The 98,387-nt window shown below is 69.8% G+C and carries 109 protein-coding genes; 73 read left to right on the top strand and 36 right to left on the bottom strand.

Annotation, left to right across the window (positions count from 1 at the left end):
- Positions 1-341: 341 nt before the first annotated feature.
- Positions 342-1,124, bottom strand: coding sequence for an NUDIX hydrolase (locus Aco03nite_RS19300; protein WP_239145277.1), 783 nt, complete (start codon positions 1,122-1,124; stop codon positions 342-344).
- Between the two features lie 152 nt (positions 1,125-1,276).
- Here Aco03nite_RS19300 and Aco03nite_RS19295 point away from each other — a divergent pair, with 152 nt between their 5' ends.
- Positions 1,277-2,254, top strand: coding sequence for a Gfo/Idh/MocA family protein (locus Aco03nite_RS19295; RefSeq protein WP_203796755.1), 978 nt, complete (start codon positions 1,277-1,279; stop codon positions 2,252-2,254).
- A 165-nt stretch (positions 2,255-2,419) separates the two neighbouring features.
- Here the strand turns inward: Aco03nite_RS19295 and Aco03nite_RS19290 are convergent, their stop codons facing one another.
- The 3 genes from Aco03nite_RS19290 to Aco03nite_RS19280 all read right to left on the bottom strand — a co-directional run bounded on the left by Aco03nite_RS19290 (position 2,420) and on the right by Aco03nite_RS19280 (position 5,078).
- A complete protein-coding gene (locus Aco03nite_RS19290; protein ID WP_373872611.1) occupies positions 2,420-3,382 on the bottom strand; it encodes an inorganic phosphate transporter in 963 nt (320 codons plus the stop codon).
- Between the two features lie 48 nt (positions 3,383-3,430).
- Entirely contained in the window at positions 3,431-4,057 is a 627-nt protein-coding gene (locus Aco03nite_RS19285) for a DUF47 domain-containing protein (protein ID WP_203796753.1), read from the bottom strand.
- An 88-nt stretch (positions 4,058-4,145) separates the two neighbouring features.
- Positions 4,146-5,078, bottom strand: a complete 933-nt coding sequence (locus tag Aco03nite_RS19280; protein WP_203796752.1) for a PI-PLC domain-containing protein — start codon at positions 5,076-5,078, stop codon at positions 4,146-4,148.
- 99 nt (positions 5,079-5,177) lie between these two features.
- Here Aco03nite_RS19280 and sigJ point away from each other — a divergent pair, with 99 nt between their 5' ends.
- Positions 5,178-6,059 (top strand): RNA polymerase sigma factor SigJ, encoded by an 882-nt coding sequence (gene sigJ, locus Aco03nite_RS19275; protein WP_203796751.1) that lies wholly within the window; start codon positions 5,178-5,180, stop codon positions 6,057-6,059.
- A 73-nt stretch (positions 6,060-6,132) separates the two neighbouring features.
- Here sigJ and Aco03nite_RS19270 read toward each other — a convergent pair whose 3' ends face one another.
- A complete protein-coding gene (locus Aco03nite_RS19270) occupies positions 6,133-6,642 on the bottom strand; it encodes a ribonuclease FAU-1 family protein (RefSeq protein WP_203796750.1) in 510 nt (169 codons plus the stop codon).
- Between the two features lie 154 nt (positions 6,643-6,796).
- On the opposite strand from Aco03nite_RS19270, the gene Aco03nite_RS19265 reads away from it, so the two are divergent.
- From Aco03nite_RS19265 to Aco03nite_RS19245, 5 genes are all read left to right on the top strand, one after another.
- Positions 6,797-8,692, top strand: coding sequence for an ATP-dependent DNA helicase (locus tag Aco03nite_RS19265; protein ID WP_373872610.1), 1,896 nt, complete (start codon positions 6,797-6,799; stop codon positions 8,690-8,692).
- A gap of 12 nt (positions 8,693-8,704) precedes the next feature.
- Positions 8,705-9,160, top strand: coding sequence for an NUDIX hydrolase (locus tag Aco03nite_RS19260; protein ID WP_203796748.1), 456 nt, complete (start codon positions 8,705-8,707; stop codon positions 9,158-9,160).
- 129 nt (positions 9,161-9,289) lie between these two features.
- Complete coding sequence (locus tag Aco03nite_RS19255; RefSeq protein ID WP_203796747.1) at positions 9,290-9,508, top strand: hypothetical protein; 219 nt, start codon at positions 9,290-9,292, stop codon at positions 9,506-9,508.
- Positions 9,505-9,807: a hypothetical protein gene (locus Aco03nite_RS19250; protein WP_203796746.1), complete on the top strand. Its 303-nt coding sequence runs from the start codon at positions 9,505-9,507 to the stop codon at positions 9,805-9,807. Before Aco03nite_RS19255 ends, Aco03nite_RS19250 begins: the two co-directional genes overlap by 4 nt.
- 24 nt (positions 9,808-9,831) lie before the next feature.
- Positions 9,832-10,623, top strand: coding sequence for a hypothetical protein (locus Aco03nite_RS19245; protein ID WP_239145276.1), 792 nt, complete (start codon positions 9,832-9,834; stop codon positions 10,621-10,623).
- A gap of 83 nt (positions 10,624-10,706) precedes the next feature.
- Here Aco03nite_RS19245 and Aco03nite_RS19240 read toward each other — a convergent pair whose 3' ends face one another.
- The gene (locus tag Aco03nite_RS19240) at positions 10,707-11,069 is read right to left on the bottom strand and encodes a DsrE family protein (RefSeq protein WP_203796745.1); all 363 of its coding nucleotides are present in this window, start codon (positions 11,067-11,069) and stop codon (positions 10,707-10,709) included.
- A gap of 25 nt (positions 11,070-11,094) precedes the next feature.
- Between Aco03nite_RS19240 and mtfM the strand changes: the two genes are divergently transcribed.
- The 13 genes from mtfM to Aco03nite_RS19180 all read left to right on the top strand — a co-directional run bounded on the left by mtfM (position 11,095) and on the right by Aco03nite_RS19180 (position 19,246).
- Positions 11,095-11,199, top strand: coding sequence for a small membrane protein MtfM (gene mtfM / locus Aco03nite_RS54110; protein ID WP_043533180.1), 105 nt, complete (start codon positions 11,095-11,097; stop codon positions 11,197-11,199).
- On the top strand, positions 11,196-11,795 hold the full coding sequence (locus tag Aco03nite_RS19235) for a heme-binding beta-barrel domain-containing protein (RefSeq protein WP_203796744.1): 600 nt from the start codon (positions 11,196-11,198) through the stop codon (positions 11,793-11,795). Before mtfM ends, Aco03nite_RS19235 begins: the two co-directional genes overlap by 4 nt.
- 130 nt (positions 11,796-11,925) lie before the next feature.
- On the top strand, positions 11,926-12,324 hold the full coding sequence (locus Aco03nite_RS19230; RefSeq protein WP_203796767.1) for a Fur family transcriptional regulator: 399 nt from the start codon (positions 11,926-11,928) through the stop codon (positions 12,322-12,324).
- Positions 12,306-13,361 carry a CAF17-like 4Fe-4S cluster assembly/insertion protein YgfZ gene (ygfZ, locus tag Aco03nite_RS19225; protein WP_203796743.1) on the top strand — a complete coding sequence of 352 codons (1,056 nt, stop codon included), beginning with the start codon at positions 12,306-12,308 and terminating at the stop codon, positions 13,359-13,361. Before Aco03nite_RS19230 ends, ygfZ begins: the two co-directional genes overlap by 19 nt.
- A gap of 20 nt (positions 13,362-13,381) precedes the next feature.
- Positions 13,382-14,074 (top strand): 3-keto-5-aminohexanoate cleavage protein, encoded by a 693-nt coding sequence (locus tag Aco03nite_RS19220; protein ID WP_203796742.1) that lies wholly within the window; start codon positions 13,382-13,384, stop codon positions 14,072-14,074.
- The gene (locus tag Aco03nite_RS19215) at positions 14,071-14,982 is read left to right on the top strand and encodes an asparaginase (protein WP_203796741.1); all 912 of its coding nucleotides are present in this window, start codon (positions 14,071-14,073) and stop codon (positions 14,980-14,982) included. The genes Aco03nite_RS19220 and Aco03nite_RS19215 overlap by 4 nt, the downstream gene beginning before the upstream one ends.
- Positions 14,983-15,070: 88 nt before the next feature.
- Positions 15,071-15,496 (top strand): helix-turn-helix domain-containing protein, encoded by a 426-nt coding sequence (locus Aco03nite_RS19210; RefSeq protein ID WP_239145275.1) that lies wholly within the window; start codon positions 15,071-15,073, stop codon positions 15,494-15,496.
- The gene (locus tag Aco03nite_RS19205; protein ID WP_203796740.1) at positions 15,493-15,972 is read left to right on the top strand and encodes a hypothetical protein; all 480 of its coding nucleotides are present in this window, start codon (positions 15,493-15,495) and stop codon (positions 15,970-15,972) included. Before Aco03nite_RS19210 ends, Aco03nite_RS19205 begins: the two co-directional genes overlap by 4 nt.
- Before the next feature lie 67 nt (positions 15,973-16,039).
- Positions 16,040-16,348: a DUF2516 family protein gene (locus Aco03nite_RS19200; protein ID WP_203796739.1), complete on the top strand. Its 309-nt coding sequence runs from the start codon at positions 16,040-16,042 to the stop codon at positions 16,346-16,348.
- On the top strand, positions 16,348-17,235 hold the full coding sequence (locus tag Aco03nite_RS19195) for an alpha/beta fold hydrolase (RefSeq protein ID WP_373872609.1): 888 nt from the start codon (positions 16,348-16,350) through the stop codon (positions 17,233-17,235). The genes Aco03nite_RS19200 and Aco03nite_RS19195 overlap by 1 nt, the downstream gene beginning before the upstream one ends.
- Before the next feature lie 64 nt (positions 17,236-17,299).
- Positions 17,300-17,815: a hypothetical protein gene (locus tag Aco03nite_RS19190; protein ID WP_203796738.1), complete on the top strand. Its 516-nt coding sequence runs from the start codon at positions 17,300-17,302 to the stop codon at positions 17,813-17,815.
- 60 nt (positions 17,816-17,875) lie between these two features.
- A complete protein-coding gene (locus Aco03nite_RS19185) occupies positions 17,876-18,676 on the top strand; it encodes an EI24 domain-containing protein (RefSeq protein WP_239145274.1) in 801 nt (266 codons plus the stop codon).
- Between the two features lie 57 nt (positions 18,677-18,733).
- On the top strand, positions 18,734-19,246 hold the full coding sequence (locus Aco03nite_RS19180; protein ID WP_203796737.1) for an O-acetyl-ADP-ribose deacetylase: 513 nt from the start codon (positions 18,734-18,736) through the stop codon (positions 19,244-19,246).
- Positions 19,247-19,493: 247 nt separating this feature from the next.
- On the opposite strand, the gene Aco03nite_RS19175 is transcribed toward Aco03nite_RS19180, so the two are convergent.
- The 3 genes from Aco03nite_RS19175 to Aco03nite_RS19165 form a co-directional block, all read right to left on the bottom strand.
- On the bottom strand, positions 19,494-20,507 hold the full coding sequence (locus Aco03nite_RS19175) for a LacI family DNA-binding transcriptional regulator (RefSeq protein WP_203796736.1): 1,014 nt from the start codon (positions 20,505-20,507) through the stop codon (positions 19,494-19,496).
- A gap of 10 nt (positions 20,508-20,517) precedes the next feature.
- Positions 20,518-21,903, bottom strand: a complete 1,386-nt coding sequence (locus Aco03nite_RS19170; RefSeq protein ID WP_203796735.1) for a GH1 family beta-glucosidase — start codon at positions 21,901-21,903, stop codon at positions 20,518-20,520.
- Between the two features lie 88 nt (positions 21,904-21,991).
- Positions 21,992-22,747: a maleylpyruvate isomerase family mycothiol-dependent enzyme gene (locus Aco03nite_RS19165; RefSeq protein ID WP_203796734.1), complete on the bottom strand. Its 756-nt coding sequence runs from the start codon at positions 22,745-22,747 to the stop codon at positions 21,992-21,994.
- A gap of 85 nt (positions 22,748-22,832) precedes the next feature.
- Here Aco03nite_RS19165 and Aco03nite_RS19160 point away from each other — a divergent pair, with 85 nt between their 5' ends.
- Positions 22,833-23,873 carry a UDP-N-acetylmuramate dehydrogenase gene (locus Aco03nite_RS19160; protein WP_373872608.1) on the top strand — a complete coding sequence of 347 codons (1,041 nt, stop codon included), beginning with the start codon at positions 22,833-22,835 and terminating at the stop codon, positions 23,871-23,873.
- Position 23,874: 1 nt separating this feature from the next.
- Here Aco03nite_RS19160 and Aco03nite_RS19155 read toward each other — a convergent pair whose 3' ends face one another.
- Positions 23,875-24,354 carry a CAP domain-containing protein gene (locus Aco03nite_RS19155; protein ID WP_239145273.1) on the bottom strand — a complete coding sequence of 160 codons (480 nt, stop codon included), beginning with the start codon at positions 24,352-24,354 and terminating at the stop codon, positions 23,875-23,877.
- A gap of 381 nt (positions 24,355-24,735) precedes the next feature.
- Between Aco03nite_RS19155 and Aco03nite_RS19150 the strand changes: the two genes are divergently transcribed.
- The 25 genes from Aco03nite_RS19150 (at position 24,736) to Aco03nite_RS19030 (ending at position 46,397) form a co-directional block, all read left to right on the top strand.
- Positions 24,736-25,434 (top strand): response regulator transcription factor, encoded by a 699-nt coding sequence (locus Aco03nite_RS19150; RefSeq protein ID WP_203796733.1) that lies wholly within the window; start codon positions 24,736-24,738, stop codon positions 25,432-25,434.
- Between the two features lie 84 nt (positions 25,435-25,518).
- Positions 25,519-27,867 carry a chemotaxis protein CheA gene (locus Aco03nite_RS19145; protein ID WP_239145272.1) on the top strand — a complete coding sequence of 783 codons (2,349 nt, stop codon included), beginning with the start codon at positions 25,519-25,521 and terminating at the stop codon, positions 27,865-27,867.
- A gap of 1 nt (position 27,868) precedes the next feature.
- Complete coding sequence (locus tag Aco03nite_RS19140; protein ID WP_203796731.1) at positions 27,869-28,306, top strand: chemotaxis protein CheW; 438 nt, start codon at positions 27,869-27,871, stop codon at positions 28,304-28,306.
- Positions 28,306-29,178: a hypothetical protein gene (locus Aco03nite_RS19135; protein WP_203796730.1), complete on the top strand. Its 873-nt coding sequence runs from the start codon at positions 28,306-28,308 to the stop codon at positions 29,176-29,178. Before Aco03nite_RS19140 ends, Aco03nite_RS19135 begins: the two co-directional genes overlap by 1 nt.
- Positions 29,179-29,191: 13 nt before the next feature.
- Positions 29,192-30,364 (top strand): protein-glutamate methylesterase/protein-glutamine glutaminase, encoded by a 1,173-nt coding sequence (locus Aco03nite_RS19130; RefSeq protein ID WP_203796729.1) that lies wholly within the window; start codon positions 29,192-29,194, stop codon positions 30,362-30,364.
- Positions 30,361-31,206, top strand: a complete 846-nt coding sequence (locus Aco03nite_RS19125; protein WP_203796728.1) for a CheR family methyltransferase — start codon at positions 30,361-30,363, stop codon at positions 31,204-31,206. The genes Aco03nite_RS19130 and Aco03nite_RS19125 overlap by 4 nt, the downstream gene beginning before the upstream one ends.
- Positions 31,207-31,211: 5 nt before the next feature.
- A complete protein-coding gene (locus Aco03nite_RS19120) occupies positions 31,212-31,598 on the top strand; it encodes a response regulator (RefSeq protein ID WP_239145271.1) in 387 nt (128 codons plus the stop codon).
- Positions 31,595-32,080 carry a chemotaxis protein CheX gene (locus tag Aco03nite_RS19115; protein ID WP_203796726.1) on the top strand — a complete coding sequence of 162 codons (486 nt, stop codon included), beginning with the start codon at positions 31,595-31,597 and terminating at the stop codon, positions 32,078-32,080. Before Aco03nite_RS19120 ends, Aco03nite_RS19115 begins: the two co-directional genes overlap by 4 nt.
- Positions 32,077-32,439, top strand: a complete 363-nt coding sequence (locus Aco03nite_RS19110) for a response regulator (protein WP_203796725.1) — start codon at positions 32,077-32,079, stop codon at positions 32,437-32,439. The genes Aco03nite_RS19115 and Aco03nite_RS19110 overlap by 4 nt, the downstream gene beginning before the upstream one ends.
- A 7-nt stretch (positions 32,440-32,446) precedes the next feature.
- Positions 32,447-32,935 (top strand): hypothetical protein, encoded by a 489-nt coding sequence (locus Aco03nite_RS19105; RefSeq protein WP_203796724.1) that lies wholly within the window; start codon positions 32,447-32,449, stop codon positions 32,933-32,935.
- Between the two features lie 136 nt (positions 32,936-33,071).
- Entirely contained in the window at positions 33,072-33,512 is a 441-nt protein-coding gene (locus tag Aco03nite_RS19100; protein ID WP_203796723.1) for a flagellar hook assembly protein FlgD, read from the top strand.
- A gap of 33 nt (positions 33,513-33,545) precedes the next feature.
- Positions 33,546-34,814: a flagellar hook protein FlgE gene (locus Aco03nite_RS19095; protein ID WP_203796722.1), complete on the top strand. Its 1,269-nt coding sequence runs from the start codon at positions 33,546-33,548 to the stop codon at positions 34,812-34,814.
- A gap of 197 nt (positions 34,815-35,011) precedes the next feature.
- Positions 35,012-35,296, top strand: coding sequence for a flagellar FlbD family protein (locus Aco03nite_RS19090; RefSeq protein WP_203796721.1), 285 nt, complete (start codon positions 35,012-35,014; stop codon positions 35,294-35,296).
- Between the two features lie 2 nt (positions 35,297-35,298).
- Positions 35,299-36,090 carry a flagellar motor protein gene (locus Aco03nite_RS19085; protein ID WP_203796720.1) on the top strand — a complete coding sequence of 264 codons (792 nt, stop codon included), beginning with the start codon at positions 35,299-35,301 and terminating at the stop codon, positions 36,088-36,090.
- A 4-nt stretch (positions 36,091-36,094) separates the two neighbouring features.
- On the top strand, positions 36,095-37,090 hold the full coding sequence (locus tag Aco03nite_RS19080) for a flagellar motor protein MotB (RefSeq protein ID WP_203796719.1): 996 nt from the start codon (positions 36,095-36,097) through the stop codon (positions 37,088-37,090).
- An 18-nt stretch (positions 37,091-37,108) separates the two neighbouring features.
- Positions 37,109-37,567, top strand: coding sequence for a flagellar basal body-associated FliL family protein (locus Aco03nite_RS19075; RefSeq protein WP_203796718.1), 459 nt, complete (start codon positions 37,109-37,111; stop codon positions 37,565-37,567).
- A gap of 80 nt (positions 37,568-37,647) precedes the next feature.
- The gene (locus Aco03nite_RS19070) at positions 37,648-38,595 is read left to right on the top strand and encodes a flagellar motor switch protein FliM (protein WP_203796717.1); all 948 of its coding nucleotides are present in this window, start codon (positions 37,648-37,650) and stop codon (positions 38,593-38,595) included.
- Complete coding sequence (gene fliN / locus Aco03nite_RS19065) at positions 38,592-39,353, top strand: flagellar motor switch protein FliN (protein ID WP_203796716.1); 762 nt, start codon at positions 38,592-38,594, stop codon at positions 39,351-39,353. The genes Aco03nite_RS19070 and fliN overlap by 4 nt, the downstream gene beginning before the upstream one ends.
- A 5-nt stretch (positions 39,354-39,358) precedes the next feature.
- Positions 39,359-39,793 (top strand): flagellar biosynthetic protein FliO, encoded by a 435-nt coding sequence (locus tag Aco03nite_RS19060; RefSeq protein ID WP_239145270.1) that lies wholly within the window; start codon positions 39,359-39,361, stop codon positions 39,791-39,793.
- A gap of 2 nt (positions 39,794-39,795) precedes the next feature.
- The gene (gene fliP, locus Aco03nite_RS19055; protein WP_203796715.1) at positions 39,796-40,554 is read left to right on the top strand and encodes a flagellar type III secretion system pore protein FliP; all 759 of its coding nucleotides are present in this window, start codon (positions 39,796-39,798) and stop codon (positions 40,552-40,554) included.
- A gap of 4 nt (positions 40,555-40,558) precedes the next feature.
- Complete coding sequence (locus tag Aco03nite_RS19050) at positions 40,559-41,323, top strand: flagellar biosynthetic protein FliR (protein WP_203796714.1); 765 nt, start codon at positions 40,559-40,561, stop codon at positions 41,321-41,323.
- A gap of 24 nt (positions 41,324-41,347) precedes the next feature.
- Positions 41,348-42,439: an EscU/YscU/HrcU family type III secretion system export apparatus switch protein gene (locus Aco03nite_RS19045; protein WP_203796713.1), complete on the top strand. Its 1,092-nt coding sequence runs from the start codon at positions 41,348-41,350 to the stop codon at positions 42,437-42,439.
- Positions 42,440-42,600: 161 nt separating this feature from the next.
- A complete protein-coding gene (locus Aco03nite_RS19040) occupies positions 42,601-44,661 on the top strand; it encodes a flagellar biosynthesis protein FlhA (protein ID WP_239145269.1) in 2,061 nt (686 codons plus the stop codon).
- Positions 44,651-46,135: a hypothetical protein gene (locus Aco03nite_RS19035; protein ID WP_203796712.1), complete on the top strand. Its 1,485-nt coding sequence runs from the start codon at positions 44,651-44,653 to the stop codon at positions 46,133-46,135. Before Aco03nite_RS19040 ends, Aco03nite_RS19035 begins: the two co-directional genes overlap by 11 nt.
- Positions 46,136-46,151: 16 nt before the next feature.
- Entirely contained in the window at positions 46,152-46,397 is a 246-nt protein-coding gene (locus Aco03nite_RS19030) for a hypothetical protein (RefSeq protein ID WP_203796711.1), read from the top strand.
- A 309-nt stretch (positions 46,398-46,706) separates the two neighbouring features.
- Here Aco03nite_RS19030 and Aco03nite_RS54105 read toward each other — a convergent pair whose 3' ends face one another.
- From Aco03nite_RS54105 to Aco03nite_RS18960, 14 genes are all read right to left on the bottom strand, one after another.
- Complete coding sequence (locus Aco03nite_RS54105; protein ID WP_203796710.1) at positions 46,707-49,160, bottom strand: flagellar hook-length control protein FliK; 2,454 nt, start codon at positions 49,158-49,160, stop codon at positions 46,707-46,709.
- A 31-nt stretch (positions 49,161-49,191) separates the two neighbouring features.
- Positions 49,192-50,178, bottom strand: coding sequence for a transglycosylase SLT domain-containing protein (locus tag Aco03nite_RS19020; protein WP_203796709.1), 987 nt, complete (start codon positions 50,176-50,178; stop codon positions 49,192-49,194).
- Positions 50,178-50,621, bottom strand: a complete 444-nt coding sequence (locus tag Aco03nite_RS19015) for a flagellar FliJ family protein (protein WP_203796708.1) — start codon at positions 50,619-50,621, stop codon at positions 50,178-50,180. Before Aco03nite_RS19015 ends, Aco03nite_RS19020 begins: the two co-directional genes overlap by 1 nt.
- 270 nt (positions 50,622-50,891) lie before the next feature.
- Positions 50,892-52,199 (bottom strand): FliI/YscN family ATPase, encoded by a 1,308-nt coding sequence (locus tag Aco03nite_RS19010; protein WP_203796707.1) that lies wholly within the window; start codon positions 52,197-52,199, stop codon positions 50,892-50,894.
- A gap of 56 nt (positions 52,200-52,255) precedes the next feature.
- The gene (locus Aco03nite_RS19005) at positions 52,256-52,924 is read right to left on the bottom strand and encodes a FliH/SctL family protein (protein WP_239145268.1); all 669 of its coding nucleotides are present in this window, start codon (positions 52,922-52,924) and stop codon (positions 52,256-52,258) included.
- On the bottom strand, positions 52,908-53,903 hold the full coding sequence (gene fliG, locus Aco03nite_RS19000) for a flagellar motor switch protein FliG (RefSeq protein ID WP_239145267.1): 996 nt from the start codon (positions 53,901-53,903) through the stop codon (positions 52,908-52,910). The genes Aco03nite_RS19005 and fliG overlap by 17 nt, the downstream gene beginning before the upstream one ends.
- Positions 53,904-53,949: 46 nt before the next feature.
- The gene (gene fliF / locus Aco03nite_RS18995; RefSeq protein ID WP_203796705.1) at positions 53,950-55,560 is read right to left on the bottom strand and encodes a flagellar basal-body MS-ring/collar protein FliF; all 1,611 of its coding nucleotides are present in this window, start codon (positions 55,558-55,560) and stop codon (positions 53,950-53,952) included.
- A 61-nt stretch (positions 55,561-55,621) separates the two neighbouring features.
- Positions 55,622-55,987: a flagellar hook-basal body complex protein FliE gene (gene fliE, locus Aco03nite_RS18990; RefSeq protein ID WP_203796704.1), complete on the bottom strand. Its 366-nt coding sequence runs from the start codon at positions 55,985-55,987 to the stop codon at positions 55,622-55,624.
- Between the two features lie 5 nt (positions 55,988-55,992).
- The gene (locus tag Aco03nite_RS18985; protein WP_203796703.1) at positions 55,993-56,385 is read right to left on the bottom strand and encodes a flagellar basal body rod protein FlgC; all 393 of its coding nucleotides are present in this window, start codon (positions 56,383-56,385) and stop codon (positions 55,993-55,995) included.
- 2 nt (positions 56,386-56,387) lie between these two features.
- On the bottom strand, positions 56,388-56,735 hold the full coding sequence (gene flgB, locus Aco03nite_RS18980; protein WP_203796702.1) for a flagellar basal body rod protein FlgB: 348 nt from the start codon (positions 56,733-56,735) through the stop codon (positions 56,388-56,390).
- Positions 56,736-56,903: 168 nt separating this feature from the next.
- Positions 56,904-57,242, bottom strand: coding sequence for a hypothetical protein (locus Aco03nite_RS18975; RefSeq protein WP_203796701.1), 339 nt, complete (start codon positions 57,240-57,242; stop codon positions 56,904-56,906).
- Complete coding sequence (gene fliS / locus Aco03nite_RS18970; RefSeq protein WP_203796700.1) at positions 57,239-57,613, bottom strand: flagellar export chaperone FliS; 375 nt, start codon at positions 57,611-57,613, stop codon at positions 57,239-57,241. The genes Aco03nite_RS18975 and fliS overlap by 4 nt, the downstream gene beginning before the upstream one ends.
- 35 nt (positions 57,614-57,648) lie before the next feature.
- Positions 57,649-59,058: a flagellar filament capping protein FliD gene (gene fliD / locus Aco03nite_RS18965; protein WP_203796699.1), complete on the bottom strand. Its 1,410-nt coding sequence runs from the start codon at positions 59,056-59,058 to the stop codon at positions 57,649-57,651.
- 83 nt (positions 59,059-59,141) lie between these two features.
- The gene (locus Aco03nite_RS18960; RefSeq protein WP_203796698.1) at positions 59,142-60,377 is read right to left on the bottom strand and encodes a flagellin N-terminal helical domain-containing protein; all 1,236 of its coding nucleotides are present in this window, start codon (positions 60,375-60,377) and stop codon (positions 59,142-59,144) included.
- 244 nt (positions 60,378-60,621) lie between these two features.
- Between Aco03nite_RS18960 and Aco03nite_RS18955 the strand changes: the two genes are divergently transcribed.
- The 7 genes from Aco03nite_RS18955 to Aco03nite_RS18925 all read left to right on the top strand — a co-directional run bounded on the left by Aco03nite_RS18955 (position 60,622) and on the right by Aco03nite_RS18925 (position 65,919).
- The gene (locus Aco03nite_RS18955; protein WP_203796697.1) at positions 60,622-61,107 is read left to right on the top strand and encodes a flagellar protein FlgN; all 486 of its coding nucleotides are present in this window, start codon (positions 60,622-60,624) and stop codon (positions 61,105-61,107) included.
- A complete protein-coding gene (flgK, locus tag Aco03nite_RS18950; RefSeq protein WP_203796696.1) occupies positions 61,107-62,549 on the top strand; it encodes a flagellar hook-associated protein FlgK in 1,443 nt (480 codons plus the stop codon). Before Aco03nite_RS18955 ends, flgK begins: the two co-directional genes overlap by 1 nt.
- 56 nt (positions 62,550-62,605) lie before the next feature.
- Positions 62,606-63,484 carry a flagellin N-terminal helical domain-containing protein gene (locus Aco03nite_RS18945; protein WP_239145265.1) on the top strand — a complete coding sequence of 293 codons (879 nt, stop codon included), beginning with the start codon at positions 62,606-62,608 and terminating at the stop codon, positions 63,482-63,484.
- A 41-nt stretch (positions 63,485-63,525) separates the two neighbouring features.
- Positions 63,526-63,924, top strand: a complete 399-nt coding sequence (fliW, locus tag Aco03nite_RS18940) for a flagellar assembly protein FliW (protein WP_239145264.1) — start codon at positions 63,526-63,528, stop codon at positions 63,922-63,924.
- Positions 63,925-64,002: 78 nt separating this feature from the next.
- The gene (gene csrA / locus Aco03nite_RS18935) at positions 64,003-64,248 is read left to right on the top strand and encodes a carbon storage regulator CsrA (RefSeq protein WP_203796693.1); all 246 of its coding nucleotides are present in this window, start codon (positions 64,003-64,005) and stop codon (positions 64,246-64,248) included.
- A gap of 165 nt (positions 64,249-64,413) precedes the next feature.
- Positions 64,414-65,163, top strand: a complete 750-nt coding sequence (locus Aco03nite_RS18930) for a hydrolase (RefSeq protein ID WP_203796692.1) — start codon at positions 64,414-64,416, stop codon at positions 65,161-65,163.
- Positions 65,164-65,244: 81 nt separating this feature from the next.
- Positions 65,245-65,919 (top strand): SRPBCC family protein, encoded by a 675-nt coding sequence (locus Aco03nite_RS18925; protein ID WP_239145263.1) that lies wholly within the window; start codon positions 65,245-65,247, stop codon positions 65,917-65,919.
- A 92-nt stretch (positions 65,920-66,011) separates the two neighbouring features.
- Here Aco03nite_RS18925 and Aco03nite_RS18920 read toward each other — a convergent pair whose 3' ends face one another.
- A complete protein-coding gene (locus Aco03nite_RS18920) occupies positions 66,012-67,793 on the bottom strand; it encodes a PAS domain-containing sensor histidine kinase (RefSeq protein WP_239145262.1) in 1,782 nt (593 codons plus the stop codon).
- A 76-nt stretch (positions 67,794-67,869) separates the two neighbouring features.
- A complete protein-coding gene (locus Aco03nite_RS18915) occupies positions 67,870-68,082 on the bottom strand; it encodes a DUF7455 domain-containing protein (protein WP_092552083.1) in 213 nt (70 codons plus the stop codon).
- A gap of 564 nt (positions 68,083-68,646) precedes the next feature.
- Here Aco03nite_RS18915 and Aco03nite_RS18910 point away from each other — a divergent pair.
- Positions 68,647-69,108, top strand: a complete 462-nt coding sequence (locus tag Aco03nite_RS18910) for a response regulator (protein ID WP_203796691.1) — start codon at positions 68,647-68,649, stop codon at positions 69,106-69,108.
- Here Aco03nite_RS18910 and Aco03nite_RS18905 read toward each other — a convergent pair.
- A complete protein-coding gene (locus tag Aco03nite_RS18905) occupies positions 69,105-69,860 on the bottom strand; it encodes a class I SAM-dependent methyltransferase (RefSeq protein WP_203796690.1) in 756 nt (251 codons plus the stop codon). The genes Aco03nite_RS18910 and Aco03nite_RS18905 overlap by 4 nt on opposite strands.
- 3 nt (positions 69,861-69,863) lie before the next feature.
- The gene (locus Aco03nite_RS18900; RefSeq protein ID WP_203796689.1) at positions 69,864-70,622 is read right to left on the bottom strand and encodes an SDR family NAD(P)-dependent oxidoreductase; all 759 of its coding nucleotides are present in this window, start codon (positions 70,620-70,622) and stop codon (positions 69,864-69,866) included.
- A gap of 151 nt (positions 70,623-70,773) precedes the next feature.
- Between Aco03nite_RS18900 and mshA the strand changes: the two genes are divergently transcribed.
- Positions 70,774-72,072 (top strand): D-inositol-3-phosphate glycosyltransferase, encoded by a 1,299-nt coding sequence (gene mshA, locus Aco03nite_RS18895; protein ID WP_239145261.1) that lies wholly within the window; start codon positions 70,774-70,776, stop codon positions 72,070-72,072.
- Between the two features lie 104 nt (positions 72,073-72,176).
- Complete coding sequence (locus Aco03nite_RS18890) at positions 72,177-72,665, top strand: type III secretion system chaperone family protein (RefSeq protein WP_203796757.1); 489 nt, start codon at positions 72,177-72,179, stop codon at positions 72,663-72,665.
- 513 nt (positions 72,666-73,178) lie between these two features.
- On the opposite strand, the gene Aco03nite_RS18885 is transcribed toward Aco03nite_RS18890, so the two are convergent.
- Complete coding sequence (locus Aco03nite_RS18885; protein WP_203796687.1) at positions 73,179-74,426, bottom strand: MDR family MFS transporter; 1,248 nt, start codon at positions 74,424-74,426, stop codon at positions 73,179-73,181.
- Between the two features lie 134 nt (positions 74,427-74,560).
- Between Aco03nite_RS18885 and Aco03nite_RS18880 the strand changes: the two genes are divergently transcribed.
- A complete protein-coding gene (locus tag Aco03nite_RS18880; RefSeq protein WP_203796686.1) occupies positions 74,561-75,310 on the top strand; it encodes a phosphoglyceromutase in 750 nt (249 codons plus the stop codon).
- 58 nt (positions 75,311-75,368) lie between these two features.
- Here the strand turns inward: Aco03nite_RS18880 and phoU are convergent, their stop codons facing one another.
- Complete coding sequence (gene phoU / locus Aco03nite_RS18875) at positions 75,369-76,040, bottom strand: phosphate signaling complex protein PhoU (RefSeq protein ID WP_203796685.1); 672 nt, start codon at positions 76,038-76,040, stop codon at positions 75,369-75,371.
- Positions 76,041-76,222: 182 nt separating this feature from the next.
- Here phoU and Aco03nite_RS18870 point away from each other — a divergent pair, with 182 nt between their 5' ends.
- Positions 76,223-77,503: a sensor histidine kinase gene (locus Aco03nite_RS18870; protein ID WP_373872607.1), complete on the top strand. Its 1,281-nt coding sequence runs from the start codon at positions 76,223-76,225 to the stop codon at positions 77,501-77,503.
- Positions 77,504-77,532: 29 nt separating this feature from the next.
- The gene (locus tag Aco03nite_RS18865) at positions 77,533-78,216 is read left to right on the top strand and encodes a response regulator (RefSeq protein WP_045740134.1); all 684 of its coding nucleotides are present in this window, start codon (positions 77,533-77,535) and stop codon (positions 78,214-78,216) included.
- 91 nt (positions 78,217-78,307) lie between these two features.
- Here the strand turns inward: Aco03nite_RS18865 and Aco03nite_RS18860 are convergent, their stop codons facing one another.
- Positions 78,308-79,102 carry a DUF3109 family protein gene (locus Aco03nite_RS18860; RefSeq protein ID WP_203796684.1) on the bottom strand — a complete coding sequence of 265 codons (795 nt, stop codon included), beginning with the start codon at positions 79,100-79,102 and terminating at the stop codon, positions 78,308-78,310.
- A gap of 85 nt (positions 79,103-79,187) precedes the next feature.
- Here Aco03nite_RS18860 and Aco03nite_RS18855 point away from each other — a divergent pair, with 85 nt between their 5' ends.
- Positions 79,188-79,997: a sugar phosphate isomerase/epimerase family protein gene (locus tag Aco03nite_RS18855; RefSeq protein ID WP_203796683.1), complete on the top strand. Its 810-nt coding sequence runs from the start codon at positions 79,188-79,190 to the stop codon at positions 79,995-79,997.
- Here the strand turns inward: Aco03nite_RS18855 and Aco03nite_RS18850 are convergent.
- On the bottom strand, positions 79,984-80,523 hold the full coding sequence (locus Aco03nite_RS18850) for a CGNR zinc finger domain-containing protein (protein ID WP_203796682.1): 540 nt from the start codon (positions 80,521-80,523) through the stop codon (positions 79,984-79,986). The two genes, Aco03nite_RS18855 and Aco03nite_RS18850, sit on opposite strands and share 14 nt — an antisense overlap.
- 122 nt (positions 80,524-80,645) lie before the next feature.
- Between Aco03nite_RS18850 and Aco03nite_RS18845 the strand changes: the two genes are divergently transcribed.
- From Aco03nite_RS18845 to Aco03nite_RS18825, 5 genes are all read left to right on the top strand, one after another.
- A complete protein-coding gene (locus Aco03nite_RS18845) occupies positions 80,646-81,566 on the top strand; it encodes a proline dehydrogenase family protein (protein ID WP_203796681.1) in 921 nt (306 codons plus the stop codon).
- Between the two features lie 181 nt (positions 81,567-81,747).
- Complete coding sequence (locus tag Aco03nite_RS18840) at positions 81,748-81,960, top strand: helix-turn-helix domain-containing protein (protein ID WP_092552121.1); 213 nt, start codon at positions 81,748-81,750, stop codon at positions 81,958-81,960.
- 170 nt (positions 81,961-82,130) lie between these two features.
- On the top strand, positions 82,131-82,232 hold the full coding sequence (locus tag Aco03nite_RS18835) for a 30S ribosomal protein bS22 (RefSeq protein WP_007465623.1): 102 nt from the start codon (positions 82,131-82,133) through the stop codon (positions 82,230-82,232).
- A 38-nt stretch (positions 82,233-82,270) separates the two neighbouring features.
- Positions 82,271-83,317, top strand: a complete 1,047-nt coding sequence (locus Aco03nite_RS18830; RefSeq protein WP_203796680.1) for an NAD-dependent epimerase/dehydratase family protein — start codon at positions 82,271-82,273, stop codon at positions 83,315-83,317.
- A 63-nt stretch (positions 83,318-83,380) separates the two neighbouring features.
- A complete protein-coding gene (locus Aco03nite_RS18825; protein ID WP_203796679.1) occupies positions 83,381-84,379 on the top strand; it encodes a lysophospholipid acyltransferase family protein in 999 nt (332 codons plus the stop codon).
- A 158-nt stretch (positions 84,380-84,537) separates the two neighbouring features.
- Here Aco03nite_RS18825 and Aco03nite_RS18820 read toward each other — a convergent pair whose 3' ends face one another.
- Both Aco03nite_RS18820 and Aco03nite_RS18815 read right to left on the bottom strand, forming a co-directional pair.
- A complete protein-coding gene (locus tag Aco03nite_RS18820) occupies positions 84,538-85,713 on the bottom strand; it encodes a DUF5667 domain-containing protein (protein ID WP_239145260.1) in 1,176 nt (391 codons plus the stop codon).
- 175 nt (positions 85,714-85,888) lie between these two features.
- Positions 85,889-86,845, bottom strand: coding sequence for an ECF subfamily RNA polymerase sigma factor, BldN family (locus tag Aco03nite_RS18815; protein WP_203796677.1), 957 nt, complete (start codon positions 86,843-86,845; stop codon positions 85,889-85,891).
- A 420-nt stretch (positions 86,846-87,265) separates the two neighbouring features.
- Between Aco03nite_RS18815 and Aco03nite_RS18810 the strand changes: the two genes are divergently transcribed.
- The 8 genes from Aco03nite_RS18810 (at position 87,266) to hemB (ending at position 95,439) form a co-directional block, all read left to right on the top strand.
- A complete protein-coding gene (locus Aco03nite_RS18810; RefSeq protein WP_203796676.1) occupies positions 87,266-88,717 on the top strand; it encodes an AMP-binding protein in 1,452 nt (483 codons plus the stop codon).
- Entirely contained in the window at positions 88,714-88,959 is a 246-nt protein-coding gene (locus Aco03nite_RS18805) for a glutaredoxin family protein (RefSeq protein ID WP_203796675.1), read from the top strand. Before Aco03nite_RS18810 ends, Aco03nite_RS18805 begins: the two co-directional genes overlap by 4 nt.
- Positions 88,960-88,968: 9 nt before the next feature.
- Positions 88,969-89,610 carry an HAD family hydrolase gene (locus tag Aco03nite_RS18800; RefSeq protein ID WP_203796674.1) on the top strand — a complete coding sequence of 214 codons (642 nt, stop codon included), beginning with the start codon at positions 88,969-88,971 and terminating at the stop codon, positions 89,608-89,610.
- Positions 89,611-89,841: 231 nt separating this feature from the next.
- Positions 89,842-90,594 (top strand): redox-sensing transcriptional repressor Rex, encoded by a 753-nt coding sequence (locus tag Aco03nite_RS18795; RefSeq protein ID WP_203796673.1) that lies wholly within the window; start codon positions 89,842-89,844, stop codon positions 90,592-90,594.
- Complete coding sequence (locus Aco03nite_RS18790) at positions 90,591-91,886, top strand: glutamyl-tRNA reductase (RefSeq protein ID WP_203796672.1); 1,296 nt, start codon at positions 90,591-90,593, stop codon at positions 91,884-91,886. The genes Aco03nite_RS18795 and Aco03nite_RS18790 overlap by 4 nt, the downstream gene beginning before the upstream one ends.
- Positions 91,883-92,812: a hydroxymethylbilane synthase gene (gene hemC, locus Aco03nite_RS18785; RefSeq protein ID WP_203796671.1), complete on the top strand. Its 930-nt coding sequence runs from the start codon at positions 91,883-91,885 to the stop codon at positions 92,810-92,812. Before Aco03nite_RS18790 ends, hemC begins: the two co-directional genes overlap by 4 nt.
- A complete protein-coding gene (locus Aco03nite_RS18780; protein WP_203796670.1) occupies positions 92,809-94,395 on the top strand; it encodes a bifunctional uroporphyrinogen-III C-methyltransferase/uroporphyrinogen-III synthase in 1,587 nt (528 codons plus the stop codon). Before hemC ends, Aco03nite_RS18780 begins: the two co-directional genes overlap by 4 nt.
- Positions 94,396-94,449: 54 nt before the next feature.
- Positions 94,450-95,439 carry a porphobilinogen synthase gene (gene hemB / locus Aco03nite_RS18775; protein ID WP_203796669.1) on the top strand — a complete coding sequence of 330 codons (990 nt, stop codon included), beginning with the start codon at positions 94,450-94,452 and terminating at the stop codon, positions 95,437-95,439.
- A gap of 206 nt (positions 95,440-95,645) precedes the next feature.
- On the opposite strand, the gene Aco03nite_RS18770 is transcribed toward hemB, so the two are convergent.
- Positions 95,646-96,662 (bottom strand): GNAT family N-acetyltransferase, encoded by a 1,017-nt coding sequence (locus tag Aco03nite_RS18770; protein ID WP_203796668.1) that lies wholly within the window; start codon positions 96,660-96,662, stop codon positions 95,646-95,648.
- A 109-nt stretch (positions 96,663-96,771) separates the two neighbouring features.
- Positions 96,772-97,275 (bottom strand): lytic murein transglycosylase, encoded by a 504-nt coding sequence (locus Aco03nite_RS53005; RefSeq protein ID WP_239145259.1) that lies wholly within the window; start codon positions 97,273-97,275, stop codon positions 96,772-96,774.
- Positions 97,276-98,387: the final 1,112 nt, after the last annotated feature.

The following is a 98,387-nucleotide window of genomic DNA, read 5'->3' as shown; positions in this document are numbered from 1 at the left end:
AAGCTGTGCCGGGTCGTCAAGCTGTGCCGGGTCGTCAAGCTGTGCCGGGTCGCCGGGTCGTGGCAAGTGGGTGATAGTTGCCCGGTCTGGTAGCTGCCTGTCGACCTCGCGCCAGTTCCTGGTCGCAGCCGGCGAACCTGTGCCGGTCGGTAACGGCCCGCCGCCGAACCTGCCGGTCGGTAACGGCCCGCGGCCGACGCCGCGATTGGCCGCCAGGCCGGCGGCGCGGGGTGGCGTTTGTTCTTCGGTGACCGTCGCATCCGGCCCGGCGGTCGCTGGGCGGTCTTGAGTGGCGCCTGCGTCGCGGGACGGGGCGGGGCTGTTTGTCGGGCGTACAAAAATCAGGGCAGTTGAAGTTGGGCCTTTCCGTCCGGGGTGATGACTATCCGTGGGGTCAAGGGGGTGGCGGCGTCGCGGTGGGTGGAAGCGGCCACCACCTCGGGGATCGTCGGGTGGGCGGCGATCTCGGCCAACGTCCGGCGGGTGGGTGGGAGCATCGGCAGCGTGGTCTCGGTTGGGGGGATCCAGGCTGTTGTGGAGGCTTCGCCGGAGACGTCCCGGGTGGCCTGGGACTCGGGGAGCAGCGCGGCGAAGAACCACGTGTCGTAGCGGCGTGGCTCGAACTCCGGGGTGATCCAGCGGGACCACGGCAGCAGCAGATCGTCGCGGAGGCGCAGGTCGTGGCGGGCCAGCAGATCGGTCATGGACAGGGTGCGGGCCTGGACGGCGGCGCGGTCGGCCTCCCACTCCGGCGAGTCGGTGGCGGCGATGGTGCGGTCCGGCTCGGAGCGGGGGCCGGCCAGCAGGACACCGGTCTCCTCGAACAGCTCGCGGGCGGCGGCGCCCACGACAGCGTGCGCCTCCGCCGGTGGGACGCCGAGGCGGTCGGGCCAGTCGGTGCGGATCGTCGTCGGGCGGTCGGACGGGTCGACGGCGCCGCCGGGGAAGGCGTAGAGGCCACCGAAGGTCATCGTCGCGGCGCGGCGCAGCACATAGACCTGGAAGGTGTCGTCGTGTGGCCGGAGCAGCACGACGGTGGCGGCGGGGCGGGCCGGGACGGGTGGCCCGGTGAACTCCCGTGCTCGTTGCGACATGGCGGGCGGTAGCGACATCGAGTCGGTCACCGGACCGATCCTGCCACCGTGTGGGCCGGCGGCGATACGTTATCCACATCGGCTCGTGCCGCACCCGGCGCCTGTGGACAACTCCCGAACCAGCCGGGCGCCGGTGGGAGGATGGGTTCGCAGCCGACGGCGGGGGAGATACCGTAATGATCATGACCGGACAGAAGGTTCGCTGGGGCATTCTCGGCCCCGGCGGGATCGCCAGTGCATTCGCCGCCGACCTGAAACTGGTGGAGGGCGCCGAGCTCGCTGCCGTGGGCTCGCGCAGCCTCGCCAACGCGGAGGCTTTCGCGCAGGAGCACGGTTTCGCCCGCGCCCACGGCTCCTACGCGGAGCTGGCCGCCGACGACGACGTCGACGTGGTCTACGTGGCGACGCCACACGCCTTCCACCTGGATGCGGCGATGCTGTGCATCGAAGCGGGCAAGGCCGTGCTCGTCGAGAAACCGATCACCCTGGACCTGCCGTCGGCCGCGTTGCTGCTGGAGGCGGCGCACTCGCGCGGGGTGTTCCTGATGGAGGCCATGTGGATGCGCCTCAACCCGGCCATCCGCAAGATCGCCGAGCTGGTGTCGTCCGGTGCGATCGGTGCGGTCAGCACGATCCACGCCGACTTCGGGTTGCAGGGGCCGTTCGAGGCGTCGCACCGGCTGCGTGACCCGAAACTGGGCGGTGGCGCCCTGCTCGACCTGGGTGTCTACCCGATCCACCTGGCCCACCTGATCCTCGGGGTGCCGGCGTCGGCGCAGGCCTGGGCGCATCTCACCCCGGAGCGGGTGGATGAGACCACCGGCATTCTGCTGGGCTACGAGGGCGGAGGGGTGGCTGCTCTGACCTGCAGCATCAACGGCCCGAGCCGGAACGCTGCCGCGATCACCGGCACCGGCGGCCGGATCGATCTGCCGGAGGGGTTCTTCGTGCCACGTTCGTTCGTGCTGAACGTGGACGGCAAAGAGCCGGAGACGTTCGAGTTCCCGTTCGAGGGCAAGGGTTACCAGTTCGAGGCGGCCGAGGTGCAGCGCTGCCTGCTCGCCGGGGAGCTGGAGAGCCCGCTGGTGCCGCACTCGACGACGCTCGAGGTGATGGCGCTGCTGGACACGCTGCGCGAGCAGGTCGGCGTCAACTACTGAGAGGCGCGCCGCAGACGAAGAGGAACGCCGCGTCTCAGGCGAAAATGAAAGACGCGCGAGAGACGCGCCTCGAACGAAGCTGACAGGCGCGGCTCGGACGAAGCTGACAGGCGCGCCTCGGACGAAGCTGACAGGCGCGCCTCGAACGAAGATGAGGGGCGCGGCTCAGACGAAGAGTGGCCGGACGATGAAGTAGATCACGCAGGAGAAGAAGGCGGCGGCGGGGAACGTCGTGATCCAGGCGATCACGATGTTGCCCGCTACGTTCCAGCGGACCGCGCTGAGGCGCTTGGTCGCGCCCACGCCCATGATCGCCGAGGTGATCGTGTGGGTGGTCGAGATCGGCGCGTGCAGGACCAGGGCGTTGAAGTAGAGCACCGAGCTGGCCACGGTCTCGGCGGCGAAGCCCTCGGCCGGGCCCAGGTCGATGATCTTGCGGCCGAGAGTGCGGATGATCCGCCACCCACCGGCGTAGGTGCCGGCCGCCAGCACGGTGGCCGACGTCCAGTAGACCCACTCCGGGATGTCGGTCGACGACGACTGGATGCCACCGGTGTACAGGGCCAGCACCACGATGCCCATGGTCTTCGCCGCGTCCTGCATGCCGTGCCCGATGGACATGGCCGCCGCCGAGACGGTCTGTGCCCAGCGGAAACCGCGGTTCAGCCGGCCGGGGTGCCCGCGCCGGAAGATCCACATGATCGCGATCATCACGATGAAGCCGAGCACCAGGCCGACCAGCGGCGACACCACCATCGGGATCAGCACCTTGTTGATGATGTTGTCCCACTGGACGCTGCCGACGGTGGCGAAGAGCGTCGCGCCGACCAGGCCGCCGAAGAGCGCGTGTGACGAGCTGGAGGGCAGCCCGAAGTACCAGGTGATCAGGTTCCAGGTGATCGCGCCGAGCACACCGGCGAAGACGATGCCCAGGCTGGGGATGCCGGTCGGCAGATCGACCAGGCCGTCCCCGACGGTCTTGGCGACCTCGGTACCCAGGTGCGCGCCGATGAAGTTGCCGACCGCGGCCATCGCGAGGGCTACCCGGGGTGTGAGCGCCCGGGTGCTGACACTGGTCGCGATGGCGTTCGCCGCGTCGTGGAAGCCGTTCGTGTAGTCGAAGGCCATCGCGGCGAGGATCACCGCGATGACGGCGATCAGGGTGGCATCCACGGTCTAGGACTCCTTGACCGCGATGGTCTCGATGGTGTTCGCCACGTGCTCGAAGGCGTCGCAGGCGGCTTCCAGCTCGTCGACGACCTCTTTCATCTTGAGCACGGTCAGCGCGTCGTACTCACCGGAGAAGAGCCGGACGAGCAGCATCCGGTACGCCCGGTCACCGTCGTTCTCCAGCCGGTTGATCTCGATCCAGTACTCCTCCATGCCTTTCAGCGAGCGCAGTTTCGGCATCGCCTCGGCGGTCACCTTGGCCTGCGTGTCGAGCACGGTGACCAGCTCGTGCATCTCGCGGGGCAGGGAGGGCAGATCGGTGAGCCCGTACAGGTAGAGCAGGTTTCCGGCCGCCTCCAGGTGGTCCATCACGTCGTCCAGCTGGGAGCCGAGCGAGTAGATGTCCTCCCGGTCGAACGGGGTGATGAAAGTGGAGTTGATCTTCTTGTAGAGCTCGTGCGTGATCGAGTCGCTGTCGTGTTCCACATCGCTCAACCGGTCCGCGACGGATTGGACGTCCACACCGGGCAGCGCCAGCTCGTTCAGCAACTCGGTGCCCTTGACCAGGTTCTGGGCGGCCCTGGTGAAGAGCTCGTAGAAGGCACCCTCGACGGGGCGGAATGAGAACTTCACGGCGGGGACCTCGATCGGCGGGCTCTATATGAATGGATCTCCGAACGCATGCTATCGGTCCGTGCGGGTTCACCCCTCACGACGGTCTTCAAACCGGCTCGTGACGACTCTCTGAACGATGTGCGTCGGGTCGTGCCGCGGGACGGACGATCGCCCTGGTGAGAGCGGTGGGAGCGATGGGGAGGCGGCGCAGGTGCCGGGCCAGGCCGGTCAGATCGGTGTCGGCGATCACGTCCACGCCGGCGGCGCTCAGTTCGGTCCAGATCGCGGCCCGGTCCTTGCGGGTGCCGTCCGGGAGCCCGGAGATGCGTACCGTCCGGCCGTCGGCGTGTGCCGCCCGGATCAGGGCGTGCAGCTGGTGCCGTTCCTCGGCGGTGATCGAGTCGCGGCCGTCCCAGCCGAACCGGCGGGTCCACGGCTCGCTGACCATCGGCACCAGGGTCGGCGGGGCCGAGTGGGAGCCGAGGTCGTCGAAGTCGCCGTCGGCGAACGCGTACCGCACCGGTTCGGCGGCCAGCAGCTCCCGGACGTCGACCGCCCCGGCCACCGTCACGGTCACCGCCCGGAGCCGCAGCTTTCCGTCCCGGCAGCTGCTGAGCAGGCCGGCGTGGTCCCGTAACTGCTGGTCCAGCATCCGGTAGGCACGCAGCAGCGCCTCCGGATCCCGGTTGCCGCCGCCGAATTCGATGACCAGCCGAAACGACGCGCGCTGGTCCGGCCACAGGCGGCCGCCGTTCGCGCCGGCCCGGGTGAAGAGCGGGGCCAGCACCAGGCGGCGCAGGGTCCGGCCGGGTTGTGGGTCGCCGGGGCCGAGGTACAGCTCGCCACGCGGGCCCGGGGTGACCACGACGGTCATCCCGGACAGGCCGAGCTTGATCACGCCGGGCAGCGGGTCGATCGTCTCCGGGCCGGTCAGCGCGTGCCCGGCGGTGAGCCAGGGGTGGCGCCGGCGGATCAGGGCGACGGTGACCGCGCCACCGGCTCCGGCGAGCCCGGCCAGTCCGCCCGCGATCGCTGCCATCTCCTGCACCAGTCACCATCCGATTCGTACGATATGGGTGTTTCATACTGTGGCACAGCCGATAGGCGAGAACGGGCAATGTCGCGCAGAATTCGTGTCATGCCGTCGCCGTCCGTGACCGACTTCGAAGCCCACCGTTCCCACCTGACGGCGGTCGCCTACCGGATGCTCGGCAACCGCGCCGAGGCCGAGGACGCCGTCCAGGAGACGTGGCTGCGCTACGCGCAACAGCGGGACGAGGACATTCGTGACGTACGGGGGTGGCTCACCACGGTCACCGCACGGATCTGTCTGGACCAGCTCAATTCCGCGCGGGTACGCCGGAACACGTACCCCGGTGAATGGCTGCCCGCCTTCGTGGTCGAACCCGACGCCGACCCGGCCGACCACGCCGAACTGGCGGATCAGGTCAGCATCGCCCTGCTCGTGGTGCTGGAGCGGCTGACCCCCGAGCAGCGGGTGGCGTTCGTCCTGCACGACGCGTTCGCGGTGCCGTTCGACGAGGTGGCGGCGGTGCTCGACAGCACACCGGCGGCGGCCCGGCAGCACGCCTCCCGGGCTCGTAAGGCGGTCGCCGAGGGGCAGGTGCGGCACACCGCCGGGCTGCCCGAGCAACGGCGGCTGCTGAGTGCGTTCCTGGCCGCGGCGCAGGACGGCGACATGCGTACGCTGGCCGCGGTCCTGGCCCCTGACGTGGTCGCCATCGGCGACGGTGGCGGCGTCGTGCGTGCCGCGTTGCGCCCGGTCCTCGGCGCCGAAAAGGTGGCCCGCTTCATCATCGGCCTGGTCACCCACCGGCTGGCCGGCGCCACTGATCTGAAGGTCGAACCGGTGGTGGTGAACGGCTCGGCCGCGCTGCTGATGAGCGGCCGCAACCCGGACGGCAGTCAGCTGCTGGTGGTGGCCGCGATCACCGTCGACAACGGTCGCATCACCGGCGTCTTCAACCAGCAGAACCCGGAGAAGCTAGTTCTTTCTTGAAATCGGCCGAGTGCGAGGCGAGGTCAGGCGCACTCCTGGCCCCGCCGTAGCCCCGGCCGATTTCAAGAAAGAACTAGTCCTGGGTGACTTCGAGTAGATGCTTGCGGTAGTGCGAGGCGAACGGCTCGGTGCCGTCGCCGAGCGCGCCCATCAGGTATTCAGCGGCCGCCTCGGCGTGCCCGACCAGGTCCTCCGGGTAACCGAAGGCCTCCCGGTGCTCGGCGAACTCGTCCTCGTCGCGCAGCTCGACCAGGCCGGACTCGCGGCGGCGCACCGCGTCCAGATCCAGGTCGACGATGTGCACGGTGTCACCCTCCCAGCGGGCCGGGGTGGTGATGTCGCAGTAGACCTCACTGGTCCGCGGGGGCGGGTTGAACATCCCGGTCCACCACGCGTAGTGCGGGATGAGCAGCACGAACGGGATCTGCTCCACCGACGGGCGGCCGTGGTAGACCGAGGCTGTGCCGCGTGTCACACCGACCCAGATGCCGAGGTCGTCCTCCGCCAGCTTGCGGGCCGGGTAGTCACGATGAGCCGAACCGTCGTACTTCGTGTAGATGACCCGGACCATCTCGCTCGGCATGGGTGCACCCTAACGGTGACCCGAAGATGTCGGTGGTGGCGGGTACGGTTCCTGCGTGCCCGCAGCCAGTAAGAAGAAGGCCTCCGCCGAGCAGATCCTCGCCGCCGCCGTGGGGGCGGTTCCCGGTGGTTCCGCCCGCCCCGGCCAACAGGCGATGGTCGAGGCCATCGACAAGGCCGTCAAGAACAAGGAGCACCTGCTCGTCCAGGCCGGCACGGGCACCGGCAAGAGCCTCGGTTACCTGACCCCGGCCCTGCTCGTCGAGGGCCCGGTGGTGGTCTCCACCGCCACCCTGGCCCTGCAGAACCAGCTGGTCGCCCACGACCTGCCCCGGCTGGCCGAGGCGGTTCAGCCGGTGCTCGGGCGCCGGCCGACGTTCGCCGTGCTCAAGGGCCGCCACCACTACCTGTGCGCGGCAAAACTCGAGCACGCCGACGAGCAGGAGCCGACCGACACCCTCTTCGACTCCGCCCCGCCCGCGCCCAAGGCCGGTCAGTGGCTCGGCGAGGCCGGCAAGATCGGCAAGCAGATCCTGCGGATCCGCAAGTGGGCGGAGAAGACCGAGACCGGCGACCGCGACGACCTGGATCCCGGTGTCGACGACGTGGTCTGGCGTCAGGTGTCGATGCCGGCGCGGGACTGCGTCGGCGCCGGCCGGTGTCCCTACGGGCAGGAGTGTTTCGCCGAGGCCTCCCGGGTCCGCGCCCGCGAGGCCGACATCGTCGTCACCAACCACAGCCTGCTCGCCGTCGACATGATCGCCGACCGGCAGATCGTCCCGCCGCACAAGCTGCTGATCGTCGACGAGGCGCACGAGCTGGCCGACCGGGTCTCCTCCGCGGCCCAGGCCGAGATCACCGCGGAGGCGGTCGAGCGGGCCGGCCGTCGCGCCCGCACGATGATCACCCCGTCCGCCGCCGAGCAGCTGGCCCAGGCCGCCGACGAGCTGACCGTCTGCCTCGCCGACCTGCCCGCCGAGCGGCTCACCAACGGGCTGCCCGAGCGGCTGCGCCTCGCCGTCGCCACCCTGGAGTCGGCCACCCGGTCCGGGCTCGCCTCGATCGGCGAGATCAAGGCCGACGACTCCGACCCGGTCGGCAAACAGCAGGCCAAAGCAGTTCTTGACGAGCTTTCCAGTACGTCGCAGCGGCTGCTGGAGGAGAACAAGTTCGACGTCGCCTGGATCGAGAAGTCCGACTTCGGCAGCGGCCGGCGGGCCCTGGTGGTCGCCCCGCTCTCGGTCGCCAACACCCTCTCCGAGGCGCTGTACGCCGACCGGACCGTGGTGGTGACCTCCGCCACGCTGACCCTCGGTGGCAAGTTCGACACCGTGGCGCGGTCCCTCGGGCTGCCCGCCGACAGTGCGGCCTCGTCCGGCGACGGCTGGACCTCGCTCGACGTGGGCTCGCCCTTCGACTATCCGAAACAGGGCATCCTCTACGTCGCGGCGCACCTGCCCCGGCCCAGCATGTCCGGTCTGCCGGACGCCGCCGGGGCCGAGCTGCTGCGTCTCGTCGAGGCGCTCGGCGGTCGCACCCTCGGGCTGTTCTCCTCCCGCAAGGCCGCCACCCAGGCCGCTGAGCTGCTGCGGGCCAAGACGGATCTGCCGATCCTTCTTCAGGGCGAGGAGACACTGCCGATTCTGGTACGGAAGTTCAAGGAGGACCAGGCGAGCTGCCTCTTCGGCGTGATGTCGCTCTGGCAGGGCGTCGACGTGCCCGGTGACGCGTGCCAGCTGGTCGTCATCGACCGCCTGCCGTTCCCGCGCCCCGACGAGCCGCTGGCCGCCGCCCGGGCCGCCGCGGTCGACGCCTCCGGTGGCTCCGGCTTCTCCGCGGTCAGTGTCCCGATCGCCGCCGTCCGCCTGGCCCAGGGTGTCGGCCGGCTGATCCGCTCGACAGGCGACAAGGGCGTGGTGGCGGTCCTGGACTCCCGCCTGGAGACGGCCCGTGGGTACGGCCCGTTCCTACGCCGGTCGCTGCCCCCGTTCTGGTACACGACACGCACCGACGTGGCCGAGGGCGCCCTACGCCGTCTCGCCAACAGCTGAGAGGACCGACCGTTGATCCATGTCGCCTGCACGTTCCTGATCGACCGTACCGGCGCGGTGCTGCTGCAGTTGCGCGACGACAAGGCCCCGTACTACCCGAACGTCTGGGGCCTCCCCGGCGGCGCGATCGAGGACGGCGAGACCCCGCAGGAGGGCGCCACCCGCGAGTTGTGGGAGGAGACCGAACTACGCCCGGACGAGCCCCTGCGCCTGTTCGCCTGCCAGGAACTACCCGAGCAGAACCGCACCAAGAACTACTTCTACGGAGTGACTTCAGCCGATCAGGAAGACGTGGTCCTCGGCGAGGGCGCGGCCATGCTCTTCATCCCGGCGAAAGAGGTTCTGGACAGGCCTTTCACCCCGGGCAGCACCGAGATGATCGAGCGTTTTCTGAGCTCTCCGGAGTACCGCGCGATCCTGGAATCACACGTCGGAGCAGCGCCGGAGAAATCGTCGACTTTGGACTGAGGGACTAGTCGCATATAACCTAGCGCCATGACGGTGAAACACGAGAAGTGTGCGCAGGTTCTGGCATACCCTGGTCGTATGCCTGGTACGGAGAGTGAGGCGACTCGGCTGGCGCGGACACCCGAGCCGGTGACCGTGGACATCGAGCGGCAGTCGCTGATGGCCGCCCGGATGGCTGCCGAAGCCAAGGGGATGACCCTGTCACAGTGGCTGTCCCACGCAGCCTGGCGGCAGGCCATCATCGAGTCGGCCGAGTTGAGCGCGGAGTTCTTCCGCCTCCACCCCGACGAGCCGCCGGGCTGGAGGGAAGACGGCCTCGATCGCATCTTCGAACAGGACGTGGCATGAAGCGCGGGGATGTCTGGACAGTTGAGCGATTCGGCCACGAGCGCAGTGTGGTGATCGTCGGAAACGATGCGACTATCGGTGATCAAAACGGGGTCCTTGTCGTCCCGTTATCGGATGTTCTGGAGCCGAAGGTAGGGATGCCCGGTCTCAACGACAGCAACGGAACGCCGCTCGGTACCTTCCTTTTCTACCGTGTCGGCTCAATCGACAAGAAGAGTCTGAGATCGCGGACCGCGGTTCTGGGTGATGCGAGCCGGCATTTCGCGGACGTCGCGCTACGGGCGGCATTCGACATCTGACCCCTGCATGGCACCATGGCTGCCGTGACGGGGCCAGGGTATGTGGATCCACCACCGCCTGCTGGTCCGAAGCGGCGGTGGTGGACCTGGGGTGTGGTGGCTGCCTGGGGTGTGTTGCTGACCGGGGCGGTCTTCTGGTCGGTGCGCAACGATCCGGCCACCGTGCCCGAGCAGCGGGACATCGGGCAGGCTCTGCCGGTTCTGCGTACCGTCGCGGGGACCGTCGTCGAAGTGGTGCAGGACGAGCGGTGGGTGCTGCGGATCGGGGAGCTGCGGCTCACCGAGTGTGCGATCACCCCGGTCCGGGACGGGCTGGAGGCCACCCGGGACGTCACGCTCTACGTGCCCGAAGGTGAGGCCCAAGAGGCCCTTCGCGGGCTGGCGGACGGGCTTCCGGCGGCTTACGGCGCGTCGGTGCTGGCCACCCGTGGTGGCACCCGGTTGTCGTTCTTCGCCGATGCGGGGGAGTACGTCGGGGTGCGGGCCGAGGCGCAGTCGCAGGACCAGGTGCTGAACCTGTCGGTCTTCACCGGCTGCCGGCCGACCGTGGACGGGCTCGACCGGGAGGATCCGGCGGCGGGAGCGGTGCCGGAGATGCTGCGGGAGTCCGCGGCCACGGTCCGGGGCGCGGTGGTCTGCCCGGACGGCGGCACGGCGGCCACCTTCCAGGCGGACGGGGCCGGTGCGGTGCCCGCCGACGCGGAGCCGGTGTGGATGGACGCGAGCGGGTGGGCGTACCGCAACGGGTCCGAATCGGTCGTGGCCACCGCGAACGGCGAACGGTCCCGGATCTCGGTGACCACCGGCTGCCGGTAAGAAGCGACCGCCGGCTGCCGGCGAGAAGTGACCACCGGCTGCCGGTAGGAAAGCCTGGTAGCAGGCGTTCAGTAGACCGGCGCTCAGTAGACCAGCGCCTGCGCGCCCTCGGACATGATCTCCTCGACGAAGACCGCGGCGCCGGCGATGCGGATGCCGGGGAGCACGTCGCCGGGGCCGATCTCGCGGCGGGCCGCGCACTGGGTGCAGGCGGTGATCCGGCCGGTTTCCAGCAGCAGCTCGATCAGGTCGGGCAGCGGGGCGGCGTGCGGCAGCGTGAACTCGGCGGCCCGGCCGGGCAGGGCGAACCAGGTGGATTCTCCGGTCAGCCAGAACGACACGTCGACACCGGCGGTCGCGGCGGTGCCGGCCACGTTGAACGCCTGGTTGCAGCGTTCCGGCGCGTCGGCTCCGGCGGTGGCCTTGACGACGAGCAGGCGTGTCATGGCGCCAGCATAGGATGGGCCGGTCATGGTTACGGAAATCGGGTTCGTGAGTCTGCTGGTGGCCGCTCTGGGCGGTCTGGCCGGCGGCTTCGGCTATCTGGCAATGCGCATTTCGAGGGGACGCTGGTGAGCAACGAGACGGAAAACCCGCTGGGACCGCCGCCGTGGCTCAACGCCCCACCGGTCGAGCGCTATCCCTATGAGGACACCCACGATCTGCGGTCCGGTCCGGACCTGCACCAGTCGCTGCTGGGTCTGCTGCCGTTCATCGGGTTGTGGCGGGGCCGGGGTCAGGGCGGGTTCCCGCAGGAGGAGGACTACGACTTCGCCCAGGAGATCCGGATCAGCCACGACGGCCGGGACTTCCTGCGGTACGAGTCGAGGGCCTGGCTGCTCGACGACGACTCGAAGCCGGCCGGTCAGGCGCTGGTCGAGTCCGGGTTCTGGCGTCCGGTGCTGGTCGACGGCCGGCCGGGCGACGAGATGGAGGCCACGATGATCCGCCCGGACGGGGTGGCCGAGCTGTACCTGGGCAAGACGGCCACCACCCGGCTGGAGATGACCGCCGACGCGGTGGCGTACACGCCGTCGGGTCTGCCGGTGACCGGCGGCCACCGGCTGTTCGGTGTGGTCGAGGGCGCGCTGCTCTACGCGCAGGAGATCGCGGTCGGCCAGAGCGGTCTGAAGCCGCACATGTCGGCCCGGCTGCTGCGCATCGGTGGCTGAGTAACCCCGGCAGGTCGAGGAGACGGGGGAGTCCGGGGCGGTCGTGCCCGGGACACCCCGTCCAGCAAGCCGACCGGCGGTGTGGAGACCGAACTATGCTCGTCACGTGTCCGCCACATCGCTAGCCGCCATGCTCCGCGAGAGGGGTCTGCGGCTCACCCCACAGCGTCAGTTGATCCTCGAAGCGGTGCATGATCTCGGTCATGCGACGCCCGAGACGGTGCACAACGCGGTCCGTGAGCGTGCCGCCGGCGTCAACATCACCACCGTCTACCGGACCCTTGAGCTGCTCGAAGAGCTCGGGCTGGTGAATCACACGCACCTGTCGCACGGTTCGCCGACCTATTCGGCGGCCGGCGAGCACCAGCACGTCCATCTGGTGTGCCGGTCGTGCGGGTCGATCTCGGAGGTGGATCCGGCGGTGTTGACCCCGGTGACCGAGCAGTTGTTGCGGGAGCGGGATTTCCGGGTCGATGTGGGACACGTCTCGCTCTTCGGAGTGTGCGGCGGATGCAAGGAGGCCGAGTGACCACCGTCATGATCGAGGATCTGGAGCCGGGTTCGGCCGACGCCGGGGTGCCGGCGCACTTCGGCGATCCGGTGCGCGAGCAGCGTCTGCTGGAGACCGGGGTGGGCCTGGTCGACAGGTCGAACCGTGAGGTGATCGCGGTTCCCGGCGAGGAGCGGGCGAGCTGGCTGCACACCATCACCACCCAGCACCTGTCCGCTCTCGGCGCGGGTGAGGGCACCGAGTTGCTGGTCCTCTCGCCGAACGGGCACATCGAGCAGCACGCCCTGGTCGCCGAGGACGGGACGACGGCGTGGCTGGACACCGAGCCGGGCGCGGGTGCCGGGCTCCTGAAATATCTCGAGATGATGCGGTTCTTCACCCGGGTCGAGCCCCGTGACGCGACCGCCGAGATCGCCGTGTTGTCCCTGGTGGGGCCGGGTGCGGCCGAGCTGTTCCCGGAGCTCACCGAGCCCAGGGTGGGCGCGGTGCCGGATGCCCGGTTCGCCGCCGGGTCGGTTCCGCCCGGTGCGACGAGCAACTATGCGGTACGCCCTTTCGAAGGTGGCCTGGCCCGCCGTGTCCCGCTCGGGGTCGACCTGCTGGTGCCGCGCGCCCGCAGGGACGAGGTGATCGAGAAGCTGGGTGTGGCGCGGGCCGGGCTCTGGGCGTACGAGGCGGTCCGTGTGGCTCGTGGCATCCCCCGGCTGGGCTGGGAGACCGATCACCGCACCATCCCCGCCGAGATCGGCCTGATGGCCACCAGTGTGCACATGGAGAAGGGCTGCTACCGGGGGCAGGAGACGGTCGCCCGGGTGCACAACCTGGGCCGCCCGCCGCGCCGGCAGGTTCTGCTGCACCTGGACGGTGTGGCAAGTGACCATCCGCCGGCCCGGCACACCCCGGTCGAGCTGGCCGGCCGGGCCGTCGGTTTCATCGGCACCGCGGTCCGCCATCACGAGCTGGGCATGGTCGCGCTGGCAGTGGTGAAACGAAATGTCCCGGACGATGCCGACCTGTCGGTGGGGGAGTCGGCGGCCGCCATCGACGCCGGGTGACCCATGGCAGTATGCGAGGCATGACCGGGACCTTGATCACCGTCGCCCCGACCGGCGCGGACACCGCGGGGAGCCTGGCCGCGCTGGTGGCGACGGCCAAGGAGTCCGAGGCGCTGGGCGCCGCGGCGATCGACGTGCCCACCGGCGACGACCCGGGGCGGCTGCGCGAGACGGTGGCCGCGCTGCGGGAGTCGACCGGCCTGATCATCCGGGCCGGCGCCGGCGGCGAGATGGCCCTCTGCCCGCCGGGTGACGCCGCCGCGTACTCGCTGTTGTGGGAGCGCGGGGTGGTGCCGGTCCACCAGATCGTCGACGCGGCCGGGCTCGACGTCCTCCGCCGCCTGCTCGACGAGCGCGGTCTGCCGGCCGGCCGGGGTGTGCACGTCGAGCTGGTGCTGGGTGTGCCCGGCGGGATGCCCGGCACGGCGGCCGCGGTGGTCGCCTGCGAGCGGGTGATCCGGGATCTGCCGCCGGGCACCACGTTCTCGGCCACCGGGCTGGACCGGGGCACCCTGCCGGTGATGCTGACGGCGCTCGCGACCGGCGGTCATCTCCGGGTCGGCACGCGCGACACCCTGTCGTACGCCGAGAATCGTCCGGTCGATTCGGACATGCAGCTGGTCGCCCGGGCGGTCGGGTTCGCCCAGCTCGCCCAGCGGCCGCCGCTCACCTCTGCTCAAGCCCGTGACCTGCTGGGAGTTCCACCCCGATGATCGTTGCCGAAGTCGTCCGTTCCGGTTTTGTGGAGAGCGTCCACCACGGTGTCGTCGCCGTCCCCGGTGGGGAGAGCCTCGGTGACGTGACGAGCCCGTTCTTCCCGCGGTCGTCCAGCAAGCCGCTGCAGACCGTCGGGCTGCTGACCTCGGGTCTCGTCCCGCGCGAGGAAGCGGACCTGGCGCTGATGAGCGGCAGTCACGACGCCGAGCCGTTCCACGTGGAACGGGTGCGGGCGATGCTCGCGGCGGCCGGGCTCGGTCCGGAGGCGCTGCGCTGCCCGGCCGACCTGCCGCACGGCGAGACCTCACGGCGGGACTGGCTGCGGGCCGGTGGCGAGGCCGAGCCGATCCTGATGAACTGCTCCGGCAAGCACGCCGGGATGCTCGCCACCTGTGTTGTCAACGGGTGGCCGCTGGAGTCGTACCTGGAGGTCGGCCACCCGCTGCAGAAGGCGCTGGCCGACGCGGTCAGCCGGCTGTCCGGTGAGCCGATCGCGGCGCTCGGGGTGGACGGCTGCGGCGCGCCGATCTTCGCGATCTCCCCGCTCGGGCTGGCCCGCGCGTTCCGGGCGCTCGTCGACGCGGAGCCGGGGACACCGGAGCGCCGGGTCGCCGACGCCATCCGGGCGAACCCCGAGTTGGTGGCCGGCACCGGGACCGACGACACCGTGCTGATGGGGGCGATCCCCGGCCTGCTGGTGAAGAAGGGCGCGGACGGGGTGGCCGCGGCGGCGATGCCCGGTATCGGCGCGGTGGCCCTGAAGATCTCCGACGGCGCGGCCCGGGCGCGTGGTCCGGTGCTGCTCGCGGCCCTGCGCCGGCTCGGTGTGGAGGTCCCGGACGTACTTCCGGAGGTCGTTCTGGGTGGTGGCCTGCCGGTCGGCGAGGTCCGCGCGACCTTCTAAGGGGCATAAATCAGGGGTGACTCGGTTCACGCTAGCTGGAGTTAGCGTTTTGCTTGCAAGAGCTAGCAAGGCGGGCTAACTTCGAGACATGGCCGCACCCAAGGACCTGCCTGAGGACATCGGGACCTTCATCCGAGACCTGCGGCAGACCGCGAAGATCTCACTCCGGCAGCTCGCCGACAAGGCCGGGGTGAGCAACCCCTACCTGAGTCAGATCGAGCGTGGCCTGCGTAAACCGAGCGCCGAGGTGCTGGCCCAGATCGCCAGCGCCTTGCGAGTGTCGACGCCCGCGATGTATCTGCGGGCCGGACTGCTCGATGGCGAGGGCCAGCAGGGCGTGCTGGCCGCCATCGCGGTCGACCCGGAGCTCACGATCGCGCAGAAGCAGTCCCTGACGCAGATCTACGAGACGTTCCGCAATGAGAACGCGCGTAACAACCCGCAGCCCGCCGAGCCTGCCGAGCCCGCGGACGACGCGCCCCGGACCACCCCGATCGCCGAGGAGAAGTCATGACCGAGCCGACCAAGACCAAGATCCCGACCCCGCTGTACGCCGCCGCCGGCGCCGGTGACCTCGCCTACGAGCAGCTGCGCAAGCTCCCGGCCGTGGTGACCGAGCTCAGCGACAAGGCCGCCGCCTCGCTGCGCTCCTACAACGAGCAGGCCGGTAGCAAGGCCTCCGAGCTGCGGGGCAAGGCCGAGACCACCGACTTCAACGCCCTCCGGGAGAACGCGGCCACCGCCGCCGCCAACTTCGCCCAGGTCGCCTCGGAGCGGGCCATCGCCGTCTACAACGAGCTGGTCTCCCGCGGCGAGCGCGTGGTCGGCACCGGTGTCGTCGAGGCTGCCGAGGTGGTCAACGCCGACATCGAGAGCACCGAGCAGCCGAAGGCCGTCGAGGCCCCCGTCGAGGAGCCCAAGGCCGTCGAGGCCGCCCCGGCCGCGCCGAAGCCGCGCAAGCGGGCCAAGCCGGCCGCCTCCGCGGAGTGATCAACTCCTGACGGACATGCTCAGCGGGCCCCGGCACTGCCGGGGCCCGCGGCATAGACTCTTCCTCATGGCCACAGCAGCGCCCCTCTTCTTTCAAGACGTCCGCACCATCGTGGACGTGGCGGTCCTCCTGGTGTCCCTCGCGGTGCAACTCGTCGCCCTGGTCCACTGCCTGATGCAACGGGGGCCGGGATTCCAGGCGCTCGGCACGCTGCCCAAGGGCGCGTGGGCCGCCATCATCGGCGTCTGCCTGGTGATCACCGCGACCGGCCGGATCATGATGATCACCATGATCGGTGTCGCCGCCGCCCTGGTCTACCTCCTCGACGTCCGCCCCGGGCTGAAGGATCTGTCGGACGGCAAGGGCTTCTGGTGATCCGGTTCGGGCCGCCTCCTCCGGATGGCGGTCCGCGCCTTCAGCGCAACGACCGGACCGGGCCGAGGACGGGCCGGCCGACGCTGCCGGGTCCGGCGACCGAGGTGGTCACTCTCCCTTCTGGGGTACGGGTGGAGCAGCTCGCCACCGGCACGGGCACCCCGGTCACCGTCTTCGCGCACGGTCTCGCCGGTGACATCGCCGGCACCCGCCCGCTCGGCAGCGCCGTCACCGGCCGCCGGGTGTTCTTCCACTTCCGTGGGCACGGCCGCTCCGACGTGCCGCCCGGCCCGTGGAGTTTCGCCGATCTCGCCACCGACCTGCGCGCCGTCGCCGACCTGGCCGGCGCCTCCCGGGCGGTCGGTGTCAGCATGGGCGCGGCCGCGCTCTGCCGGCTGATCGCCGAGACCCCGGCCCGGTTCGAGCGGGTGGTCCTCTATCTGCCCGCCCCGCTCGACGGCACCCGGGCGCCGGCGTCCGTGCAGCGGCTGGAGCGTCTGCTCGCCTCGGTCGAGTCCGGGGAGGCCGCGATGATCGCCGACGCGGTCGAGCCGGAGATCCCCACCGCGGTCCGGAACACCCCGGCCGGCTGGAGTTTCCTGCGTCAGCGGGTCGAGCAGCTGCAACGTGACGGCCTGGCTCCGGAGGTCGCCTCGGTGTGGCCGGAGCCGGCGCTGCCCGACGAGGCGGCGCTGAAAGCGTTCACCGGCCGCGCCCTGGTCCTGGGCTGTCGTGGGGACGAGACCCATCCGGCCGCCTGGGCGGAGCGGATCGCCGCGCTGCTGAACGCCGAGCTGGAGGTCTACGACCGTCCCAGCATCATCTGGACCAGCCGGAATGCGCTTCGTGAGCGGATCTCCACGTTCCTGAATGCCGATCGGCCGTAACCTTTTCCGGCTTTCGAACGGTACGTTGTACGTGCGCTTGTCCCCTAAATCAGTCTTTTTCGCGTTGGTGATCGCCGGGCTGCCGTTCGCCGGGGTGGCCGGCTGGGCCCTGGGGGCTCCCGCCGGACGGCCGGCCGCGCTCGGAGCCCAGACCGGGCTCGGCGACCCCCGCGGTGAGGGCGGTATCGGCTCCGCGCCGATCGGGGCCACCTCGGACGGCGGCGCCGGATCCGCCACCGGAGGCGCCGGGCCCCGGGTCACCGCCGACCCGGGTCAGCCGGCGGCCACCCCCTCCGGCGGGCCGACGGTCGTCGTGACGACGGTGACGGTCATCCGCCCCGCCGATCCGGAGACCACCAGGAGCACCCGGCCGCCGCGGCTCACCGAACCGCCGGTGCCGACACCGACCCGGATCACCGACCCGCCCGGCCCGACCGACATCCCGGACGACCCGACCTCCACCACGGAGCCGGGCATCCCGGAGCCGTCCGACTTCTTCGAGGAGGAGGTCCGGTACCGCTCGTACCAGGGCCCGGGCTGGTGGCGGTTCGTCAGATCGGGCCGCTACCCGGTCGGCTGAGCCCCGGACCGGCGCGCCCGGCCCTGCGGATCTGGCGTCCGGGCTCTAAGCTCCCGGGACGTGAGTGGTGATCTGAGCCGGCCGGTGTCGGCGTTCCGTGAGTTCGTCTCGGGCGCCGGGTTGCTCGGCCGCGGGCTGGGCCTGGTGCTGAGCAGTCCACGACTGCTGCTGATCGGGCTGGTGCCCGCGCTGATCTCCGGGATCCTCTACACGATCGCGCTGGTCATGCTGATCCGCTACCTGCCGGACCTGGCCGCGCTGGTCACCTGGTTCGCCGACGACTGGGCCGAGTGGGTGCGCGGGCTCATGCGGGTGCTCGGCGGCCTGACCGTGCTCGGCTCCGGTGTCCTGCTGTCGGTGCTCACCTTCACCGCGGTGACGCTGCTGATCGGCGACCCGTTCTACGAGAAGATCTCCGAGCTGGTCGAGGACCGGTTCGGTGGCGTCCCGGAGGCGGTCGACATCAGTTTCGGGGAGTCGCTGCGGCGCAGCCTCGTCGACTCGCTCAAACTCATCGGCATCTCGATCCTGGTCGGCATCCCGCTGTTCCTGCTCGGCCTGATCCCGGTGATCGGGCAGACGGCGATTCCGGTGCTGGCCGCCGCGGTCGGCGGCTGGCTGCTGGCCCTGGAGCTGACCGGTGTGCCGTTCCAGCGCCGTGGCCGGCGCCTGCGTCACCGCCGGGTGGTCCTGGCCACGCGCAAGCCCCTGACCCTGGGCTTCGGGGTGGCGGTCTTCCTGACCTTCCTGATCCCGCTGGGCGCGGTCTTCCTGATGCCCGCCGCGATCGCCGGCGCGACCCTGCTGGCCCGCAAGGCGCTGGGCCGTCCGATCGAGATCACCAACACCGCCCCGCTGTAGACCCTGTGCGCGGACCACCCGGCCACGGTCTGCCACACCGTACTCAGGAGCGTCGTCGTGGACATCGCACTGCTCGAAGGCGACATCACCGTGCAGCGGGTCGACGTGATCGTCAACGCGGCCAACTCCTCGCTGCTCGGCGGCGGTGGGGTGGACGGCGCGATCCATCGCAAGGGTGGGCCGGAGATCCTGGCGGACACCCGGCGGCTGCGGGCCGCGAAGTACGGCCGGGGGCTCCCGGTCGGCCAGGCCGTCGCGACCACCGCCGGGCGGCTGCCCGCACGATGGGTGGTGCACACGGTCGGGCCGGTGTTCAGCGCCGGTGAGGACCGTTCCGAGCTGCTGCGATCCTGCTACGCGAACTCGCTGCGGGTGGCCGACGAGCTGGGCGCGGAGTCGATCGCGTTCCCGTTGATCTCGGCCGGGATCTACCGGTGGCCGGTGGCTGACGCGGTCCGGCAGGCCCTCGGCGTGATCCGGGCCGCCGAGCCTCGGCATCTGCGCACGGCGACACTGGTCCTGTTCGGTGCCGACACCGCGGCCACGGCCCGCGAGGCCGCCGCGCAATAACAGCGGCCGGGAGACCACCGCAGCCGGGAACCAACAGCGGCCGGGAGACGACAGCGGCCGGGGAACAACAGCGGCCAGGAGACAACGGTGGCCGTGGGGTAACGGTGACCCCCGCTATCGGCCCGGCGGTCGCGGGGATGCCCGGACCGGCGCCCGCCTCGCGTGACGGGACGGGACCGTTTGGTGTGGCGTACCAAAAAAGGTCCGAGATTCTTCGGCGCGGACCATGCGAGAGGTGGGGGCGGACCTAGGCCGAAGCCCGGATGATCAGTGACGTGGGGAGGACGATCGCGGGTTCGATGTCCGGCTCGTCGGCGATCAGGCGGAGCATCTGGCGGGCCATCGTGCGACCGGCCTCGGCGATCGGCTGGCGGACCGTGGTGAGCGGCGGATCGCTGTAACGGCTGATGTCGAAGTCGTCGAAACCGATCACCGCGACGTCCTCGGGAACCCGGCGACCGGCCGCACGCAGTGCCTGCAGCGCGCCGTGGGCCATCAGGTCGGAGGCGGCGAAGACGGCGTCCAGCTCCGGATCCCGGTCGAGCAGCTCCCGCATGGCGGTGACGCCGGAGTCGCGGGTGAAGTCGCCGGCGGCGATCGCGGTGGGCAGACCGGCCGCGCGCATGGCGTCGGTGTAACCGGTGAGACGGGCCAGCCCGGCCACCATGTCCTGCGGGCCGGCGATGGTGGCGATCCGACGGCGACCGTTACTGATCAGGTGGTCGATGGCCGCGGCCACCCCACCGGCGTGGTCGACGTCCACGTAGGGAACCGGCGGCGAGGCGGCCATCGGGCGGCCGGAGCAGATCACCGGGATGCCACGGCGGGCCAGCAGGCCGGGCAGCGGGTCGGCGCCGTGGATGGAGGCGAACATGACGCCGTCGACGTGGCCGGCCACCGCGTACCGTTCGACGCGCTGGTAGCCGGCCGCCGACCCGGCCATCATCAGGACCAGTTGCTTGTCGGCGGCCTCCAGCTCGGAGCCGACCCCGCGGATGATCGCCGGGAAGAACAGGTCGTCGGAGAAGACCCGGTTCGCGGTCTCCGGCAGGATCAGCGCGATCGAGTCGGTCTGCCTGGTGACCAGGCTCCGGGCCGCCTGGTTCGGCACGTAGCCGAGCTCCTCGACGGCCCGGTTGACCGCTTCCCGGATGGTCGCGGCGACGGTCGTGGAGCCGTTGACGACGCGGGACACCGTGGCCCGGGAGACCCCGGCCCGCTGGGCAACCGCTTCCAGAGTCGGTCGTTCCCGCGTCGTCACCACCTGCCCCCTATGCGAGACCGTTGCGCTTGATCACCTCGCGGTACCACTTCGCGCTGTCCTTGAGCACACGCTCCTGCGTCGTGTAGTCGACGTGCACCATACCGAAGCGCTTTCGGTATCCCTCGGCCCATTCGAAGTTGTCCATCAACGACCAGGCGAAGTATCCGCGCAGATCCACCCCGGCCGCCAGGGCGTCGAGGCAGGCGCGCAGGTGGCCGTCGACGTAGTCGATGCGGTCCTGGTCGTGGACGCCCTCCGGGTAGGCCGCCCCGTTCTCGGTGATCATCAGCGGGGTGCCGGGGTAGTCCCGGTGCATGCGGGTGAGCAGGCGGGTCAGCGAGGCCGGCTCGATCTGCCAGCCGATGTCGGTGACCGGGCCGACCGGCTTGCGGAAGGCGATGCCCTCGCTGCCGGGGTAGTCCAGGGCGCCGGGCTGGCCGGGCTTCGCCGACACGTACGACGGGGTGTAGAAGTTGATCCCCAGCACGTCGATCGGCTGGTGGATGATCTCGGTGTCGCCGTCCTCGATGAAGGACAGGTCGGTGATCCGGGAGATGTGCTCCAGGACGTCGGCCGGGTATTCACCGCGCAGCAGCGGGTCGAAGAAGATCCGGTTGGCGACGCCGTCGATGATGTTCGCGGCGGCCACGTCGGCGGCATTGGTGGGGTCCAGCGGGGAGACCTCGCACGGGTTCAGCGTGACGCTGATGTTGCGGGCGCCGGCCGCGCGCAGGCGCTGGGTGGCCAGGCCGTGCGCCAGGTTGAGGTGGTGCACGGCGGCGAGCGATCCGGCCGGGTCCTGCTTGCCGGGGGCGTGCACGCCGTTGCCGTAACCGAGGTAGGCGCTGCACCACGGCTCGTTCAGCGTGGTCCAGGTGGCGACCCGGTCACCGAGCCGCCGGTACACCACCTCGGCGTAGTCGGCGAACGCGAACGCGGTCTCCCGTGCCGTCCAGCCGCCGCGGTCTTCCAGGGTCTGCGGCAGGTCCCAGTGGTAGAGCGTGACCACCGGGTCGATGCCCTTGCCGAGCAGCTCGTCGGTGAGCCGGTCGTAGAAGTCCAGCCCGCGGGTGTTCACCGGGCCGGTGCCGTCGGGGCGGATCCGCGGCCAGGCGACGGAGAACCGGTACGCGGCGAGGCCGAGGTCGGCCATCAGCGCGACGTCCTCGGCATAGCGGTGGTAGTGGTCGCACGCGACGTCGCCGGTGTGGCCGCCGAACACCTTGCCCGGGGTGCGGCTGAAGGTGTCCCAGATGGACGGGCCGCGGCCGTCCTCCCGAGCGGCGCCCTCGATCTGGTACGAGGCCGTGGCCGCACCCCAGACGAAGCCTTCGGGGAATCCGGTCCCCGCGGCTGCCGGCTGCGCCGACGTGGACGTGACGGTTGCCGTCATGTCTTCTCCGCTCTTGATGATCCGCAGTACTTAACCGGTTCATCTTACGGCTTGGCGTCGGTGTGACAACGGCGCTCGGTGTGAACTGTCAGCCTGTTCGCAGTGCTTGAAAGAGCCGGGGATCCCCGGTGAGCGCCAGCTGGTCGGGTGCTTTGCGGCCCATCAGCGCCAGCTGGAGGTCGCTCACACTGCCGGTGACCTTGGCCCGCGCGTGGTGATCGTCGCTGTCCAGGAGGGTGTCGGTGTCCAGCAGCGCGATCCCGGCGCCGCGCAGGCGGACGAACCACTCCTGCCCGGCGTCCGCCCCGACCAGGTGCACCACCCCGTGCAGATCGGTCGGGCCGTTGCGCCGGCCGGCCGGCAGCCAGGTGTCCAGGATCTCGCTGACACCGTCGGTGGCCAGCTTGGTCTCGATCGGGACGGCCCGGCCGGCGGCGGACTCGGCGTCCCACCGGTGCACCGACATCTCGTGGGCGACCCGGCGGTCCCAGAAGCCGGCCCGTTTCGGCTGGGGCGCCCAGTTCCACGCCGGGAAGTCCGGGTCCAGGGCCTCCAGCGTCTCGATCGTGCCGGTCACCTCGCGGCGCAGCAGGTCGAGCGTCTCGGTCCAGCCCTCGCGCGGCAGGGTCGCCATCGGCTCCGGCCGGTCGGTGACCCCGCGGGCGACCAGCCCGCGCACCCACTGCAGCGTCTCGGTGACGTGCTGGGCGAGGTCGGCGACGGTCCACTCGGGGACACCGGGAACCGCCGAATCGGGCCCGCTCTCGGCAACGGCGTCCCAGAACGCCGGGCCGTCGGCGCGCAGTGCCGCCAACCAGAAATCCTTCGTCGCGTGCAACCTCATCGCAGTCGTCTCCCCGCTCAGCCGGACCGCCGGTCAACCCTCGCCCACTGGGACACCTCGTCTCAAGAGCCCCTAGGGTTGTGGTGTGACTGATACCCCTTCGGCACCGGAGAGATTCCTGGCGTCCTACACGACGCTACGCCTCGGCGGGCCCGCCGGCACAGTGACCACGGCGGTCCATACGGACGAGGCGGTCGAGACGGTGCGTGCGGCCGCCGCGGCCGGGCGCCCACTGCTGATCCTCGCCGGTGGCAGCAACCTGGTCGTCGGTGACGAGGGTTTCGCGGGCGAGGTGCTCCTGCTGCGCACCCGTGGCATCGAGACGGTCGGCGAAGATCAGGACAGTTTTCTGGTACGGGTGGCGGCCGGCGAGCCGTGGGACGACTTCGTCGCGACCACGATCGAGAACGGGTGGTCCGGGGTCGAGTGCCTGTCCGGGATCCCCGGTGCGGCCGGTTCCACCCCGATCCAGAACGTGGGGGCGTACGGGCAGGAGGTCGCGCACACCATCGAGGCGGTGCACGCCTACGACCGGGTCGCCGGGCAGAGCCTGGTGATGACCCCCGAGCAGTGCGGTTTCGGCTACCGCTCCAGCGTGTTCAAGCACAACGACCGCTATCTGGTGACCGCCGTCGACTTCCGGCTGGGCCGGTCCGGCGACTCCGCCCCGATCCGGTACGCGGAGCTGGCCCGCACCCTCGGCGCCGAGGCCGGTGACCGGGTGCCGCTGCGCCAGGCCCGGGACACCGTGCTGAAACTGCGGGCCGGCAAGGGCATGGTGCTCGACCCGGAGGACCGGGACACCTGGTCGGTGGGTTCCTTCTTCACCAACCCGGTCGTGCCGGCGGAGTTCTTCGCGACTCTCGGCGAGATGCCGCACTGGCCGGGCGCGGACGGCACGGTCAAGATCCCGGCGGCCTGGCTGATCGAGAACGCGGGGTTCCCCAAGGGCTTCGCCGGCGCCGGGGTGGCGATCTCCGGCAAGCACACGCTCGCGCTGACCAACCGGGGTTCCGGGACCACGGCCGCGCTGCTGGACCTGGCCCGGGTCATCCGGGACGGAGTTCGCGACCGCTTCGGCGTCGAGCTGCACCCCGAGCCGGTGCTGGTCAACTGCGAGCTGTGAGCTAATCCCAGCCGAAGACCTGGGTGTAATAAGGGGTGCCGTCGGCGGCGAAGGTCACGCCGGCACCCATCGCCCGCGCCTCGCAGTTGAGGATGTTGCGCCGGTGGGCCCGGCTCTTCATCCAGGCCCGGACCACGTCACCGGCGCTGCGGTAACCCCAGGCGATGTTCTCCCCGGCCGGCCGTCGATAGCCGGCGTCCTCGCTGCGGTCGGTGAACGTCGACCCGTTGCGCCAGACATGACTGAACAGCCTGGTTCGCGCCATGTAGTCGCTCTGCCGCAGTGACGCGGTCACCAGGTGGTCGTCGATGACGAGCGCCGGGCACCCGGCCGCCGTGCGTTCCTGGTTGGTCAGGTGGACCACCTGCTGCATCACCGCACGGGCCCGGTCCACCGGTGGCGCGTCCTCTGCCGAAGCCGGGCTTCCGGCGACCAGCAGGGTCGGCGCCACCGCCAGCGCGGCGACATGTCTTACCAGCACAGGGCCTCCCAGATGGCGAATCCGGGCACGGATCGGCCCGTCCCGGTTATCGCACCCCGTTGTGCGCGACGTGTCACTTCTTTCGCTGAACGGACGAAACGTCGTGCGGCTGGATGTCAGTCTGAGGGGCTGCCCACGGGGATGCCCGGTAAGCGTGGGAACGGGCTGTCCGGGCGGATCCTCGCGGACCGGCTCGCACACCCCCGCCCGGCGCTAGGCTGTGACTGTCCGCATATAGGCGGTCACATCACGCTATGGGGTGTGTTCACGCCACGGATTTTTCCCGCCCGCCATCGCGCGGGTGGTGCCATCCGCGTGCCCGGAGGACTCCTGTTGTCCGTACGGGGCACGAGCGCGGGTCGGGGGCAGGGGGAGCTGAGGATGAGTCGCCTACTCGTGGTCGAGGACGACCCGGATATCGCACTCGCGCTGAGATTGCTGTTCAGCCGGGCTGGTTACGAGGTGGCACACGCCGCCGACGGCCGATCCGGGTTGAAGGAGGCGTACGCCGAGCATCCCGATCTGGTGGTGCTCGACGTCGGACTGCCGGAGATGGACGGCTGGCAGGTGCTGGAACGGCTGCGTGACGTCTCGGACGTCCCGGTACTGGTCCTCACCGCGCACGGCCAGGAGGCGGAGAAGGTGCGCGGCCTGCGGGGCGGCGCCGACGACTACCTGACCAAGCCGTTCGCCAACAACGAACTGCTGGCCCGGGTGGAGGCGCTGTTGCGGCGGTCCTCCAGCGGACAGAACAACTGGGCCAGCCAGGTCTACGACGACGGCCTCGTGCACCTCGACCCGACCAAGCGCCGGGTCTACGTCAAGGGTGAGGAGAAACGTCTCACCCCGACCGAGTTCCGCCTGCTCAACGCACTGGTCCGGCACGCCGGCGCGGTCCTCTCGCCGAACCAGCTGCTGACCCAGGCCTGGGACGACCCGACCGGCATCGGCCAGGAGCGGGTCAAGTTCGCGGTACTGCGGCTGCGGCGCAAGCTCGGCTGGTCCGATCCGGACGAATCACCGATCGAATCGGTGCGCGGATTCGGTTATCGCTATCGCCGGCCCGGCGGGGAGTCCTGAAACCGGGTGAGTCTTCTCAGTTGGCGCGCCCTTGGACCGATGAGGGCAGTGAAGCCGAGCAGGAGGTAGCAAGCAGTGGAAGACATGGGCGAGATCGTCGGCGAATTCCTCATGGAGAGCCACGAGAACCTGGACCAGATCGACCGGGATCTCGTCAGCCTCGAACAGGAGCCGGGCTCTCGCGATCTGATCTCCCGCATCTTCCGGGCGATCCACACCATCAAGGGCACCAGTGGTTTCCTCGCGTTCTCGCGGCTGGAGAAGCTGGCCCACGCCGGTGAGTCCCTGCTCTCCCGCCTCCGCGACGGCGTTCAGCCGGTCACGCCGGACACCATCACCGTACTGCTGCTCTGTATCGACGGCGTCCGGGCGATCCTCTCCTCCATCGAGGAGAACGGGTCCGAGGCCGAGGTCGACATCGAGACGATGATCGTCAAGATCCAGGCGCAGATGAACGCACCGACGGACGGTGCTCCGGCCGCCGCTCCGGCGCCCGCCCCGAACCCGGCCTTCGAGGCCGAGGAGCCGGTGAGCGTCGAGCAGGAGGCCGAAGCCGTGGTCCGGCCGGCCCCCGAGCCGGTCGAGGAGCAGCGTCAGCCGCTCGGCCAGATGCTCGTCGACGCCGGCGCGGCCGAGTCCACCGACGTCGCCTCGGCACTGCAGCAGCAGATCGAGGGCGACGAGCGCAAACTCGGCACGATCCTGCTGGAGGAGGGCAAGACCCAGCCGGCCGCGGTCAACGAGGCACTCCAGTCGCAGACGCCGAAACGGAGCATCGCGGACAGCGCGATCCGGGTCGACGTCGAGCTGCTGGACACCCTGCTGAACATGGTCGGTGAGCTGGTACTGGCCCGGAACCAGCTGGTCCGCGGCGTGATGGAGATCGGTGACTCCGGTCTGGTCCGCAGCGCCCAGCGGCTCGGCATGATCACCAGTGAGCTGCAAGAGGGCATCATGAAGACCCGCATGCAGCCCATCGAGCACATCTGGTCCAAGCTGCCCCGCGTCGTCCGGGACCTGAGCAACTCGCTCGGCAAACAGGTCCAGCTGGTGATGCAGGGCAAGGAGACCGAACTCGACCGCAGCCTGCTGGAAGCGGTCAAGGACCCGCTGACCCACCTGGTCCGCAACGCCGTCGACCACGGCATCGAGGACCCGGACAAGCGGACCGCCGCGGGCAAGGGCACCGAGGGCACGCTGACCCTGCGCGCCTACCACGAGGGCGGGCACGTCGCGGTCGAGGTGGCCGACGACGGCGCCGGCCTGAACATCGAACGGATCGCGCAGAAGGCCGTGGAGAAGGGTCTGCTCCGGCCGGAGCAGGTGCCGAACATGGACCGCCGCGACATCATGGCGATGGTCTTCCAGCCCGGCTTCTCCACCGCCGCCAAGGTCACCAACGTCTCCGGCCGCGGTGTCGGCATGGACGTGGTGAAGACCAACATCGAGAACATCGGTGGCGCGGTCAGCGTCGACTCGACACCCGGCGAGGGCACGGTCTGGCGGCTCACCATCCCGCTGACCCTGGCGATCATCCAGGCGCTCACCGTCGACTGCGCCGACCAGCGGTACGTCGTACCGCAGGTGGCGGTGCTGGAGCTGGTCTTCATCGACGGCAACACCACCAAGGTCGAGTACGCCTCCGGAGCGCCGGTCTACCGGTTGCGCGGCAAACTGCTCCCGCTGGTGCGCCTGGACCGGGCCCTCGGCCTGGAGGTCGGCGGCGACCAGGGGGTCTACATCATGGTGCTGCAGGCCGACGGCAGGCGGTTCGGCCTGGTCGTGGACCGGGTGCTGAACACCGAAGAAGTCGTGGTCAAGGCCCTCAACACCAGATTCAAGGACATCGGCCTGTACGCCGGGGCGACGATCCTCGGTGACGGCAAGGTGGGTCTGATCCTGGACGTCTCGTCGCTGGCCCGGCGTTCGCACCTGGCCGTCGACTCGGAGCGGGAGAACGTCGTCGACAAGCGCGGCAGCGGCTCCGGCAGCACCGAACGTCTGCTGGTCACCGCGGTCGGCGAGCGCCGGGTGGCGATCCCGCTGGACACGGTCACGCGACTGGAGGAGTTCCCGCGCGACCGGATCGAGCACGCCGGCTCCCGCGAGGTGGTCCAGTACCGCGGGCAGATCCTGCCGCTGGTACGGCTGTCGCACCTGCTCGGGGCGTACGGCGAGGAACTCGAGGGCGACACCGTGTCGGTGGTCGTCTACAGCGAGGGCGGGAAGAGCGTGGCACTGGTGGTCGACCGGATCGTGGACATCGCCGAGAACTCGACGACCGCCCGCCGCGACGCGGAGGAGGACGGCCTGGTCGGCACGGCGGTGATCCAGCAACGGGTCACCGAGCTGCTCGACGTGCGCCGGGCGATCCTCGCCGCGGACCCGAACTTCTACAGCGATTCCATGGACGACATGCTGGTGGAGGCCTGACATGGCGAGTCGTCAGTTCGCCACCTTCGAGGTGGACGGCCAGCTCTTCGGCGTCGAGGTGCACACGGTCCAGGAGGTGCTCTCGTACAACGAGTACACCCCGGTGCCGCTCGCCCCGCAGGCCGTCGGTGGCCTGTTCAACCTGCGCGGGCAGGTGATCGCCGCGGTGGACCTGCGGGTGCAGCTCGGGCTGCCCCGGCAGGCCCTGAAGGGCCCGGTCATGAACGTCATCCTGCGCGGTGACGGCGAGCCGGTGTCCCTGCTGGTCGACAAGATCGGCGAGGTGGTCGATCTGGACGACGAGAGGTTCGAGCCGCCGCCGGACACGCTGAGCGGCCCGACCAGGGAACTCGTGGTGGGCACGTTCAAGCTGGACGGGCGGTTGATGCTGGCTCTCGACGTCATTCAGGCCGTCGACACATACCGCGCCACCAACTGATGTACAGCCTGGTCAGCGCACCCGTGCTGGGCTTCGACCTGACCCGCCTGGACGGCGGGCCGGCCGTGGCCGAGGTGCTGCTGCGCGCCCTGCGCCTGCAGAGCGACGACCTGCCGGTTCTCGCCGGGCGGCTGCCCGACGAGAACGCCCGGGGACCGCTGTGGGTCGAGGTGGAGAGCGCCGCCCGGCGGATGCCGACCCTCAAGGGGATGTCGAAGGACGACCCGGCCGGCAACCTCGCCCTCGTCGAACGCGCGCCGATCGGTTCGGTCGACTCGTTGCTGACCTGCCTGCGCTACGACGTGATGTCCTGGACCTGGGCCGGGACCGGCCGGGACGCCCGGCAGAGCGAGGACGCGGCCGCCGCGACCGCCCTGCTCTGTGACGCCGCGGTCGCCAGCTACCTGCGTGAGGTGCTGGACGAGGACACCCGGCGCCGGCTCGGCGCCGGGTGGGTGTCGGCGGTGCGCAAACTGCCGGCCGGCGCCCCGATCGACCTGGGCCCGCACCACTACACCGTGTCGGCGCTGCTCGACCGGCTCCGGACGCTGCGGACCGAGGACCGGGAACGGGTCTCGACCGCGGCCGACGACGCCCGGCGCAACACCGCCGGATGGTCGCCCGCCGTGCACTCGGCGTCGTGGGCGGCGTACCTCTCGGACCGGGTACGGACCGCTGCCGCCGCACAGATGTTGCTCGTGCAAGCGGTGGACACGGCCGGGATTCCACTGGCAGACCGTGCCGGCGGCGTCTGGAACATGCTCAGCGGTGCCGTCCAGGCGCTGGTGGTGCGTGACCTCCTGGACACCGCCACGGCTCACCGGCTGCTCGCACCGGTGGTCGCGGCGCTCGGCCCGGCCTGGCTCGGCTGAAGGGATTGGTCGCATGATCTCGGTACTCGTCGTCGACGATTCCGTCGTGGTTCGTCGGCTGATCGTCGACGCCCTCGGCGAGATCGCGGGCATCCAGGTCGTCGGCACCGCCTCGAACGGCCTGCTCGCCCAGGCGAAGATCGATCAGCTCAAACCCGACGTCATCACGATGGATATCGAGATGCCCGAGATGAACGGTATCGAAGCCGTTCGTGAGCTGCGAAAACGGCACAACACCCCAGTGATCATGTTCAGTACCCTCTCCGCGGCGGGCGCCTCGTCCACCCTGGAGGCGCTCTCCGCCGGCGCCACCGACTACGTGACCAAACCGAGCAACGTCGGGTCGGTCAAGGAGTCCATCGCGGCGGTGCGGGAGCAACTCGTACCGAAGATCCAGGCTCTCGGCGGGCGGCGCCGGGGCCCGGCCGGACCGCCCAGCCGCGGCCCCGCACCCACCGGTGCTCTCCGGCCTCCGCCCCCGTCCTTCCGGGCCGGCGGCCCACCCGCGCCACCGTCCCCGGCGTCCCGCCCGCAGTCGGCGGGTCCTCCGGCCCGGCCCGGCGCACCCGGCCGCCGCGCCCCCGGTGGCCGGATCGACCTGCTGGCCATCGGCTCGTCCACCGGCGGGCCGGACGCACTCACCAAGGTGCTGCTCGGCCTGCCCCGGGACCTGCCGGTGCCGATCGTCATCACCCAGCACATGCCGCCGGTCTTCACCAAGATGTTCGCCGAGCGGCTGGACCGCAGCATCGCGTTGAAAGTGGTGGAGGCGGGCCAGGGCATGGAACTCACCGCAGGAACGGTCTACATCGCCCCGGGCGATCGCCACCTGGTCTTCCAGAAACGTGGAACCGCGACGATGACACAGCTCAGCAGTGCGCCACAGGAGAACTCGTGCCGCCCGGCCGTGGACGTGATGTTCCGGTCGGTGGCGGCGCTCTACGGCGGGTCGGCGTTCGCCGCCATCCTCACCGGCATGGGCCACGACGGCCGCAACGGCGCCAAGATCATGCGGGATGCCGGTTCCGAGGTGCTGGCCCAGGACGAGGCGACCTCGGTGGTCTGGGGCATGCCCGGCGCGGTGGTCACGGCCGGCCTGGCCGACGAGATCGTGCCGCTCGACAAGATCGCGGGCGCCCTGCTCAACCGGGTCCGGGTCGGACGTTCACCGGCGGTGGCCCGATGACCCTGTCGCAAGCGGAGTTCACCTACGTCTCGAATCTGGTGCGCAAAGAAGCGTCGATCGTCCTCGCGCCGGGCAAGGAGTACCTGGTCGAGGCCCGGCTCATCCCGGTCGCCCGGGCGGTCGGCGCGGCAACCGTCAACGTGTTCATCGCCGATCTGCAGAAGCGCCCCAACCCGGCCCACCAGCGGAAGATCATCGACGCTCTCACCACCAACGAGACGTCCTTCTTCCGGGACCGCGAGCCGTTCGCCGCGCTCACCGACGTGGTCCTGCCCGAGTTGATCAAGTCCCGGGCGTCGCAGCGCAAGCTCCGGTTCTGGTCGGCGGCCAGCTCCAGCGGCCAGGAGGCGTACAGCCTGGCCATCACGTTGCAGGAGGCGCTGCCGGCCGGGTGGACCTACGAGATCCAGGGCACCGACATCTCCACCACCATGGTCGAGCGCGCGCAGAAGGCCGAGTACAGCCAGGTCGAGGTCAACCGCGGACTGGCGGCGACCCAGCTGGTGCAGTACTTCGAACGGGCCGGCGCGCACTGGCGGATCATCCCGGCCCTGCGCCGCAACGTCTCCTTCAAGCACATGAGCCTGACCGCGCCGTTCCCCCCGATGCAGCCGTTCGACGTGATCTTCCTGCGCAATGTCCTCATCTACTTCGACGTGGCCACGAAGCGGCAGGTGCTGCAGCAAGCCGCTCGGATCCTGCGCCCGGACGGCCTGCTCTTCCTCGGAGCGGCCGAGACCACGATCGGGATCGACGACAACTACGAACGGGTGGCAGCCGGCCGCACCAGTGCATACCGGACTCGTACCGCGGCGCCCACCGGCGCCGTGAGAAGGGGATGACGCCGATGCGCGCCATGGTGATCGACGACTCGCGCGCGATGCGCATGATCCTCAAACGCATCGTCACGAAGCTCAACTTCGAGGCAGTGGAGGCGGGGGACGGCAAGGAGGCGATGGACCTCCTGGCAGACATGACCGCGGTGCCGGAGCTGGCTCTCATCGACTGGAACATGCCCAACATGAACGGGCTCGAGTTCGTGACGAAGGTCCGCGCCGACCCACGGCTGCGGGAGATGACGCTCGTCATGGTGACCACCGAGAGCGAACAGAGCCAGATCGTCCGGGCGCTCGCCGCGGGCGCCCACGAATACGTGATCAAGCCCTTCACCGAAGGCGCGATGATCGAAAAGCTGGCCCTGCTGGGCCTCGTCCCGACCGGAGCGAACTCATGAGTGTCGAAGTCGAGGTCGACCAAAGCGACCTCGCCGAGATGGTGGAACAGGTATGGGAGTCGTACCTGGATCCGGAGGGCGTCAGTCCCCTGGTCCAGACGTACGACGAGGACCAGCCGTCCGAGGTGCACTCCTCGGTCTCGATCACCGGGTCCTGGACCGGGCACGTCCTCTACGCGTCCTCCCTCGCCGCGGCACGCCGGGCCGCGGCGGCCTTCCTCGCGATGGAACTCGAGGAGGTCAGTGAGGAGGACGTCTCCGACACGCTCGGGGAACTGGCGAACATCGTCGGTGGCCAGGTCAAGGCGATGTTGCCGCCGGGAGCACAGTTGTCGCTCCCGCAGGTGGTGCTCGCGCCGGAGGCTTCGGCGCGATTCCCGAACACCCAGCGGATCAGCGGTGTGTACGGGCTGTGGGAAGGCGAACCGGTGTCCATATCGATGTGGCAGAGCAGCAGCGACAACAAGGAGGAGGGTGCATGAAGATCCTGATCGCCGATGACAGCCGGGTGATGCGGCAGATCGTCGTCCGGACCCTGCGACAGGCCGGGTTCGGTGACCACGATCTGATCGAGGCCGCGGACGGCAAAGAGGCGTACGAGAAGACGCTCGAGGAGAAGCCGGACCTGGTGATCTCGGACTGGAACATGCCGCACATGACCGGCATCGAGGTGCTGCGCCAGCTTCGTGCCGCGGGCAACAACGTCAAGTTCGGATTCGTGACCTCGGAGTCGACTCCGGAGATGAAGGACGCCGCCGACGGTGCCGGCTCCGCGTTCTTCATCGTCAAACCCTTCACAGCTGAGCGATTCGATGAAGTGTTCGCTCCTATTTTGGGATGATTAAGACATGTCAGACGTCTCGGTTCTTCCCGGCTCTCTAGCCGTACGCAACCTGTTCGAGGATCTTCTCGGACGTGAGGTGACAGTCAGTCCCGGTGATCCCATCGCCGCGCCTGAGGTGCCCACCTCGACCGTCGCGATCTTCGTCGACGCGGGTCAGAAGATCTACGCGGTCATGGCCATGGAACTGTCCCTGGCCGCCAACGCGGGCGCCGCTCTCGGTCTGCTCCCGGCGGGCGCCGCCGAGGACAGCATCGACGAGAAGCAGCTCTTCCCGAACCTGGCGGAGAACGTCTTCGAGTTGTGCAACGTCTTCACCAGCCTCCTCAACAAGGAGGGATCACCGCACCTCAAGCTCCACCAGGTGATCTACCCGAACCAGGAGCTGCCCGGCGACGCCCGTGCGGTCCTGCTCGCCCTCGGCCGCCGGCTCGACCTGACGGTCGAGGTCAACCGGTACGGCAAGGGGAAGCTCAGCCTGTCTCTCGCGCCCTGAGTGGGCGTACACAACTGAATATCTCTCGTTGCGGGCCCACCTTTCTTTCCGGAAGGTGGGCCCGCAAGTTCTTGGGCTAAGTAAATTCGGGGTCGGGCCGAAGCTTAGATTGAGCCTGCTAGGACTGGAGAAGTCGATGACCTCACCTACGTCCGGACCCACCGGCGCCGATCCGGCCAAAGCGGCGGCGATAGCCGCCGCACAGGCCGGTGAGAAGCGAAGCAAATCGCTGGCCGACAAGGACACCTTCATGAAGCTCCTGGTCGCCCAGCTGAAATATCAGGACCCCACGAAGCCTGCCGACTCGACCGCGTTCATGGCGCAGACCGCCCAGTTCACGCAGGTCGAGAAGCTGGAAGACCTGGTCAGCATGATGCAGTCGCAGCGGATGATCGGTGCCAGCTCGCTCGTCGGGAAATCGGTCACGTACCAGGACGACACCGGTGCCTCACAGACCGGCGTGATCACAGCGGCAAAGCTGAACGGAGACAGCGAACCGACCCTCAGGATCGGGAACATGGATGTGCAGCTGTCCAAGGTCACGGAGATCACCACAACTGATTCCAAGACCTCCTGAGTTGTTCTTTCCTAGAGCTAAGGATCGCTTTAAATGCTGCGTTCTCTCTACTCCGGTATCAGTGGTCTCAACGCGCACCAGAAGATGATCGACGTCACCGGTAACAACATCGCCAACGTCAACACCACCGGTTTCAAGGCGTCCTCGGTGCAGTTCAACGACACGCTCAGCCAGGTGATGGGCGCGGGCGGCGCCCCGCAGGACGGCCAGGCCGGCACCAACCCGGCCGGGGTCGGTCTCGGTGTCCGGGTCGCCGGCATCACCCAGAACTTCAGCCAGGGCTCGGCGCAGACCACCGGCAAGTCCGGGGACATGATGGTCCAGGGTGACGGTTTCTTCATCACCCGCAGCGGCAACGAGAACATCTACACCCGGGCCGGCTCGTTCTTCTTCGACGCGAACGGCACCCTGGCCACCGCGACCGGTGAGCCGGTGCAGGGCTGGACCGCGGGCGAGGACGGCAAGGTCAACACCTCGTCGAAGCCGGGCGACATCCGGATGCCGCTGGGCGCGACGATCCCGCCGAAGGCGACCACGGTGTGCACGCTCAAGGGCAACCTGAGCAGTGACGCCACCCCGGACATGAACTTCCCGACCAACACCGGGACGAACTACAAGACCACCATCCCGATCAAGGTCTTCGACTCGCAGGGGCAGACGCACACCGTCACCGCCGAGTTCAGCCGGACCGCGTTCGACAACACCAGCGGCGCCACCAACTCGACCTGGGGTGTCAAGCTGCTCGGCGAGGACGGCAACGAGATCACCCCGGCCGGCACGCTCTCCATGAAGGACGGCAAGGCCGACCCCAGCATGGTCGACGACGTGACGAAGAAGGCGACGATGACGCTCGGCCCGTACACGGTCGACGTCACCGACATCACCTCGTACTCGGGCAACACCGACGCGCGGGTGTTCGGCACCGACGGCCAGACCGCCGGGGCCCTGACCTCGCTCTCCTACACCGTCTCGGACACCGGCGAGCTGGTCGGTGTCTTCTCCAACGGTCTGAAGCAGACGCTCGGCCAGGTCGCGCTGGCGACCTTCAAGAACGTCAACGGCCTGGAGAAGATCGGCAACTCGGGGTACCGGACCACGGTCAACTCCGGGTACGCCCAGGTCGGTCAGCCGGGCAGCGCCGGCATGGGGTCGGTGATGTCCGGAGCGCTGGAGATGTCGAACGTCGACCTGGCCCAGGAATTCACCAACCTGGTGGTCGCCCAGCGCGGTTTCCAGGCCAACTCCCGCATCATCACCACCTCCGACGAGATCCTCCAAGAGCTGGTCAGCATGAAGCGCTGATCCTCGAACTGAACCACGGCGGCCGGAACGGGCACTGAAGTGCCCGACCGGCCGTCGCTTTTTGTCTGAGATGTCGCAATGTTCGCACCTGTATGGCGACCGCTTCGATCTCATCGGATACCCGAAGTCGGCCGAAGTACCAAGTGACGGGCCACGGACGGCCCCACCAGTCAAAAGACGCACCAAGGACGGATGTCGTGATCCTCGTAACCCGCATCAACGGTGCCGTGTTCGCTCTGAACCCGGATCTGGTCGAGCGTGTCGAATGCACGCCCGACACGGTCGTGACCCTGGTGGACGGCACCAAGTACATCATCGCCGAGTCCGTGCCCGAATTCATCGACTCGGTTCGTCACTACCGCGCCTCGCTCATCGCCCAGGCCAGCCGCCTGGAGCCCGAGCCCGCGGCCAGATCCTCGTACGGCTCCGCAGACGACGAGTTCGATGCCAAGGTGCTGCCGCTGCACCGGAAGGAACGTTAGATATGGACCTCGCAACGATCATTGGGGTACTGGCAGGCCTGGTCATCGTCTTCACCGTCCAGATTCTGGAGGGTGGCTCGCCCGCCTCGATCCTGCTGATCCCGTCGATGCTGCTGGTGTTCGGCGGCGCCTTCGCGGCGGCGATGGCCGGTGGCGTCATGAAGGACACCAAGGGCTTCTTCGGCCAGCTCCAGAAGGCCCTCACCAACAAGGTGACCCCGCCGACCGAGCTGCTCGACAACGTCGTGAAGCTGGCCGAGCGGGCCCGCCGTGAGGGCCTGCTGGCCCTGGAGGACGCGGTCAAGACGGTCGAGCACCCCTTCCTCAAGCGGGGGCTGCAGCTGGCCATCGACGGCACCGACCCGGACGAGCTGCACGACATCCTGCACGCCGAGGTCACCGCCAAGAAGAAGGCCGACAAGGCCGGCATGAAGTTCTTCGAGGCCATGGGCGGGTACGCGCCGACCATCGGCATCGTCGGCACGGTCATGGGCCTGGTGCACGTGCTGGAGAACCTGGACCAGCCCGAGACACTCGGTCACTCGATCGCCGCGGCGTTCTGCGCCACGCTCTGGGGTGTTCTCACCGCCAACCTGATGTGGCTGCCGATGGCCGCTCGCCTGACCCGGCTGAGCGCGATCGAGGCCGAGGAGATGGAGCTGGTGATCGACGGGGTGCTGGCCATCCAGGCCGGCTCGAACCCGCGCCTGGTCGCCCAGAAGCTGCGCAGCCTGCTGCCCCCGGACGAGATGAAGAAGGCCGAGTCGGCCGCGTCTACCAAGAAGGCGGCCTGATCCGATGAGTTCCGGCGGGGGCAAGCGGAAAGCCAAGCACGAGGAACACGAGGAGCACGTCAACCACGAGCGCTGGCTCGTGTCGTACGCGGACATGCTGACCCTGCTGTTTGTTCTGTTCGTCGTGCTCTTCTCGATGAGCGACGTGAACCAGAAGAAGTTCGCCCAGCTGGCCCAGGGCCTGCAACAGGGCTTCGGTTCGCAGAGCGCGGCGTTCACCGGCAACTACGCGCCGCTGGACGGCGCCGCGAACACGGCCCAGATCGTGCAGATCGACCCCGGGGCCAACCCGGGTGACGGCAGCGGCGGCAGCGAGGGCCTGAACAAGGCCCAGCAGGACGCGATCGTCCGGGCGGTCCAGGCCGAGGACCGCAAGAAGGCGTCGGGCAACGCCGAGAAGGCGGCCGAGGAGGCCGAGAACCTCAAGGCCATCGAGCGGAAGATCGCCGACGCCCTGGCGGCACAGAAACTGCTCGGCAGCGCGAAGTTCACCATCGACCAGCGCGGTCTGGTGGTCACCGTGGTCACCAACGAGGTGGTCTTCGCCGGCAACCGGGCGGACCTCCGGCCCGGCGGCGAGAAGATCCTGAACGCGATCGCGCCGGTCCTGGCGAAGCTGCCGAACAACATCGAGGTCGACGGCCACACCAACCAGCTCAAGGCGACGACCACGTTCTACCCGAGCGGCTGGGAGCTGTCCTCGGCCCGCGCCTCGACCACGGTCCGGTTCTTCACCGAGCACGGCATCCCGAAGAAGCGGCTCAGCGCGGTCGGGTTCTCCGACACCAAACCGCTGATCGACCCGAAGGACCCGCGCTCGGTCACCATGAACCGCCGCGTCGACGTCGTCGTCCTGACGATGCTCACCGCCGACCAGGCCGCGTTGCTGCCCTCCGCGGCCGGCCCGGACGGCAAGCTGCACACCGGTCAGACCACGGCCGAGTACGAGGCCGCGAAGAAGGCCGCACAGACCACGCCCAGCACCACCACCCACGACTGAGAACCCGGGGGACATTCCATGGCTGACGAGAAGGACACCGCGGCTGCCGAGGCGCCGAAGAAGTCGAACAAGATGATGATGATCATCATCGCGGTGGTGCTGCTGGTTCTGGGCGGCGGCGGTGCCGGTGCGTTCTTCCTGCTCCGCGGGGACACCGCCGAGGCGGCCGCACCGAAGAAGGGCATCATCACCGCGGCGGAGAGCACCATCACGGTGAACCTGGCCGACGGGCACTACCTGAAGATGGGCTTCGCGCTCCAGCAGACCGAGGACTCCGGTGAGACGGCCGTCGACCTGAGCGAGGCCTACCAGCTGGCCATCGACGAGTACACCGGCCGCACGGTCGCCGAGCTGTCCACCGCCGAGGGCCGGGCCAAGCTCAAGGAGGAGCTGCTGGCCAAGCTGGTCAAGGCCTACACCGAGGACGACGTCAAGAAGGTCATGGACATCTACTACACCTCGTTCGTCACCCAGTAACACCGGCCGGCCGGGCGGGTCTCCCCAGGAGACTCGCCCATACGGCTCAGCGGATCGGTAAGTGAGCCGATGAGGACGACGTGACCACCGCTTCGCGTACCCCCGGCAGGATTTCACGTCGCGGTCAGGGCGGACCGACCGCGTACGACTTCCGGCGCCCCATCAAGCTCTCCCGCGAGCATGTCCGCACGCTGCAGATCGCCTTCGAGACGTACGCGCGGAGCTGCGGAACCCTGCTGACCACCCGGCTCCGGGCGGTCAGCAACGTCAGCCTGATCTCCATCGAGCAGCTCAACTACGACGAGTACGTCGCCTCGCTCGCGAACCCGACGATCATCGCGGTGGTCAGCCTCGACCCGCTGCCCGGTACCGCACTGCTGGAGATCGCCCAGTCCGCGGTGATGACCGCCATCGACCACATGCTCGGCGGACCGGGCGGCGCCCAGCCGGAACGGCCGCTGACCGATGTGGAGATGCCGCTGCTGCGCGGCCTGATCGAGCGGATGCTCGGCGAGTTGCGCTACGGCTTCGAGAGCATGGTCGACCTGTCGCCGAAGCTCAAGGAGATCGAGTACAACGCGCAGTTCCTGCGGGCCCACGCACCGGGCGACGCGGTGGTGGTGGCGTCCCTGGAGACCAAGATCGGCGCGGAGGAGTGCATCTCCACGATCTGCCTGCCGTTCAACATGATCCTGCCGGTGCTCTCCAAGACCGAGACGATCGTGCTGAGCGCCGCCGAACGCGAGGAGCGGGACACCTCGCTGCGGAACCTGACCGCCGGACTTTCCGCCGCTCCGATCGACGTGGCTGTGCGATTTCAGCCCATTCGGATGCGTACCGATGACATCGTGGACCTACGCCCCGGCGACGTCGTCCCGCTCGGACATCCGACCAGCCGGCCGCTCGACGTGACCGTGAACGAGATCGTTTTCGCTCATGCAGTCCCCGGTAACCAAGGCGCTCGGCTCGCGTGTCTCGTCGTGCCGTCGCCCCAGGAGAGCTCGCCCAAGGAGTCTGGCCGCCGATGACCGCGCCCACCATGACCGCGCCCCAGCTCGCGCTCGCCCGCAACGCCGCCGATGCCGCGCTGGCCGTCCTGCCCACCAGCCGTGCCCTGGTGGCCGCCGATCCGGTGGTACCGGACGCCGGGACGGTGATCGAGGGCCAGGCGATCACCGCGCGGTTCACCGGAGCCGCCTCCGGCGAGGTCGTCGTGGTGGTCGGCCAGGATCTCGCGGACGCGCTCCGGGAGAGCCCGCTCGGTGAACTGGACCTGACCGCGGCGGTCCGTCCCGCTCTGGAGGCGGCCGCCCGGGTCTTCGGGCCGGTGGTCCTCGACCCCGGCCAGCTGATGGAACCCGCGGTCGCCCTCAGCGCGCTGGCCGCCAAGGAGGGCGCCGTCGCGGTGCCGCTGCGCGACGAGTCGGAGATCCGCGCGGTCCTCGGCCTGGTCCTGAGCCAGTGGCCGGGCGACGACCCGGGCGCGGTGGACATCGCCGCCGCCCCGCGGATCGCGCCGACCCGGTCGGCCGGAGGCAGCCGCGGCGGCCTGGACATGCTGCACGACGTCGAGATGGAGGTCTCGGCCGAACTGGGCCGGACCCGGATGAGCGTGCGGGAGCTGCTCGGGCTCATCCCCGGCGCGATCGTCGAACTGGACCGGGCCGCCGGCAGCCCGGCGGACCTGCTGGTGAACGGCCGGTTGATCGCCCGCGGCGAGGTCGTCGTGGTGGACGAGAACTTCGGCATCCGGATCACCGAGATCGTCAACCCGGGCGTGGAGTAACGGTCTTGATCCCGCTGACCTTCCGGGTGCTGCTGGCACTCGTCTTCGTCCTGCTGCTGATGTGGGCGCTGGCCCGGCTGGTGCGCCGGCCCTACGCCTCCCGCGCGAGCGGGCCGCTGGCCGTCCTGGACCGGCAGCAGCTCAGCCGTGGCTCGGCGGTGGCGGTGATCCGGGTGGCCGACAAGGCGCTGGTCGTCGGGATCACCGAGGAACGGGTCAGCCTGCTCGGCGAGGCCGACCTGGTGGCGTTCGTGACCGCGGAGGACGAGACCGAGCAGCACCTCGAGATGGAGGTCGAGGAGGACGGGTTGCACGCCCACCTCAAGCTGCCGGACCGCCATCCCGGAAGCATCGCCGCCCGGCTGGACGGATCGGTGCTCTCCCCGCGGACCTGGGTGACGGCACTGGAGACGATCCGCGAGCGGACGTCGAGGCGATGACCATGAGGCGCGTGATTCCGCTGCTCATGCTGGCGGCCACCGTGGTACTCCTCCCGGCCGCCGCGGACGCGGCTCCCGCGCCGACCCCGGCGCCCGGCATCAACATCGAACTGAACGGTACGAACCCGGACGGCAGCCGCCCGGCCTCGTCACTGGTGATCGTGCTCGGCCTGACCCTGCTCTCGGTGGCGCCGGCCCTGCTGCTGCTCTGCACCTGTTTCACCAAGGTCTTCATGGTCCTCGGCATCACCCGCAACGCGCTCGGGCTGACCAGCATGCCGCCGAACCAGGTGCTCGCCGGCCTGGCCCTGTTTCTGAGCATGTTCATCATGGGCCCGACCGTGTCCGCCGTGAACGAACAGGGTGTCCAGCCCTATCTCAAGGGCGACAAGACCCAGTCCCAGGCGTTCAAGGACGGGATCCAGCCGTTACGGGAGTTCATGTACACGGTGACCCGCCCGGACGAGGTGGCCCTGCTGACCAAGGTGTCCGGGGCGAAGAAGCCGGCGAACATCCAGGCGGTGCCGCTGACCACGCTGATCCCCGCGTTTGTCCTCTCCGAGCTGCGGGCCGCGTTCATCATCGGGTTCGTCATCTTCATCCCGTTCCTGATCATCGACCTCGTGGTGTCGGCGTCCCTGATGTCGCTGGGCATGATGATGCTGCCCCCGGTGACCGTGGCGCTGCCGTTCAAACTGCTGCTGTTCGTGCTGGTCGACGGCTGGGCCCTGATCATCATGGCGCTGGTGGGGTCGTACTGAGGCGATGGACTTCACTCTCGCCACCGAACAGTTCCTGACCGTCATGTTGGGGGCGGTACGGACCGGCGCGTGGATGATGCTCTGCCCGCCGTTCAACTCCAAGCTCATCCCGGCCCAGGTCAAGGCGCTGCTGTCGGTGGGGCTGACGCTGCCGATGATGCCCTACATGAAGAGCGGGCCGATCTCGTTCGAGACCAAGGACCTGATCTTCAACGTACTGATGCAGGCGTTCGTCGGCGCGTCGCTGGGTTTCCTGACCCTGATGCTCTTCGCGTCCGTTCAGGCCGCCGGTGACCTGCTCGACCTCTTCGGCGGGTTCACCCTGGCCGCGACGTACGACCCGTTCTCGCAGAGCAGCGCCTCGATCTTCGGCCGGTTCTACAACCTGGTGGCGCTGACCCTGCTCTTCGCCAGCGACGGCCACCAGATGATCCTGCGGGGTTTCCTGCAGAGCTTCCGGACCCTGCCGCTGGACGCCAGCTTCGACCTGGAGACGCTGAGCAAGCTGCTGCTCCGCGGGGTCGGCGAGTTCTTCATGGCCGCGGTCCAGATCGCCGGGCCGCTGATCGCCGTGCTGTTCCTGGCCGACGTGGCGCTCGGCCTGCTGAACCGGGTGGCCCCGGCGCTGAACGCGTTCCAGCTCGGCTTCCCGATCAAGATCTTCCTGCTCGCCACGCTCGCCGGCATCGCCATCGGGCTGCTGCCGGGAGCTCTGGACACGATCGTCGAGAAGGCGGTCAACGTGGTGATCCAGCTCAGCGGCGGCTGAGCCCGGCGGTGCGGGGGGTGTGGTGTGTCGGGTGAGAAGACCGAGGAACCGACAGCTCAAAAGCTGAAGAAGGCCAAGCAGGAAGGCCAGATCGGCAAGACCCAGGACCTCGGCGCCTGGCTGGGGATGCTGGCCGCGAGCGTGATGCTGCCGCGCACCCTGCAGACGGCCATGGACCGCGCCATGGAGTTGATGGAGAAGATCCCGGACACCGTGCAGAACCCGGACCCGGGCAAGTGCCTGGCCATTTTCCGGGACGCGCTGATGAGCGCCGCCTGGGCGGTGCTGCCGCTGGCGGTGACCATGATGGCGGTCGGTGTCGCGGCGGCCGGCGCCCAGGGCGGCATCCGGGTCGCCACCAAGCTCTTCATCCCCAAGTTCAACCGGCTCAACCCGCTCCCCGGCATCAAGAAGATGTTCGGCACCCAGTCGCTCTGGGAGGGCGCCAAGGCGTTGATCAAGACCGGGGTGCTGGGCGCGGTGCTGTGGATGACGATGAAGGACATCGTCCCGGTGCTGCTCAGCGCCGGGCGGCTGCCGATGGCCACGCTGCTCGCCACGATCAGCGAGGCCGCGATCCGGCTCATCCGGGCGGCCGCGGCGGCGGGCATCGTGATGGCCGCGGCCGACTACTTCGTGGTGCGGCGGCGAACCAAGAAGCAGCTGCGGATGACCAAGGAGGAGGTCAAGCAGGAGTACAAGAACACCGAGGGCGACCCGCACATCAAGGCCCAGATCCGGGCCAAGCAGATGGCGATGGCCCGGAACCGGCAGATGGCCGACGTGCCCACCGCGGACGTGGTGGTGGTCAACCCGGTGCACGTGGCGGTGGCGCTGCGGTACGAGCCGGAGAAGGGCGCCCCGCAGGTGGTCGCCAAGGGCCAGGGCCCGCTGGCCCAGAAGATCCGGGACCTGGCCACCGAGAACCGGGTGCCGATGGTGCAGGACATCGCGCTGGCCCGGGCGCTGGACAAGGGCTGCGAGGTCGGCCAGGAGATCCCGCCGGAGTTCTTCGGCGCGGTGGCCAAGGTGCTGGCGTTCGTGATGAGCCTCAAGGCGCGTGGTGCGGCGGCCGGTTTGCACCGCAACCCGAATCCGACCCCAGCTACGTCATAACCACCGATTCCGGAGTTTTCCTCACATCGCACCGCAAGAGCAGGGAAGATCGGTGCGTGGCTCAGCGACGGTGACTCAACGCCGAACAGAACGAAGCCAGGAAGGCGTCGGCGGGGCTCGGATGGCCATCGGACTGCCCACGTTCGGAAGGTGCCCTGAAGATGCAGAAGGTGAGCAGGTTCGCCGTACCCGTCGGGGTCGTCGGCATCATCATCATGATGGTCGTTCCCCTCCCGACCTTCCTGCTCGACCTCTTCATCGCCGTGAACATCACGTGCGCCCTGCTCGTCCTGTTGATCTCCATGTTCGTCCAGAAACCGCTGGACTTCGCCATTTTCCCGGCTCTGCTCCTGGTGATGACCCTGTTCCGGCTGGCGCTCAACATCAGCGCCACCCGGCTGGTGCTGCGGGACGGCGACGCCGGCAAGGTGATCCACGCGTTCGGCAGCTTCGTCGTCGGTGGCAACCTGGTCATCGGTCTGGTGATCTTCTCGATCCTGGTGATCGTCCAGATGATCGTGGTCACCAAGGGTGCCGAGCGGGTCGCCGAGGTCGGCGCCCGGTTCACCCTCGACGCGATGCCCGGCAAGCAGATGGCGATCGACGCCGACCTGAACGCCGGCCTGATCGACGACGCCGAGGCCAAGAAACGCCGCGCCGAGGTGGCCTCCGAGGCCGACTTCTACGGCGCCATGGACGGTGGCTCCAAATTCGTCAAGGGCGACGCCATCGCGGCCATCATCATCACGGTGATCAACCTGGTCGGCGGGTTCGCGGTCGGCATCCTGCAGGCCGACATGGCCCCGGTCGACGCGATGAACCACTACAGCATGCTGAGCATCGGCGACGGCCTGGTCTCGCAGATCCCCGCGCTGCTGTTGTCGGTCGCCACCGGTCTGATCGTGACCCGCTCGGCCACCTCCGGCGACATGGGCACCACCGTCACCACCCAGCTCAGCCAGAACAAGCTCGCCCTGCGGATCGGCGGCGGCGCCGCGCTCGCCCTGTGCATCATCCCCGGCCTGCCGAAACTGCCGTTCCTGCTGGTCGGCGGGGCGGTCCTGGCGATCGCCCAGCGGGTGAAGGATCCGGAGGAGGCGCCGGCCGACGCCGCCGCGGGCCCGGGCGGCAAACCACCCGCCGACGCCCCCGACATGCCCGCCCCGGACTCGCCGGAACAACTGCTCGGTGAGATGCGGATCGACCCGCTCGAACTGGCGCTCGCCCCCGACCTGGTCGACCTGGTCGACCCGGGCAGCGGCGACCTGCTCGACCGGGTCCGGGCCCTGCGCCGCAAGATGGCCATGGAACTCGGTGTGATCATGCCCCCGGTCCGGACCCGCGACGACCTGGACCTGCCGCTCTCCTCGTACGCCATCCGGATCTCCGGGGTCGACGCGGGCACCGGCCAGGCCCCGCCGGGCACCGTCCTGGCCATCGGTGAAGGGCTCAACGCGCTGCCCGGCCGGGCCGGTGTCGAACCGGTCTTCGGACTGGCCGGCAAGTGGGTGCCCGCCGAACTGCACTACCAGGCCGAGATCTCCGGCGCGACGGTGGTGGACCGGGCCTCGGTGATCATCACGCACCTCGCCGAGATCGTCCGCACCAACGCCAGCCGCCTGCTCGGCCGCGAGGACGTCCGGGCGCTCACCGAGATGGTCAAACGCACCCATCCGGTGGTCGTCGAGGAGCTGACCCCGGCCCAGCTCAGCCTCGGCCAGGTCCAGAAGGTGCTGCAGGCGCTGCTCGACGAGGGTGTGCCGATCCGCGACCTGGTCCGCATCTTCGAGTCGCTCTCGCTGCGGTCCAAGGTCTCGCTCGATCACGACGGGCTGGTCGAGGCGGCGCGCGGCGCCCTCGGCCCGGCCATCGCCGCCCAGTACACGACAGCGGGCCGGCTCACCGTGATCACACTCGACCCGATGCTCGAGCAGAGTCTGCTCGAATCGCTGCGGCCCAGCGAGACCGGCGCCTTCATGGCGATCGACGGCATGCGCGCCGAAGCGATCGTCAGCGAGTCCAGCCGGCTCTCCGAAGCTGCCGAGCAGCAGGGACTCAACCCGATCCTGGCCTGCTCGCCACAGCTGCGGCTGCCACTGATGCGACTGCTGCGAGCCGGTTCCCGCCGGATCCAGGTGCTGTCGTACAGCGAAATCTCTGGTTCCACCGCACAGATCGAGACGATAGGGGTGGTGAACGGTGCCTACGCGGGTGCTGCTTGAGGGACCGGCCATCGAGCCGCTGCTGGCTCAGGTCCGCGATGAGTACGGCTCAAGCGTCCGGATCATCTCCGCCGACAAGGTACGAAGTGGTGGCATCGGGGGCTTCTTCGCGAAGCAGCACTTCGAGCTTTCCGTCGAGGTACCGGATTCAACCGAGGACAGTGAGGACATGGCCCAACAGACGGTCGCCGGTAACAACGGCACCCAGAACTTCGAGAGCCTGCTCGAACAGGCGGAGGCCCGGGACCGGGTGACCACCGAACGCGGGCCCACCACCGCCGAGCTGCGGTCCCGTCAAGAGGGCCGGCCCGCCGCCACCGGAGAGACCGGAGCCGCGTTCGCCGAGCTGATGGCCGGTCTCGACGTCGCCGGGCACCTCGGGGAGGGCCGTCCGCCGGCCAAGCACCGCCCGGCCGAGGACAAGACCGAGGACGCGCCTACGGTACGCCCGTTCCGCCCCGCCGCGGCCGCCGGTTCGCCGGTGAACTCCGGTCAGCGCCCACTACCCGCCGCGCTGCCCACCGTGCCCGCCTTCCCGGAACGCCCGGCGGCCCGGGAGCGGGAGACCCCGGAGCTCCGCGAGACCCGGGAGGCCCGCGAGACGGCGGCACCCGTCCGGCCGGCGGCCGCGTCCCGGGCGGTCACCCCGGTGCGCCCCGCCGAACCCGCCGCCACCCCCGCCCGGTCCCGGCCGGTCGCCGAGGTCTACGACGCGATCCCGGTCTCCCCGGCGCCCGCACCCGCCACCGCTGTCGCCCGCACCGGCGCCGGCGAACTGGACGCGGTGCAGCGCAACCTGGTGACGGTCGGGATGCCCGAGGCGATGGCCCGCAAGATCACCGGCGGGGACACGTACGCCGGGGTGCTCAGCGTCCTCGCCGCCCGCCCCGCCGCACCCGGCATCCCGGACGGCCCCGGCGAGATCCTGGTGGTCGCCGGCGAGGTGCACACCGCGGTCTCGATCGGCAAACACATCCTGGAACAGCTGCACGTGGACCAGACCCACCTGCTGCTGGCCGGGCCGTCCACAGCCGGCACCGGGCTGCACTCGTCCCGGCTGATCTCCAGCCGCGGCTCGGCCGAATCCCGGGCGGAGAAACTGCAGAGCTCCGACCACCCCTGGGTGGTGGTGATCGACGCGCCGGTCGGCGGCACCGACCCGTTCTGGGTCAACGACATGTGCGACGCGCTCGGCGCCACCGCGCTCTGGGCCGTCGTCGACGCCACCCGCAAGACCGCCGACACCGCCCGCCACCTGCGCAACCTCGGCGACGTCGAGGCGCTCGTGGTGCACAGCGTGGAACTCACCGCCGACCCGGCCTCGGTCCTGGGCCTGGACGTGCCGATCTTCTCGCTGGACGGCAAACCGGCCACCCCGCACGCCTGGGCGGCGATGCTCTGCGCCCGGATCGCGGCCGAGGTCATGCCACTGGCGGTAATGCCCCGCCGGGTGACCCGCTCCGGCCGCCGCTGACCGGGGTGGCCAGGTCATGATCAAGCCGTCGGTTCTGCTGTTCGCGCTGCTGATCAGCGCGCCGGCCTGGTACCGCCTGATCCTGGACGAGATAGACCTCGTCCAGGTGCTGATCCGGTTCCTGATCGCCGTACCGATCGCCGCGGTGCTGCTGGCCGGTCTCCGTTTCGTTCTCGCCGGCTACCGGAAGTCCGACGAGGAGCCCGGTTCCCCGATCACACCGGAACGCTACGACTCACCGGAGCCCGGCAAGGCCCCCTGACCCGACCCGATCCGCCTGCCACCACCAGGCAGGCCGCCCTGAACCGGCCCGATCCGCCTGCCACCACCAGGCAGGCCGCCCATGACTCGAACCGATTCGCCTGCCGGAGCCCGGCCCGCATTCTGTGGGCCGGGCTTTCTGCTTCTTTCCGCGGGCTGCTTCTTTCCACGGGCCCGGCCCTGTCCGCATGTCTCCCATGGGCCGAGCCCTCTGCGTTCTCCGCGGGGAGGTCCCTCGCGTGTTTCCCGGAGACCAGCCCCCGCGTGGTGCCCGTGGTGCGGCAGCACCGCGGGCACCACGCGATCGGGTCTAGGCCTCCACGTCGACGCGGCCGGTGGACGGGTCGACGCGGCGGGTGGTGACCGGCGCCGGTTCGGGGCCGACGTCCGGGCCCTCGGTGCCTCGGCCGCTGCCACCCCGGCGGCCCAGTGCGTCGGCGAACTGCTGCCGGGACTGGTCCTGCTGGGCGCCGCCCTGCCGCAGGTCGAGCGTGCAGTTGCCGAAACCGGACTCCTCCAGCTCGCGGCGCAGCTCGTCCAGGGAGGCCCGCAGCGCGTCGGTGCCGGCCTCGGTACCGCCGGTGAGCTGCACCGTGATGTCGCCGTTGCGGATCTCCGCCACCACCTGGACCGGGCCCAGGTCGACCGGGTGCAGGTTCACGGTCAGCCGGTGCACACCCTCGGCGTCCAGCCGGAACGGGACGATCCGGGCGGCGAGCTGATGCGCGGTCGGCCCCGGCATGGGCGTGGACGGAGGCGGCGGCGCCTGGACGTCGGCGGCCGGCGCGGTGGGCGCGGCGGCCTGCGGACCGGTCACCCCGGGCAGACCAGCGGCCTGCGCGGCGCCCGGAACACCGGGTTCGCCGGGCCCCGCAGCCTGGGGAAGACCTGTGGAAAACCCGGTGGCGCTGTCGCCCGTACCGGCACCGGCCGGGTTGTCACCACCCTGCCCAGCGCCGGTTCCGGCCTGCTCGCCCGGCCCTTCCGAACCGGTCGAACCCGGCTCCGGCCCACCGGCCTGAGCCACATCGGCGGGCGGGGTGGCCTCCGCGGTGGGTTCACCGGCCGCCGACGCTGCCGTCTCGGTGGTCTCCGCACCGGTACGCAGACTCTCGGGCCGGATCGTGGCGGCCGACTCCGCGCCGCCGGCCGACGCCGGTGCGGTGTCCGACGACGATGTGGTGACCATCGCCTGCAGGTCACCGACGGTGGGAGCCGCCTGGCCGGTGGCCTGCGGCCCGGTGGCGCCCCCGGCAGCGGCGACGTTCGGGCCGGTCATGGCCGCTCCGCCCGCCGCACTGCCGGTCGCGCTGCCGGCAGCGCCACCCGTGCCACCTGCCGCGCCGCCCGCGCTGCCGGCCGCACCCGCCGCGCCGCCGGCCGTGGTGCCGGACGCATTGCCGGTCGATGTGCCAGTTGCGGTGCCGGTCCCCAGGGCCTGGTCCGCAGCAGCCTGTGCCGCGTCAGCCGTGGCTTGCGACGCCGCGTCAGCCGTGGCTTGCGACGCCGCGGCAGCCGTGGCGGCCGCCGCACCTGTTGCACCTGTTGCACCCGTCGCGGCGGTGGTCGCGGTCACCGCCGCCGTCCCAGCCTCGGCCGGGGGAGCGGTGGCCTCGGCGGTCTCCCCAGCCGACGTGAGCGCCGGGGCGACCAGCGGGGCGGTTATCATCGTCGCGGTGACAGCGGCGTCGTCCCGCTTCTGCTCGGTCCCGGTCTCGACGTCGTCAGCAACCGGAGCGGCCTCACCGGCAGCCGCCTTGCTCCCGGAGCCGACGGCCTGCTCAGAACCGGTCCGTGCGGCCCGATCGGACGAGACCGCCCGCCTGGTCTCGCTCCCGCTGTCGGCCCGTCGCTCGGAGGAGGCCCGATCAGCAACCCGATCCGTGGCCCGCTCGGAAGAGACCCGCCCAGCCACCCGATCAGCCGCAGCCCGGCCGGCAACCCGATCGGCGGCCCGCCCCGCCGCCCGATCCGCAGCGCGGTCTGCCGCTCGTTCGGACGCGGCCCGATCAGCAGCACGGTCCGCGACCCGGTCAGCGGCACGTTCGGAGGCGGCCCGGTCCGCAACCCGGTCGGCGGCGCGCTGGGACGCGGCCCGGTCGGCGGCCCGGTCGGCACTGCGGTGGGAAGCCGCCCGGTCGGCGGCACGTTCGGTGGAAATTCGATCAGCGGCCCGGTCCGCGGCCTGATCGGCGGCCCGGTCCGAAGCCGCACGATCGGCGACCCGTTCGGTCCCGGCCCGCGAAACGGCGGTCCGGGAGATGGCCGCCCGCGCGAGAGCAGCCCGATCAGCCCCACCCCGGTCGGTCCCGGCCAGCCCGGCGCCACCCCGTTCATCCGCATCCCGGCCGGCCCCGGCCAGCCCTGCCCCACCCCGCTCGTTTCCGGTACGGCCGGTGGAAAAATCAGAGCGCGAGACGTCGGCCCGCGAGATGTCGGCGCGTGGGAGGGCTGCCCGGGCCACCGCGGCCCGGGAGAGAGCCGCCCGGGATAGCGCCGCCCGAGAATCAGCGGCCTGCTCAGCGGCGGTCTTCGCCGAGGAGGCCCGGGCGTCCGCGTCGGCCCGGGCCGAGTCGGCACGAGCCGCGTCAGCCCGGGCGGCCGAGGCCCGGGAAGCGGCCCCCGAAGCGGCCCCCGAGGAGGAATCCATCTCGGACGTGAGTGCCGCCCCGAACTCCGCCGCCCCGTCCTCGCGCCGCCCACCGGGTTTGCGGGACGGTTCGACGCCGTGCCGACGGTCGGGACCTGTCACTGAACTCGACATGGGGTCTCCCCTGCATCTGGAGTGGAACGGTTCAGCCGCCGAGCGCGGCCAGGGCTTTCTGCACCTTCGGGACGTAGGCCTGGGTTTCGGCGCTGGGCGGGATGCCGTTGTGCCGGTGCACCGCGCCGCCACCGGCGTTGTAGGCGGCCAGGGCCAGCGGCACCGACTTGAATTCGCGCAGGTGGGAGGCGAGCAGCTTGGCCGCGCCGTTGATCGCCTGGGCGGGGTCGAAGGCGTCGTCGACCCCGAGTCCGCGGGCGGTGGCCGGCATCAGCTGCATCAGGCCCTGGGCGCCGACCTTGCTGACGGCCCGCGGGTTGTAGTCGGATTCGACCTTGGCGACGGCGGCGAGCAGTTTCGGGGAGACCCCGTGTTTGGCGCCGGCTTTCTCGAACAGGTCGGCGTACGGGACGCCGTTGAGCCCGGAGGTGGCGGCGCGCAGTCCGGCGGGGCGGATCGCGGACATGTCCTGGACGGCGGCGGCCGGCACCGTGTCGATGACCCGTCGGATGGCGCTGGGTTTCTCGTACACACTCTGGATCTTGACGTGGTCTCCGGGTTTGGGCGCCGCGATCATCTTGTTGTCGCCCAGGTAGATCGCCACGTGGTCGACGGGCGAGTTGAAGGCGAGGACGTCTCCGGGTTTCGCGTCGCTCAGCCCGGCGACCGGCCGCCCGGCCTTGGCCTGCTGCCACGAGTTGCGGGGCAGGTCGATGCCGAGGTCCTTGTAGGCGCGCTGGACGAATCCGGAGCAGTCGAGGCCCTTGTCCGGGTCGGTGCCGCCGAAGACGTACGGCGTGCCCAGGTATTTCTTGGCCGCCGTGACGACGTCCCCACCGCTGGGCCCGCCCGGTGCGCCGGGTGTGCCGCCGCCGGCTCCGGTGGCGCTGGCCAGCGCGGACGCGAACGACTTGCCGGCGGCGCCCTCGGTGGTGGTGGGGGCCGGGGCCGGGCTGAGCCCGAGTTGTTCCTGCAGTTGGGAGATGCGGGACATCACCCCGGTGACGCCCAGGCTCATTATTCGTCACCCCGGCTTCCGGCCGCGTTGCGCGCCTTGGCGGTCACCGCCAGTTCGTCCAGGTTCGCCTGGTCGGTGCGCAGGTCGTGGGCTTTGACGGTGGCGGCGTGCCGTTCGGCCATGAGTTCCACGGCGCGCCGTCGTTTCGCGGCGTCGGCGAGGTCGGCCATCCGTTCCCGTTCGACCTCTTCGGCGTCGGCGACCATGCGTTGCGCGCCGAAGACGCCGGCGGCGATGGACTGCCGGGCGGCGATCGCGGCGACCATGGCCCGGGCGGTGCCCTCGGTCGGCGCCTCGGCGCCCATCAGGGCCAGTTTGCGGCGTTTCAGCAGGGCTTCGGCTTCGCGGATCTCGGCTCGGGACTGGATCACGGCGCCCTTGGCGGCGTCCTCCTGTGCCTTGCGTGCGCGCAGGACGGGTGCCAGTCGGAAGAAGCGGTTCAAGGTCGGCCTCCTAGACGGGTCCGATGGGCCCTCACTGACCTGGTCGGTACGCCCGCCGATCCGCTGAGAGACTGCACCCGCTTCGCTCCCGACCTGCTCATTCAAAACCCACAAATCCCTTTTCTCGTACGAGACGGGAGGTCACCAACCGCAAGAAGCGGATCCCGTGACGACGCCGCGAGGAGGGACCGGGGCCGGGGCCGCCCCGCGACCGCCGGGCCGGGGGCGAGGGGTCACCGGTGGACGGATCCGGCCGGGGGAAACGGGAGGTCAGGTCGAGGCGATCAGGTCGTGCAGTTCCGCCCAGGACCCCTCGGCCGTGGTGCGGTCGTCCAGGTCCTGCCGCAGGAATCCGCTGATCCGGTCCCAGGCGCCGTTGGCCCGGTCCGCGTCCGGATTGGTGCCGGGCACGTAGGCGCCGATCTCGACCAGTTCCCGCACGTCCCGATGGGCGGCCATCAGCCGGCGCAGTTCGGTGGCGTCGGACCGCTGCTCCCGCGAAGTGATCTTGTTGGCGACCCGGGAGATCGAGTCCAGCGCCTGGATGGCCGGGAAGTGCCCGGCGGTGGCCAGTTTCCGGTCCAGCACGATGTGCCCGTCCAGGATCGACCGGGCCGCGTCGGCGATCGGCTCGTTGTGGTCGTCACCTTCGACGAGCACCGTGTACAGCCCGGTGATGCTGCCCCGGGCACCCGGCCCGGCCCGTTCCAGCAGCGAGGCGAGCATGGCGAACACCGACGGCGGGTACCCGCGGGTGGCCGGCGGTTCGCCGACCGAGAGCCCGACCTCGCGCTGGGCCATCGCCGCACGGGTCACGCTGTCCATCATCAGCAGCACGTCGGAACCCTCGTCCCGGTAGTACTCGGCGATCCGGGTGGCGACCGCGCCGGCCCGGAGCCGGACCAGCGGCGGCGTGTCCGAGGTGGCGATCACCAGCACCGACCGGGCCAGGCCTTCCGGTCCGAGGTCGTGCTCGATGAACTCGCGCACCTCACGGCCGCGCTCACCGACCAGGGCGACCACGTTGAGTTCGGCGGCGGTGCCCCGGGTGATCTGGCTCATCAGGGTCGACTTGCCGACGCCGGAGCCGGCGAAGATGCCGATGCGCTGGCCCTTGCCGCACGGGACGAGGGTGTCCAGAACCCGTACCCCCAACGACATCTGGGCCCCGACGAGCTGCCGTTCCATCGCCGAGGGCGGCGCCGCGTCGATCGGCACCAGCTGGCCGCGCAGGGGTGGCCCGCCGTCCATCGGGCGGCCGAGGCCGTCCAGGATGCGCCCGCGCAGGTCCGGGCCGACCGCGACGCGCAGCGGCCCGCCGGTGGTGAACGCCGGGGTGCCGGCGCCGAGTCCGGTGATCGGGCCGAGCGGCATGCAGGAGAGCCGGTCCCCGTCGAGGGCGGCCACCTCGGCCAGCACGACGTCGTCGCCGGTGCCGATCCGCAGCAGGTCGCCGACGTTGGCCTCGATCCCGCTGACGGTGACCCGCAGGCCGACCGCGCCGGTGACCCGTCCGCTGACCATCGGCCGGGCCGCGTGGATGGCACCCTGCAACCGGTGCTGGAAGAGGTCTGTCATGACGCTTCCTCTCTCAGGAAGTCAAAGCGCGCCGGTCGAAGGAAGGCCGCGCCGGGTCACAGGCGCAGGGCCTCGCGGGCCCGGGCCACCGCCGCGGCGATGGTGGCGTCGACGGTGGCGGTGCCGGTCTCGGCGACCGCGTCCCCGGGCTGGAGTCCCGGGGCGGGGCGGAGCCGGATCCGCCGGCCCTCGAAGTCGAAGTCCTCGCCGGTGCCCTCGCCGACCAGGTTGCGGAAGTCGTCCGGGTGCAGGCTGACGGTCAGCGGCCCGTGTTCGGGGGCCGCGGTCAGGGCCCGCCGGAGCCCGTCGGCGCCGCGTTCCGGGTCGTCGCGCAGGTGCCGGCCGATGATCCCCTCGGCCAGGTCCCAGGCGCTGGCGAGCACGACCTCCTGCAGCTCGGTGAAGGTCGGCATGAGCTGGTTCTCCAGGTCGGTGACGGCCCGGCCGAGAGCGTTGACGGCACTGTTCAGGGCGGCCGCCCGGCGGTGTTCGAGCGCCTCCTCGGCGGCGAGGGCGCGGGCGGTGGCGGCTTCGGAGGCCTCGGTGGCGTCCCGTTTGCCCTGCGCCCAGCCTTCGGCGTACCCGGCGGTCCGGGCGTCCTGTTTGGCTTTTTCGGTGGCTTTGGTGTCGATCGGGGTCTGGTTGCGCAGGTCGACGGCGAACCGCGCGGCGGCGGCGTTCTCGGCCGCCACCCCGCGGAGCACCCGGTCAGGCGATGAGCTCATCGACGTCCCCGCCACGCTGGATCTCGATCTGGCCGGAGTCCTCCAGCGAGCGGATCACGCTGACGATCTTGGCCTGGGCCTCCTCGACCATCTTGACCTTGACCGGTCCGAGCAGGTCCATCTCCTCGACCAGGTTCTCCCGGCCGCGTTCGGAGAGGTTCCGGGTGACCTTGTCGCGGACCCCCTCGGGCACACCCTTGAGAGCGCAGGCCAGGTCGGCCGGCTCCACCTGGCGCAGGATGAGCTGCACCGCGCGGTCCTCCAGGTTGATGACGTCCTCGAACATGAACATCCGCCGCCGGATCTCCTCGGCGAGTTCCGGGGAGCGCGTCTCGAGCGCCTCCAGGATCATCCGCTCGGTGGTCCGGTCGGCCCGGTTGATGATCTCGACGAGTGGCGCGAGGCCGCCGACCGTGGAGAGCTCGTCCGGCTGGAGCACGCTGGACAGCTTGCGCTGCAGGGCGGTCTCGACCTGGCGGATGATGTCCGGCGAGGTGCGGTCCATGATCGCGATCCGGTGCGCGACCTCGGTCTGCACCTCGAGCGGGAGCCCGGCCAGGATCGAGGACGCCAGACCGGCCGGTACGTGGGCCAGCACCAGGGCGATCGTCTGCGGGTGTTCGTACTGCACGTAGGAGAGCAGTTGCCGGGGGTCGGCGTGACTGAGGAAGTTGAACGGGATGTCGTTCATCGACGCTTCGAGCCGGTCCAGGATGAGCGCCGCCCGTTCCTTGCCGAGCGACGCCTCCAGCAGTTCCCGCGCGTAGTCCATGCCACCCGACCCGGCGTATCGGGTGGTCGCCATGGCGTAGAACTCGTCCATGATGTCGTCGACCTGGGTGGGGTCGAGCTTGCCCAGCCGAGCGACCTCGGCGGAGAGCATCTCGACCTCTTTCTCGGTCATGTTCGCCATGACCTCGGCAGCCTGTTCCCTGCCGAACTGCACCAGCATGATCGCGGCCTTGCGGATCCCGGTCATGGAGGTCGTGCTGAGCGCCGGTGTTGTCAACTGATGCTCCCGTGAATCAGCGGTTGCTCGCGTCGGCGGAGATCCAGCTGCGGATCAGAGTCGCGGTCTCCTCCGGCTTCTCCCGGACCAGCTCCTCGATCTCGCGGTGCCGTTCCTGTCGCGCCTCGTCTGACCTATCGGCAAGTTCCGGCATTTCCAGCGCGTGAGCGTGGATTACGTCGACCTCGGCGGCCCGCTGGGCCTCCAGAGCCGCCTGCATCTCCTCCAGGTGACGCCGTTCCTCGGCGGTGAGCTGCTGCTGGCGCTTCTTGGAGCGGCGGTTGGCCCGCCAGGCCAGCAGGATCAGCATCAGGACCACGAACACCAGGGCGCCGGTCTGGATCAGCTTGGTCTGCTGGGCCGACTTCTCGGCCGCCGCGGAGGCCTTCAGTTCCTCGGCCGCGGCCACCGCCTGGGTGTTGTTGAACGGCATCGAGGCCACCGCGATGGTGTCGCCCCGGGCCGGGTCGATGCCGGCCGCCGCGGAGACCAGCTGCTGCACCTCGTTGGGGTCGACCGAACCGGCCACCGTGCTGTCCAGCAGGACCGACACGTTGAGCCGCTTGATGCCACCGGGTGCGGCCCGCCGGACCTCCTCGGTCTCGTTGAAGAGCCGGGTCCGGGTCTCGTTCTTCTGCTGGTACTGGCCGTTGCCGCCGCCGTTGGGGACCTGCACGTTGTCCGGGCCGAGCACACCGCCCGCGGTGCTGCCGGTCCCGTTGTAGGTCTCGCTCTGCAGGTTCTCCTGCTGGGCCGGCAACGTCGGGTCGGAGGAGTACTTCTTGCTGCGGGTCTCGGTCTGGTCGAAGTCCAGGATCGGGGTGGTGGTGACCACCGAGTGGCCGGGGCCGACCAGGTTGTCCAGCATCCGCTGCAGGGAGCCGTTCAGCCGGTTCTGGAAGGTGGAGGTGGCCTGCTCGCTGGTGCCGTCCCCGCCCGTCGTGCCGACCGTGTTGCCGCCGCCGGTGGAGAGCATCCGGCCGTCCGAGCCGGCCACCGTGACCTGGGTCGGGTCGAGGCCTTCGACACTCGACGCGACCAGGTGCACGATCGACTGCACCTGCTGCTGGTTGAGTTCGTTGTTGCCCTTCGAGGCGACCAGGACCGACGCGGTCGGTTTCGACTGGTCGTCGGCGAAGACGTCGTCCTTGGGGAGGACCAGGTGCACGGTCGCGGCCTCGACCCCGTCGATCGCCTTGATCGTGTTGGACAGCTCGCCCTCCAGCGCCCGCTGGTAGTTCGCGTGCTGCATGAAGTCGCTGGTGGTGATGCCCTGCTGGTCCAGCAGCGAGTAGCCGGTGCCCTCGTCGTTGGGCAGGCCCTCGCCGGAGAGCTGGAGCCGGAGCTGGTTCACCTGGTCGCGGGGCACCAGGATGGTCGCGCCCTCGTTGGCCAGCTCGTACGAGGTGCCGGCCTTCTGCAACGACTCGACGATGGCGCTGGCGTCCTTGGTGGACAGGTTGTTGAAGAGGATCTGGTAGGACGGCTTGGACGCCCAGACGGCGAAGAAGTATCCGCCGACGGCGAGCGCGAGAACCGCGAACACGGTGACAGCCTTCTGGCCCGGTGTGAAGGACCTGAAGGTGTCCGTGACGCGGCGTACCGGAGCGGGAAGGCGATCGGTCATGTCAGTCTGTGCCTTCCCGGGCATGCCCTCCCGGCCCTTGCTTCGCTGCGGTGCAGTCGGGTCATGCCTGCATCCTCATGATCTCCTGGAAGGCCTCCACGGCCTTGTTCCGGACAGCCATGGTGAGCTGGAGTCCGAGGGACGCCTCGGTGGCGGCCATCGTGTATTGCGCCGGGTCGGCCAGCCGGCCGTCGGCCACCTGTACGGCCAGGTCGCTCGCGTGCGCCTGGGACGCCTGGACGTTCTCGATGCCCTTGGCGAGCATGCCGGCGAAGTCGTTGTTGGGGCCCTGCGTGGGCGCGCTCTCCGAACTGCCGAGCATGCTGCCCAGGCCGTTGAGCCCGCCGAGGCCGACACCGCGTTCGCTGATGCCCCCGACGGCGGAGAAGCCGCCGATGCCGCTGACGGAGCCGATCGGTGAGGTCATGGTGATCACTTCCCGAGGTTGATCGCGGCGGTGTACGACTCTTTCGCCCGGTCCACGACCGAGAGGTTGGCCTGGTAGGCGCGCTGGGCCATCATCAGCTGGGCCATCTGGCTGCCCATGTCGATGTCCGGCCGGCGGACGTAGCCCTCGGCGTCGGCGAGCGGGTTGTCCGGCTCGTAGGCGAGGATGCCCTCGGCGCTGCCGTACTGGATCCCGGCGACCTCGGCCCCGTTGCCGTCCTGCGCGGCCCGGGCCTGGACGTACCGGGCCTGGAAGGCGTTCTCGTTGGTCCGGGTGGTGGTGTTGATGTTCGAGAGGTTGTCGGACACCGCGTCCAGCCACTTGCGGTAGACGGTGACTCCGCTGCCCGCGACCCCGATGGCGTTGAAGGTGCTCATGATCAGGCTCCCTTGATGGCTTCGCGCAGCGAGCCGTACTTGCCGTCCAGGGCCCGGATGGCGAGGCTGTAGCGCATCGACGTGTCGATGTGCTGCAGCGTCTCCTGATCGAGGTTGACGTTGTTCCCGTTGAGCCGGGTGGGCTCGAGCGAATTCATCACGCTCGGGGTCACCCCGGAGGGCGACTGGCCCTGGGCGACGGCACTCTGCAGCGCTTCCTCGAATTTGACCTTACGGGCCCGGTACCCAGGGGTCTCGATGTTGGCGATGTTGTTGGCGATGGCCTGTTGGCGAGCGGCGAGTCCGGTGACGGCGACGCGGAGTGCGGACGACGCTTGATCTTCGAACATGGGTGCCCCCTGAGTCGGTATCCGTTCAGGTCGCCGTTCCGTGGCAGTTCGGTGAGCAATCCGTTGCTCGTACCCTGCACTTCGGCGTGCCCGCCGATCCGCTGAGTCCCAACCGGTTGCCGAGAGGTTGCACACACGAAAAAGGCCCCGGGGATCCGGGGCCTTCTCTCACATCGCGAAATCGAGATAAACAGGTCTCTTGACCGCTTCGCCGGTCTCGATCCGGGACGTCGCCGCCATCTGCTGGCGGTTCGCGGTGAGCCGCCGGGCGATCTCCTCGGCGGCGGCGAGCTGCCGGGTGAGGATCTCGTCGGCCCGCGGCCGGAGTTCCAGCGGCAGGGCGCCCAGATCGGTGGGTGGCACCCACGGGTTCGCCGGTGGTGTCTCGGCGAGCCGGCGCTCGTCGGCGAGCATGGTCTCGACCGCGAGGACGTCCATCTCCAGGTCGTCCAGCGCGGCCGTCCAGGCCGCCCGCCAGTCGAGGCTGTTCGCCGTCGGCGCGGTCATGTCGTGGCCGAGGCTGCTTCGCGCCATGCGTCCCGCAGCGGCTCGAGCAGATCGCGGCAGTTCGCCACCCGATCCGCGTCCTGCCTGATGTTCGCCCCGATCAGCTCGGTCAGGATGAAACCGTAGAGATTGGCCAGGCCGGGAGCGCCGTCCCAGGCGTCGACGTCCAGGGTCACCCGCAGTTCCAGCACGATCTCCTGCGCGTGGGTGATCTTGTCGTTGGCCGTCTCCCGGTCCTGGCCGCGGATCGCCTCCTCGCCCTGGATGAGATCGAGGATCAGACGGTCGTAGAGCATGATCAGCAACTTGGCGGGCGACGCCGTGTTGATCGAGTCCTGCAGGTAACGATCGCGGAGGTTGGGTGCGCTCATCAGTGTCCCTCGGGCTGCGGTTGTCGACTACTTCGTCAGCCGGCGAGCTGTCCGGAGAGCCAGTTTCCCTGGTTCTTCAGCTTGCCCAGCGAGCTCTCCAGAGCCGCGTACTGCCGCTGCAGTGACTCCTTGCGGACGGCCAGCCGGACGTCCCAGTTTTCGATCTGCTCGTTGAGCGAATCGATCTCATCCTTGCGGCCGGTGATGACGTTGGTGACGATTTTCGACTGTTTGTCGTTCAGGGTGCGGACCTGGCTGCCGAAGGCCATCCCGGCTTCCTGGACCTTGGTCGGGTCGTCGGCATACGCCTTGGCGAACGCGGTCGCGTCGAAGGCGAGCTGTCCGTCCTTGCTCAGGGAGACGCCGAGCTGACTGAGCGAGCCGAAGTTGACCGATTGTTTGGACTCGACCCCGTTGACGGTAGTCGTCTTGTCGTACGTCAGGCCGTTGCTGATCATGCTCAGCAACGACTGGTTCATCTGCCGGACGGTGAAGTCGCCGGTCAGTGGAGAGCCGGCCCGCGTGTCCGGGTCGTACGCCGTCTGGCTCTTGATCTCGGCGAGCGACGCGTTGGCGGCGTCGACCAGGGCCTGCATCTTGGCGGTGATGGCAGTGGAGTCGGAGGTGGCGTCGATCGTCACGCCGGTCTCAAGCTTGGAGACCGCGATCGTCACACCGGGCATCAGCGCGCTGAACGTGTTGGTGGTGCTGTTGACCTTGTACTCGGCGGCGGTGCCCGGGTTGACGGTCAGCGTCGCGTCCTTGGCGGCCGTGGTCTCCAGCCCGCTCCCGTTGGTGCCGATGCCCTCCAGGCCGGTGATCTGGAAACCGCTCGCGGCACCGGTCTTCATACCGGTGAACTGGACGACACCCTCGTTGCCCGAGGTGGTCACCGGGTAGGCGCGGATGCCGAGACTGACGCCGTTGGCATCGGCCGCCGAGTTGACCGCGGCGGTGAGGCTGTCCGCCTTCCGCGGTTCCGGGATGGTGACCTCCACCGGATCGCCGACCGCGGTGAACTGGTCGACACCGTTGGAGTCGGTGCTCCAACTGCCCGGCTGGATGGTGATGGACGTGGGGAAGGTGCCCTCGGCGGTGGTGTCGGCAACCTTGATGATCGAGGTCTGGGCGCGGGCCACCGAGCTGACGTCGAACTTGAGGTTGCCGGTCATACCGGCCAGCCCGCCGGAGGCGGTGGCGGTGACACCTGTCGAGCTCGAGGTCGCGGTGAGCGCCCGCCACGAGGCGAGCGAGCCCAGCGAGTCGGCCGCCGACTTGGTGGCCTTGAGTTTGGAGTTGACCGACTGGTACGAGGAGATGACGGTCTGAGCGGTCGCGACCTTGGTCTTGAGTTTGGTCTGCGGTGCCGATTCGACCTGCATCAGCTGGGTGATCATGGATGAGGTGTTGAGACCGCTGGCAAGGCCGTCCACGGAGCTGCCCATGGGGAACCCACTTTCGTACCGAGCGGGGGTAGCCGGCTGGGCCAGCCGGCTACCCCCTTACTTGTTCAGCTGACTGAGCTGGATCAGCGGAGCAGCGAGAGCACGTTCTGCGAGGCCTGGTTGGCCTGCGACAGCATGGACGTACCGGCCTGGGTCAGGATCTGGTTGCGGGTGAAGCCGACCATCTCCTGGGCCATGTCGGTGTCACGGATACGCGACTCCGACGCGGACAGGTTCTCGACCGACACGTTCAGGTTGTTGATCGTGTGCTCGAACCGGTTCTGGCTCGCACCGAGCTTGGCGCGGTCGTCGGACACCTGCTGGATCGCGGTGTCCAGGACCTCCATCGCCTCGGTCGCGCCGGACTTGCCGCCGGTCGTGGTGGCCAGCTTGGTGAGGTCGAGGCTGTTGAGGCCGAGCGTCTGGGAGTTGATGGCCCGGATGCCGACGCTCAGGGTCTCGCCCGAGTTGGCGCCGATCTGGAAGTCGCCGTTGGTGGCCTTGGTGTTGGCGGTCGACGGGCCGGTGAGGCCCATGTTGGCGGCGCTCAAATCGAACCCGGTGGAGCCGGAGGCCTTGAACGAGAGGTCACCGGTGGCCTTGTCGACCGAGGCGGAGACCTCCAGGGTGACGTCGCCGTGGCCGGCGTCGCGCAGGGCGTTGGCGATCGCGTCGTTCACCTTCGCGGCGGCGGCCTGCGGCGCGAGCGGCGTGGTGCCACCGTCCGAGGTCAGGTCGACGTCCGCGATGTTGATGTTGACGGCCTTGCCACCGAGGCTGGTGATCGAGATGGCGCCGGAGCTGGCCGGCGAGTTGGTCTTCGGGTAGGGGTCGTTCGGCGGGTTGGCCGCGGTGCCGGCGATGGTGGTGCCGGTGCTGGTGGCCCGCATGCCGAAGTTGCCGTCGAGCAGCTTCGACTTACCGAAGGCGGTGGTGTCGCTGACCCGGTCGATCTCGGCGGCCAGCTGGGTGAACTCGGCGTTCGCGGCCTTCTTGGCGCTGTCGTCGAGGGAGGCGTTGTTGGCCTGGACGGCGAGGTCGCGCATGCGCTGGAGCATCGAGGTGGTCTCGTTGAGCGCACCCTCAGCGGTCTGCACGACGCTGATCGCGTCCTGGGCGTTGCGAACAGCGACCTTCAGACCGCCGGTCTGCGAGCGCAGACCCTCGGAGATCGAGAGGCCGGCCGCGTCGTCGGACGCCCGGTTGATGCGGAAACCGCTGGAGAGCTTCTCGAGCGACTTCGACATCTGGTTGTCCGTGACGGACAGGTTCCGGTAGGCGTTCTGCGCGGCGATGTTCTGATTGATACGGAGACCCATGGGTTGTTTCCTCCTTGACTGGGGTCTGTCCGGCCCGTCCGTGAGCCGATGTGTTACGCCAGAACCCATCGGCGCGGTGCCGAGAGGCCATGAGGATTCTCCGAAATTTTCTCGGCCTTTCAGGGCAAAACGGAGAAGCCCCGATCGGGAGAAACCACTCAGTGGCAGGGCTGATGTGCCGACCTGTCCGAATGAGCGGGTCTGCCGGAGGGGTGGCCCGACAACGCCGTACGACGGAGGACCGGTGAGCCTGACCGACCTGGCCAGTGTCCTCTGGCGCTCACGCGAGCTGCTGGAGATGCTGCTGTTCAAGCTTGAGGAGGAGCAGTTGCTCCTCGCGGCCAACCGGTCGAGATGGCTCAGCCACGCCACCCGTGAGGTGGAGGTGGTCCTGGATCAGATCCGGCAGACCGAGGTGATCCGGGCGGCGTACTCACAGGAGGTCGCGGCGGAACTCGGTCTCTCGCCGGAGGCGTCCCTCGGGGAGCTCGCCGACGCCGCTCCCGATCCCTGGTCGGATCTCCTGCACCAGCACCGAAAAGCGTTCCTGATGTTGACGGCGGAGATCCGGGCCCTGGCCGACGTCAACCGGGAACTGCTCACCGCCGGCCAGCGGGCGGCTCGCGAAACCATGCTCGCGTTCGCCGAGACTGTGGAAACGTACGGACCGCAGGGCCAGACCGTCAGCGGCGCCGTGCGGCGCCCCACCCTGGTTGATGAGGCGATGTAATGGGCGGCTCTTTCAGCGGTATCAACACGGCGCTCACCTCGCTCTACGCGCAGCGCCGCGGCCTGGACGTCACGGGCCAGAACATCGCGAACGCGAGCACCGAGGGATACACCCGGCAACGGGTGGTCATGAAGTCGGTGAACGACAACACGCACGCCGGCATCTACGCCACCTCGGACGGGGTGGGCAACGGCGTCGCGATCAAGTCGGTCGAGCGGATGGCGAACTCGGCGCTCGACCAGCGCAGTTACACCGAGCACGGCAATTCGGCGTACCAGAACACCAAGGCCACCGCGTACGGGTTGATGGAGGACGTCTTCGGTGAACCCAGTGACACCGCTCTCCAGGCCCGTATGCAGGACATGTGGGACGGCTGGAACGAGGTGGCGTCCAACTTCGACAAACCGGCCACCAAGTCGGCGATGCTCGAACAGTCGGCCACCGTCGCGGCGTCGCTGAACGACGCGGCGGCGTCGCTGAACAACCAGTACAAGTCGACCCGGGCCGGCCTGGACACCTCGGTCAGCGAGGTGAACAAGACGGCCGAGTCGATCGCCAAGCTGAACCACGAGATCGTGCTGGCCACCCAGTCCGGTCTGCAGGCCAACGAGCTGCAGGACGAGCGCGGCCGGCAGATCCTCAAACTGTCCGAGCTGGCCGGCGCCACCGTGACCGACCAGCCGAACGGCGCCGTCAACGTATTCCTCGGCAACGCACCCCTGGTGAGTGAGTTCAAAGCCCGTGAGATCTGGGTCACCCCGGGAAGTGCGCAGCGGATGGAGGACCTGGCCACCACCGAGGTCAACCTGCAGTGGAAGGACGTCGGCACCCCGGTCTCCTCCGGCGGCAGCATGGGCGCCCAGATGGAGATGGTCGCCCGCGGCGGCACGATCCAGGGCATGTCGAACCGGCTCGACAAGGTCGCCACCACCCTGGCCGAGAACGTCAACACCGTCCACAGTGCCGGGTACAGCACCACCGGCGTCACCGGACTGGACTTCTTCGTCTCGAACGACGACAACCCGCTGTCGGCGGCGAACATCGGGGTCAACCGGGACCTGATGTCCGATGTGAACAAGGTGGCCGTCTCGTCCGGCGACCCGAACGGCGTCGGCACCACCACCCGGATCCTGAACGGCAACGTCGCCGACCAGCTCGCCGACCTGGCCGACTCGAAGACCGGCGCCGACTCGGAGTACCAGTCGATGATCGGCGACCTCGGGGTGGCGTCCCAGTCGTCGATCCGCCGCCGGGACATCCAGAACGCGGTCACCGATCAGGTCGACGCCGCCCGTAGCGCCGAGTCCGGGGTCAACCTGGACGAGGAGATGACCAATCTGCTCACGTACCAGCGCGGGTACGAGGCCGCGTCCCGCGTCCTCACCACCATCGACTCGATGCTCGATCAGCTGATCAACCGCACCGGTCTGGTCGGCAGGTAGGGGGTGGACCGATGACCAGCCCACGAGTCACCGAGAGTGGCGTCCGTACCCGGACCATGCAGAGTCTGCAGCGCAGTCTGGGCCGCACCCAGACCGCGCAGGACCAGATCTCCAGCGGCAAGCAGCTGCGGCGCCCGTCGGACTCGCCGACCGGCACCGTCTCCGCGCTGCAGTTGCGGCAGGAGGTGCGCGCGAACAAGAAGTACTCGGCCAACGCCGACGACGCGATGGGCCGGCTCGGCACCGTCCAGGACACTCTGAAGAGCGTCTACGAGCAGGTGCAGCGCACCCGCACACTGACTCTGGAGGCGGCCAGCGCCGGCGGCGGCAGCACGCCGCAGGCGAACCAGGCGCGGGCCGAGGAGATCGACGAGATCAAGGGTCTGATCGTCCAGTTCGCCAACGCGAAGTACCTGCAGCGGCCGGTGTTCGGCGGGTCCACTCCGGACGCGGCCGCCTACGGCACCGGTGGTGACTACACCGGTGAGGTCGAGGGCGAGACGATGCGGACCATCGGGCCGAACGCGCGGATCCGGGTCGACGTGCGCGGCCCGGAGGTGTTCGGCGCGGACATGATGCCGGACGGGACCACCCCGAACGAACAACAGTTGTTCAAGGTCCTCGACTCCCTTTCCACCGCGATGCGTACCGGTGATGCCGATGGCATTCAGACCGGGCTACAAAATCTTGATAAAGCTACGGAAACCCTGAACTCCACCCTTTCGGACGTAGGTGCCCGATATAATCGGGTTACACAGATGAAGCAGTCCGCAGAGGATCGCTTGATGTCCGTGTCGTCGCAGCTGTCCGATATCGAGGATGTCGACCTGCCAAAGGCGATCATGGAATTGCAAATGCAGCAGACCTCGTATCAGGCCGCCCTGGCCGCCACGGCCAAGGTGATCCAGCCCTCGCTCATCGATTTCCTGAGGTGACCATGACTACTCGCACCGCGTCCCGACCGATTGAGGCCACGATGTCCGACCCGTCGTTGGGGCTGCCGACCATCTCCATGGCCGTGCCCATGCCGGGGTTCCCGGCGCATCGGGAGTTCGTATTGGTGCGCCTCAACGACGACGGTCTTCTCTACGCGCTCACCTCCACCGAGGAGCCGGAGCTGCGTTTCCTGGTGGCCCCGCCGGAGCCGTTCTTCCCGGAGTACGCCCCGGAGATCGAGAACCACGTGTTCGCGGCCCTGAACACCAAGGACCCGGACCGGCTGCTGCTGCTCACGGTGATCACCGCGGGGGAGCACGAGACGACCGCCAACCTGCTCGCCCCGATCGTGGTGGACCGCGACAGCATGCGGGCCATGCAGGTCGTGCTCACCGGGGTCGACTACCCGGTCCGGGCGATCCTCAACCGGAACTTCTGATCCTCGCGTACTCGAGGCGCGGTCGCGGTTCGTCGCGGCCGCGCCTTCTGTCCGTTCCATGGATGGAGGAGGGCTCCGATGCTTGTGCTGACCCGGCGGTCCGGGGAGAGCGTGATGATCGGCGACGACGTCGTCATCACCGTCCTCGAAGCCCGCGGTGACGTCATCCGGCTGGGCATCCAGGCCCCCCGGGAGGTGCAGGTGCATCGCGAGGAGGTCTACCGCGAACTGCAGGAGGCCAACCGGTCGGCCGCCTCGCCGACCCCGGACGCGGTACACGCGCTCACCCGCATGCTGGACAAACCCGATAAGAACGACGAGTAGCGATCTCCCGCCGGAACCGCCCGCCACTTTTCCCGTGGCGGGCGGTTCCCGTCTCCGGGGTGCGCACCTGACCTGCACCGGCGGCTGACCCGGGAGACAACGTCCGGCGGGCATCCTCGTCATCGAGCCGGGAGAATCCCGCCTCTATCAGCCGGGGAGATCGACGTGGGCGCAGAGCGCGAATCAGTCATCGGTGGCGGTGCGGTCGGTACGGCCTGCGCGCTCGACCTTGCGGTGGACGCCCACGTGCACACCGGCTTCTCGGCCGGCCGGGACGCCGTCGGGGTGGTGGTGTCGGCGGCCGACCGGGCCGGGCTCCGGGCGCTCACCTTCGCCGACCAGGCCGGCCCGGACACCGCGTGGCTCCCGGCGTACGCCGACGCGGTCCGCCGGGCCCGGCACCGCACCGAGATGACGCTGCGGGTGGCCGCCGAGGTCGAGGTGATCCGCGCGGACGGCTGGCTGGCGCTGCCGGCCGACCTGGCTCCGCTGGACGCGCTGTCGGTGGCGGTCTCCGCCCTGCCGGCCGGCGGCGAGCTGCTCAGCCCGCGTGACGTCCGGGACCGCTTGGACGCCGGCCTGCTGACTCCCGCCCAGGTGGCGGAGCTGCTGGTGGAGGCCACGATCAAAGGCCTGGAGCGGGCTTCCCGGTACGCCCCCGCACAGTTGGCCCGCCCGCTGGCGTTGCTCGGTCAGGCCGGTGTCGACGACGCGGTGGTCACGCCGGAGCTGATCGCCGAGCTGGCCGCCGCCTGCCGGATCACCGGTTCGCTGGTGGAGGTCAGCGAGGCCTGGCGCAGCCCGTCGCCGCGGGTGGTGGAGATGCTGCTGGACGCCGCTGTGACGGTGGTGCCGGCGAGTGACGCCCGCTATGCCGCCGAGGTGGGCCGTTGGCACTACCTGCGAAGGGTCTGAGCAGAACGGCGAAACCGAACACGTTCCGCACCCATCTCCGTACTCTCTGTGATGCCAGCACTTCAGCATGGGAGAGTTGCGATGAGCATGGTTCAGCAGGCTATCGAAGTCAGTGCACCGGTCCACACGGTGTACGAGCAGCTCGCGGCGTTCGAGAACTACCCCCGTTTCATGACCGGTGTGCGGCAGGTGACGCCGATCGGCGCCGACCAGACCCACTGGATCATGGATGTCGACGGGAAGCGCCGCGAGTTCGACGCCCAGATCATCGAACGGTCGATGGACGAGCGCGTCTCCTGGTCGACCATGGAGGGCCCGCTGCTCGCCGAGACGATCACGCTGCGTTCGATGGGGGAGACCAAGACCCAGGTCGTCGCCCAACTCGAAGCCGACGTCGCCTTCCTGATGCCCAGCGACCGGCACGGGCAGGAGTCGCTGAACCGCCGGCTCAAGGCCGACCTCACCACCTTCAAGGGGCTGGTGGAGAGCGGTGTGCTCGGTGGCCGCCCGATCCCGAACGCCGCCGCCAGCAGCAAGCAGATGGCCGGCCGGTCGCACTCGCTGCTACCCGGCCTCAGCATGGAGACCCCGTCCCCGGCCACCGTGGCCGCGCGGATCCGGAACCGGACCGGCCCCACGCCGCGCCCGGGCGCCGGCTGGGACAACGGCGCTGCCGGCACCGCCCCGATGGGCGGCCGCAGCACCGGCTCCGACGACTGGGGCAACGGCATGATCAACGAGGAAGAGCGCGGCTGACCGAAAGACTTCCAGGGCCCGGAACGCTTGATGCGTTCCGGGCCCTGACGCTTCGTACCGGAAAAAGGGGCCCAGCGTGCCGGAAAGAACGGTCAGCTCGGCGCCGCCTCCATCGTCACCAGCAGGCAGGCGCCCTGCGGTGTGGCGTGCTCGTAGTGCACCGACCCGCCGTTCGCCTCGACCAGGTGCCGCACGATGAACAGCCCGAGCCCGGACCCCCGCATGAACCGCCCGAACAGGCTCGGCAGCAGGTCCTCGGCGATCCCGTTCCCGCTGTCCTGCACCACCAGCCGCACCGTGTCGCCGGGCTGCCGCTCGCCGCTGATCCGGACCGGCGGCGCCCCGTGGGTCAACGCGTTCTTCAGCAGGTTCTCCACCACCACGGTGAGGTGCCCGCGGTCGGCCAGCGCGGCCAGTTCCTCGTCGATGTCGACGGTGACGTCGGCGGCGCCGGCCACCGACTCGCGAACCGCCTGCACCGTCTCCAGCAGCGGCACCGGCACCCGGCGCGCGGTGACCGAGCCGGTGTCCAGCCGGAAGAGCAGCTGCAGGTCGTTCATCATCTTGATCAGCCGGCGGGTGTTCTTGTCGATCTTGGTAGCGAGTTCCAGCCGGATGTCCTCCGGCAGGTCCGCCCAGTCGTCGCAGAGCAGTTCGGCGAGACTGGCGATCGAACTGATCGGCTGTGCCACGTCGTGGGTCAGCATCGAGGTCAGGTCGTTCTTGAAGGCCAGGGCCGCGGCCAGGTCGGCGTTGCCGCGCTCCAGCTCCGCCGCGTGCGCGGTCAGCGCCACCTCGGCCTGCTTGCGCTCGGCGATGTCGACGTAGGTCGCGACGTACCCGCGGGGGGCACCGGCCGCGTCCGGGATGGCCGCCATGGTGGCCAGCACCGGCACGTCGGTGCCGTCGGCGCGGGGCAGCAGCCAGTCACCGCCGGTGCCCGGCGGGGGCAGCGGCGGCGATTCGTCGGGTGGTTCCTGATGACCGGTGAGTTCCCGCCAGCGGCGGTTCACGTCGATCACCCGGTAGTTGGCGTCGAGGACCATCACGGCCTCGTTCATCGACTGCAGCAGGGTGTCCGCGAAGTCCTGCCGGTCCCGGAGCTCCGCCACCAGATGCTGTTGCCGCCGGTCGGCGTCGTTCAGGCTGCGGAGCAGATAGCCGAGGACGGTGAGCAGGGCCAGCACGGCCAGGATGATCCCGGTGCTCACCGCGACCACCGGGCTGCTCGCGCCGGATCGTGCGGCGAAGGCGCTGACCACGGCGGCGACCACCGGGGTGACGATCAGGGCGGGAGCCAGCCGGCGCACCGCCACCCGTGGACCGGACTCGTCGTCGGTGTGCGGCGGCCCGGTCTCGGGACGGGCCAGGATGGCGCCGACGGTGAGGGCCAGCAGAGGTGCGGCCAGGAAGACGGGCATCACGCCGTCCGGTCCGCTGCCCGGAGCGAAGGACGGCTCGAACAGGCGCGGCACCAGGGCGACCAGTTCGATGATCGCGGCGCCCAGCAGAAGCGGATCGGCCACCCGGTAGGCGATCCCGCCCCGGGTGGGCATCCGCAGATCGAGGCAGGCCAGAGCCAGCCCGGTCAGAACCGTGGCGACCGCCGCGGCCGGGTGACCGGCCAGGGCGGCGACGCCCACGCCGGCGGCGGCCAGCGCGAAGACCGCGGCCGCACCGGTCCGGACCCGGGACCTGCCCGTGGTCGTCGGCACCACCTGGACGGTCAGGGCGATCCCGGCCGGGATCAGGGCGACCGCCGGAACACGGCCGAAGTCCGCCGCGGTGAGGTCGGCGATGGACGTGTGCAGCGCGCCGAAGACGGCGACGGTGGCTCCGGCGCACCCGGCGATCAGCCGGGACAGTCTGCCCACGTCATGCGCCGCGATATGCACAAATACCCCCAAGACGTGAGGGAACGAGCATATCGCGGGCTATCCCGTCGAGCGGTTACTTGCCCGCCCAGTCGAAACCGTCCTCGATACGGATCTTGCTGGCGATCTTCGCGATGTCGGCCCGGTGCCGATTCGCGTGATGGCCACAGAATGCCAGGTCTCCGCCGCTGGTCAGGACGACCTCCAGCTTGGCGGCCGCCCCACAACGATCGCAGCGGTCGGTCAGCTCGCCGACGGTGTCGATCTCGGGCGACAGCAGTGCGGTCATATCGCTCTCCTTGTTGCTCGGGTGGCGGTGCTCGGTGGCGGTGCAGCGGTCCTGACAGCGAGATCTTCGGCCCACCGCACGGTCGGCTTAGAGGTTCGAGGTGTGACTCGTCCGATCCTCCGCACCGCTTTACATGCAACCGGGTCACTACCCGGGGGAACCCGGGGACGCTCTCGTCCCCGGACAACCTTTTCCCTCAGCCGCGCGGGCCATGCCCCCGGTGCGGGCGCAAGCCCGGCGCCGGGACCGTCCTGAGGCCCGCCGCGGCACACATCGCGCTGCTCCCGCGGGCGCTGGCCCCCGGGTGCGGCGGTGAGGTCGTCGGTGATTATCCCGCCACGGTACGCGGTTTCCGGCCGATCGCCACCTCCATCGACCGTCGCCGAACCGTCTCCTCTACACCGGTGACCGGTCCGCCGCCGCCCGATCCCACAGCCCGGGCCGCGGTCCCGTCCCGCCGGGCACCTCGGTGCCGGTGGCGTGCGCTTTCGTCGGCCAACCGGCTCCGCCGGAGCCCGGTGACGGATAGCGTGAGAGCGACCCCCAGCCACGAGGAGGACCGAGATGTCCGAGGCGCCGGGCACCGAGCCGCCGACAGTCCTGATCGTGGACGACGAAGAGGATCTGCGCGACATCATGCGCCGCATGCTGGAGCGTCGTGGAGGATTCGCGACGCTGGCGGCCGGGGACGAGGACGAGGCACTGACCGTCGCCCGCGAGCATCCCGGGGAGATCGACGCGCTGATCGCCGACCTGACCCTGCCCGGGGCCTCCGGCGGCGACCTCGCCAAGCAGATCCGCGGGATGCGACCCGGCATCGCCGTCGTCTTCGTGTCCGGGTTGCCCAAGGACATCGCGGTGAGCAAGGGCCAGATCGAGGACGCCGACGTGCTGGTGAAGAAGCCGTTCACCGCCGACGCCCTGCTCCAGGCCCTGCGCGACGCCCTGGAGCAGCGGAAGAAAGCCGACCCGGCCGACGACGACAAGGACGAGGCCGACGACAAGGACGAGGACGCGGACGGTTAGGCCACCGGCCAGGGCACGGTCAGCTCACCGAGTCGCCAGCGGGCCGGGCAGCCGAGCACCGGCAGGCCCTCGGCCCGCAGTCGGCGCACGGTGGCCGTCCAGCGCTGTCGTGGCCCGAACGGGGTGGCCTCGGTCTCCCACGCGCGGCTCAGCGCCCGCAGCAGCTCGTGCACCGGGTGGCCGGGCACGTTGTGGTGGATCAGCGCCTTCGGCAGCCGCTCCGCGAAGATCGACGGATGCTCCAGCGTCGGCAGCCGGGCGGAGAGCGTCAGGGTTTCCGGCACCCCGTCCGTGATCACCGCCCAGGTGGCGATCCGGCCCAGCTCGTCACAGGTCCCCTCGACCAGCAGCGCGCCGGTCGCGGTCATCGCCCGCCAGGCCGCCGTCACCTCCTCCTCGGAGTACTGCCGCAGCACGTTGAAGGCGCGCACCACCACCGGCGACAGCCCGGCCAGCTCGAACCCGCCGCGCCGGAACTCCAGCCACGGCGGATCCGCGAAGGGCTGGGCGTCGCTCACCCGTACCGGATCGATCTCCAGACCGGTGACCGCGACGTCCGCGCGCACCGCGACCGCGAGCCGGCCCCGCAGTTCCACTGCCGTCACCGGAGTGGCCCCGTAACCGAGGTCGACGACAAGCGGCTGCGCCGCCTTTTCCAGGACCGCACCGCAGCGGTACGCGATGAAGTTGTCGACCCGGCGCAGCCGATTGGGGTTGGTGGTGCCCCGGGTGATCGCTCCGACGGGTTTCACCGGCTAGAGCTCCCGGTGCACCTTGTGCTGGGCGGCCTGGGCGATCGGCCGCACCACCAGCCGGTCCACGTTGACGTGCTGCGGGCGGGTGGCGGTCCAGGCGATGCAGTCCGCGATGTCCTCGGCGACCAGCGGCTCCTTGACCCCGGCGTACACCGCGTCGGTCCTGGCCTGGTCGCCGTCGAGCCGGTTGAGGGTGAACTCGTCGGTCTGCACCATGCCCGGGTCGATCTCGATCACCCGGACCGGTTTGCCGGCCAGCTCCAGCCGCAACGTCCCGACCAGGGCGGTGGTGCCGTGTTTGGCCGCCACGTAACCGCCGCCGCCTTCATAGGGCGTGAAGGCCGCCGTCGAACCGACCGTCACGATCGTCCCGGCGCCGCTCGCCTCCAGGGCCGGCAGCAGCGCCTTGGTGACCCGCAACACACCGAGCACGTTCACGTCGAACATCCACTGCCAGTCCTCGACCGAGCCCTCGGCCACCGGATCCACACCCCGGGCGCCGCCCGCGTTGTTGACCAGCACGGTGACCGGCGCGCCCAGCCCGGTCACGGTCGCGGCCATCCGGGCCACCGACTCGTCCGAGGTGACGTCGCACTCGACCGCGGTGGCGCTCGCCGCGCCGATCTCCTCGACCAGCGCCGCCAGCCGGTCCACCCGGCGGGCCGCGGCCACAATGTGGAAGCCCTCCCGGGCCAGACGACGGGCGGTCGCCGCGCCGATTCCGCTGGATGCCCCGGTGACCACTGCGATGTTCTGCATGCGCCGATTCTTTCGTATCCGCGTCTTCCGGCCGTCGCCTCCATGACCTGGATCACCCCTGGTCGTCTGAGTAGTGGCAAGACAACCGCCGATGGGGAAGATGAACCTACGCGTAACAAGTTTCCATGTCCGAAACCCGGGAGGAGTCCGAGTGGCTGAGTCACGGTCCGGTGGCCGGTGGCCGACTCCCCGGCGGATAGCGACACTCTCCGTGCACACCTCGCCCCTGGAGCAACCGGGCACCGGTGACGCCGGCGGGATGAACGTCTACATCGTCGAGGTGTCGAAACGGCTCGCCGAGCGGGACGTCGAGGTGGAGATCTTCACCCGGGCCACCGCCAGCGGCCTGCCCCCGGTCGTCGAGATGGCCCCGGGGGTGCACGTCCGGCACGTGACCGCGGGCCCGTTCGAGGGCCTGGCCAAGGAGGAGCTGCCCGCCCAGCTGTGCGCGTTCACCAACGGCGTGCTGCGGGCCGAGGCGGCGCACCCGCCGGGCCACTACGACCTGATCCACTCGCACTACTGGCTCTCCGGCCAGATCGGCTGGCTGGCCCGGGAGCGTTGGGGCGTGCCGCACGTGCACACCGCGCACACCCTGGCCAAGGTGAAGAACAGGTTCATCGCCGAGGGCGACCGCCCAGAGCCGAAAGCCCGGGTGATCGGTGAGGAGCAGGTGGTCGCCGCCTCCGACCGGCTGGTGGCCAACACCGAGTTCGAGGCGCAGGATCTGATCAACCACTACGGCGCCGACCCGGCCCTGGTGAGTGTGGTGCAGCCGGGTGTCGACCTGCGGCGGTTCCGTCCCGGCGCGGCCGACCGGGCCCGGTTCGGGCTGCCCGAGCACGGCCGGATCGTGGCCTTCATCGGCCGCATCCAGCCGCTCAAGGCCCCCGATGTGCTGATCGCCGCGCTCGCCGAGATGCGGGCCGCCGGTTCCGGGGCCACCCTGGTGATCTGCGGCGGGCCCAGCGGCAGCGGCCTGGACCGGCCGTCGTCGCTGATCGAGCTGGCCGCCACGCTCGGGGTCACTGACTCGGTGGTGTTCCTGCCCCCGCAGACCGGTGAGGACCTGGCCGCCCTCTACCGGGCCGCCGACCTGGTCGCGGTGCCCTCCTACAACGAGTCGTTCGGGCTGGTCGCGCTGGAGGCGCAGGCCTGTGGCACGCCGGTGGTCGCGGCCGCCGTCGGTGGCCTGGTCACCGCCGTGCGGGACGGGATCAGCGGCGTCCTGATCGACGGGCACGACCCGCGGGACTGGGCGAAGGTGCTGGACCGGCTGCTCGACGCGCCCGGTCAGCGGCACCGGCTGGCCGCCGGGGCGGTGGCGCACGCCTCGCAGTTCTCCTGGGACCGCACCGCCGAGACACTGCTGCGGGTCTACCGTGACGCGGTGAGCGAGCACCGGTCGCTGATCGCGGCGAGGGTCGAGGGCGTGGCGTGCGGATGGTGATCCCGCCCCGCGCCGGGGTATGACGTGCGCATGGTGACCTCGTCCCGGGCCGGGAGTAGGACGTGGGCCGGGGGTATGACGCGGGCATGGGGTATGACGTGGGCATGGTGAAGGAACTGATCGAGCAGGCGCTGGCCGACCGCGAGCTGGAGTGGGAGGCGACCGGCGACAGTTCCTGGGTGGTCACCCTGCCCGGCACGCACAAGCTGAAGACCGCCTGCAACCTGATCGCCGGCGAGCACGCGCTGCGGATCGAGGCGTTCGTGATGCGCCGCCCCGACGAGCGGCACGAGGAGCTGTGGGCCTGGCTGCTGCGCCGCAACGCGCGGATGTACGGGGTCGCCTTCTCGATCGACGCGGCAGGTGACGTCTACCTGACCGGCCGGGTGTCGCTGACCGGCCTGGACGCCGACGAGCTGGACCGGATCCTCGGTTCGGTGCTGACGTACGCGGACGAGTCCTTCGACACGATGCTGGAGATAGGTTTCGGTTCGTCGATCCGCCGTGAGTGGGAGTGGCGGGTCAAGCGCGGTGAATCGACGGCGAACCTCCAGGCCTTCAAGCACCTGATCGACCAGCCGCCGACCGTTTGATCATCAAGTCCGGTCTATCCGTGTGGCGGAGTCCAATCTCGACCCGGTTAGCGCAAACGGCGCGGATTCGTGTCGGCCACGAGTTTGTTGCCTATCGATGTATGGGCTGTTGCGATCCTGGGTACTGACAGTCGGCTGGCGGACACCTGGGATTTTCCTGGGGCCGCCATTTCCCGCTTCCGTTGTTACCGGGGAGTAAGAGTCGTTATTTCTTCCATCCCGACAAACCCGGACGAGTGATTGGCGGATCATCCGATCGGTTGGTTGTTCGGCAATGTGACGGTTGAGACAGATGTCGACACGAAATCGGGTTGTGAGGCTTGACTGCCCCAACTAGCGTGGTCGATGGACGCCGAACCGTCAGTTCGGGGAACGGGTCGATCAGCAATGATCGCCGCGGTCCGGCGTTTGGGGACGGGTGGCATGAGCCGTTGGGGGACGGCGCGACCCGAGACCGGCGGTTAGTGCGGGCGGCGCCTATGGGGATGGGTGTCGTCCGCCGCCGCCGGCGCTTCAATCAGCCGAGATGTCCGACCTTGCCGCCTCGTGCTCCCGCATCTGCGCCGCCCGCCGTGACCGTGCCGGCCCGGCGAGCACCTGACCGGCCGCCACCAGCACGCAGATCACGAAGCAGGTCACCCACAGTGCGGTGTCCCCGGCGTTCTGCAGCATGAGGCCACCGAAGATCGGGGCCAGCGCCGACCCGGCCTGCCAGGACAGCGAGTTGAGCCCCTGGTAACGCCCCCGCAGGGCACTCGGGGCGAGCGCGGCGATGGTGGCCGCGTTGCTCGGCGACTGCAGCATCTCGCCGAGCGTCCAGATCACCACGGTGCCGGCCAGTGCCAGAGCCGACCCGGCGACGCCGACCAGCCCGAAGCCGGCGCCGACCAGCAGGGCGCCGACCGCGAGCACCCGGGCGCTGTCCCGCCCCTGGATGAGCCGGGGCACGAAGAGCTGGCCGCACACGATCAGCACGCCGTTCACCGCGATGATCGTGCCGTAGTCGGCGGCGGTGAACCCGTCGGCGATCATCGAGAGGGACAGCGTCGACCCGTGCTGGAAGATCACCAGCACGGTGAGGAAGTTGAGCCCGACGAAGGTCAGGAAGACCCGGTCCCGCCACGCGCCACCGAGCCCGGCGCCGGTGGGCGCCACCGCGGCGATCGCCGCCGGGGAGCGGGCCGGCCGGGTCTCGGCCAGGAAGATCAGGCTGATCACCGCGGTGATCAGGGTGCTGGCCGAGTCGACCACGAAGAGGATCAGGTAGTCCACCTGGGCGGCCAGACCGGCGCACACCGCGGCCAGCGCGAACCCGAGGTTGATCGCCCAGTAGTTCAGCGAGAAGGCCCGGACCCGGTCCACCTCCGGCACCACGTCGATCATCATGGCGCCGAACGCCGGGCGCGCGCCCTCGGCGAACAGGCCGAGCGTGAAGGCCGCGACCAGGATCTGCGGGTACGTGTGGGCCAGGCCGAGCCCGAGCATCAGCACCGACGCGCCGAACTGGGCGACCAGCAGGGTCGGCCGGCGGCCCCAGCGGTCGGACAGCACACCGCCGGTCATCGTGCCGATCGCGCCGCCCACCCCGTACACCCCGAGGACCAGGCCGGCCTGGCTCTGCGAGAAGCCCCGGTCACTGGTCAGGTAGATGCTCAGGAAGAGGACGACGAACGAGCCGACCCGGTTGATCAGAGTCCCGGTCCAGAGGAACCAGAACTGCCGGGGCAGTCCTCCCGCGGTCTGCCGTAGCCACCCTCGCACCGAACCTCCCCGTAAGTGTTGATCGAGACTTATTCCCTTACATGTCGGGGTCCGGCGCAAGCGAGTTTCGCTGTGGCGGCGGACACGTGACGGGTGGCCCTACGCCCTCACCGGCCACGGGGGAAGATGAACCCATGACTGGAACCCTGGTGCTGCTGCGGCACGGCAACAGCGAGTGGAACGCGAAGAACCTCTTCACCGGCTGGGTCGACGTCGACCTGGACGCCAAGGGTGAGGCCGAGGCCCGGCGCGGCGGCGAGCTTCTCAAGGAGCAGGGGGTGCTGCCCGACGTGGTGCACACCAGCCTTCTCCGCCGCGCGATCCGCACCAGCGAGATCGCACTGCACATCTCCGACCGGCACTGGATCCCGGTGAAGCGTCACTGGCGGCTCAACGAGCGTCACTACGGCGCCCTGCAGGGCAAGGACAAGAAGCAGACCCTGGAGACGTACGGCGAGGAGCAGTTCATGCTCTGGCGCCGTTCGTTCGACGTGCCGCCACCCCCGATCGAGGCCGGCTCCGAGTTCGCCCAGGACGGCGACGCGCGTTACGCCGACCTCGCCCCGGAGATCCTGCCGACGGCCGAGTGCCTGAAGGACGTGCTGGTCCGCGCGCTGCCGTACTGGTACGACGCGATCGTCCCGGACCTGCGGGCCGGCAAGACGGTGCTGGTCGCGGCGCACGGCAACTCGCTGCGCGCGATCGTCAAGCACCTCGACGACATCTCCGACGAGGCGATCGCCGGGCTGAACATCCCGACCGGCATCCCGCTGCGTTACGACCTGGACGAGAACCTGCGCCCGATCACCAAGGGCGGGACCTACCTCGACCCGGTCGCCGCGAAGGAGGCCGCCGCGGCGGTCGCCAACCAGGGCAAGAAGTAACACCGCACACGGAGAAGGCCGGGCCACCCCCGTGGTGGCCCGGCCTTCGTCGCGTGGATCAGGCTTCGGTGGTCCCGCCCTCGACGGACGCGGCGGTCTCGCCGGTGACCAGGTAGATCAGGTGCTCACCGATGTTGACGGCGTGGTCGGCGTAGCGCTCGTAGAAGCGGCCCAGCAGGGCGCCGTCGATCGCGGTCTCCGCGCCGTACGGCCAGTCGTCGGCCAGCATGATCTTGAACAGCTCGCGCTCGAGGTCGTCGATCGCGTCGTCGTCCTTCTCCAGCTGAGCGGCCAGCTCCACGTTCGGCTTGGCGAGCAGGTTGGTGATCTTCTCGGCCATCTGGTCGGCGACCTCGGCCATGCCCTTGAACGCCGGGCGCAGCTCCGCCGGGACGGCCGGGGACGGGTGCCGGCGGGCCGCGGTCTTCGCCACGTGCTCGGCCAGGTCGCCCATCCGCTCCAGGTCGGCGGCGATGTGCAGGGCGGTGATGACCCGGCGCAGGTCGGAGGCGACCGGCGCCTGCCGGGCGATGGTGTCGGCGACCTTGATCTCGACCTGCTCGTAGAGCACGTCGACCTCGGAGTCGCGTTCGATCACGGCCTGGGCGGCCTTCAGGTCGGCGGTCAGCAGGGCCGAGGTCGCCTTGCGCAGCGCCGCGCGGACCGACTCCGCCATGGTCACCAGCAGACGGCTCACCTCGACCAGATCGGCCTGGTACTCCTCGCGCATTCCATTTCCTCTTTCAGTGGCGATACGGCCGGGTGTTCGCAGCTCACGCTATGTGTGTGGAACGGCCTCAACGTGAACACCGGTGAACGACGCCGGGCCTGGCGGTGAACATTGTTCGACGCGCGACCGATTTGCCGTAATAGCCCTGGGGTCTAGGTAAACAATGACCCTACGATCGCAGCGTGGAGTGGGATTACGCCATCGGCATGGTTGCTGCCGCGCTTGCCGTCGGCGTGGGAGCGGGACTCGCCCTTGCCCGAATTCGCCGACCGGGCGGAGAGGCTCGGACCGGAGGACCTGAGGGGAGCGCCGACATCGAACCGGACGACGATCGCCCGGGAGGCAAACACGGCCTCAAGGGGCTCGGACGGAAGAGCCTCGATTCGCTACGGGTGGGAGTCGTCGTCCTCGACGCCGACGATCACCCGGTTCTGGTCAATCCGGCCGCGCGGGCCATGGGCCTGCTCCGCTCCGGCGGAGCACCGGGCACCATCGCGGCCCATCCGATCCTGCGGACCCTGGCCGGCCAGGTGCGCCGGACCGGTGTCCGCCGTGAGGTGGAGCTCGATCTGCCCCGTGGGCGGGCCGGGGGCGGGCACGCCCCGCTCGGCCTGCACCTGCGGGCCGTCGCGCTGAACGCGACACACGTGGCGGTCGAGGCCGCCGACGTGACCGAGTCGCACCGGCTGGCCCGGGTCCGGCGGGACTTCGTGGCCAACGTCAGTCACGAGCTGAAGACCCCGATCGGGGCGCTCCAGCTGCTGGCCGAGGCGCTGCTCGACGCGACGCAGCTGCCCGAGGCCGAGATGGAGACCCAGTCCGAGGATCTGCTGGCCGCCCGCCGGTTCGCCGAGCGGATCCACCACGAGTCCGCCCGGATGGGCCGGCTCGTCAACGAGCTGCTCGAACTCACCCGTCTGCAGGGTGCCGAGCCGCTGCCCAACCCGGAGCCGGTCTCGCTGGACTGGGTGATCGCCGAGGTGATCGACCGGACCCGCACGACCTCGTCGGCGAAGAGCATCGAGATCGCGTACGAGGGGCCGAAGGGCTCCATGGTGTACGGCAGTGACAGCCAGATCGCCACCGCCGTCACCAACCTGGTGGAGAACGCGATCGCGTACTCGGGCGAGGACACCAAGGTCTCGCTCACCATGCGGCACACCGACGACTGGATCGAGATCGACGTCACCGACCAGGGCATCGGTATCGCCCCGCACGACGTCGAACGGGTCTTCGAGCGGTTCTACCGCGCGGATCAGGCCCGGTCCCGATCCACCGGTGGCACCGGCCTCGGCCTGGCCATCGTCAAGCACATCGCCACCAATCACGGCGGTCGCGTCGACGTGACCAGTTCACTCGGCGACGGTTCTACGTTCACCCTGCGCCTACCGGCGCGTCCCCCTGAGTCCCCCTCGTCGTCACCGACGGCGATTGAGATCGAGTCCGGTGTGACCGGGCGTTGACCCGTTCACCGACGACGGAAGGAACTGCATTGGCCCGCGTGCTAGTGGTCGAGGACGAGGAGTCGTTCTCCGACGCCCTGTCGTACATGCTGCGTAAGGAGGGGTTCGAGGTCTCGGTCGCCGCGACCGGCACGTCCGCTCTGACGCAGTTCGACCGGACCGGTGCCGACATCGTGCTCCTCGACCTGATGCTGCCGGAGATGTCCGGCACTGAGGTCTGCCGTCAGTTGCGGCAGCGTTCGGCGGTTCCGATCATCATGGTCACCGCCCGGGACAGCGAGATCGACAAGGTGGTCGGCCTGGAGATCGGTGCGGACGACTACGTCACCAAGCCGTACTCCCCCCGGGAACTGGTCGCCCGGATCCGTGCCGTGCTCCGCCGGCAGGGCACCGAGGCCGCCGAGGTCACCACGCCGACCCTGGCCGCCGGCCCGGTCCGGATGGACGTGGAGCGGCATGTGGTGACCGTCGACGGTTCCGGTGTCCAGCTGCCGCTGAAGGAGTTCGAGCTGCTCGAGCTGCTGCTGCGCAACGCCGGCCGGGTGCTCACCCGGGGTCAGCTGATCGACCGGGTCTGGGGCGCCGACTACGTCGGTGACACCAAGACGCTGGACGTGCACGTGAAGCGGCTGCGCTCCAAGGTGGAGCCGGAGCCGTCCGCGCCGCGCTACATCGTCACGGTGCGGGGTCTCGGTTACAAATTCGAGCCATGATCTTTACTTGATACGAGACTACCCTGCATGAGACTATGGGGATGCCCGGGATGACCTGCCCGTGATCAGGTCATCCCGGGCATCCCTGTCTTCATTTTCGTCGAATTGTGGAAGCCGCGGTGGTCGCCGGGTGCACGGCGAGCAGACCGGCCTTGAGCCGAGCGGCACACAGCTCGGCAAGCTTGGCGTAAGCCTTCTCGCCGATCAGCTCGGTCAGCTCCGGGGCGTAGGTGATGTACATCGGCTCGGTCCCGACGTGGGCGTCCGGTGACGAGGTGCACCACCAGTTCAGATCGTGGCCGCCCGGCCCCCAGCCGCGCCTGTCGAACTCGGTGAGCGTCGACTGCAGCACCTTCGTGCCGTCCGGCCGGGTGATCCAGTCCTGCTCGCGGCGTACCGGCAGCTGCCAGCAGACGTCCGGCTTGTAGGCCAGCGGATGTTTGCCGTCCCGCAGCGCCTGGGCGTGCAGGGCACAGCCGCCGCCACCGGCGAAGTCCTCGTCGTTGTGGAAGACGCACGGGCCGTCGGCGGAGCGGGTGGCGGTACGCCGCGCGGGCTTGGTCCCGTCCACGGTGTCCATCTCGGTCCAGTTCCGGAACCCGCGCCGATGGTTCTGCCAGGTCAGCGGGGTCAGCTTGAGGACCGCGGCCTTGACCCGGTTCTCGTCGTCGGCGTCGGTGAAGAACGCGCCGTGCGAGCAGCAGCCGTCCTCGGCCCGGCCCGGCAGGATGCCCCGGCAGGCGGAGCCGAAGACGCACGTCCATCGGGAGAGCAGCCAGGTCAGGTCGGCCCGGACCAGGTGCTGATCGTCGGCGGGATCGAGGAAGTCGATCCATTCGCGAGGGAAGTCGAGCGGTACTTCCCGGGGCGGCGTCTTGCGGCTCATCCGGGTCAGCGTACGCCCATCAGGGCATCGTGACCGTTTAGAGCAGATATATCCGGCCCGGTGACACGCGGCTACGCTGGAGGGCGTGACTTCCCGCGTACCCGTGCTTCTCTCCAGCTCCTCGGTGTTCCCGGAGCCGACCGCGGCTGCGTTCGAGATGGCGGCCACGGTCGGCTACGACGGCCTCGAGATCATGGTGTGGACCGATGCCGTCAGCCAGGACGCCGGCGCCCTCAAGGGCCTGGCCGACCACTACGACGTGCCGGTCCTGTCGGTGCACGCCCCCTGCCTGCTGGTGACCCAGCGGGTGTGGAGCTCCGACCCCTGGGAGCGGCTGGCCCGTGCCGCCCAGCTCGCCGAGTCGCTCGGCGCCCCGACGGTGGTGGTGCACCCGCCGTTCCGATGGCAGGGCGACTACGCCCGTAACTTCGCCGAGGGCCTCGCCAAGGTCCAGATGCGGCATCCGGACCTGATCTTCGCCGTGGAGAACATGTTCCCGGTGAAGATGGCCGGCCGCTGGGTGGTGCCCTACAACCCGGGCTGGGATCCGACCGAGACCGGCTTCGACGCGTACACGCTGGATCTGTCGCACTGTGCGGCCTCACGCATCGACGCGCTGGGGATGGCCGACAAGATGGGCGCCGGCCTCAAGCACGTGCACCTGGGCGACGGCACCGGCGAGGGCCGCGACGAGCACTTGGTGCCCGGCCGGGGTAATCAGCCGTGCGCGGAGCTGCTGCGGTCACTGGCCGGGCGTGGTTTCACCGGCTCGGTGGCGCTGGAGGTCTCCACCCGGAAAGCGGCGAGCCGCCCGGCCCGGGAGGCGGATCTGCGGGAGTCGCTGGAGTTCGCGCGCAAGCATCTGGAGCCGACCCCGGCGATCACGCAGGGGTGAGGCTCCCGGCGGCGCGTTTGCGGGCCCGGTGCGCGGCGACGTGCGACCGGGTCGCGCACCGCTCCGAACAGAACCGCCGGCAGTTGTTGGACGAGGTGTCCAGGTAAACGTTGCCGCACCGCTCGTCGGCGCAGATGCCGAAGCGGGCGCTGCCGTACTCGCAGAGCCAGACGGACAGGCCCCAGGCGGCGCCGGCGAGATACTCCGCGCTGACCGACGAGCCGCGGCTGGTGACGTGCATGTGCCAGTCGCCGGCGTCGTGGCCGGAGATGCGTGGCTGCACCGGGTACAACTCCAGGAGGCCGTTCAGTTCCTGCACGGCGTCGGCGTCCTGACCGGACGTGCCGTGCTCGAAGACCTGGCGCAGACGGCGCTGCGCGCGGCGGAAGACGGCCAGGTCCTTCTCGGCGACCTGATCGCGCATCCACGCCTGGTCGCCGGCGAACAGGGCCCGCAACCCGGCCAGATCGTCCAGACCGGCGTTGACGAGGTCTATCGCCGTCCGGGCGTACGCATCGAAGTTCACCCGACAACGGTAGCCGCACCTGACCCGATGGGGCACGTAGGCGATACCCGGTCGAGTTCGGCGCGTGCGAATCGATACCGCTCCCGAGGATCCGCGCCGGGCGCGGAGGTTACGCTCGGCGCATGCTCCGTTCCCTGTTTCTCGCCGCGGCCGGGTCCGCCCGGCTCGAGCGACTGGTCGAGTCCGCCCCTGTCAGCAGGGGGATCGTGCAGCGCTTCGTGGCCGGCCGTGGCGCCGACGAGGTGCTGCGGGTCAGCCGCGATCTCGCCGACGACGGTCTGGCCGTCAGCCTCGACCATCTGGGTGGGGACACCCGGACGATCGAACAGGCGGTGGCGACCCGGGACGAGTACCTCGCGGTGCTCGGCCGGCTCCGCGACCTCGCCCTGACCCCGGCGGTCGAGGTGAGCGTCAAACTCTCGGCCCTCGGTCAGCGGATCGACGAGAAACTGGCGTACGAGCACGCCCGCGCCGTCTGTGCCGCGGCCGTCGAGGCGGGCACCACGGTGACCCTGGACGCCGAGGACCACAGCACCACGGACGCCACTCTGGAGACTCTCCTGGAGCTGCGGAAGGACTTCCCGTCCACCGGCGCCGCCCTGCAGGCGCATCTGCGGCGGACCGAGGGGGACTGCCGGGAGCTGGCCACCGCCGGTTCACGAGTGCGGCTCTGCAAGGGCGCCTACACGGAGCCGGAGTCGGTGGCCTTCCAGTCGCCTCTGGACGTGGACAAGTCGTTCGTGCGCTGTCTGAACATCCTGATGTCCGGGGAGGGTTACCCGATGGTGGCCACTCACGACCCGCGGCTGATCGCGATCGCCGAGGACCGGGCCCGCTGGTTCGACCGCTCCACCGGGGAGTACGAGTTCCAGCTGCTCTACGGGGTCCGTCCCGAGGAGCAGGCCCGGCTGGCCGCGAGCGGGCACACCGTCCGGGTCTATCTGCCGTACGGCGAGCAGTGGTACGGCTACCTGATGCGCCGGCTCGCCGAGCGCCCGGCGAACCTCGGAGTTCTGGCCCGCGCCGTCACCTCAACGAAGTAAAACGGCCCAAATCGCCACAGATCCGGCGTGTCGTCCTTGGCTTTTTGTGGGCATTTCACGGAACGTATCGCGTTGGTCACAGCAGTATCGATACCGTTCTGATGACACGCACGTCGTCCCCGTGGCGTCCGGGAGCCTCCGGCCGCGGCGATCGTGCCAGCGAAAGGATCGGTGCGGCGCGATGACGGGTCCAGCCCAGACCGAGGAACGGCTCTCCGAGGTTCGATTCCTGACGGTGGCCGAGGTGGCCTCGCTGATGCGGGTCTCCAAGATGACCGTCTACCGGCTCGTGCACGGTGGTGACCTCACCGCCGTCCGGGTCGGCCGTTCGTTCCGTGTGCCGGAGCACGCGGTGCACGAGTACCTACGCGGAGCGTTCTCGCAAAGCGCCTGACGGACGGGCCCCTGTTGGTCCTACTGGAGCGTGCCGGTACGCTGGACCGGTTGGTTCCCGGGTCCGTCGCCGCACAGGCACCTTCAGACCTGGGCGCCCTTCAGTCAGGTTTTCGGCTTCCCCTCCGGGGTAAGAGCCGGATCCATCCATTGGTTCGAGAGGCAGTTCGTATGGGCTCCGTGGTCAAGAAGCGCCGCAAGCGTATGGCGAAGAAGAAGCACCGCAAGCTGCTGCGCAAGACCCGCGTCCAGCGTCGCCGTCTCGGCAAGTGATCGAAGGCCGGGCTGCTGGCCCGGCCTGAGGATCTCACGTGACAGCACCGCCTAGCGTTGTCGTGGTCACCGGGGTTAGCCGTTTTCTCGGCGCCCGGGTCGCTGCACGTCTTGCCGCAGATCCCCGGATCGATCGTGTCGTCGGTCTGGACCCGCACGACCCTCCCGCGAGCCTTCTCGGTTTGCTCGAGGGTGTGGAGCGGATCCGGGCCGACGCGCGGGCGGCCACCGAGGCCATCGCCGATCTCGGCGCCGAGGCCGTCGTGCACCTCGCTGTGACGAGCGTGCCCGACGCCAAACTCGGCCGCGCCGGGATGAAGGAACAGAACGTCATCGGTACCATGCAGGTGCTCGCCGCTGCCCAGGGTGCGCCCCGGCTGCGCAAACTGGTGGTGCGTTCCTCCACGGCCGCCTACGGCGCCTCCTTCCGTGATCCCGGGGTCTTCACCGAGGACACCGAGCCCCGTGCGGTGCCGCGTGGCGCCTTCGCCCGCGACATCCTCGACATCGAGGGGTACGTCCGCGGGTTCCGCCGTCGTCGCCCCGAGGTCGCGGCGACAGTCCTCCGGTTCGCACCGATGATCAGCTCGTCCGCCGAGACGTCGCTGACCCGATACTTCTCCCAGCCCGTGGTGCCGACGGTGATCGGCCGGGACGCCCGGCTGCAGTTCGTGCACGCCGAGGACGCGCTCGAAATCCTGCACCGGTCGGTGACCGAGGACCATCCGGGCACCTTCAACGTGGCCGGCACCGGGGTGCTGATGCTCTCCCAGGCCGTCCGCCGGGCCGGCCGGGTCTCGCTGCCGGTCCCCGAGACGGCTCTGTCCAGTGGCGCCGCCCTGCTCCGCCAGTTCGGTGTCGAGCAGATCGGGCTGGACCAGGTCGACCTCTTCGTACACGGACGGGTGGTGGACACCACCCGTCTGATCGAGGAGTTCGGGTTCACGCCGCGGACCACCGCGGCCGCCTTCGAGGAGTTCATCCAGGCGCACACCGAGGGCTCCACGGTGACCGCGGACCGGCTGGCCCTGGCCGAGGCCGCGATCCTGGACGGCATCCGCAAGGCCCGCGAGGCCGCCTCATGAGCGAGCGGGTTGCGGACGGATCAGAGACTGGTTACCGGCGCGGGACGGAAGCGAGGTGAGGGCATGAGCCAGGACGAGTACCGCGGTGACATGTTGCCCGGTCACACCGACTTCCAGCTCCCCGAGCCGCCGCCAGTGCAGCGGGTCAACGGCCGCCGCCCGATCCCGGAGAAACCGGCGGCCCCGGAGCCGGCGGCCGCCGAGCAGCCCGCTCCCGAGGTGGACGTCTGGGACCAGCGGGTCGCCGACGCCCTCGCCTTCCTGCGCCGGCGCCTGGCCGGTGCGTACGAGGTCGACGAGTTCGGTTTCGACCGGGAACTCTCCGAGGCGTTCTTCCACCCGGTGATGAAGGTGCTCTACCGGGACTGGTTCCGGACCGAGGTGTTCGGCATCGAGAACGTGCCGTCCGAGGGCAGCGGCCTGGTGGTCGGCAACCACTCCGGCACGATCGCGCTGGACGCGCTGATGCTCACCGTCGCGCTGCGGGACAAGCACCCGCTCGGCCGGCACCTGCGCCTGCTCGGTGCGGACCTGGTCTTCCGGATGCCGGTGATGAGCGAGCTGGCCCGCGCGGCCGGGGCCACCGTCGCCTGCAACCCGGACGCCGAGCGCCTGATGACTTCCGGTCAGCTGGTGGGCGTCTTCCCGGAGGGTTTCAAGGGCATCGGGAAGCGGTTCGCCGACCGTTACAAGCTGCAGCGGTTCGGCCGGGGCGGGTTCGTCTCGGCGGCGCTGCGGACCGGCACGCCGATCGTCCCGGTGGCGATCGTCGGCGCCGAGGAGATCTATCCGATCCTGGCCGACGTGAAACCGCTGGCCCGGCTGCTCGGGGTTCCGTACTTCCCGATCACGCCGACGTTCCCCTGGCTGGGGCCGTTGGGCCTGGTCCCGCTGCCGAGCAAGTGGCTGATCGAGTTCTGCCCGCCGATCCCCACCGCGCACCTGACCGAGTTCGCTGACGACCCGCTGGTGGTCTACAACCTGGCCGACCAGGTCCGCGAGACGGTCCAGGCGACGGTGCACGAGCTGCTGGAGAAGCGCCCGGACCCGTTCGGCCCGTGAGAGCGCGGCTCAGCTCCGCCGTACCGGAAAAGTCCTGGAAGTGGCTTGGAAGTGCCATTCTTCTGGAGTGCCGCGGATCGTCCGTCCTATAGTGACAGTGAGAGGCGGCCCCGGAGTGTTGAGCTCCGGCACCGCCTCTCGCCACGTCCAGGGCCTGATCAGAAGAGGTCACTGAGCAGTCCGCCCAGCACCCCGTCCTCCTCTTCGCCGGGGAAGTCCGTGATATTCGCCGTGTCGGTCGGCGCCGGGGAGACCCCGCTGGTCCCGGCCGGTGTGTCGGTCGCCGGAGCGGACGACCGGTGTGTGCGCGGCGTCGCCGATCCGGACCCGGACGTCTCCGGTTCCGCGGAGGATCCGGACCGGTTCTGCCGGGGCGTGTCACCGCCGGTCTGACCGCTCTGCTTCGTGCCGGTGCGGTCCGGGTCGCTGTGCTGCTGCGGTGCCGAGGTCTGCTGGGCGCCGGAGTCCGGTTCCTCGGCGGCGGTGCAGTCCCGCAGCTTCGGCCCGAGCGCGTCCGACCCGGCCGGAGTGACCTTGTCGCAGGCCAGCCCGGTGCGCAGCGATTCGGTGCGCTTGACCACGTCCTGGAGCAGCCCGAGGGAGACCGCGGCCCGTTCCCGGTTCGCGGTGGAGAGCTTCTCCAGCGCCGGGTGCATGACCTTGCGCTGGTCGATGGCGAAACCGTCCAGCGTGGCCAGCGGCGTGGTGTCCTGCTGGGCCACGGCCGACGTGGTGAGCAGCCGGACGCCCTTGCGGGTGTCGGCGTCCATGTCGTCCAGGACCAGGGCGAACTCACGTTCGCCGCCCTTCATGGCGACGGCTTCGGAGAGCCGGGTCCGGGCGAAGTCCAGGGACAGCTGCCCCCGGGTCACGTCCGAGCCGGCGATCGCCAGCTGAGCCCGTTCGGTCTGCCGTTTGACGCCGTAGAAGACGTCTCCGGGGAAGGCGCTCTCGCTGGCCGCGGAGATCCCGGAGACGGCCATCGCCCCGGCGGCGACACCGATGATGATCGCCCCGCGAGCCCGGATCCGGCGGCCCAGGCGGGGCCGGTGGGCCTCGGCCGCGGCGATCGGATCGGGTTCGGTCTCGGCGTCGGTCCGCCCGATGCCGTCCCGTTCGGCCGTGGCGACCAGCATGGCGCGCAGGCCGACGCGGAACTCGGAGTCCACCGGTGTGGCGATGCGGGCCGCCGAGAGCCGGTTACCGATGGCGACCAGCCGGTTCAGCTCCTCGTCGGCCGGACCACGGCTGTGGTGCCGGCGCGGGCCACCGGTGTCGTCGATCGATTCCGCGAAGCGCTCGGCACTCCGGGAGTTCGGGAACGCGAACGTCACCGTGGGCACCTCCCCTCGCTCGTGACTGTCTCGCCGGCCTGGCGGACGGCGTCGGCGCCCGGTCCGCTGGACACGGCTTCGGGTCGCAACCGGACAAACGCGCGACACGCGGTCACGGTTACGGGTGACCGGAGGTTCCATCGGGTATCGGAGATCGACAACTGGGATCCCCCGATCAAGATTGGAATCCGTCCGGCAGGAGCCGGTTCAGCGCTCTGACCGCGCGGTATTGCAGAGCTTTGATGGCTCCCTCGTTCTTGCCCATGGTCTGCGCGGTCTCGGCGACCGAGAAGCCCTGGAGGAAGCGGAGCACGATGCACTCCTGCTGTTCCGGGTTGAGCTGCTTGACCGCGGTGAGCAGGGCGACGTTGGTGATGTGGTCGACCACCGCGGATTCCGGGCTGCCCTCCGGCCCCCGGTCCTCGCGGTCGGCGTCCAGCACGTCACCGGTGGTCACCTCGAGGCGGTAGCGGCCGGACTTGAAGTGGTCGGCGACCAGGTTCCGGGCGATCGTCACCAGCCAGGCGCCCAGGTCCCGGCCCTGCCAGGTGAAGCTGCCGATCCGCTTGAGGGCGCGCAGGAAGGTGTCCGACGTCAGGTCCTCGGCGAGCTGGCGGTTGCCGACCCGGAAGTAGACGAAGCGGAACACCGTGTCCACGTACCGGTCGTAGATCAGGCCGAAGGCCTCCGCCTCGCCGGCCTGGGCCCGTTCGACCAGCGCCCACACCTCGGCGGCGGGATCGCCCCGGTCGGGGCGGGCCGGGTGCTTGGGCGGCTCGGTCTCGGTGGGCGGGCCGGTCTTGCTCTGGGTCGGCAGCACCACGGTGTGGTCGCCGGGGATCGTCTCGTTCTCCGCGGCGGTGGATCGCTGACCCGGCGCGGGCTGGGCCGGGGGCCGGGGCGCGACGGGCCGGCCACCCCCGAACCTGCCGTTGCCGTTGTGCGGCGAGGCCACGGCGGGGGGACTGTTCGGGGTACGACGGCTGCCGGTCTGCTTGGGACTGTCGCCCCGGATCGCGTTCACGATCGCGCCGTCAACGGACTCTCGCAGTGTGTTCAACCCCTCGGTGAGTACGTTCCGGGCCGCGAGGACACCGCGTCGGTACGGGTCCTCGGCGTACACATGAGTCACTGCGCCTCCTCAACCCGGCGGGCCTTCGACGACAGCGAATCCGTCCCGCCAGACGTGGATTCACTTCGATTCCGTGCTTGGTAGGGCACAGCGGCCTCCTCGGGATGAGGGTGGTCACTACCGATAAAAGCTCTCATTTACAACAAAATGGGCGGGACGACCGCGAAACAGCCGGTCGGCCTCACCCGTTGGTGTGTATTCCGTTACACAGAGCGGAAGTATTGCCGACTTCGGACACGCGGAGTCGCACACCGTGTGCGCTGAGCGCAAAGCCGTGTATCCCGTCCAAAACGGCAAGCGGCGTCAAGGTCACTTTTGCCGAAGAACGGGCTAAAGGGACGGACCGGTTGTCCGCCGTCCCTAGCCACGGCCCGTCTGTGCCAGACTCGGGCCGTCGTACGACGTGGAGGAGTGGACGACGTGGCGGAACCGACCCGTGAACCCGCCCGCGATCCGGTCGCCGAGGCCGCCGCCCGCCGGCCCGATCGACAGGCGCTGATCGCCGGCGACCTCGTCGTCACCTGGTCGGAACTGGACACCCGGGTGACCGCGGCGGCCGGCTGGATCGCGTCGCGCACCGGCCCCGGCGACCGGGTCGCCCTCGTGCTGGGCAACACCGTCGAGTTCGCGGTGGCCTGGTTCGGTGTGCTGCGGGCCGGGCGGGTGGCGGTGCCGGTCAATCCCGGATACACCGCTGACGAGCGGGACCACCTGCTCACCGACTCCGGCGCGACCCTGGTGGTGGACGGGACCGAGGAGATCCCGGAATCCGGCGCGGGTGCGCCGGGCGTACCGGCGAATGAGGATCTCGCGGTCCTGCTCTACACCTCCGGCACCAGCGGCCGGCCGAAGGGCGCGATGCTCACCCACGCCGCCCTCGCCGCCAACCACGACCAGCTCGACCGCATCGAGCCCGCGGTGATCGGCCCGGACGACGTGGTGCTGCTGGCGGTGCCGTTCTTCCACGCCTACGGGCTGAACACCGGGCTGGGCAGCGTGGTGCACCACGCCGCGACCGGGGTGCTGACCGAGCGTTTCGATCCGGCCAGCTCGCTGGAGCTGATCACCCGGCACCGGATCACCGTCACCGTCGGCGTACCCGGGATGTACCAGGCCTGGCTCGCGCGCGCGAACGCCGCCGAGGCCCTCGCCGGTGTGCGCACCGCGGTCTGCGGCGCGGCGCCGCTGGACGAGCGGGTGGCCGCCCGATTCCGGGCTCTGACCGGACGGGCGATCCTGATCGGGTACGGGCTGACCGAGACCGCCCCGGTGCTGACCACCACGGCCGTCAGCCACCGGGACAAGAGCGGTTCGATCGGGCGGCCGTTGCCCGGGGTCGAGCTGGTCCTGCGTACCGCCGCGGGATCGGTGTTGTGGCGGGACGGCACCGCGTCGGTCGACGAGGATCTCGAGGTCGCGGAGTCGGCGGGCACCGACCCGGGGGAGATCGTGGTCCGCGGCCCCAACGTGTTCGGCGGCTACTGGCCGGACGGGCGGGACGGCCCGGACGCCGGGGGCTGGTGGCCGACCGGGGACATCGCCTGGGCCGACGGCGACGGCGACCTGGTGCTGGTCGATCGGATCGGCGAGTTGATCCTGGTCAACGGCTTCAACGTCTACCCGGCCGAGATCGAGCGGGTGCTGATCGCGCATCCCCGGGTGACCGGGGTCGCCGTGGTCGGGGTGCCGGACCGGGAGACCGGCCGGCGGCCGCACGCCTACGTGACGGTGCTCGACGATCCGTCCCCCGGCCCGACCGAGTTGCAGGCGCACTGCGCGGTCCGGCTGGCCCGGTTCAAACTGCCCACCGTGGAGATCGTGGCAGAGTTGCCCCGTACCCCGATCGGCAAGATTCGCAAGAGGGACCTGTGAGACTGACTCTGATCAGCCGTGACGGCTGCCACCTGTGCGAGGTGGCCGAACAGACGCTGGACCGGATCGCGCCCGGCCAGTGGACGAAGATCGACGTGGACTCGTCGATCGAGCTGGAACGCGACTACGGCGACCGGGTTCCGGTGCTGCTGCTGGACGGCGCGGAGCACGGTTACTGGCGGATCGAGGAGGACCGCCTGTTGCGGGATTTGGCTCGACAACCGGGTGAGCCCCGGCTGTAAATTCTCCGGGTGACAGCTGAACACCTGGTCTGGGACTGGAACGGAACCCTTCTCGACGATCTCCACCTGGTCGTGTCGTCGACCAACACCGCCTTCGCCTCGGTCGGTGGCCGGGACGTCGGCGCCGACGAGCACCGCCGGGCCTTCCGCCGCCCGGTCGCCGACTTCTACGCCGAGATGCTCGGCCGGGCCGTCGAGGCGGAGGAGTTCGGCAGGCTGGACCGGATCTTCCACGACGCGTACCGCCTCGGGCTGACCGACGTCTCGCTGGCCGCCGACGCGCAGGCCGCGATCCAGAGCTGGACCGGCAGCCAGTCGCTGCTCTCCATGTGGTTCCACCACGAGCTGGTCCCGGCGGTCGAGGGCTACGGCCTGACCGGCAGCTTCACCCGCATCGACGGCCTGAAGGTGGAGCTGGGCGGCGGTTACAAGGCCGGTCACCTGAAGCTGCACCTGGCCGAGCTGGGGGTGGCCGGACCGGACGCGGTGCTGATCGGCGACTCGATCGACGACGCCGAGGCGGCCGAGTCGGTGGGGGCCGCGGTGGTGCTCTACACGGGTGGTTTCACCGATCCCGCACGGTTGCGTGAATCCGGGCGTCCGGTGGCCGACACGCTGGTGGATGCGGTGAAGATGGCCATGTCACTCTGAGCCAGGTGGCCCTGGTGGCATCACACCGGTAATACTCGACAGGTCGGCCCGACTAACACAGCTGGGTCGATCTTGTCCAATTGTCCCGACAAGATCGCGATTTGTGCACGCCTTCACAAGCGCCTACTCTGTGACTCCGACGAGCCCCGCTACCACAGCCACCCGATGAGGGTTTCACCGGTATCCACAGACAGGGCTCACCGCAGGTTCGCCTCGTCGGCACGGAGTCAGATGAGTCAGCAGCGTCACGGAAGCACGCCCGGTGAAGCCGATGGCGTCCCGGCCTTCCCGGATCTCCCGGAGGCGACCATCGCGCGACTTCCGGAGTACCTGCGCGCCCTTCACCACCTCGCCGAGACCGGCGCGGAGACGGTGTCGAGCGAGGGTCTGGCGGCCGCCGCCGGGGTCAACTCGGCCAAGCTCCGCAAGGACCTCTCCCACCTCGGTTCGTACGGCACCCGTGGTGTCGGCTACGACGTGGCCCTGCTCGTCCACCAGATCGAGTACATCCTGGGCCTCGACAAGAACCGGGCGGTCTGCCTCGTCGGCGTCGGTAACCTGGGGCACGCCCTGGCCGGTTACGCCGGGTTCGCCAGCCGTGGCTTCCGGGTGGTGGCGCTCTTCGACGCCGACGCGCGCAAGGTCGGCGAGGAGATAAACGGCCTGATCGTGCAGCACATCGACGATCTCCAGCGGATCGCGGCGGAGGAGTCCATCGCGATCGGAGTCATCGCGACCCCGCCCGGCACCGCACAGCCGGTCGCCGACGCGCTGGTCGCCGCTGGCGTGACGAGCATTCTCAACTTCGCCCCGGGGGTTCTTTCGGTGCCGGCCAACGTCGACGTCCGCAAGGTGGATCTCGCCATCGAGCTGCAGATCCTTTCGTTCCACGAGCACCGCAAGGCGTCTCTGACCGCACTGCCGGGCGGCGGTGGCCGATCCGCTCCGGCGGCCGGTGGCGAGCAGGAGGCGGTCGGTTCGTGAACCTCCTCAGCATCGGCGCCTCGTACCGGACCGCGGAACTCTCGGTCCTCGAGCGCCTCACCATTCCCGAGTCGTCCGTTCCCGAGCTGCTCCAGCACCTGGTCGCCCAGCCGTACGTGGGTGAGGCGGTCGTCGTCTCCACCTGCAACCGGGTCGAGGTGTTCGCCGCGGTCAGCGGTTTCCACGGCGGCCTCGGCGACATCTGCAACGTGCTCGCCGAGCACTCCGGCATCCCGGCCACCGAGCTGGCCGGCCATCTGTACGTGCACTACGGCGAGGCCGCGGTCCGGCACTCGTTCCGGCTGTCGTCCGGCCTGGACTCGATGGTCATCGGCGAGGCGCAGATCCTCGGCCAGCTGCGGGACGCGTACCACCAGGCCACCGAGGCCGACTCGGCCGGCCGTCTGCTGCACGAGCTGATGCAGCAGACGCTGCGTGTCGGCAAGCGGGCGCACGCCGAGACCGGCATCGACAAGGCCGGGCAGAGTGTCGTCACGGCCGCCCTGGACGTGGCCGCCGAGCACCTCGGTGGCGACCTGACCGGCCGTCCCGCCCTGATCATCGGGGCCGGCGCGATGGGGTCGCTGTCGGTGGCGACGCTGACCCGTAACGGTGTCGGCCCCATCCGGATCACCAACCGCAGCCAGCAGCGGGCCGACCGTCTCGCCGAGCTGTACGGCGCCACCTCGGTCCCGTTCGAGGACCTGGACCGGGTGCTGTCCGAGGTCGACATCGTGGTGTCCGCCACCGCCTCCACCGAGCCGGTGCTGACCCGCGACCGTCTGGCGAAACTCACGAAGAAGCTGGTCGTCCTCGACCTGGCCGTCCCCCGGGACGTGGCGCCGGACGCCACCGACCTGCCCGGTGTGGTCGTCATCGACATCGACAGCCTGGCAAAGAGCCGGCGCACCGGCCCGGCGGCGGCCGAGACCGCGGCCGTCGAGCAGATCGTCACCGGCGAGGTGGACTCCTTCCTCGGCTGGATGCGGGGCGCCGAGATCGCGCCCACCGTGGCGGCGCTGCGGACCCGGGCCGAGGAGGTGGTGTCCGCCGAGATGCGCAAGCTGATGTCCCGCCGGCCGGAATTCACCGATGAGCAGCGCGGCGACGTTTCCCGTACCCTGCACCGGGTCGTCCAGCAGTTGCTGCACTCGCCTACCGTGCGGGTCCGTCAGCTGGCCGCCGAGCCCGGTGGCGATCAGTACGCCGCCCTGCTCCGCGAACTGTTCGACCTCGACGTCCCGCTGGCCACCCAGGCGAACGCCGTCCCGGAGATCGGAGGCAAACCGTGACCGCCCCCCTGCGTCTCGGCACCCGAGGCAGCAAGCTCGCGCTCACCCAGTCGACGATGGTCGCCGACGCGCTGACCGCCGCCACCGGCCGTCCGGTCGAGCTGGTCCGGGTCGTCACCCCCGGTGACCGTTCGTCGGCGCCGATCGCCCAGCTGGGTGTCGGTGTCTTCGTGTCGGCGCTGCGTGACGCCCTGCTGGCCGGTGAGATCGACTTCGCCGTGCACTCCTTCAAGGACCTGCCGACCGCCTACCATCCACGGCTGCACATCGCCGCGACCCCGGTCCGCGAGGACCCCCGGGACGCCCTGATCGCCCGGGACGGACTGACCCTGGCGGAGCTCCCACCCGGCTCCCGGATCGGGACCGGAGCGGTGCGCCGTATCGCGCAACTGCTGGCTTTGGGCCTAGAGTTGCAGGTCACGCCGATTCGGGGGAACGTCGACTCACGCATTGCCCGGGTTCACGGACCCGACGCGGACCTCGACGCCGTCGTTCTCGCCCGGGCCGGTGTGGCACGTCTCGGCCGGTCGACGGAGATCACCGAGACGCTCGACCCGATGCTCATGCTGCCCGCCCCGGCTCAGGGCGCGCTGGCGGTGGAGTGCCGGGCCGACGACATCGACCTGATCGAGCTGCTGTCCGTTCTCGATCACGCACCGACCCGCTTCGCCGTCACGGCGGAGCGGTCGATGCTGGCCACGCTCGAGGCCGGGTGCTCCGCCCCGGTCGCGGCACACGCCGAAATCGCCGAAGGCGACGACGGTGACGAGATCTACCTGCGCGGTGCCGTGATCAGCCCGGATGGTGTCCGAGCCGTCCGACTGTCGCGCACCGGAACGCCCGCCGGCGCGGCGGAGATCGGTAAGGCACTCGCCATCGATCTCCTCGACGCCGGAGCCGATACCCTGATGGGGAGCACAGAATGACCACCCGCACCGCCCGTAAGCCAGCCGGACGCATCGCGTTCATCGGCGCCGGACCCGGCGACCCGGAGCTGCTGACCCGCCGCGCATACGCGGCGCTGACCGATGCCGACCAGGTGGTCTACGACCGCGGCGTGCCCGACTCCCTCCTCAGCGCGATCCGAGCGGACGCCAAGGAGGACACCCAGTTCAGCCCGGCCGAAGGCGCCCCCGGCGACGTCGCCAAGGTGCTGCTCTCCGCCGCCAAGTCCGGCCTGTCCGCCGTGCACCTGGTGGCCGGTGACCCGTTCGGCCACGACTCGGTGGTCAAGGAGGTGCAGGCGGTCGCTCGTACCGCCGTGCACTTCGAGGTCATCCCCGGCATCGGTCAGGCCGAGGGCGTCGCCGCCTACGCCGGTGTGCCGCTGCCCGGCGTCCGCATCTCCGCCGACGTCGACGACGTCACCACCCTGGACTTCGACGCGCTCGCCGGGGCGGCCCAGAAGGGCTCCTTCGCGGTGGCCGTGGACGCCGGTGACCTCGCCGCCGTCCGGGACGGGCTGCTCGCCGCCGGTGTCGAGCCGGGTGTCCCGGTCGCGGTGACCGGCGACGGCACCGGTGAGACGCAGTACACCACCACCTCGACGGTGGACAGCTTCGTCGCGGCGGCGCTCGGCTTCACCGGCCGGGTCGTGCTGACCGTCGGCACCGAGGTCGCCGAGCGCGACAGCCTCAGCTGGTGGGAGAACCGCCCGCTGTACGGCTGGAAGGTCCTCGTCCCGCGGACCAAGGAGCAGGCCGGCGCGATGAGCGCCCGGCTGCGTGCCTACGGCGCGATCCCGTGCGAGGTGCCGACCATCGCGGTCGAGCCGCCGCGCACCCCGGCGCAGATGGAGCGGGCCGTCAAGGGCCTGGTCGACGGCCGGTACGCGTGGGTCATCTTCACCTCGGTCAACGCGGTCCGCGCGGTCTGGGAGAAGTTCGGCGAGCACGGTCTGGACGCCCGGCACTTCGGTGGCGTGAAGATCGCCTGCATCGGCGAGGCCACCGCCGACGCGGTCCGCGCGTTCGGCATCCAGCCGGAGCTGATCCCGGCCGGTGAGCAGTCCTCCGACGGCCTTCTCGCCGAGTTCTCGCCGCACGACGAGATCCTCGACCCGGTCGGCCGGGTCCTGCTGCCGCGTGCCGACATCGCGACCGAGACTCTCGCGGCCGGGCTGATCGAGCGTGGCTGGGAGGTCGACGACGTGACCGCGTACCGCACGGTCCGCGCCGCCCCGCCGCCCGCCGAGATCCGCGACGCCATCAAGTCGGGCGGGTTCGACGCGGTGCTCTTCACCTCGTCCTCCACGGTCCGCAACCTGGTCGGCATCGCCGGCAAGCCGCACGCCCGCACGGTCGTCGCGGTGATCGGCCCGAAGACCGCCGAGACCGCCGTCGAGTTCGGCCTGCGTGTCGACACCCAGCCGCAGAACGCGTCGGTGCCGGACCTGGTCGAGGCGCTCGCCGAGTACGCCCTCGAACTCCGCGAGAAGCTGGCCGCGATGCCGGCCAAGCAGCGCCGCGGTTCCAAGGTGCAGGGGCCGACGGCTCTCCGTTTCCGCTGATTTGTTTGATGGGCCGGCTTTGGTAGCCGGCCCATCTTTTTTGAGGGAGCTTCGATGTCCTTCCCCGACATCCGTCCGCGCCGGCTGCGTCGCACCCCGGCCATCCGCCGCCTGGTCGAGGAGAACCGCCTCGCCCCGTCCGAGCTGGTCCTGCCCCTCTTCCTGAAGGAGGGCCTGGCCGAGCCGAAACCCATCAAGTCGATGCCCGGCGTCCTCCAGCACACCCGGGACTCGCTGCGTAAGGCGGCGGCCGAGGCGGTGGCGGCCGGTGTCGGTGGCCTGATGCTGTTCGGTGTGCCCGAGGACGCCAACAAGGACGCCACCGGTTCGGCCGGCCTCGACCCGGACGGCATCCTCAACGTCGGCCTCCGCGACCTGCGGGCCGAGGTGGGCGACAACACGGTCATCATGAGCGACCTGTGCCTGGACGAGTTCACCTCGCACGGCCACTGCGGTGTGCTCGCCGCTGACGGTTCCGTCGACAACGACGCCACCCTGGTGATCTACGCGGACATGGCGATCGCGCAGGTCGAGGCGGGCGCCCACATGGTCGGCCCGTCCGGGATGATGGACGGCCAGATCGGCGTGGTCCGCAAGGCCCTCGACGGGGCCGGTCACCAGGACATCTCGATCCTGGCCTACTCGGCGAAGTACGCCAGCGCCTTCTTCGGCCCGTTCCGGGACGCCGTCGAATCGTCGCTGGACGGCGACCGCCGCCAGTACCAGCAGGATCCGGCCAACGCCCGGGAAGCACTGCGCGAGGTCGAACTGGACGTCGCCGAGGGCGCCGACATCGTCATGGTCAAGCCGGGCCTACCCTACCTGGACATCATCTCCGCGATTCGCGACCGGGTGAACGTGCCGGTCGCCGCGTACCAGGTCTCCGGCGAGTACGCGATGGTCGAGGCCGCCGCCGCCAACGGCTGGATCGACCGGGAACGCGCCATCCTCGAATCGCTGACCGCGCTCAAACGGGCCGGCTCCCAGATCACCCTCACCTACTGGGCGACCGAGGTCGCGGTCCTTCTTCGCGACCGGTACTAAAAATCAAGATCTTCCTGCGCGGGTACGAACCGGCGGCTCCTTCGCCGAACCACACCTCACGTGGCGACACGCGAGGCAGGTGAGGGGCCGCGGTCTCCCCGCGACCGCCGGGCCATATGCGGTGGTCGCGGTCTAACCAGTCCAGCTTTCCCGGTCCTTTTCGGCTTCTCGGTCTTTTCAGCTTCTCGGTCTTTTCAGCTTCTCGGTCAGCCCAGTTCGAAGCGCTGCACCAGCTGGGTCACGTCGGCGATGTACTCGAACCAGTCCCGGTCGGACTGGTAGCCCAGCTCGGCGTTGACCTTCAGCATCGACTCGTTGAACTGCGCGTTCCACGTCTGCACCTGGCGCACCGACGGCTCGGCGGCCCGCAACTCGAAGAGCATCCGCGCCTTGATCGCCCGGTCGATGCCGTAGCCACGATGCTCCCGGACCACGATTGTGTCGTACTGGTCGGCCCGCTCCGGATGCTGCGCCGGCACCACCACCTCGGTCAGCCCGGCCACCTCACCGGACGCCTCGTGGATGGCGAGCACGATGTACGGCTTCAGCCCACGCCGGTGCAGAGTCTCCAACGACTCGCGCAGCCGCTCCGGATCCGACGAGCGCGGCGCCAGATCCAGATCGTCGTCGTCCCGCTGCGCCTCGGCCTTGGCCTGCGCGTACGCCGCCAGCAGATGATCCGGCGGGCCACCCGGGTGGTACTCGACCCGGTAGCCGGAACTGATCCCGCTGGCCATGCCGCCCAGCGACAGCCAGTCCACCGAGTCCAGACTCAGGACGCTGCGAGTCTCCACATACTCCCGCTCGAAGCCCAGCGACTCGTAGAACGGGATGGCCGGGGTGCCACCGATCGCCTCCACGCCGATCGACGAGAAACCCTCCAGATAGGCGCGCCGGACCGCCATCGCGACCAGCTGCCGGCCCAGGCCACGGCGTCGCAACTCGGGCCGCACCAGCACTTCCAGCACGCCGATGTCGCCGAGCAGCAGGATGTTCACGTGCGCGAAGATCTTGCTCGCACCCTCGGGGAGCCGATCGTCCTCGGCAACCCAGGTGATTCGCCGTTCACCAGGCATGGTCTCGGCCAGATACTCCCTGACCTGCACGTCCCGCCAGGGTGGATCATCCGGGAGGTCGGCCGCCAGGACCGCGTTCACCGTCTCCACGAGCGAGTCGACCTCGGCCGCGGACGCGGAGCGGGGATCCCATTCACGCACCCTCACTCGTACATCGTGCCGTTTGTACGACCTAGAGGGAAGTGCTGGCCACGCAAAAGTACGGAGGCGATCACGAAGCGTCACGAAGATCGCCGATCTCTTTACCGCATCGTGATCAAGCCTGGCTGCGGCGCCCGTAGTCGTCGGCCGTGGCGAACACTTTCTGCGCTCGCGGCTGGATCGCGTTGTACGCCAGGATCGCCTCCCACCACGAATCCGCCCGCGACATGTCCCGCCCGCCCTTGCACAGGAACACCGCAGCGGTCAGCGCCGCGTCGTCGATGTCGTTCGGATTCGCCACCCCGTCCCGGTCCGCGTCGATCGCATGCGCCGACCAGATCGACGGGATGAACTGCATGGGCCCGATCGCCCGGTCGAAGGTGGTGTCCGCGTCCAGCACCCCCCGATCGGTGTCCGCAACCAGCTGCCGCCCACCCTTACCGTCGAGCGGGAGCCCGTAGATGGTGGGTTCGGAAACGCCGTCGGCCCGCAGAACGGCCCCGTTGAAACTCCCGTGCGCCGACTCGACCTCCCCGATGGCCGCCAGCGTGGTCCAGCTGAGCCGGCAGGCCGGGGTGGTCTGAGCCGCGACGAGCTCCGCATACCCATAGGCCTGCACGGCGACAACCGGAATCCCGACCTTGGTGCCAACCTGCTCAGCCCACCCGGCAAGCGAATCAGCAGGCCGAACATTGGCGACGGTCGGTGGAGTGAGCCCGGGAAGCCCCGAAACTCCCACCCCAGGCAGTCCCGCCCCCGGAAGCCCCGCGCCGGGAACCCCCGTACCCGGAACCGGATAGCTGGGCACATTCCCACCCCCCGGCAGCCCACCCCCCGACTCCAGCCCAGGCAGCCCCGACTGCCCGCCGTTCTCCGCCCCCGGCCCTTGCCCGAACGGCGGAGTGACGCTGGGAGCAGGCGCGGCTTCCAGAGCTTTGGGCACCAGGTAGGCCCCCGAGGTGACAGCAGTGGCAACAAGCCCGGCCACCAGAACCCCAGGAACCACCACCCGCCCCGCAGGCCCCCGAGCCCAGCGCGAAACCCCACGCCCAGCCCACCCCAAAGCACCCCAAACCCGAACCCGCCGCTTCCGCGCCCCGCCCCCAGCAGCCGCTGCAGCTGCGGTGCTCCCGCCAGCCGTCCCCGCCGCGCCGCTCCCAGCAGCCGTCCCGGTTGCGCCGACGGTCCCAGCGGCCGTCCCGGTTGCGCCGACGGTCCCGGCGGTCGTCCCGGTTGTGGCGCTCCCGGCGGTTGCCCCCGCTGCGGTGCTCCCGGCGGTCGTCTGGTCCGTCTTGCTCCGAGTAGCCGTGCCGGAGGCTTTGCCGCCCGGATCTACTCCGCCCGCAGCTCCCCCGGTCGAATCTGCCGCTGTTCCGGTCGAGCCTGCCGTTGCACCAGCTGGTCCAGGTGTCCCTGCCGCTCCCGCATCCGACGCGCTGTTCCCGGCATTCGACGCCGGTTTTGCCTCGCTTGTACTGCCCACCTTGCCCGAGACGCTTCCGCTGATATCGGGTGCCGCGGCCCGAAGCGGTCCGGTTCCGGCAGATGTCTGAGCCGCGCCCGCCGAGGTCTTTCCTGATGCGCCTCCAGAACCGGTCTCCGGCGAACCTCCCGAGCCCCGTCCGGGGATGCTGCTCAGATCCTTCCCAAGCGCACTCCCCGAGCCGGACCGAGCGTCTTCGCCCGGCTCGCCAGCCTTGCCCGGCTCGCCAGCCTTGCCCGGCTCGCCAG

Origin of the sequence: Actinoplanes couchii, from assembly GCF_016862075.1 — a bacterium.
Taxonomy (GTDB): domain Bacteria; phylum Actinomycetota; class Actinomycetes; order Mycobacteriales; family Micromonosporaceae; genus Actinoplanes; species Actinoplanes couchii.
The sequence above is the reverse complement of the archived record's forward strand: the minus strand, read 5'-3'. Positions and strand labels throughout refer to the sequence as shown.

What these genes read in the sequence shown, in the direction of transcription:
- Aco03nite_RS19270 (WP_203796750.1), bottom strand. Translation starts at nt 6,642, where the DNA reads ATGCCGAGCGAGATGGTCCGGGTCATCTACACGAAGTACGACGGTTCG.
- Aco03nite_RS18975 (WP_203796701.1), bottom strand. Translation starts at nt 57,242, where the DNA reads ATGACCGCGCCGACGGCGAACAGCCTCGACTGGCGGGCGGCCTGGACG.
- Aco03nite_RS18860 (WP_203796684.1), bottom strand. Translation starts at nt 79,102, where the DNA reads ATGAGCCGCAAGACGCCGCCCCGGGAAGTACCGCTCGACTTCCCTCGC.
- Aco03nite_RS18910 (WP_203796691.1), top strand. Translation starts at nt 68,647, where the DNA reads ATGTCCGAGGCGCCGGGCACCGAGCCGCCGACAGTCCTGATCGTGGAC.
- mtfM (WP_043533180.1), top strand. Translation starts at nt 11,095, where the DNA reads ATGGTTACGGAAATCGGGTTCGTGAGTCTGCTGGTGGCCGCTCTGGGC.
- Aco03nite_RS19075 (WP_203796718.1), top strand. Translation starts at nt 37,109, where the DNA reads ATGGCTGACGAGAAGGACACCGCGGCTGCCGAGGCGCCGAAGAAGTCG.
- Aco03nite_RS19115 (WP_203796726.1), top strand. Translation starts at nt 31,595, where the DNA reads ATGAGTGTCGAAGTCGAGGTCGACCAAAGCGACCTCGCCGAGATGGTG.
- Aco03nite_RS54105 (WP_203796710.1), bottom strand. Translation starts at nt 49,160, where the DNA reads ATGTCGAGTTCAGTGACAGGTCCCGACCGTCGGCACGGCGTCGAACCG.
- Aco03nite_RS19135 (WP_203796730.1), top strand. Translation starts at nt 28,306, where the DNA reads ATGTACAGCCTGGTCAGCGCACCCGTGCTGGGCTTCGACCTGACCCGC.
- Aco03nite_RS19030 (WP_203796711.1), top strand. Translation starts at nt 46,152, where the DNA reads ATGATCAAGCCGTCGGTTCTGCTGTTCGCGCTGCTGATCAGCGCGCCG.
- Aco03nite_RS18985 (WP_203796703.1), bottom strand. Translation starts at nt 56,385, where the DNA reads ATGAGCACCTTCAACGCCATCGGGGTCGCGGGCAGCGGAGTCACCGTC.
- Aco03nite_RS19250 (WP_203796746.1), top strand. Translation starts at nt 9,505, where the DNA reads ATGAAGCGCGGGGATGTCTGGACAGTTGAGCGATTCGGCCACGAGCGC.
- Aco03nite_RS19080 (WP_203796719.1), top strand. Translation starts at nt 36,095, where the DNA reads ATGAGTTCCGGCGGGGGCAAGCGGAAAGCCAAGCACGAGGAACACGAG.
- Aco03nite_RS19020 (WP_203796709.1), bottom strand. Translation starts at nt 50,178, where the DNA reads ATGAGCCTGGGCGTCACCGGGGTGATGTCCCGCATCTCCCAACTGCAG.
- Aco03nite_RS19125 (WP_203796728.1), top strand. Translation starts at nt 30,361, where the DNA reads ATGACCCTGTCGCAAGCGGAGTTCACCTACGTCTCGAATCTGGTGCGC.
- Aco03nite_RS19205 (WP_203796740.1), top strand. Translation starts at nt 15,493, where the DNA reads ATGACCGAGCCGACCAAGACCAAGATCCCGACCCCGCTGTACGCCGCC.
- Aco03nite_RS18890 (WP_203796757.1), top strand. Translation starts at nt 72,177, where the DNA reads ATGGTGAAGGAACTGATCGAGCAGGCGCTGGCCGACCGCGAGCTGGAG.
- Aco03nite_RS19290 (WP_373872611.1), bottom strand. Translation starts at nt 3,382, where the DNA reads ATGGCCTTCGACTACACGAACGGCTTCCACGACGCGGCGAACGCCATC.
- Aco03nite_RS18900 (WP_203796689.1), bottom strand. Translation starts at nt 70,622, where the DNA reads ATGCAGAACATCGCAGTGGTCACCGGGGCATCCAGCGGAATCGGCGCG.
- phoU (WP_203796685.1), bottom strand. Translation starts at nt 76,040, where the DNA reads ATGCGCGAGGAGTACCAGGCCGATCTGGTCGAGGTGAGCCGTCTGCTG.
- Aco03nite_RS18835 (WP_007465623.1), top strand. Translation starts at nt 82,131, where the DNA reads ATGGGCTCCGTGGTCAAGAAGCGCCGCAAGCGTATGGCGAAGAAGAAG.
- Aco03nite_RS18880 (WP_203796686.1), top strand. Translation starts at nt 74,561, where the DNA reads ATGACTGGAACCCTGGTGCTGCTGCGGCACGGCAACAGCGAGTGGAAC.
- Aco03nite_RS19265 (WP_373872610.1), top strand. Translation starts at nt 6,797, where the DNA reads ATGGTCGAGGCCATCGACAAGGCCGTCAAGAACAAGGAGCACCTGCTC.
- Aco03nite_RS19010 (WP_203796707.1), bottom strand. Translation starts at nt 52,199, where the DNA reads ATGACAGACCTCTTCCAGCACCGGTTGCAGGGTGCCATCCACGCGGCC.
- Aco03nite_RS19295 (WP_203796755.1), top strand. Translation starts at nt 1,277, where the DNA reads ATGACCGGACAGAAGGTTCGCTGGGGCATTCTCGGCCCCGGCGGGATC.
- Aco03nite_RS19230 (WP_203796767.1), top strand. Translation starts at nt 11,926, where the DNA reads ATGCTCCGCGAGAGGGGTCTGCGGCTCACCCCACAGCGTCAGTTGATC.
- ygfZ (WP_203796743.1), top strand. Translation starts at nt 12,306, where the DNA reads ATGCAAGGAGGCCGAGTGACCACCGTCATGATCGAGGATCTGGAGCCG.
- Aco03nite_RS19120 (WP_239145271.1), top strand. Translation starts at nt 31,212, where the DNA reads ATGCGCGCCATGGTGATCGACGACTCGCGCGCGATGCGCATGATCCTC.
- Aco03nite_RS18915 (WP_092552083.1), bottom strand. Translation starts at nt 68,082, where the DNA reads ATGACCGCACTGCTGTCGCCCGAGATCGACACCGTCGGCGAGCTGACC.
- Aco03nite_RS19040 (WP_239145269.1), top strand. Translation starts at nt 42,601, where the DNA reads ATGCAGAAGGTGAGCAGGTTCGCCGTACCCGTCGGGGTCGTCGGCATC.
- Aco03nite_RS19145 (WP_239145272.1), top strand. Translation starts at nt 25,519, where the DNA reads ATGGGCGAGATCGTCGGCGAATTCCTCATGGAGAGCCACGAGAACCTG.
- fliS (WP_203796700.1), bottom strand. Translation starts at nt 57,613, where the DNA reads ATGAGCGCACCCAACCTCCGCGATCGTTACCTGCAGGACTCGATCAAC.
- Aco03nite_RS19215 (WP_203796741.1), top strand. Translation starts at nt 14,071, where the DNA reads ATGATCGTTGCCGAAGTCGTCCGTTCCGGTTTTGTGGAGAGCGTCCAC.
- Aco03nite_RS19110 (WP_203796725.1), top strand. Translation starts at nt 32,077, where the DNA reads ATGAAGATCCTGATCGCCGATGACAGCCGGGTGATGCGGCAGATCGTC.
- Aco03nite_RS19170 (WP_203796735.1), bottom strand. Translation starts at nt 21,903, where the DNA reads ATGACGGCAACCGTCACGTCCACGTCGGCGCAGCCGGCAGCCGCGGGG.
- flgB (WP_203796702.1), bottom strand. Translation starts at nt 56,735, where the DNA reads ATGTTCGAAGATCAAGCGTCGTCCGCACTCCGCGTCGCCGTCACCGGA.
- Aco03nite_RS19100 (WP_203796723.1), top strand. Translation starts at nt 33,072, where the DNA reads ATGACCTCACCTACGTCCGGACCCACCGGCGCCGATCCGGCCAAAGCG.
- fliD (WP_203796699.1), bottom strand. Translation starts at nt 59,058, where the DNA reads ATGGGCAGCTCCGTGGACGGCCTTGCCAGCGGTCTCAACACCTCATCC.
- fliE (WP_203796704.1), bottom strand. Translation starts at nt 55,987, where the DNA reads ATGACCTCACCGATCGGCTCCGTCAGCGGCATCGGCGGCTTCTCCGCC.
- flgK (WP_203796696.1), top strand. Translation starts at nt 61,107, where the DNA reads ATGGGCGGCTCTTTCAGCGGTATCAACACGGCGCTCACCTCGCTCTAC.
- fliN (WP_203796716.1), top strand. Translation starts at nt 38,592, where the DNA reads ATGACCGCGCCCACCATGACCGCGCCCCAGCTCGCGCTCGCCCGCAAC.
- Aco03nite_RS19210 (WP_239145275.1), top strand. Translation starts at nt 15,071, where the DNA reads ATGGCCGCACCCAAGGACCTGCCTGAGGACATCGGGACCTTCATCCGA.
- fliG (WP_239145267.1), bottom strand. Translation starts at nt 53,903, where the DNA reads ATGACCGGGATCCGCAAGGCCGCGATCATGCTGGTGCAGTTCGGCAGG.
- Aco03nite_RS19085 (WP_203796720.1), top strand. Translation starts at nt 35,299, where the DNA reads ATGGACCTCGCAACGATCATTGGGGTACTGGCAGGCCTGGTCATCGTC.
- Aco03nite_RS19140 (WP_203796731.1), top strand. Translation starts at nt 27,869, where the DNA reads ATGGCGAGTCGTCAGTTCGCCACCTTCGAGGTGGACGGCCAGCTCTTC.
- Aco03nite_RS18845 (WP_203796681.1), top strand. Translation starts at nt 80,646, where the DNA reads ATGCTCCGTTCCCTGTTTCTCGCCGCGGCCGGGTCCGCCCGGCTCGAG.
- Aco03nite_RS18780 (WP_203796670.1), top strand. Translation starts at nt 92,809, where the DNA reads ATGACCACCCGCACCGCCCGTAAGCCAGCCGGACGCATCGCGTTCATC.
- Aco03nite_RS18945 (WP_239145265.1), top strand. Translation starts at nt 62,606, where the DNA reads ATGCAGAGTCTGCAGCGCAGTCTGGGCCGCACCCAGACCGCGCAGGAC.
- fliF (WP_203796705.1), bottom strand. Translation starts at nt 55,560, where the DNA reads ATGACCGATCGCCTTCCCGCTCCGGTACGCCGCGTCACGGACACCTTC.
- Aco03nite_RS19005 (WP_239145268.1), bottom strand. Translation starts at nt 52,924, where the DNA reads ATGAGCTCATCGCCTGACCGGGTGCTCCGCGGGGTGGCGGCCGAGAAC.
- sigJ (WP_203796751.1), top strand. Translation starts at nt 5,178, where the DNA reads ATGCCGTCGCCGTCCGTGACCGACTTCGAAGCCCACCGTTCCCACCTG.
- Aco03nite_RS19150 (WP_203796733.1), top strand. Translation starts at nt 24,736, where the DNA reads ATGAGTCGCCTACTCGTGGTCGAGGACGACCCGGATATCGCACTCGCG.
- Aco03nite_RS19280 (WP_203796752.1), bottom strand. Translation starts at nt 5,078, where the DNA reads ATGGCAGCGATCGCGGGCGGACTGGCCGGGCTCGCCGGAGCCGGTGGC.
- Aco03nite_RS18840 (WP_092552121.1), top strand. Translation starts at nt 81,748, where the DNA reads ATGACGGGTCCAGCCCAGACCGAGGAACGGCTCTCCGAGGTTCGATTC.
- Aco03nite_RS18825 (WP_203796679.1), top strand. Translation starts at nt 83,381, where the DNA reads ATGAGCCAGGACGAGTACCGCGGTGACATGTTGCCCGGTCACACCGAC.
- Aco03nite_RS19165 (WP_203796734.1), bottom strand. Translation starts at nt 22,747, where the DNA reads ATGAGGTTGCACGCGACGAAGGATTTCTGGTTGGCGGCACTGCGCGCC.
- fliP (WP_203796715.1), top strand. Translation starts at nt 39,796, where the DNA reads ATGAGGCGCGTGATTCCGCTGCTCATGCTGGCGGCCACCGTGGTACTC.
- Aco03nite_RS19105 (WP_203796724.1), top strand. Translation starts at nt 32,447, where the DNA reads ATGTCAGACGTCTCGGTTCTTCCCGGCTCTCTAGCCGTACGCAACCTG.
- Aco03nite_RS19240 (WP_203796745.1), bottom strand. Translation starts at nt 11,069, where the DNA reads ATGACACGCCTGCTCGTCGTCAAGGCCACCGCCGGAGCCGACGCGCCG.
- Aco03nite_RS19200 (WP_203796739.1), top strand. Translation starts at nt 16,040, where the DNA reads ATGGCCACAGCAGCGCCCCTCTTCTTTCAAGACGTCCGCACCATCGTG.
- Aco03nite_RS19220 (WP_203796742.1), top strand. Translation starts at nt 13,382, where the DNA reads ATGACCGGGACCTTGATCACCGTCGCCCCGACCGGCGCGGACACCGCG.
- Aco03nite_RS19050 (WP_203796714.1), top strand. Translation starts at nt 40,559, where the DNA reads ATGGACTTCACTCTCGCCACCGAACAGTTCCTGACCGTCATGTTGGGG.
- Aco03nite_RS18960 (WP_203796698.1), bottom strand. Translation starts at nt 60,377, where the DNA reads ATGGGTCTCCGTATCAATCAGAACATCGCCGCGCAGAACGCCTACCGG.
- Aco03nite_RS19095 (WP_203796722.1), top strand. Translation starts at nt 33,546, where the DNA reads ATGCTGCGTTCTCTCTACTCCGGTATCAGTGGTCTCAACGCGCACCAG.
- fliW (WP_239145264.1), top strand. Translation starts at nt 63,526, where the DNA reads ATGTCCGACCCGTCGTTGGGGCTGCCGACCATCTCCATGGCCGTGCCC.
- Aco03nite_RS18795 (WP_203796673.1), top strand. Translation starts at nt 89,842, where the DNA reads ATGAGTCAGCAGCGTCACGGAAGCACGCCCGGTGAAGCCGATGGCGTC.
- Aco03nite_RS18925 (WP_239145263.1), top strand. Translation starts at nt 65,245, where the DNA reads ATGAGCATGGTTCAGCAGGCTATCGAAGTCAGTGCACCGGTCCACACG.
- hemB (WP_203796669.1), top strand. Translation starts at nt 94,450, where the DNA reads ATGTCCTTCCCCGACATCCGTCCGCGCCGGCTGCGTCGCACCCCGGCC.
- Aco03nite_RS19130 (WP_203796729.1), top strand. Translation starts at nt 29,192, where the DNA reads ATGATCTCGGTACTCGTCGTCGACGATTCCGTCGTGGTTCGTCGGCTG.
- csrA (WP_203796693.1), top strand. Translation starts at nt 64,003, where the DNA reads ATGCTTGTGCTGACCCGGCGGTCCGGGGAGAGCGTGATGATCGGCGAC.